Consider the following 103,954-nt stretch of genomic DNA (forward strand, 5'->3'; position numbering starts at 1 on the left):
AGAATAACTTTTTCGGATCCGTGGCGCGTATCGCCGCCGAGCGCGGGATCCCGGTCTATGCGCCGGACGACGTTAACCACCCGCTGTGGGTAGATCGCATTCGCGCGCTCGCGCCTGACGTGATTTTCTCGTTCTACTATCGCAACCTGCTTTCCGATGAGATCTTAGGCCTGGCCGCAAAAGGCGCCTTTAATCTTCATGGTTCTCTGCTGCCAGCCTACCGTGGCCGCGCCCCGCTGAACTGGGTGCTGGTAAACGGTGAAACGGAAACCGGCGTCACGCTGCACCGCATGGTGCATCGTGCGGATGCGGGGGCTATCGTGGCGCAGCAGAAAGTCGCTATTGATGCGGACGAGACCGCGCTGCAGCTGCACCAAAAGCTGAACGCAACGGCTCAGACGCTGCTGCGTGATGCCCTTCCCGCCATCCTGAGCGGCACCTTCAGCGAGACCGCGCAGGACGAGAGCAAGGCAAGCTGCTTTGGTCGCCGCACGCCGGAAGATGGTCGTCTGGACTGGAACAAACCGGCTCGCCAGCTGCACAACCTGGTGCGCGCCGTGACCGATCCGTGGCCGGGCGCGTACAGCTTTGCGGGCGTAAGCAAATTCATCGTCTGGAAATCCCGCGTGCGTGACGACATTCCTGCCGCGAAACCGGGCACCGTCGTCTCCGTCTCCCCGCTGGTAGTGAGCTGCGGCGAGCAGGCGCTGGAGATCGTTACCGGACAAACCGACAACGGTCTGTACGTTCAGGGCACTCAGCTGGCGCAGTCCCTGGGCCTGGTGGCCGGTGCGCTGATCACCAGCGCACCGGTGGTTGCCATCAAACGCCGCACCCGCGTGCTGATCCTCGGCGTGAACGGCTTTATCGGTAACCACCTGACCGAACGTCTGCTTAAGGACGATAACTACGAGATTTACGGTCTGGATATCGGCTCCGATGCCATCAGCCGCTTCCTCGACAACCCGCGCTTCCACTTCGTGGAAGGGGATATCAGCATCCATTCCGAGTGGATTGAATACCACATTAAGAAATGCGACGTGGTGCTGCCGCTGGTCGCCATCGCCACGCCAATCGAGTACACCCGTAACCCGCTGCGCGTGTTCGAGCTGGACTTCGAAGAGAACCTGAAGATCATCCGCGACTGCGTGAAATACGACAAGCGCATCATCTTCCCGTCCACCTCTGAAGTGTACGGCATGTGTACCGATAAGAACTTCGATGAAGACACTTCCAACCTGGTGGTCGGGCCGATCAACAAACAGCGCTGGATTTACTCCGTTTCCAAACAGCTGCTGGACCGCGTGATTTGGGCCTACGGTGAGAAAGAGGGCCTGCGCTTTACCCTGTTCCGTCCGTTCAACTGGATGGGCCCGCGTCTGGATAACCTGAACGCGGCGCGTATCGGCAGCTCCCGTGCGATCACCCAGCTGATCCTGAACCTGGTCGAAGGCTCGCCGATTAAGCTGATCGAAGGCGGCAAGCAGAAGCGCTGCTTCACCGATATCAGCGACGGTATCGAAGCGCTGTTCCGCATCATTGAGAACAAAGATAACCGCTGCAACGGTCAAATTATCAACATCGGTAACCCGGACAACGAAGCGAGCATTCGCGAGCTGGCCGAGATGCTGCTGGCCAGCTTTGAGCGCCATCCGCTGCGCGATAAGTTCCCGCCGTTTGCCGGTTTCCGCGAAGTGGAAAGCAGCAGCTACTACGGTAAAGGCTATCAGGACGTTGAGCACCGTAAGCCAAGCATTCGCAACGCGAAGCGCTGCCTGAACTGGACGCCGACCGTGAAGATGGAACAGACCATTGATGAAACGCTTGATTTCTTCCTGCGCACCGTGGAGCTGTCGGAACAGGTCTCATGAAAAAAGTCGGTTTGCGCATTGATGTCGACACCTTCAGGGGAACGCGTGACGGCGTACCCAAACTGCTGGAACTGATGAACAAGCACGACGTGCGTTCAAGCATTTTCTTCAGCGTGGGGCCTGACAACATGGGACGCCATTTATGGCGTCTGATTAAACCGGCATTTCTGTTCAAAATGCTGCGCTCGCGCGCAGCATCTCTCTACGGCTGGGATATTTTGCTGGCCGGCACCGCCTGGCCCGGCAGACGCATCGGCGCGGGTAATGAAGCCGTTATCCGTGAGGCGGCGCAGCATCATGAGGTGGGTCTGCACGCCTGGGATCACCATGCCTGGCAGGCCTGGGCGGGCGTCTGGGATATCCCGCGCCTGTCCCGTGAGGTTGAGCGTGGGATGCTGGAGCTGGAGGCCATTATCGGCCAGCCCGTGCGCTGTTCCGCCGTGGCGGGATGGCGCGCGGATCAGCGCGTCGTGAAGGCCAAAGAGGCCTTCGCGTTTCGCTACAACAGCGATTGCCGCGGAACCGGGCCCTTTTTGCCGCTGTTAGGTGAAAATCGCTACGGTACGGTGCAAATTCCGGTCACGCTTCCCACCTGGGATGAAGTGGTCGGGCGCGAGGTGAAGGCCGATGAGTTCAATCGCTTCATTCTGGACCGCATTCATCGTGACGCCGGTACGCCGGTGTATACGATCCATGCCGAAGTTGAGGGGATTGCGTATCAGCATGATTTCGACGAGCTGCTGACGATGGCCGCTCAGGAGGGCATTGAATTCTGCCCGTTGAGCGAGCTGCTGCCAAACGACCTCAGCACCCTGCCCGTGGGCAAAGTTGTGCGTAATGAAATGGCTGGCCGGGAAGGCTGGCTTGGCTATCAACAAACCGTGAGTCCGGTCCCATGAAAACAGCCCGTTATGGCTTAGCGCTTCTCGCACTGTTTATCGTTTACTACCTCATTCCTGTCGATGTCCGCCTGCTGTGGCAGCCTGATGAAACCCGCTATGCGGAAATCAGCCGCGAAATGCTGGCCTCCGGAGACTGGATTGTCCCGCATTTTCTGGGGCTGCGTTACTTTGAAAAACCGATTGCTGGCTACTGGATCAACAGCATCGGGCAGATGCTCTTCGGGCACACGAACCTCGCCGTGCGCGCCGGGTCCATTTTCTCCACCGGGGTTGCGGCGCTGCTGGTGATCTGGATGGCCTGGCGTCTCTGGCAGGATAAGCGGGTAGCCATTTTCTCCGGCCTTATCTTCCTGACCCTGTTCCTGGTGTATGGCATCGGCACGTATGCGGTGCTGGATCCCATCATCACCCTGTGGCTGGTGGCGGCGATGTGCAGCTTCTGGCTGGCGTCCCAGGCGCAAACCGTGGCCGGAAAAGCGGGTGGCTATGTGCTGCTCGGGCTGGCCTGCGGGATGGGGGTGATGACCAAAGGCTTCCTGGCGCTGGCGGTACCGGTGATTGGCGTGCTGCCGTGGGTGATTGCCCAGAAGCGCTGGAAAGAGGTGCTGATTTTTGGCTGGCTCGCGATCCTGAGCTGCGTGCTGATTGTTCTGCCGTGGGGGCTGGCCATTGCGCAGCGTGAGCCTGACTTCTGGCGTTACTTCTTCTGGGTTGAGCATATTCAGCGTTTTGCCCAGAGCGACGCGCAGCATAAAGCCCCGTTCTGGTACTACGTGCCGTTCCTGATTGCGGGCAGCCTGCCGTGGCTGGCGCTGCTGCCCGGCGCGATTCGTCTCGGCTGGAATGACAGACAAAGCACGGGCGGTGGGTTCTATCTGCTGGGTTGGGTGGTGATGCCGCTGCTGTTCTTCAGCATCGCTAAGGGCAAGCTGCCGACCTATATCCTGCCGTGCTTTGCCCCGCTGGCTATCCTGATGGCTCGCTATGCCTGCCTCGCGGCGGAAAAGGGCGCCAAAGCGTTACGCATTAACGGCGGGATTAACCTGGCGTTTGGCGTTATCGGCGTGGTGGCGGCGCTGGTGGTCTCGCCGTGGGGGCTGACCAAGCATCCGGTCTGGACCTCGGTCGAACTGTATAAAGTGTTCTGCGCGGTGGTCGCGTTCCTCGTCTGGGCGGCGGTAGGCTGGTTTACGCTCAGGCAGAGTCAGCAGCGGTGGTGGCTGGCCGCGCTGTGTCCTGCGGGCCTGGCGTTGCTGATTGGTTTTGCCATTCCTAACCTGGTGGTGGATTCCAAACAGCCGCAGTCGCTGGTCGACACCGTGCGCGAGCCGTTGCAGGACAGCCGGTTTGTGCTGACCAATAACGTGGGCGTGGCCGCGGGCCTGGCGTGGGAGCTGAAGCGCAATGACATCACGATGTTCGATCAGAGCGGCGAGCTGCGCTACGGGCTGGCTTATCCTGATGCGAAAGATCGTTTTGTCGATAAAGATGACTTCGCGCAGTGGCTGGCGACGCATCGTCAGCAGGGGCGCATCTCGCTGGTAATTCTCCTGTCAAAACAGGACGAACTGGCGCGCGCAAATCTGCCAGAGCCGGATAGCCTGTATATACAGGGGCGTCTGGCCTACCTGCAGTATCTGCCGAAGTGATGACCTGGATCTGGCTGATCCTGGCAAGCCTGCTCAGCTGCGCTGGGCAGCTGTGCCAGAAACAGGCTACCCGTCCGGCGAAAGCCGGGCGGCGTGGGGCGCATATCGCGCTGTGGCTTGGCCTGGCGCTGATGGCGCTGGGCTGCGGCATGCTGGTCTGGCTGGTGGTGCTGCAGCGCCTGCCCGTCGGCATTGCTTACCCGATGCTGAGCCTCAATTTCGTCTGGGTGACGCTGGCGGCGAAGGTTTTCTGGCGTGAAAACGTCGCGTCACACCACTGGCTGGGGGTCGGGTTGATCATCATTGGGATTGTCGTTCTGGGAGGGAGCCTGTGAAAGGAACGTTCTGGGCGTTATGCAGCGTGCTGTTGGTCAGCGCGGCGCAGCTGCTGCTGCGCGATGCCATGCAGGCACTGCCGCCGGTCAGCGATGTTCTGGCGCTTATTTCCGCGCTGTGGCACTTCTCATCCGGCACCGGCGCGCTGCTGTTAGGGTTGATAGGGTATGTGGCCTCCATGGGCTGCTGGTATCTGGCGCTGCACCGCATGGCGCTCAGCAAAGCGTATGCCTTGCTGAGCCTCAGCTATATCCTGGTGTGGGGTGCCGCGATCCTGCTGCCGGGCTGGGAGGAGCGTTTCTCCTGGCACGGGCTGGTGGGCGTGGGATTCATTATTCTGGGCGTGTTAACGATTTTTCGGCCAGCACGTCGTCAGCAGAATGGATGATCCCGGCGCTGAGTTCAAAAGGCGTCGCGGTACAGACCGCAAGACTCAGCGAGTCTATCCGGCAGTGGCTGACCGAGTGAAACGCGCTGGCGGTACTGTCAATGCTCACCATTTGCCAGGCGTGGCCGCCGCACTGCTTAACGATCGCTTCCTTCCGCGTCCAGATGCGCCAGAATGCCGTAAGCTGATGCTCTGGCGTTTCCTTTTCCAGCTCTTCGTGCTCGGCGCCGCTGAAGACGGCATTGGCAAGCGTGCGCCAGTTATCCTGCGGGCGAATACGCTCCAGGGAACAGCCCACGTTACCTTCGTCACTGATAATTAACGCAATGTCATCTTCCGAGTGGCTAAGGCTGAACCACAGCGGAAAGTCGCCGGCAAAAAGGGGCTTCCCCTGTTCGTTGTGGATAATCTCCGGGAGCGACGCCGGGGCCAGCAGACGCGAAAGCAGCCCGCGACCTGCCAGCCAGCGCGCGCGCTGGGTGCCTTCCGGCGCGTGTCGGGAGAGCGCGTCAGCCCAGCGGCTGGTGCTCAGCGAGGAGATTTTTCCCAGAAAAACCTGGTACATATAACGTCTGGCCTTCAGTCAAAACAGCGCGTCGCAAAGTTGCGCAGCGAAACCATTACTATAATCTATTGTCCCCGGTGATGGCTAACCCGACCAGCGGCTTACCCCGGCAACCGGCTTTTCGGTCGTCCCGGCCCCAGCAGGATCGCCAGCTTGCTGCCGCCTTTGGTGGTCTCCATCCAGATCTTACACACGCTGGTCAGCGGGACCGAAAGCAGCATGCCGACCGGCCCCAGCAGCCATCCCCAAATCAGTAAGGATAAAAACACTACCAGCGTCGACATGCCCAGCCGGTGTCCCATCATGCGCGGCTCAAGAATATTCCCCAGCACCATATGCACGACGAGGAACAGCGCGCCGACCAGCATAGATTCGTAGAACCCGTTAAACAGAAACGCCTGAATCATCGGCGGCACGGCGGAAAGCACCGCGCCAATATTGGGCACGTAGTTCAGCAGAAAGGCCAGCACGCCCCACATCAGCGCGAACTGCACGTCCATCAGCATCAGCCCCAGCCAGACAATCACCCCCGTCCAGACGCTCAGGAGGGTTTTCAGCGCCAGATATTTAGAGACGCCCTTCAGCGCCCGGTGTAGGCCAGCAATGTGAATTTGTGGATTGTTCAGTGCAAAGCGCAGCTTGTAGGGAACGTGGCGAACCTCGAACAGCATAAATACCACCGTCATCACCAGCAGCAAAATGCTGGCCATCGCGCCGGACAGCCCCGTCATCAGCGTGGTGGCGTAGGTCATGACCTTCTCGGAATCCATCCTGCGCAGCATCCGTTCGGGGGAGATATGCAGATTAAGAAACGGCACCATCTCCTGCAGCGCCACGATCTTACGCGTCAGCTCTTTGTTGTACTGCGGCAGCATGGTGGAGAATTCACTCAGCGATGCCGCCAGCACTCCAAAGAGCGCCGTCAGGGCAATCAGCATCACGATGACGACGATGGTGATGGCAACCGGCCGGCTGACCCCCCGGCGTAAAAACCAGGTGACCAGCGGGTTAAGCACGATGGCAAAAAAGAGCGCCAGCAGGAGCTGAACAATAATGTCGGCGGCAGCATGGATACCCGCAAGGATAACCACCAGGCAGGCGAGTTTTAATAAGATGTGGAGTCCTGCTTTGTCGGACGGGTTAGCGATCATGCGTGTTCCTTAATATGATGACCCGGTAAGTGTAGTGCCCGGGCCTCGCTTCGTCTGGCACCGTTAATCTGAAAGTCGGGGCTGATTTTCTTATGGCGCCGTGGTAATAGTGAAACACTGTTGTAAAAATCCAGGTAGAACCCATGCCCGAACCCGCCGCTGAACCGGCACTGAGCGGACTGCGCCTCAATTTGCGCATCGTTTCCGTCGTGATTTTTAACTTTGCCAGCTATCTGACCATCGGCCTGCCGCTGGCGGTCCTGCCGGGCTATGTCCATGACGTGATGGGCTTTAGCGCCTTCTGGGCGGGGCTGGTGATTAGCCTGCAATATTTCGCCACGCTCCTCAGCCGTCCGCATGCCGGGCGCTACGCTGACCTGTTTGGACCCAAAAGCATCGTGGTGGTGGGGTTGTGCGGCTGTTTCCTCAGCGGCCTGAGCTATCTGCTGGCGGCCACCACCAGCCACTGGCCGCTGGTCAGTCTGGCATTGCTCTGCCTGGGGCGCGTTATTCTCGGCATTGGGCAAAGCCTGGCGGGAACCGGCTCGACGCTGTGGGGCGTGGGGGTGGTTGGCGCGCCGCACATTGGCCGGGTGATCTCCTGGAACGGGATTGTCACCTACGGCGCGATGGCGCTCGGGGCGCCGCTCGGCGTGGCCTGCTATGCGCTTGGCGGGCTGTATGGGCTGGCCGCGACCATAATGGCGGTTGCGCTGCTGGCGATCCTGTTTGCGCTGCCGCGCCCGAAGGTGAAGGCCAGCAAGGGCAAGCCGCTGCCGTTTCGGGCGGTGCTGGGACGCGTCTGGCCATACGGCATGGCCCTGGCCCTGGCGACCACCGGTTTCGGCGTCATTGCGACCTTCATTACCCTGTTCTACGACGCCAAAGGCTGGGACGGCGCAGCCTTTGCGTTAACCCTGTTCAGCTGTGCCTTTGTTGGCGCGCGCCTGCTTTTCCCTAACGGCATCAACCGACTGGGCGGGCTGAACGTAGCGATGATCTGCTTTGCGATAGAGATCGTCGGGCTGCTGCTGACCGGAATAGCGATGGTGCCCTGGGTCGCGAAGGTGGGCGTGTTTCTCGCGGGAGCAGGCTTTTCCCTGGTCTTCCCGGCGCTGGGCGTGGTGGCGGTAAAAGCCGTGCCGCAGCAAAATCAGGGCGCGGCGCTGGCGACCTACACGGTGTTTATGGATATGTCTTTAGGCATTACCGGCCCGCTGGCGGGGCTGGTGATGGCCTGGGCAGGCGTGCCGGTGATCTACCTTGCCGCGGCGGGTCTGGTGGTGATTGCGCTGCTGCTGACGTGGCGGCTAAAAAAATGGCCCCCGGTGCAGGCACCGGAGGCCACGTCATCATCGTAAAGCGTTACTGAATCACGATGGTGTTAATGATGTTTTCAGCGGCCGTCTGCGCTTTCTGCTGATCTTCCGCTGGCAGGGTGATCTGCAGGGTCAGCAGTTTGTTATCGACCTTGCCCAGCACTACAGAAGAGTACGCGGTCTGGCCTTTGGCAGAGATAATGCTGTCGAGCTGTTGCAGCGTGTGGCCTTTCAGATCGATAGATTTATTGGTGACGACCTGCAGCTGCGGGTCGCGGGCGCGCTGTTGGTCTTCCAGACGTTTGGACAGCACGGCCAGATCTTCACTGGTATCGTCGCCCACAATCACAATCACTGCTTTCTGCCCGGTGGCGTCGGAGTAAACGTGCATGTTGTTCGCCTGGGTGCCCAGCTTGCCGCTCTGGTCAGTCATATCGGCTGGCAGAGAGAAACTGAGTTTGCCATCCATCAGATTCACCGGCTGGCCGGTCGCGTTGCTCTCAGCGGATGCGCCCTGAGCAGGCGTTTTCGTGTCGCTGTTATCACAGGCTGCAAGACCCACAACCAGCAGGCCAATCCCGACATATTTAACCAGATTGCGCATTGACTTCTTCCTTTCGATAAACGGCCATAGCGGCTCATTCGCTCATCTTATCACAACTGGCAAAGCGAACCCTTAACCAGCCTGCAATGCGGTGATTTCAGATTTATCTGCCAGCCTTTTCAGCAGCATATTCAGCAGCACGCCGTACATCGGCAGGAAGAAAACAATGCTGATGAGGACCTTGAAGCAGTAGTCCACCAGCGCGATTTCCATCCAGTGTTCGGCCATGAACGCATCCGGGCTGCGCCAGAAGGCAATGAAGAAGAAGGCCAGCGTATCGCTCACGTTTCCGAACAGCGTGGAGGCAGTGGGCGCCATCCACCAGCGATGATTCTGACGCAGGCGGTTAAACACGTGCACGTCGAGGATCTGCCCCAGCGCGTAGGCCATAAAGCTTGCCGCGGCGATACGGGCAACAAACAGGTTGAAGTGGGTTAACGCCTCAACGCCCTGCCAGCTTCCCATGTAAAACAGAGACGACACTACGTACGAGATGAACAGCGCCGGAAGCATGACTGCAAAAATAATCCGGCGAGCCAGCGGGGCGCCAAAGATACGCACGGTTAAATCCGTGGCGAGGAAAATAAACGGAAAGCTGAACGCGCCCCAGGTGGTATGGAAACCAAAGATGGAGATCGGGAGCTGCACCAGATAGTTACTGGAGGTGATCACCAGCAAATGGAAAAGGGAAAGCCAGAACAACGCTTTTACGCGCTGTGATTCAGAAAACTGCGTCATATTGTGACCTTTTTATACGTTGGGGTGAGGGAACCCAATAAAAACCGCAGCATGATACTGCTTTGGCAGGACATTGCAATGGTTAGTTTTTACGCAATCGTTAACCTGGTTTGCATTGCGCGCAACCGGGCGTAAACTACAGCCGTTTTTACCAGACCGAGAAGACCATGACCGACCTGTTTTCCAGCCCAGACCATACCCTTGATGCCCAGGGCCTTCGCTGCCCGGAACCGGTAATGATGGTACGTAAAACCGTGCGCAACATGCAGACCGGTGAAACGCTGCTGATCGTTGCCGACGACCCGGCCACGACCCGCGATATTCCCGGTTTTTGTACCTTTATGGAGCATGAGCTGGTGGCACAGCAGACCGACGCGCTGCCGTACCGGTATTTGATTCGCAAGGGGTAGCACTCACTTATTTGGGAGAGGTTGAGGGTATCAGGCCGTACCCATCATAAATAATCATTCGTTTTGCGAGCCGCCTTCCAGAGCCTCTCTTGCCACCCGATCGGCAAAGCTGTATCTTCTTGCCGCGCCTGCAAAATCAGGCGCCAGGATTAGCCTCTCCAGTGGTGGATAAAAACTACTCTTTGGAGGCGGTCATATGACTACTACCCCTAACGTTTCTCACTCTTTATTCACTATTCCGTTCGATCTCACCACCGATTTCACCAAACTTGCAGACAACTGCGAGCGGTTTGTTGACGCAATGGCTGAATGCGAAGATCGGCCACAGAAGATTGCGCTGTGCGGGCGGCTTTCCGCCTGTCTGGCTCTTCTCCAGCCAACATTGCTTGAACCTGTTCCTGAATATTTAAAAGCGAGTTTAACGGTAGATGACCTGCCGCTGGACGTCCCTGCCTTCGAACCGGAAGTTGATCAGTTGGGAAGCTATTGCCAGCTATTGACACAGTTGCTGTTGGCTCGTTCACTTTCAGAGCGTGATGAAAGAGTGGCTGGAGATTTGTTGCAAGGCTTAGTTGGGCTGTATAGCGGTATGTTGAAAGCACCGCGCTGGCTACGTACAAATGAAGGCATCTTGCCACTGTGAAAAAAGTCGGGTGGCGCTAACGCTTACCCGACCTACGGGACTAGAGCAGTTGTAGGCCGGGTAAGGCGAAGCCGCCACCCGGCAAAAATACAGCCCCTGCGGCCTGAAGCCCTCTCCCACGGGGCTGAGGGATCCCCACAAAATAATGTCAGCACATTCGGCCCCCTCTCCATTGAGGGAGAGGGTTGGGGTGAGGGGGGAACATACGGCTGTAGTGGCCATTCCGTTCACTTCATGATCCTTGCTACTCTGTGACAACATGACCGGTGAACGTGCCAGGGTGGCTCAATCGCCACCACCCTGGCGACCCGGGCTCCCGGCGGTAAATCGCCGCTTCGCGGTACCCTCAGCTTATTCCTTCAGGCTTTCGGGTCGGGCATGAGCCTGCATCCCTGCAGGCCACGCCCTCTCGGCGCATCCCTGCGCCTCGCCCCGGCCTTCCGGAAACGCTTAGGCGATTTACAGCCGGACCGGGGCATCGCTGTAAGGCATTCATAACCCTGATGGCACATACATTGCTTCAGGTTTAAAAATTACTGGGGATCCCTCAGCCCACGGGGAGAGGGAGCAAACACCTAGCCTTTCATCCACGCCCGAATCCCGTCCAGGAACATCTGCGTCGCCATCATTACCAGAATCAGCCCCATCAGGCGTTCCAGCGCGTTTACCCCTTTCTCGCCCAGCAGGCGCAGAAACAGGGATGACTGCAGCAGGATAATAAACGTCCCGCCCCAGGCGATCAGCAGGGCAATCACCAGATGGCTCATCTGGTTCGGATACTGATGCGACAGCAGCATCAGCGTGGCAAGAATGGTTGGCCCCGCGACGAGGGGAATTGCCAGCGGTACGATAAACGGCTCTTCACCCGCCGGCAGTCCGCTGCTGCTGCCTTCCGCGCTCGGGAAAATCATCTTAATGGCAATCAGGAACAGAATGATCCCGCCGGAAATCGACACGGTTTCAGCGCGCAGGTTCAAGAACGCGAGAATTTTTTCCCCCGCAAACAGGAAGATAAACATCACCAGCAGGGCGATGAGCAGCTCGCGGATCATGATCGCCCGGCGACGCTTCGGCTCGGTGTGCTTTAGCACCGACATGAAGATAGGCAGGTTTCCGAGTGGATCCATAATCAGGATCAATAAAACCGCCGCGGAAATGATTTCACTCATCTTTAAATTATCCCTGATACTTAGTAGTGTTATTTCGATGATTAGCGCTTTTTCTGATTGCCGGGCAATCATCGATTAATTTCGCTTGCGACTTTGGCAGCATTTTGTAATGTGAAGCATATCCCAGTTCAATACTGGCTTGCACAATCAGCACACACCCTCAGCAGGAAAAAAATGCTATGAAAAACGTTGGTTTTATCGGCTGGCGCGGTATGGTCGGCTCTGTACTCATGCAACGCATGGTTGAAGAGCGCGATTTCGACGCTATCCGCCCGGTCTTCTTCTCCACTTCTCAGCTCGGCCAGGCTGCTCCGTCCTTTGGTGGTACCACAGGCACGCTGCAGGATGCTTACGATCTGGAAGCGCTGAAGGCACTCGACATTATTGTGACCTGCCAGGGCGGCGATTATACCAACGAAATCTATCCAAAGCTGCGTGAAAGCGGCTGGCAGGGCTACTGGATTGACGCGGCCTCTTCGCTGCGCATGAAGGACGATGCCATCATCATTCTCGACCCGGTGAACCAGGGGGTTATCACCGACGGTCTGAACAACGGCGTGAAAACCTTTGTCGGCGGTAACTGCACCGTCAGCCTGATGCTGATGTCCCTCGGCGGCCTGTTCGCGCAGGATCTGGTGGAGTGGGTCTCCGTGGCGACCTACCAGGCCGCGTCCGGCGGCGGCGCGCGCCACATGCGCGAGCTGCTGACCCAGATGGGCCAGCTGCACCAGAGCGTTGCGGGCGAGCTGGCAAACCCGGCGTCCGCTATTCTGGATATTGAGCGTAAAGTGACTCAACTGACCCGCAGCGGCGAGCTGCCGGTGGATAACTTCGGCGTACCGCTGGCCGGTGGTCTGATCCCGTGGATCGACAAACAGCTGGATAACGGCCAGACCCGCGAAGAGTGGAAGGGCCAGGCCGAGACCAACAAAATCCTTAACACCGCGAACACCATTCCGGTTGACGGTCTGTGCGTACGTATCGGCGCGCTGCGCTGCCACAGCCAGGCCTTCACCATTAAACTGAAAAAAGATGTGTCTATTCCGACCGTGGAAGAGCTGCTGGCCGCGCACAACCCGTGGGCGAAAGTGGTGCCAAACGATCGCGATATCACCATGCGCGAGCTGACCCCGGCTGCCGTGACCGGCACGCTGACCACGCCGGTTGGCCGTCTGCGCAAGCTGAACATGGGGCCGGAGTACCTCTCCGCGTTCACCGTCGGCGACCAGCTTTTGTGGGGCGCCGCCGAGCCGCTGCGCCGCATGCTGCGCCAGCTCGCGTAATAATTTGTTAACGACCAGGGGTGATTTTCACCCCTTTTTTTTGCGTACTACATGGAGTAACACGCGTATGTCTTATTTTTTATCAGGAGTCATCTAGAGCGTTGGCTATGCTTTAAGGAAGAGTCATTTCTTACCTGAGGTTCGAACGGAACAGAATGGATGCACATTTTAGTGCTGTCCCGTTCAGGTCACATTAAAAGTCGTCCCGGAGCGCTTAAAAAGGACGACATAAAAAACAGGATGAATACCATGTCCGATCGTGTGGATAGAGACGTGATTAATGCGCTTATTGCGGGTCATTTTGCCGACCCCTTTTCCGTGCTGGGGATGCACCGTACAGAGGCGGGTCTGGAAGTTCGGGCGCTGTTACCGGATGCCACCGAAGTCTGGGTGATTGAGCCCAAAACCGGCCGCAAGGTCGGTAATCTTGAATGCCTCGATTCTCGTGGCTTCTTCTCGGGCGTAATGCCCCGCCGTAAAAACCCTTTTCGCTATCAGCTCGCCGTTCTCTGGCACGGCCAGCAAAACCTGATTGACGACCCCTACAGCTTTGGTCCTCTGCTGAAGGAGATGGATGCCTGGCTGCTCTCCGAAGGAACGCATCTTCGCCCTTATGAAACGTTGGGTGCCCATGCCGATACCATGGACGGCATTACCGGCACGCGGTTCTCCGTGTGGGCGCCTAACGCCCAGCGCGTCTCCGTGGTCGGCCAGTTCAACTACTGGGACGGTCGCCGTCACCCGATGCGCCTGCGTCGGGAAACCGGCATCTGGGAGCTGTTTATCCCGGGGGCGCACCACGGGCAGCTGTACAAATTCGAGATGATCGACGCCCACGGCAAGCTGCGCATTAAAGCCGACCCGTATGCCTTTGAAGCGCAGATGCGCCCGGATACCGCGTCGCTGATTTGCGGCCTGCCGGAGAAGGTGGTCCAGACGGAGGAGCGTAAACAGGCCAACCGCTTTGATGCCCCCATCTCCGTCTATGAGGTACACCTGGGCTCCTGGCGTCGCCACACCGATAACAACTTTTGGCTCAGCTACCGGGAGCTTGCCGACCAGCTGGTGCCGTACGCCAAATGGATGGGCTTTACCCACCTGGAGCTGCTGCCGGTCAACGAGCACCCGTTCGACGGCAGCTGGGGCTACCAGCCTACCGGGCTGTATGCGCCGACCCGCCGCTTCGGCACGCGCGATGACTTCCGCTATTTCATTGATGCAGCGCACGCCGCCGGGCTGAACGTGATCCTCGACTGGGTGCCGGGCCATTTCCCGTCGGATGATTTTGCGCTGGCAGAGTTTGACGGCACGAAGCTGTACGAGCACAGCGACCCGCGCGAAGGCTATCACCAGGACTGGAACACGCTGATCTACAACTACGGTCGCCGTGAGGTCTCAAACTACCTGGTCGGGAATGCCCTGTACTGGATCGAGCGCTTCGGCATTGATGCCCTGCGCGTGGATGCGGTGGCGTCGATGATCTACCGCGACTACAGCCGCAAAGAGGGCGAGTGGATCCCGAACGAGTACGGCGGCCGTGAAAACCTGGAAGCCATTGAATTCCTGCGCAATACCAACCGTATTATCGGCGAGCAGGTGGACGGTGCCGTGACCATGGCGGAAGAGTCGACCGACTTTGCGGGCGTCTCCCGTCCGCCGTCCTCAGGCGGCCTGGGGTTCTGGTATAAGTGGAACCTGGGCTGGATGCACGACACGCTCGACTACATGAAGCTGGATCCGGTCCACCGCAAGTACCATCACGATAAGCTGACGTTCGGGATACTCTACAACTACACCGAAAACTTCATGCTGCCGCTGTCGCACGATGAAGTGGTGCACGGCAAAAAGTCGATTCTCGACCGCATGCCGGGCGACGCGTGGCAGAAGTTTGCCAACCTGCGCGCCTACTACGGCTGGCTGTTTGCCTTCCCGGGTAAAAAGCTGCTGTTTATGGGCAACGAGTTCGCGCAGGGGCGTGAGTGGAACCACGACACCAGCCTTGACTGGCACCTGCTGGAAGGCGGCGACAACTGGCACCACGGCGTGCAGCGCCTGGTGCGCGACCTGAACCTGACCTATCGCCATCACAAAGCGCTGCACGAGCTCGACTTCGATCCGTACGGCTTTGAGTGGCTGGTGGTGGACGACCACGAGCGCTCGGTGTTTATCTTCGTGCGACGTGACAGAGCGGGTAACGAGATCATCGTTGCCAGCAACTTTACGCCGGTGCCGCGCCAGCATTACCGCTTCGGCATTAACCAGCCGGGCAAGTGGCGCGAAATCCTCAATACCGACTCGATGCACTACCACGGCAGCAACGCCGGTAACGGCGGGCTGGTACAGAGCGACGCCATCGAAAGCCACAGGCGGCCAAACTCCCTGAGCCTCACGCTGCCGCCGCTTGCCACCATCTGGCTGATGCGGGAGGGCGAATGACGCAGCTTACGGCAGGTAAACCCGAACCGCTCGGCGCGCGCTTTGACGGAAAGGGGGTCAATTTCACCCTCTTTTCCGCTCACGCTGAGCGGGTCGAACTGTGCGTGTTTGACGGGGAAGGTAACGAGCACCGTTACGATCTCCCCGCGCGCACGGGGGATACCTGGCACGGCTACCTGGCAGGAGGACGGCCAGGCATGCACTATGGCTTTCGCGTACACGGCCCGTGGGAACCGGCGCAGGGCCACTGGTTTAACCCGGCGAAGCTGCTGATTGACCCGTGCGCGCACCGCGTCGATGGCGAGTTTAAAGACGACCCGCTCTTCCACGTGGGCTACGGCGAGCCCGACCACCGCGACAGCGCGCCCGTCGTGCCCAAAAGCGTGGTGGTGAACGATCTGTACGACTGGGAAGACGATGCTCCGCCGCGCACGCCGTGGGGCAATACCGTCATTTATGAAGCCCACGTCAAAGGGCTGACCTGGCTGCACCCGTCGATCCCCAGGGAGATGCGCGGCACCTATAAGGCGCTCGGGCATCCCACCATGATCGCTTACCTGAAACACCTCGGCATCACCGCGCTGGAGCTGCTCCCCGTCGCCCATTTTGCCAGCGAACCCCGCCTGCAGCGGCTCGGGCTGAGCAACTACTGGGGCTACAACCCGCTGGCGATGTTTGCGCTCGAACCGCGCTATGCCGTCCATCCGGAAAAGGCGCGAGAGGAGTTCCGCGATGCGGTGAAGGCGCTCCACGCGGCGGGCATTGAGGTCATTCTGGACGTGGTGCTGAACCACAGCGCAGAAAGCGATCTCGACGGCCCGACGCTCTCCATGCGCGGAATTGATAACCGTAGCTATTATTGGATCAGGCAGGATGGCGATTATGAGAACTGGACCGGCTGCGGCAACACGCTCAACCTCAGCCATCCGGCGGTCACGCATTTTGCTTATGAATGCCTGAAATACTGGGTGGAGACGTTCCACGTCGACGGCTTTCGGTTTGACCTGGCACCGGTGATGGGGCGCACGCCAGCGTTCAGCCAGCAGGCGCCGCTGTTTGAGGCGATAAAAAACTGTCCGGTGCTCTCGCAGGTGAAGCTGATTGCCGAGCCGTGGGACATTGGTGAAGGTGGGTATCAGGTCGGGAATTTCCCGCCGCTGTTTGCCGAGTGGAACGATCATTATCGCGATGCCACGCGCCGCTTCTGGCTGGAACGGAATCTCTCGCTGGGGGAATTTGCCGGGCGCTTTGCCGCGTCCAGCGATCTCTTTAAGCGCGACGGCAAACGCCCGTCGGCCACCGTTAATCTGCTGACGGCGCATGACGGTTTTACGCTCAGGGACTGCGTTTGTTTCAATCAGAAACACAATGAGGCAAACGGCGAAGAGAATCGCGATGGGACTAACAATAACCATAGCTTTAACCATGGTATAGAAGGGTTAGGCGGAAGTCTGGATGTGATAGAGCGGCGACGCGCCAGCGTTCATGCGCTGCTGACCACGCTTTTATTGTCGCAGGGCACGCCGATGCTGCTGGCGGGCGATGAGCACGGCCACAGCCAGCACGGCAACAACAACGCCTATTGCCAGGATAACCCCCTGACCTGGCTTGACTGGGGGGAGGCCAACAGCGGGCTGATTCATTTCACCGCCGCGCTGATCCATCTCCGCCAGCAGATCCCCGCCCTGACCGCCAACAGCTGGTGGGAGGAGGGGGACGGCAACGTTCGCTGGCTGAATAAAGACGCGCAGCCGTTAAGCGCGCAAGAGTGGCAACACGGCGTCCCACGCCTGCAAATCCTGCTGTCGGATAAGTGGCTGGTGACGCTGAACGCGACGGATGACGTCGAAGAGATTGTTTTACCTGACGGGGAGTGGCGCGCCGTTCCCCCCTTTGCCGGAGCGGATAATCCGGTAGTAATGGCTGTCTGGCACGGGCCTGCGCACGGAGTGTGCGTATTCCAAAGATGATAAAAAAGGAGTTAGTCATGGTTAGATTAGAGAAGAACGATCCCTTAATGTTGGCACGCCAGCTACCCTTAAAAACGGTTGCCCTGATACTTGCGGGCGGGCGCGGTACCCGTCTGAAAGATTTGACCATCAAGCGCGCTAAACCGGCTGTTCACTTTGGTGGTAAGTTCCGCATCATCGATTTTGCCCTCTCCAACTGCCTGAACTCGGGCATTCGCCGCATTGGCGTCATTACGCAGTATCAGTCGCACACGCTGGTTCAGCATATTCAGCGCGGCTGGTCATTCTTCAGCGAGGAGATGAACGAGTTTGTCGATCTCCTGCCTGCCCAGCAGCGCGTTCACGGCGAGAACTGGTACCGCGGGACGGCGGATGCGGTGACGCAGAACCTCGACATCATTCGTCGCTATAGCGCGGAATACATCGTCATCCTCGCCGGGGACCACATCTACAAGCAAGATTACTCCCACATGCTGATCGACCACGTCGAAAAAGGGGCGCGCTGCACCGTGGCGTGTCTGCCGGTGCCCGTTGCCGAGGCGACGGCGTTTGGCGTGATGCATGTGGATGCTGACGACAAAATTATCGACTTCGTTGAAAAACCGGCGAACCCGCCAACCATGCCGGGCGATGACACCAAATCGCTCGCCAGCATGGGGATCTATGTCTTTGATGCAGATTATCTTTATGAGCTGCTGGAAGAAGACGACAAAGACGAAAACTCCAGCCACGACTTCGGTAAAGACATCATTCCGAAAATCACGAAAGCTGGCATGGCGTATGCACATCCTTTCCCGCTCTCCTGCGTGCAGTCCGACCCGAACGCGGAGCCTTACTGGCGCGACGTGGGCACGCTGGAAGCGTACTGGAAAGCGAACCTCGACCTGGCGTCGGTCACGCCTGAGCTGGATATGTACGACCAGAACTGGCCGATTCGAACCCATATGGAGTCCCTGCCACCGGCCAAGTTCGTGCAGGACCGCTCCGGCAGCCACGGCATGACGCTGAACTCGCTGGTGTCCGGCGGGTGCATTATCTCCGGTTCGGTGGTGGTGCAGTCCGTGCTGTTCCCGCGCGTGCGGATAAATTCATTCTGTAATATCGATTCGGCAGTCTTATTGCCGGATGTCTGGGTAGGGCGCTCGTGTCGTCTGCGTCGTTGCGTGATCGACCGCGCCTGCGTCATCCCTGAAGGGATGGTCATCGGTGAAAACGCGGAAGAAGACGCGCGTCGTTTCTACCGTTCGGAAGAGGGGATCGTGTTAGTTACACGGGAAATGTTGCGGAAGCTGCAGATCAAACAGGAGCGATGATGCAGGTTTTACACGTATGTTCTGAGATGTTCCCGTTGTTAAAAACGGGCGGTCTGGCAGATGTTCTGGGTGCATTACCGGCAGCGCAAATCGCCGGAGGCGTGGATACCCGAGTCCTGCTGCCCGCCTTTCCGGATATCCGGCGCGGCATACCTGATGCAAAGGTTGTGACCCGCCGTGAAACGTTTGCCGGACGCATTACCCTGCTGTTTGGACACTACAATGGCGTAGGGATTTACCTGATCGACGCGCCGCACCTGTACGACCGACCGGGCAGCCCGTATCACGATACGAACCTGTTCGCCTACACCGATAACGTGCTGCGCTTTGCGCTGCTCGGCTGGGTCGGCGCTGAAATGGCGACGGGGCTGGATCCGTTCTGGCGCCCGAACGTGGTGCACGCGCACGACTGGCACGCCGGGCTTGCCCCGGCGTATCTCGCCGCGCGCGGCCACCCGGCCAAATCGGTCTTCACCGTGCATAACCTGGCGTACCAGGGGATGTACTACGCGCACCATATGAATGACATCGATCTGCCATGGTCGTTCTATAACATGCACGGGCTGGAGTTCAACGGGCAGATCTCGTTCCTGAAAGCCGGGCTCTATTACGCCGATCACATTACTGCCGTAAGCCCAACCTACGCGCGTGAGATCACCCAGCCGGCGTTTGGCTACGGCATGGAAGGGTTGCTGCAGCAGCGCCATCGCGAAGGCCGCCTGTCGGGCATTCTGAACGGCGTAGATGAAAAGATCTGGAGCCCGGAAACGGATCTCCTGCTGGCGGCGCGCTATGGCCGTGATTCCGTGGAAGACAAGGCGGAAAACAAACGCCAGCTGCAGATTGCGATGGGACTGAAGGTCAACGACAAAGTGCCGCTGTTTGCGGTGGTCAGCCGACTGACCAGCCAGAAAGGGCTGGATCTGGTGCTGGAGGCGCTGCCCGGTTTGCTGGAGCAGGGCGGCCAGCTGGCGCTGCTCGGCGCGGGCGACCCGGTGCTGCAGGAAGGTTTCCTCGCTGCAGCGGCGGAACACCCGGGGCAGGTGGGCGTGCAGATTGGCTACCACGAGGCGTTCTCGCACCGCATCATGGGCGGCGCGGACGTTATCCTGGTGCCCAGCCGCTTCGAACCCTGCGGCCTGACGCAGCTTTACGGCCTGAAATACGGCACGCTGCCGCTGGTGCGCCGCACGGGCGGGCTGGCGGATACCGTATCCGATAGCTCTCTGGAAAACCTGGCGGACGGTATCGCCAGCGGGTTTGTCTTTGAGGACAGTAATGCCTGGTCGCTGCTTCGGGCGATTCGGCGTGCTTTCGTCTTGTGGTCCCGCCCATCGCTCTGGCGTTACGTTCAGCGTCAGGCGATGTCCATGGACTTTAGCTGGCACGTCGCGGCGCAGTCGTACCGCGATCTCTATCAACGCTTGATGTAACGAGGCGAAGTTACTGATATGAACGCTCCATTTAGCTACTCTTCACCCACGCTCAGCGTTGAGGCGTTAAAGCACTCCATCGCCTACAAGCTGATGTTCACCATCGGGAAAGATCCGGTCATCGCCAACAAGCACGAGTGGCTGAACGCCACCCTGTTTGCGGTGCGCGACCGTTTAGTTGAACGCTGGCTGCGCTCAAACCGCGCCCAGCTCTCGCAGGAAACGCGTCAGGTTTACTACCTGTCGATGGAATTTTTGATTGGCCGCACGCTCTCCAACGCGCTGCTGTCGCTCGGCATTTACGACGACGTCAAAACCGCCCTGGAAGAGATGGGGCTGGATTTAGAAGAGCTGATTGACGAAGAGAACGACCCGGGCCTCGGCAACGGCGGCCTGGGACGTCTTGCCGCCTGCTTCCTCGACTCGCTGGCGACGCTGGCGCTGCCGGGCCGCGGCTACGGCATTCGCTACGACTACGGCATGTTCAAGCAGAACATTGTCGACGGGCGACAGAAAGAGTCCCCGGACTACTGGCTGGAGTACGGCAACCCGTGGGAGTTCAAGCGCCACAACACGCGCTACAAGGTGCGCTTTGGCGGACGTATTCAGCAGGAAGGAAAAAAATCCCGCTGGGTGGAAACGGAAGAGATCCTGGCCGTGGCCTACGACCAGATCATCCCCGGCTACGACACCGATGCCACCAACACGCTGCGCCTGTGGAGCGCCCAGGCGAGTAGCGAAATCAACCTCGGTAAATTCAACCAGGGGGACTACTTTGCGGCAGTGGAAGATAAAAACCACTCCGAGAACGTCTCCCGCGTGCTGTATCCGGACGACTCGACCTACTCCGGCCGCGAGCTGCGCCTGCGTCAGGAGTATTTCCTCGTTTCGGCGACGATTCAGGACATCCTCAGCCGCCACCACCAGCTGCACAAAACCTACGCCAACCTGGCGGAGAAAACCGCGATCCACCTTAACGACACCCATCCGGTGCTCTCTATTCCCGAGCTGATGCGCCTGCTGATCGACGAGCATAAGTTCAGCTGGGACGACGCCTTTGAGGTGACCTGCCAGGTGTTCTCTTACACCAACCACACGCTGATGAGCGAAGCGCTGGAGACGTGGCCGGTGGACATGCTCGGCAAAATCCTGCCGCGCCATCTGCAGATTATCTTTGAGATTAACGACTACTTCCTCAAGACGCTGCAGGAGCAGTATCCGAACGATACCGGCCTGCTGAGCCGCGCGTCGATCATTGATGAATCGAACGGCCGCCGCGTGCGCATGGCCTGGCTGGCGGTTGTCATCAGCCACAAGGTCAACGGCGTATCCGGGCTCCACTCAAACCTGATGGTGCAGTCGCTGTTTGCGGACTTCGCGAAGATCTTCCCGACGCGTTTCTGCAACGTGACCAACGGCGTCACCCCGCGCCGCTGGCTGGCGCTGGCCAACCAGCCGCTCTCCGAGGTGCTGGACGAGAACATTGGCCGCACCTGGCGTACCGATTTGAGCCAGCTGAGCGAGCTGGAACAGCACATTGATTTCCCGACGGTGAACAAGGCCGTGCGCGAAGCCAAGCTGCTGAACAAAAAGCGTCTGGCGGTCTGGCTGGCGATGCACCTCAACGTGGTGGCAAACCCGAAAGCGCTGTTCGACGTGCAGATCAAACGCATCCACGAATACAAGCGTCAGCTGATGAACGTGCTGCACGTGATCACCCATTACAACCGCATCAAGGCCGATCCGACGGCCGAATGGGTGCCGCGCGTGAAGATCTTCGCCGGTAAGGCGGCGTCCGCCTACTACATGGCGAAGCACATCATTCATCTCATCAACGACGTGGCGAAGGTGGTCAACCAGGATCCGGACATTGGCGACAAGCTGAAGGTGGTCTTCATTCCGAACTACAGCGTAAGCCTGGCGCAGCTGATCATCCCGGCGGCGGATCTCTCTGAGCAGATTTCCACGGCGGGGACGGAAGCGTCCGGCACCAGTAACATGAAGTTTGCCCTTAACGGCGCGCTGACCATCGGCACGCTGGACGGGGCGAACGTCGAGATGCTGGAGCACGTGGGCGAAGAAAATATCTTTATCTTCGGTAATACGACGGAAGAGGTGGAGGCGCTGCGCAGGAAAGGCTACTCGCCGCGTCAGTATTACGAAGAGGATGAAGAGTTGCGCCAGGTGCTGACCCAGATCGCGACCGGCGTGTTTAGCCCTGATGAACCGAGCCGCTATCGCGATCTGGTCGATTCGCTGATTAACTTTGGCGATCACTACCAGGTGCTGGCGGATTACCGCAGCTACGTGGACTGTCAGGACAAGGTGGACGAGCTGTATCGCCAGCAGGAGAAGTGGACCAGCGCCGCGATGTACAACATCGCCAATATGGGCTATTTCTCGTCAGACAGGACCATTAAGGAGTATGCCGAGACGATCTGGCATATTGATCCGGTGCGGTTGTAAAAACAGAGCCCGGTGGCGCTGCGCTTACCGGGCCTACGGGATCGAGTAGGCCGGGTAAGGCGGAGCCGCCACCCGGCTTTTTTTCCAACTACGACGCCAACGACAGCTCACGCTTTCCCGCATTTTGCAGCAGCCACTGCGCCACGCGAGACTGCTGTTCGGCGTTGAGCCACATCCCTTCTTTGGTTCGGCGCCAGATAGCATCATCCAGACGACGCACCCACTCGTGCTCAACCAGATAGCGCAGCTCGGCTTCGTACAGCTCGTGGCCGAAATGCTCGCCCAGATCCGCAATGTCCTTCGCCTCACCCAGGAACAGCTCGGTATTGCTGCCGTAGGTGCGGGCGTAGTGGCGCGCCATGCCTTCGGTGATGAACGGGAAGCGACGGCGCAGCTTCGCGGCGTAATCGTCGCGGTTATCGCCGATATCACCGCCGGGCAGCACCGCGCCCTTGGTCCATGCCGGGCCAATGCCTTTGTAGTAAGGCGCCAGTTTTTCCAGCGCGTGCTCGGCCAGCTTGCGGTAGGTGGTGAGCTTGCCGCCAAATACGGAAAGCAGCGGCGCCTGGCCGTCAACGTCGTGAATATCGAGCGTATAGTCGCGGGTAATCGCCTGCGGAGAGTCAGATTCGTCATCGCACAGCGGACGCACGCCGGAGTAAGTCCAGACCACGTCGTCGCGCGACAGCTGTTTCTTAAAGTGCGCGTTATACACTTTGAGCAGGTAGTTCACTTCGCTCTCGTCAATCTCGACGTTCTTCGGATCGCCTTTGTACTCCACGTCGGTGGTGCCGATGATCGAGAATTCGTCCATCCACGGGATCACAAACACGATGCGCTTGTCTTCGTTCTGCAGAATGTAGGCCTGCTTCTGGGTATGCACGCGCGGTACCACAATGTGGCTGCCTTTGATCAGGCGGATGCCGTACGGCGAAGGCAGATGCATGCCGTCGTCGAAGAACTGCTTCACCCACGGACCGGTGGCGTTCACCAGGCCGCGCGCTTTCCAGCTGAATTTCTCGCCGGTATCGATATCTTCCGCTTCCACAATCCACAGGCCGTTTTCACGACGGGCAGCGGTCGCGCGGGTGCGGGTTTTCACCTCGCCACCTTTCTTCTCTACCATCTGCGCATTCGCCAGCACCAGGCGCGCATCGTCTACCCAGCAGTCGGAATATTCGAAACCGCGCACGATTTCAGGCTTAAGGACCGATTCTGAGCCAAAACGCAACCCTTTCGAACCCGGGAGGCTGGTGCGTTTACCCAGATGATCGTACATAAACAGACCAATTCGGATCATCCATGCCGGACGCAGGTGCGGGCGGTGGGGCAGGCGGAAGCGCATCGGAATCGCCAGATGCGGGGCCATTTTGAGCAGCACTTCACGTTCGGCCAGCGCTTCGCTAACCAGGCGGAATTCGTAGTGTTCCAGGTAGCGCAGGCCACCGTGAATCAGTTTGGAGCTGGCGGACGACGTCGCGCAGGCGAGATCGTTAGCTTCCAGCATCAGTACGGATAAACCGCGTCCTGCGGCATCGACCGCAATACCGGCACCGTTGATGCCACCGCCTATCACAATCAGATCTTTGGTTTCCATAACACCCTCATGCACTTTCGTTAAAGCTCAGAAATGTTCGATATCGCTCATAATAGCAAAGGAACGCGCTTTTGGTAACATCAAAAAAACAATTTAGAGTGATATGGATAACATAATGGCGTTTACCCGCCGCCAGGACGTACACTACGGGGTAAAATCTTGTCGTTGACCACTGTTAAGAGAACACCATGGATCAGTTTGAATGTATTAACGTAGAAGAAGCCCACCAGAAGATGCACCAGGGAAAAGCGGTGCTGGTGGACATCCGCGATCCGCAGAGTTTTGCGATGGGCCATACCCCGGGCGCGTTTCATCTCACCAACGACACGCTGGGCGCGTTTATGCGCGATAACGACTTCGACACGCCGGTGATGGTCATGTGCTATCACGGCAACAGCAGCAAAGGCGCGGCGCAGTACCTGCTTCAGCAGGGTTATGACGCGGTTTATAGCGTCGACGGCGGTTTCGATGCCTGGCATCGTCATTTCCCGGCGGAAGTGGAATACGCGTTTGAGCGCTAATCCCGCTATACTGTCCCCTTTTGTGTGGAAATAAGCGACCGCTGCCCATGTTGATGATCACCTCTTTTACCAACCCGCGCGTCGCCCAGGCGTTTGTCGACTATATGGCGACGCAGGGCATTATTCTGACTATTCAGCAACATACGCAGACCGACGTCTGGCTGGCCGATGAGAGCCAGGCCGCGCGGGTAAACGAGGAGCTGGCGCGTTTTCTTGAAAATCCCGGTGACCCGCGCTATCTCGCGGCAAGCTGGCAGTCTGGCCAGACCGGCAGCGGGCTGCACTACAGCCGCTTTCCCTTCCTTGCCACCATTCGCGAACGCGCGGGCCCGTTCACGCTGCTGCTGATGGCGGCCTGCATTATCGTCTTCATTATCATGAACGTGGTGGGCGACCAGAGCGTGATGATTGCCCTGGCCTGGCCCTATGACCCGTCTCTTGAGTTTGACGTCTGGCGCTACTTTACCCACGCGCTGATGCACTTCTCGGTGATGCATATCCTCTTTAACCTGCTGTGGTGGTGGTATCTCGGCGGTGCCGTTGAAAAGCGTCTGGGCAGCGGCAAGCTGATCGTTATCACAATTATCAGCGCCCTGCTGAGCGGCTACGTACAGCACAAGTTCAGCGGGCCGTGGTTCGGCGGGCTGTCGGGCGTCGTATATGCCCTGATGGGCTACGTCTGGCTTCGCGGGGAGCGCGATCCGGAAAGCGGCATCTATCTGCAACGCGGATTAATAACCTTTGCGTTAATATGGCTAATTGCCGGATGGTTTGATCTGTTTGGTATGTCTATCGCCAACGGTGCGCACGTCGCCGGGCTGGCCGTGGGGCTGGCGATGGCGTTTGCCGACACGCTCCATGCGCGAAAACGAACATAATTCTCAGGGATAATTGATGAAACAAACACAACGTCATGACGCCATTATCGAACTGGTCAAAAAACAGGGATACGTCAGCACCGAAGAGCTGGTAGAGCAGTTTGCCGTCAGCCCGCAAACCATCCGTCGTGACCTGAACGACCTGGCCGATCAGAACCGTATTCTCCGCCACCACGGCGGGGCGGCGCTGCCGTCCAGCTCGGTCAATACTTCCTGGCACGACCGTAAAGCCACGCAGACGGCGGAGAAAGAGCGCATTGCCCGTAAAGTGGCAAGCCAGATCCCCAACGGGGCGACGCTGTTTATTGATATCGGCACCACGCCGGAAGCGGTCGCCCATGCCCTGCTGGATCACGAGAACCTGCGCGTGGTGACCAACAACCTGAACGTCGCCAACACCCTGATGCAAAAAGACGATTTCCGCATCATCCTCGCGGGCGGCGAGCTGCGCAGCCGCGACGGCGGGATTATCGGCGAAGCGACCCTCGATTTTATCTCTCAGTTCCGCCTCGACTTCGGCATTCTGGGGATCAGCGGCATCGACAGCGACGGCTCGCTGCTGGAGTTCGATTACCACGAGGTGCGCACCAAGCGCGCGATCATTGAAAACTCACGCCACGTGATGCTGGTGGTGGACCATTCCAAGTTTGGCCGTAACGCGATGGTGAACATGGGCAGCATCAGCATGGTGGATGCGGTCTATACCGACGTGATGCCGCCGGCGGGCGTGATGCAGGTGATTAAGGATAATAATCTGCAGCTGGAATTGTGCTAGCGGTTGTGTCGGGTGGCGCTGCGCTTACCCGACCTACAAACCCCGTAGGCCCGTGCAAGCGTAGCGCCGCCGGGCAATGAATTACACTCCATACCCCATCATCTTCAACAGCTGCTGGGCATGCTGCACCGCATCCTGACGATGCGCCACGCCCAGCTTCTGGTACAGGTTGCGGATGTGCGTTTTGATGGTGGTCGCCGCCACCGCCAGCTCGCCGGCAATCTGCTCGTTGCTGTAGCCTGAATAGATCAGCCCCAGCACCTGCCATTCGCGCTGGGTGAGCGGGCTGGTACGGATAAGCTCCGGCACTTCGGGGTGGTTTAGCAGACGTTCAACAAAATTCTCATCAAAATGCGCGAACTTGTGCCGATGGTGCTGGTTAATCTCGCGCAGGATGCGCTGGGCGCGATGCTGATCCAGCTCCGGCAGCGTGTTGAGCTGAATAAGCTGGCGCAGCTGCTGCGCCATCACTTCACCCTCAATCACAAAGTGGCTGATAAACCCGGTGCGGTTCGCCAGCTGCAGCGCTTCCAGCAGCACGCGCTGGGCATCGTTTTTACGACCCGCCTGCCAGTAAAGCTGGTTCAGCAGCAGCAGGTTGCGGTTCAGGTCGCTCATCAGGCGCAGGCTGCGCGCGTTCTCGTTCAGCTCTTCCAGCACAATCTCCGCGGGCTCGAGTTCGCCGAGCAGGATCTGCGCGCGGGCAATGTTGCGCCATTGGCTTTGCAGGAAGTGGTTGTTCGCAAATTCCGGTTTTGGGGTTTGACGCAGCCAGTTGGCGGCGGATTTTTTATCGCCGGTCATCTGCCAGTAAATCACCCGGACCTTATCGGCGTTCGACACCCAGTCGCTATGATACTGACCGTTGCCGAGCAGGTTTTCCAGGCGGTTAAGATGGTTGCGGGCGTTATCGAGATCGCCCCGCGCCAGCGAGCACTGTACCAGCAGCGCCAGACACTGCAGCTGCTGCTGAGGCTGGAAGCTGGAAAGAACATTCACACCCTGGCGGGCGCAGCTTTCTGCTTCATCCAGACGCGACCACGCCCACAGCAGCTGAGCGCGAATACGCAACAGGAACTCGTGCATCGGCAGCTGTTCCAGATGCTGTTCACGAATCAGCTGGAACGCTTTCTCCTGGTTTTCCCAGGCGGCCTGCAGGAACCCCTGTGCGAATAAAATCTCGCTCTGCTGGATCAGGCTCCACAGCGCGTAATGCCAGACATCATGACGACGCGCCATCTGTTCGGTTTGCTGCATCAGTGAAAGCGAACGCGTGAGGTCGCCTTTGCAGTGCAGCACTTCGCCGTGCACGGAGGTTGCCACGATGCGGCTGTAGAAGTTGGCCAGCGGCAGTTCATCCAGGGCGACCATCGCCAGCCGTTCGGCTTCGTCCGGGTCGCCATCGTTAATGGCTACCTGAGCACGCAGGGCGTTGAACTCGCCGTGCAGGGTGGTATCCATCTCGCTTTCCATCTCCTGCTCGGCGCGCGCCAGCAGGGTGTTCACTTCGCTGTAGCGATGCTGGCTCTGCATCAGCCAGGCCTGCAGCAGCACCAGACGCGGGTTCTCCAGCAGGCTTTCCCACGGCAGGGCTTTGAGGGACTCTTCCAGCAGGGTCAGCTCGCTGTGGTTAAACAGGCCCCACGCATGGTTGAGGAGGATATCACGCAGCATGCTGGCATCACCGGCGGCCAGCGCGTGGTGGATGGCCTCGCTCGGGAAGCCCTGTGCCATCCAGCTTTCGGCGGCGGCACGGTGGATCTCCGGCAGTTCAACCGCCAGCTCCCACTGACAGCGCTGGCGCAGGAAGCTGCCAAACAGCGGATGATAGCTAAACCATTCGCCCGGATCGTCCATGCGCGTCAGGAACAGGCCCTGACGTTCAATCTCTTCCAGCTGCAGCTGGCCGTTTTCACAGCCCGTCACCCGCACGATAAGCGCGTCGTTCATGGAGCGCAGCAGGGAGCTTTTCAGCAGGAAATTACGCGTTGAGGGATCGACGCTGTCGAGCACCTCATCCACCAGGTAGTCAGAAAGGTGGCTGGCGTTGATGCCTGCCAGACGCCGCGCCGACTGATGCGCCGGACTGTTGTTTTGCCGGGCAGAAAGGGCGATGAGCTGCAGCGCGGTGGCCCAGCCGGCAACGTCGTCACACAGACGGCTGCTTTCGGCGGCTTCAATGGGCGAGTTCAGGCGGCAGTCGAAGAACTGTTTTGCTTCCTGATGGGTAAAGGCCAGCTGCTGGCTGCCGATTTCCAGAAGCTGATCGCGTACGCGCAGGTTGGCAATACCCAGCTGCGGCAGGTTGCGCGACAGCACCACCAGCGTCAGGTTTTCCGGCTGATGGCGCAGGAAGAAACGCATCGATTCATGGATCACCGGGTTCGTGATGAGATGGTAATCATCAATCACCACGTACAGCGGGCGATGCCATTCGGCCAGTTCGATAAACAGCTGAGAGAAAAGGGAGGACAGGCTGGCATACTGGCGCTTTTGCACCATCACCTCACTGGCGACGCAGTGTCCATGGGTGGCTTGCTGTATGGCGGCAATCAGATAGCTGGCAAAACGCTCCTGCTGGTTATCACCTTCATCAAGGGAGTACCAGCCAAGGTCGCTCTTACCCGCAGCCCACTGTGAAATGAGCGTTGTTTTTCCATAGCCTGCCGGGCTCGTAACCAGCGCCAGTCGGAAATTATGCGCGCCGGAAAGTTTAGCCAACAGACGCTCGCGGACCACGGTATGGTCAAGGCGAACCGGGCGACTTAATTTAGACGGAATCAACATAGGTTTCACTTCACTGTGGGGAACGAGAAATTTTATTTTTTTTGCGCTTCGTAATTAATGGATATAAGTTCGGCCAATACGTTATCTATTGCAAGTTATGTCTGGATTTGGTGGCTGTGAATTTGCACTCTGTCACAAAACATTCAGACAGAGGATGGAACTTTCCGAAAAGGTCTGCGATGCCGCGTCAATGCTGGCTTGTATGGCTGTGCTGCGGCTGCGCTGAAACTGGTTTCAGAAAGGGATAGTGACGTCAAATTTAATATACTCCTGGTAACGTTAAGAGAAATGAATAATCGTCTTAGCGATGACCCGATTGCAGAAATATTATTCTACGTAAGTAATTATTTCAGCGGGGTTTAATTTCACACGAAACCGCATTTCATTTCTTTGACATTCTCCCCGGTTACTTTTTTCTCTTCCGGGCACACTCCAGCTATGCTCTGAGAGTGGCCTCGATCACACTTTTATGCTCATCCCCGCTACTCCTCCCTGTCTAATCCCCCACGGGAGGAGGAAGAGGGGAAATGAGCCTGGCACACTAGCGCCAACTTGTGTTTTCTTTCTAAAGGATGCCGATCCCCTATGTCACAGCCTACCTTCAACAAAGCTCAATTCCAGGCTGCCCTGACGCGTCAGTGGCAGCGTTTTGGCCTTCATGCTGCAAACGAAATGACGCCTCACCAGTGGTGGCAGGCAGTGAGCGGTGCGCTCGCAGAACAGCTGGATGCTCAACCTCTGGCAAAGCCGGTAAAAGGCCAGCGCCATGTGAACTACATCTCAATGGAATTCCTGATTGGCCGTCTGACGGGTAACAACCTGTTGAACCTTGGCTGGTATCAGGAGGTCGGTGAGGTCCTGAAAGAACACGACGTTAACCTGACCGACCTGCTGGAAGAAGAGATTGACCCGGCGCTGGGCAACGGCGGCCTGGGACGTCTGGCGGCCTGCTTCCTGGACTCCATGGCGACCGTCGGCCAGTCGGCGATCGGCTACGGTCTGAACTACCAGTACGGCCTGTTCCGCCAGTCCTTCGCTGACGGCCATCAGATGGAAGCGCCGGACGACTGGCATCGTAATACCTATCCGTGGTTCCGCCACAACGCGCAGCTTGACGTGCAGGTGGGCATTGGCGGGAAAGTGACGAAACAAGGTCTCTGGGAACCGGCGTTCACCCTTACCGGCGAAGCCTGGGATCTGCCGGTGCTCGGCTACCGTAACGGCGTGGCGCAGCCGCTGCGTCTGTGGCAGGCGAAGCACGCGCATCCGTTTAACCTGACCAAATTCAACGACGGCGATTTCCTGCGCGCCGAGCAGCAGGGCATCGACGCCGAGAAGCTGACCAAAGTCCTCTACCCGAACGACAACCACCTGGCCGGTAAAAAGCTGCGCCTGATGCAGCAGTACTTCCAGTGCGCCTGCTCCGTAGCGGACATTCTGCGTCGCCATCACCTGGCGGGGCGCAAGCTGGCGCAGCTGCCGGACTTCGAGGTGATTCAGCTCAACGACACGCACCCGACCATCGCCATCCCGGAACTGCTGCGCGTGCTGATCGACGAACATCAGCTGGCCTGGGACGACGCCTGGGCCATCACCAGCCGTACCTTTGCCTACACCAACCATACCCTGATGCCAGAAGCGCTCGAGTGCTGGGACGAGAAGCTGGTGAAAGCGCTGCTGCCGCGCCACATGCAGATCATCAACAAGATTAACGACAAGTTTAAAAAGCAGGTGGATAAAACCTGGCCGGGCAACAAGGCGGTCTGGGCGAAGCTGGCGGTGGTGCACGATAAGCAGGTGCGCATGGCGAACATGTGCGTGGTGAGCGGCTTCGCGGTAAACGGCGTGGCGGCGCTGCACTCGGATCTGGTCGTCAAAGATCTCTTCCCGGAATATCACCAGCTGTGGCCGACCAAATTCCACAACGTGACCAACGGCATCACGCCGCGTCGCTGGATCAAGCAGTGCAACCCGCTGCTGGCCGGCCTGCTGGATAAGACCCTGAAGAAAGAGTGGGCCAACGATCTGGACCAGCTCATCAATCTGGAAAAATACGCCGACGACGCGAAGTTCCGCGAGCAGTACCGTGCCATCAAGCTGGAGAACAAGGTTCGCCTGGCGGCGTTCGTGAAGGCACGCACCGGGATTGAGATCAGCCCGAATGCGATTTTCGATATCCAGATTAAACGCCTGCACGAGTACAAACGTCAGCACCTGAACCTGCTGCACATTCTGGCGCTGTACAAAGAGATCCGCGAGAACCCGCAGGCCGACCGCGTGCCGCGCGTGTTCCTGTTCGGTGCGAAAGCGGCGCCGGGCTACTACCTGGCGAAAAACATCATCCTCGCCATTAATAAAGTGGCGGCGGCGATCAACAGCGATCCAAAAGTGGGCGACAAGCTGAAGGTGGTGTTCCTGCCGGATTACTGCGTTTCGGCGGCTGAAATGCTGATCCCGGCGGCGGACATCTCCGAGCAGATCTCGACTGCCGGAAAAGAAGCGTCCGGCACCGGCAACATGAAGCTGGCGCTGAACGGCGCGCTGACCGTCGGCACGCTCGACGGGGCCAACGTCGAAATCGCCGAGAAGGTCGGCGAAGAGAATATCTTTATCTTCGGCCATACCGTGGAAGAGGTGAAAGCCATCAAGGCCAAAGGCTATGACCCGGTGAAATGGCGTAAGAAAGACAAAGTGCTGGATGCCGTACTGAAAGAGCTGGAGAGCGGTAAATACAGCGACGGCGACAAGCACGCGTTTGACCAGATGCTGCACAGCATGGACAAGCACGGCGGTGACCCGTATCTGGTGATGGCAGACTTCACGGCCTACGTGGAAGCGCAAAAGCAGGTCGACGTACTGTATCGCGACCAGGAAGCGTGGACCCGGGCGTGCATCCTGAACACCGCCCGCTGCGGTATGTTCAGCTCTGACCGCTCAATCCGTGATTATCAGGCTCGTATCTGGCAGGCAAAACGCTAAGGAAGCGCGATGGAGAGTAAACGTCTGGACAGTGCCGCGCAGGCGGCGGGGATCAGCCTCAGTTACATTAACGCTCACGGCAAACCACAGTCTATTGGCGCCGACACCAAAAGACGTTTGCTGGACGCTATGCACAAAACCGACGCGAAAGCGCCGGCGCTACCGGTGCCGAACGTGAAGGTGTTCACCGCAGGCAAAAAGATGGCGCTCGCGGTGGAGGGGCGCGGCGAGTTTAGCTGGCTGCTCACCACCGAAGAGGGGCATCAGCACAAAGGTCACGCCACCGGCGGCAAAACGTTTACCCTTCCGGCGAAGCTGCCGGAGGGCTATCACAGCCTGACGCTCACCCAGGGCGAAGAGCGTTTTCACTGTCGGGTTATCGTCGCGCCAAAACGCTGCTACGAGCCGCAGGCGCTGCTGGAAGGCAAAAAGCTGTGGGGCGCCTGCGTGCAGCTCTACACGCTGCGCTCCGACAGCAACTGGGGTATCGGCGACTTTGGCGATCTGAAGAACATGCTGGTCTCCGTGGGCGAGCGCGGCGGCGCGTTTATCGGCCTCAACCCGATCCACGCGCTCTATCCGGCGAACCCGGAAAGCGCCAGCCCGTACAGTCCGTCCTCCCGCCGCTGGCTGAACGTCATTTATATCGACGTTAACGCGTTAGATGATTTCAAAAACAGCAAAGAGGCGCAGGCCTGGTGGACGCTCAGCACCACCCAGCAGGCGCTGAAGCAGGCGCGCGACGCCGACTGGGTAGACTATTCCACCGTCACGGCGCTGAAAATGGCCGCGCTGCGTCTGGCGTGGAAAGGCTTTTCGCAGCGCGATGACGACCAGATGGCCGCGTTCCGCCAGTTTGTCATGCAGGAGGGGGAAAGCCTCTACTGGCAGGCGGCGTTCGATGCGCTGCACGCGTATCAGGTGAAAGAGGACGAAATGCGCTGGGGCTGGCCGGTCTGGCCTGAAGCGTATCAATCCGTCGATACGCCTGAAGTGAAAGCGTTTTGTGAAAAACATGCCGACGAAGTGGACTTCTACCTGTGGCTGCAGTGGCTGGCGTACAGCCAGTTTGCCGCCTGCTGGCTGGTAAGCCAGGGCTATAAGATGCCGATCGGCCTGTACCGTGACCTGGCCGTGGGCGTAGCGGAAGGCGGCGCGGAAACCTGGTGCGACCGAGAGCTTTACTGCCTGAAGGCCTCCGTGGGGGCGCCGCCGGATATCCTGGGCCCGCTGGGCCAGAACTGGGGACTGCCCCCGATGGATCCGCACGTCATGGCGGCGCGCGCCTACGAGCCGTTTATCGACCTGCTCCGTGCGAACATGCAGAACTGCGGCGCGCTGCGTATCGACCACGTGATGTCCGTGCTGCGCCTGTGGTGGATCCCGTACGGTGAAACGGCGGATCATGGGGCGTACGTGCAGTATCCGGTTGACGATCTGCTGTCGATCCTAGCCCTGGAAAGCAAGCGGCATCAGTGCATGGTGATCGGTGAAGATCTCGGGACCGTGCCGGTGGAAATTGTCAGCAAGCTCCGCGACAGCGGCGTCTACTCCTATAAAGTGCTCTATTTTGAAAACGACCATGAGAAAACCTTCCGCGCGCCGCAAGCGTACCCTGAACAGTCAATGGCAGTCGCGACGACGCATGACCTTCCTACGCTTCGTGGCTATTGGGAAAGCGGCGATCTGACGCTCGGTAAAACGCTGGGCCTCTATCCTGATGAAGAGGTGCTGCGCGGGCTGTATCAGGATCGCGAGCTCTCCAAACAGGGGCTGCTGGATGCGCTGCACAAGCAGGGCTGTCTGCCGAAACGTGCCGGGCATAAGGCGTCATTGATGTCGATGACCGCCACCCTCAATCGGGGCTTGCAGCGCTATATTGCCGACAGCAACAGCGCCCTGCTGGGCCTGCAGCCGGAAGACTGGATTGATATGGCGGAGCCGGTGAACATCCCGGGGACCAGCTATCAGTACAAGAACTGGCGTCGCAAATTGTCCACCACGCTTGAGAAGATGTTTGCCGATGACGGGGTGAACAGGCTGATTAGGGATTTGGACAAGCGGCGAAAAGCAGCCGGTAAGAAGTGATAAAAAACCCGCCAGTGGCGGGTTTTTTATTATCCGGTAGTGCTCATGTAGGTCGGGTAAGGCGAAGCCGCCACCCGACTTATGACATCAAACCACCATATTCAACAGCAGCACCCCGACCAGACCGCACACCGAAATAATGGTTTCCAGCGCGGACCAGGACTTGATGGTTTCACCGATCGTCAGGTTGAAGTACTCCTTGAACAGCCAGAAGCCCGGGTCGTTAACGTGAGAGAAAATCACGCTACCGGAACCGACGGCGATAACCATCAGCTCAGGGCTCACGCCCGTGGTGGCAATCAGCGGGGCAACAATACCGCCTGCGGTGATCGCCGCAACGGTTGCAGAACCCAGCGCAATACGCAGAACCGCGGCGATAGACCAGGCCATCAGGAGCGGTGACACGTTGGTTTCATGCATCATGGCCGCGATGTATTTGTCCACGCCGCTGTCAACCAGCACCTGCTTGAACGCGCCGCCGCCGCCGATGATCAGGAGCATCATGGCAATGATTTTGATGGAAGAGGTCAGCGTGTCGTTAATCTGATCCATTGAACGGCCGCGGTTAAGGCCGAAGGTGAACATCGCGATCAGCACCGCAATCAGCGTTGCCATCACCGGGTCACCGAGGAATTCCGCGACGGACAGGAACGCATGGCCTTTCGGCAGAACCATCTCCGCCACGGCGCGCATCGCCATCAGGATCACCGGTACCAGAGAGGTCCAGACGCTGACGCCAAAGCCAGGCATCTCTTCTTCGGTGAAGGTTTTGGCGCTGTAGAGACCTTCTGGGATGGGCTTATCAATGCCTTTCAGGAAGCGGGCATACACCGGGCCTGCCAGAATCACCGTCGGGATCGCCAGAATCGTACCGAACAGCAGGGTTTTACCCATGTCCGCGTGGAAGATGGTCGCGATAGCCGTTGGGCCCGGGTGCGGCGGCAGGAAGCCGTGGGTCACGGACAGCGCCGCAGCCATTGGTACGCCAACATACAGCAGCGGGATGCTCGCCGCAGCCGCGATGGTGAACACCAGCGGCAGCATCAGCACGAAGCCCACTTCATAGAACAGCGCGAAGCCGACGGTAAAGCCGGTTAACACCACTGCCCACTGAATGTTCTTCTTGCCAAATTTGTCGATAAGCGTGGTGGCGATACGCTGGGCGCCACCGCAGTCCGCCAGCATTTTGCCGAGCATGGCGCCGAAGCCCATGATCAGCGCCAGGCTGCCGAGCGTGCCGCCGACGCCGGCTTTAATGGAGCTGATAACTTTTACCAGCGGCATGCCCTGCATCAGACCGACTGCAAGTGCCACCAGAACCAGAGCGATAAACCCGTTCATTTTGAAACGGATCATCAAGAGCAGTAATAACACAACACCGATAGCGACGATGACTAATGGCATGATTTACCTGGCCTTTGAATTGTTATGGGTAACGTCATTTTTTCAACGACACGTTCCGATTGTCCCAACTGGGAACAGAGAAGTAACGGCACTAATACTGATGCCTTGCAGACCATAAAGTTTAGTCGGCTGTTATGAGTGTGCTTAGTGCCCATGTGAATGATACGGGTAACATGGCGTGATTGAGAATCACCCTGGAAGGCAAAATGTGAATTATGAGACGCAGGTCAACATATAGAGGAGGAGCGGGGGGAAAACAAAAGCCGGGTGGCGGCTTCGCCTTACCCGGCCTACGATTCGTGTTTTGTAGGCCCGGTAAGCGCAGCGCCACCGGGCAAAGGCAGACGGCTTAGTAGTAAGAGTGCTCGCCGCGCTGGTGTTCGGTCAGATCGCGCACGCCTTTCAGTTCCGGGAACTCGTTCAGCAGCTGCTTCTCGATCCCTTCTTTCAGGGTCACATCCACCATTGAACAGCCGTTACAGCCGCCGCCAAACTGCAGGATCGCCAGGCCGTCTTCCGTGATTTCCATCAGGGAAACACGACCGCCGTGGCCCGCCAGCTGTGGGTTGATCTGGGATTGCAGCAGATACTCGACGCGCTCCATCAGCGGGGCATCGTCAGACACTTTACGCATCTTCGCGTTCGGTGCTTTCAGGGTCAGCTGAGAGCCCAGCTGATCGGTGACGAAGTCGATCTCCGCATCTTCAAGATACGGTGCGCTCAGCTCATCAACGTAGGCGGTGAGCTGTTCAAACTTAAGGGCAGTGTCGGTGGCTTCCACGGCGTCCGGAGGACAATAAGAAACACCACATTCTGCATTCGGCGTGCCTGGATTGATCACAAACACGCGGATCTGCGTCCCTTCTTCCTGATTTGCCAGCAGTTTGGCAAAGTGCGCTTGTGCAGAATCGGAAATACGGATCATAGCTTTGGCCTAATAGTTGACTAAATTACCTGGGTATAATCATACGCCCATTGAAGAAGGGCTACAAGGTACGGCACAGACACCATACCTGAACCGACGCGGCGCCGCTTCGCAAAAGCAGTCGGGAAAGTTCAGCAACGGTACTGCCCGTGGTGACGACATCATCCACAATCGCGATATGGAGACCGTCGACCGGCAATTCAAGGCGAAAGGCATTCTTGAGGTTTCTTTTGCGCTGCCGGGCGCTGAGCTGATGCTGGATGGCGGTGGCATGTACACGTGTTAGCGCACCGGCCTCGTACCGGCAGCCGAGCCACCGGGCGAGGGGGCGGCAGATCAGGTCACTCTGGTTATAGCCGCGCCGCCAGTGCCGACGTCGGTATAAGGGGACATTCACCACCATGTCGACTTTCGCCAGCGCCCGGTGACGTCGTGCCTGCAAAATCGCCAGCAACAGCAGGCGGGCAAGGGGCTGCGCCAGCGCGCTCTGCCCGGAAAACTTCAGCGCGTGAACCAGCCCGCTCAGCGGCGGAATATAATCATCCACCGCCACCAGCGCTTGCCACGGCGGGGATTTTTTCAGGCAACGGCCGCAGGGCAGCGAGGGATTAGTGGCCGGTAAACCACATTGCGGGCAGGTTCCGATTCGCCATTGCAGCGAGCGCGTGCAGACGGAGCAGATGCCCCAGGCGCTGAGGGCAAGCGGCATTTTGCATAGCCAGCACAAGCCGGGCACTGTTAGCATGTTCAACCTCCATGTCAAAAAAGAGAACAGTAACGGATGAATACGCTGTGGTGGCAGACCGTCGGGACAGGAAATTGCCATCTTGTGCTGCTGCACGGATGGGGCCTGAATGCGGAAGTGTGGCATTGCATAAGCGAGGAACTTGCCTCGCAATTTACATTGCATCTGGTTGATCTACCGGGGTATGGCCGTAGCCACGGCTATGGTGCGATGACGCTCGAAGAGATGGCGAAGGAGGTGGTTGACGCGGCGCCACAACATGCCATCTGGCTGGGCTGGAGTCTCGGCGGGCTGGTGGCAAGCCAGATTGCGCTTTCCTGGCCCGAACGCGTAAAGGCGCTGGTGACGGTGGCGTCGTCGCCCTGCTTTAGCGCGCAGGAAGCGTGGCCCGGTATTAAGCCTGACGTGCTGGCGGGCTTCCAGCAGCAGCTGAGCGACGATTTCCAGCGCACCGTAGAGCGGTTCCTCGCGCTGCAGACGATGGGGACGGAAACCGCGCGACAGGATGCCAGAGCGCTGAAGCAGGTGGTGCTCTCTTTGCCGATGCCGGACGTTGGGGTACTCAACGGCGGGCTTGAGATCCTGAAAACGGTCGACCTGCGCGAGCCGCTGGCCGCGCTGACGATGCCGCATCTGCGTATTTATGGCTATCTTGACGGCCTGGTGCCGCGCAAAGTGGTACCGCTTCTGGATGCGCTCTGGCCGGACAGCGAATCGCAGGTCATTGCCAAAGCCGCGCATGCCCCGTTTATCTCTCATCCGCCGGAGTTTTGTTCAGCGCTCGTTGCGTTAAGTCAACGTTTAGACTGATTATTTTCTATCCAGCCTGGAAAAAGTAACACACCGCAACCATACTCCAGATGTCGTTGCGGTTGTTCTGCCTACGATAATCAAAACAACAATCCTATGGAGAGTCAGGCTATGAAACTTGTTACAGGTATCGTCACTTCTCTGGTTATTGGGTCACTGTCCTTTGGCGTCTTTGCGGCAAAAGAGCTGGAAAAAGATAAAGTTGCCAGCATGAAACTGACTAAAGTCGGTGAAATTACGACGTCAGACACCACGGCTCCAATGGATGCGAAACGTGAATTGTCTAAAAAAGCGGATGAGCTGGGTGGGAAATATTACGTTATCACCAGCGCCGAGAAATATACCAAAAACGTACGCGCAACGGCGGACGTCTACAAGTAATACGATAAAGCCAGGCATCGCTGCCTGGCTTTATTAACGCAGTGCCCACCACTCTCTGAGGCAGGCCTTGCCTTCCGGACAGCTTTTACAGCTGCCGGAGAGACAGCCGTCCGCCTCTTCCTGAATCCGCACGGCTTTCCCCATGGCCTCCAGTCTTTCCAGCATGGCATCGATCATCGGCTGCGGCGTATTCAGGCTGAGGCTCAGCTGTTTCGCCTCCATCCGCCCCTGTAGGGCCAGCAGGTCACGAACCTGAATTAACGATGCCATGGAGTGCTCCTTAGTGACAGTCGCCCGCCGGGCTGTTGCAGCAGGTCGCGGCGGTTTTACGGTTTGCCAGCAGGTTGATGTCGACGCGGCTGCGCGCCCGGCGCAGAAGACCAAGAACAACCACGTTGAACAGCACGACCGCGAGAATGCAGATCAGGCTGTAGCGCGGGTGCAGGCTGAAGTTAACGGTTTGGTAAAACAGCGTCGCCAGCGAGTAGGCGATATTTAACCCCCACAGGATGGAGAAGCCCATCCAGCCGCGGCTGGATTCGCGGGCAATCGCCCCCATCACCGAGATGCACGGAATGTAGAGCAGAACAAAGATGAGGTAGCTGTAGGCCGCGGACGCGCTGCCAAATTTCTCGCCCATCACCCCCATGGCACCGGTCGCCATTTCGCCGTCGCCTTTGCTTGCCTCAATCGGGTTCGCCAGCACGCTCAGGCTGAAGGTGTCCTTCAGGCTGTGCCAGGTCTCCTCTACGGCACCCAGCAGTTCGTCACCGAGGTGAAACGCTGCCGGATTAAATTCCTGCTCCTGAATGTTCTCCGCGGTGTAAAGCGTGTTCAGGGTGCCGACAACCACCTCTTTCGCCATCGCGCCGGTGAACAGCCCGACGGTCGCCTGCCAGTTATCCTCATGTACGCCAATCGGCTTGAAGACCGGGGTGATGACGCGGCTGACGGAGGCGAGGGCAGAATCGTTGATATTATCCGCCGCCTGTCCGCTGAGGGTGAAGCTGTTTAGCGCGCTCAGAAAAACGCTGACGATAACAATCACCTTACCGGCGCGCAGGACAAAGCCTTTCAGGCGCTGCCAGGTCTGGATGACCAGGCTTTTCAGATGCGGAACGTGATACACCGGCAGTTCCATCACGAACGGTGACGCTTCCCCACGCATAATGGTGTGCTTCAGCATCAGACCCGTAAGGATAGCCATCACGATGCCCAGCACGTACAGCGAGAAGACCGCCAGCGCGCCCTGCTGCCCAAAGAACGCGGCGGCAAAGACGGCGAAGATGGCCAGACGGGCACCGCAGGACATAAAAGGCGCCATCATAATGGTCATCAGACGCTCGCGCGGGGCATCAAGCGTGCGAGCGCCCATCACCGACGGCACGTTGCAGCCGAAGCCGACAATCAGCGGGACGAAGGATTTGCCCGGGAGACCCAGCGCCTGCATCAGACGATCCATCACGAACGCGGCGCGCGCCATGTAGCCGGAATCTTCCAGGAACGAGAGGAACAGATACATCATGCCGATCTGCGGCACCAGCGGCAGAACGGTGTTGATACCGCCGCCAATCCCCTGTGCGAGAAAGACGGTTAACCATTCCGGGAAGTGCAGGGTGTAGCCCACCCACTGGATCCCGTGTACGAAGATCGCGACGGAACCGGCGTCGAAAATCGGCTGCAGCGCGCCGCCGATGTTAATGGCCAGCAGGAACATCACGTACATCACCAGCAGGAAGATGGGCAAACCGAGGAAGCGGTTAAGCACAACCTTATCCACCGCAGCCGTAAAGCGGCTGGGTTCTGCCGTCAGGGCGTTGCTGACCACGTCGCAAATCGAGGCGATGGCCTGGTAACGCGCATCGGCGATGTGTAGCGCCGGGTCGTCCAGCTCGTCGCTAAGACGAGCCATCGTCGCGTCCAGCTTATCTGCCGCATGCCCGGCGTAGGCGCGGCTGTAGATATCCCCTTCCAGCATCTGCAGGCCCAGCCACAGGCGCTGTTTCGCAGGCATGCTTTTGTCCATCTCCTGCGCCAGCAGATCGGCTTCACGCAGCAGCGGCTGCGCGTAATGCACCAGCTCAACGTCGCGATTGCCCGCGTGGCGATCGATCGCCAGCTTCAGGGCATCAATACCGCGAGCGCGCGTTGAAACCAGCGGGACCACCGGGCAGCCCAGGCGCGCGGAGAGCGCATCGACGTCGATGCGCAGCTTTTGTTTCTCCGCAATGTCGAGCATGTTGAGCGCCACGATGCAGGGAATACCCAGCTCCAGCAGCTGCAGCGTCAGGTAGAGGTTGCGCTCGAGGTTGGAGGCGTCGACCACGTTGATCAGCAGGTCCGCGTCACCGCTCAGAATGTAGTGGCAGGCAATTTGCTCATCGAGCGAGGTTTGCGACGAAATGGTGGTTAAGGAATAGGTGCCGGGAAGATCAACCAGGGTGACCTGATGGTCCGTTGTCGTGAACAGGCCTTCTTTACGCTCAACCGTCACGCCCGCCCAGTTGCCCACGCGCTGGCGCGCCCCGGTCAGCTGGTTAAAAAGCGTTGTCTTGCCGGAATTAGGATTGCCAATTAAGCCAATAGTTAACTTTTTCATTTTTTTAGACTCACTGAAACCGCTGGCTTGTTATCGGGATAAGGCTTCGACTTCTATTAACGCGAGGTCTTTCTTACGCAGGACCAGATTCACGCGCCGGGTTTCGATGTGAACCGGGTCACCTAACGGCGCCACGCGCACGACCTGAAATGACGAGCCGGGCAGCATGCCCAGCGACAGCAGCTTTTGCCGATAGGCCGGGCTAATTTCGCGGGTAAAACCGGTAATTTTCCACGCACTGTCTGGAGTGAATTGCATAACGCCTGATTCCACGAAAGGTTAAATTATCTACTATGGGATGATAATGAGAATAGTTTTTATCAGCAATATTAAAACTGTGACGGAATGTTGTTTACGGTATTAATTTGCGGGCCGTTTGACCTTGCTCAATATTTGCTGAAATGCGGGGATAAAGAGAAGAAGGGTATTTGTTAATGAAGTGATAATTAGTAGTTTAAATATGGATGCACTCTATTTGGTTTAATTCTTTGCGGCCTGCTTGCCGGGCGGCGCTGCGCTTGCCCGGCCTACAAAACCGTAGGCCCGGTAAGCGTAGCGCCACCGGGCGTTTAGATTAGCGCTTCTTGCCCATCGCGGCCGCCAGCGCATCCATCATCGCGCTGTTGCCCGCAGGCTGTGCCTCACGTCCGCGTGGTTTTGCCGCTTTGGCTGCCGGGCGTTGCTGCTCGCGGCCGCCGCCATTGCCGCCACGGCGTGCGTTGGTTTCGCCCGGCTGCTCGTCCAGACGCATGGTCAGGGCGATACGCTTACGCTGCAGATCCACTTCCAGCACTTTGACCTTCACGATTTCGCCCGCTTTGACCACGGTGTGCGGATCTTCAACGAACTTGTCGGCCAGGGATGAGATATGGACCAGACCGTCCTGATGCACGCCGATATCCACAAACGCACCGAAGTTGGTGACGTTGGTCACCGCCCCTTCCAGCACCATGCCTGGCAGCAGGTCGTTCATGGTTTCCACGCCGTCAGCAAAGGTCGCCGTTTTAAACTCAGGACGCGGATCGCGGCCCGGCTTTTCCAGCTCTTTGATGATATCGGTGACGGTAGGCACACCAAATTTGTCGTCGGTAAAGTCCACGGCCTTCAGGTTGCGCAGGGCGCTGCTGTCGCCCATGAGATCTTTAAGCGCCTGCTGGGTAGCGGCCAGGATGCGTTCCACCACCGGGTACGCTTCCGGGTGAACGGTAGAGGCGTCCAGCGGGTTATCGCCGTGGTTGATGCGCAGGAAGCCCGCGCACTGCTCAAAGGCTTTTGGCCCCAGACGGCTCACCTTCAGCAGCTGCTGACGGTTCTGGAACTGACCGTTCTCGTCGCGCCAGGCGACGATGTTCTGCGCCATCATGCGGGTTAAGCCCGCCACGCGGGTCAGCAGGGGAACGGAGGCGGTGTTCAGGTCCACGCCGACGGCGTTTACGCAGTCTTCCACCACCGCATCCAGCTTGCGCGCCAGCTGAGTCTGGCTCACGTCGTGCTGGTACTGGCCCACGCCGATAGATTTCGGATCGATCTTCACCAGCTCCGCCAGCGGATCCTGCAGACGGCGAGCGATAGAAACCGCGCCGCGCAGGGAAACGTCCAGATCCGGGAACTCCTGCGCCGCCAGTTCGGACGCGGAATAGACCGAGGCCCCCGCTTCGCTGACGATGACCTTCTGTGCCGTCACTTTCGGGAACTGCTTCTGCACGTCGAGGTAGAAACGCTCGGTTTCGCGGGACGCTGTGCCGTTGCCGATGGCGACCAGCTCGACGTTGTATTTTTCGCACAGAGCGGCAACCACAACGGCCGCTTTCGCTGCCTGGCCGGTGTGCGGGTAGATGGTGTCGGTGGCGACCAGCTTGCCGGTGCCGTCAACCACTGCCACCTTCACGCCGGTACGCAGACCCGGATCGAGACCCATGGTCGCGCGCAGGCCGGCAGGGGCGGCCATCAGCAGGTCGTGCAGGTTACGGGCGAAGACGTTGATGGCCTCATCTTCGGCGCGCTCGCGCACGGTGCCCATCAGCTCGGTTTCGAGGTGCATCAGCACCTTGATGCGCCAGGTCCAGCTCACCACGCCTTTACGCCAGCCGTCTGCCGGGGCGTTGTTCAGGCGCAGGCCGAGGTGGTCGATGATGATCTGCTCGCAGTGGCTCTCTTTCGGCGGCTCGTCAAACTGCGGGTCGGCGTTCAGGGAGAGCTGCAGCACGCCTTCGTTGCGGCCGCGGAACATCGCCAGCGCGCGGTGTGAAGGCGTGGTAGAAATCGGTTCGTGGTGATCGAAATAGTCGCGGAATTTCGCACCTTCATCCTCTTTACCCGCCACGACGGTAGAGACGATGTGCGCGTTTTTCCACAGGTAATCACGCACCTTAGCCAGCAGGGCGGCGTCTTCGGCGAAGCGCTCCATCAGAATGTAGCGTGCGCCGTCGAGGGCGGCTTTGGTGTCCGCGACGCCTTTGTCGGCGTCGATGAAGTTCGCCGCTTCGGTGTCCGGATCGTGGGACGGCTCGTTCCACAGCAGGTCGGCCAGCGGCTCAAGGCCCGCTTCGATCGCAATCTGCCCGCGCGTGCGGCGCTTCGGCTTGTACGGCAGATAGAGGTCTTCGAGTTCGGTTTTGCTCAGGGTGCCGTTAATGGCGTTTTCCAGTTCGCCGGTCAGCTTGCCCTGTTCGCCGATGGACTTGAGGATCGCCTGACGACGTTCTTCCAGCTCGCGCAGATAGCCCAGACGGGTCTCCAGGTTACGCAACTGCGTGTCGTCCAGACCGCCGGTGACTTCCTTACGATAGCGTGCAATGAACGGCACGGTGTTCCCTTCATCAAGCAGGCGAACGGCAGCTTCTACCTGTTCGGCTCTGGCCTGAATATCACCCGCAATAATGCGGCAGAGCGAATCTTTCATCATGGCTTTATCATCTGTTGAGTCGAAAAAATCAGGGGATAGTTATACGGGCTGACACGGCAAAATGCCAGCCGGGGAGGGCGCTCTCGGACTATTTTACGTAGACGATCTCATTAACGTACCAGCTGGCTTCACCGGCGGGCGTCTGCACGACGGCCAGATCGCCCACCTCCTTTTTCAGCAGCGCGCGGGCCATCGGGGAGTCGATGGAGATGTAATCCTTACGACCAAAAATTTCATCGTAGCCGACGATGCGAAAACGCAGGGTGTCACCGTCGTCGTTTTCAATCTCCACCCACGCGCCGAAGAACACTTTGCCCTCCTGCTGCGGGGAGTAATCGACGATTTTGAGGTTCTCCAGGCACTTCGTCAGATAGCGAACCCGGCGGTCAATCTCGCGTAGCCGCTTTTTGTTGTACTGATAGTCAGCGTTTTCGCTGCGATCGCCCAGGCTTGCCGCCCAGGTCACTTTTTTGGTCACTTCCGGGCGCTCTTCGCGCCAGAGGTAATCCATCTCTTTTTTGAGCTTCTCATACCCTTCGCGGGTGATCAGGGGCGTTTTCATGGTAAAGCCTTTGCTGCCGGTTTTCTGTCTTGCGCACAATACGTACCACACAGTGTAACAGACAGGATTAATAATGATTTATGTGATGAAATGAGCAGATAAGCTGCTGTTAAATATGCTTTGTAACAATTTCGACTAGAATTTATACCAGAATTAACTGGTCGAATACGTGCACTTTTTTAGAATACGCTGTTACAAAGACTATCCGAACCTTTGGGAGTACACACAATGCAAGAGAACTACAAAATTCTGGTCGTGGATGACGACATGCGCCTGCGTGCGCTGCTGGAGCGTTATCTGACCGAGCAGGGCTTCCAGGTTCGTAGCGTCGCGAACGCTGAGCAGATGGACCGTCTGCTGACCCGTGAATCTTTCCACCTGATGGTGCTCGACCTGATGCTGCCGGGCGAAGACGGGCTTTCTATCTGCCGCCGTCTGCGCAGCCAGAGCAACCCGATGCCGATCATCATGGTGACGGCGAAGGGCGAGGAAGTTGACCGTATCGTGGGCCTCGAAATCGGCGCGGACGACTACATTCCAAAACCGTTTAACCCGCGCGAGCTGCTGGCGCGTATTCGCGCCGTGCTGCGCCGTCAGGCGAACGAACTGCCGGGCGCGCCGTCGCAGGAAGAAGCCGTCATTGCGTTCGGCAAGTTCAAGCTGAACCTCGGCACGCGCGAGATGTTCCGTGAAGACGAGCCTATGCCGCTTACCAGCGGCGAGTTTGCGGTACTGAAAGCGCTGGTCAGCCACCCGCGTGAACCGCTTTCCCGCGACAAGCTGATGAACCTGGCGCGCGGTCGTGAATACTCCGCAATGGAACGCTCTATCGACGTGCAGATCTCCCGCCTGCGCCGCATGGTGGAAGAAGATCCTGCTCATCCTCGCTATATTCAGACCGTATGGGGTCTGGGCTACGTGTTCGTCCCGGACGGCTCTAAAGCATGAGGCGAATGCGCTTCTCGCCGCGTAGCTCGTTTGCCCGCACTCTGTTACTGATCGTCACCCTGCTGTTCGTCAGCCTGGTGACGACCTACCTGGTGGTGCTGAACTTTGCGATCCTGCCGAGCCTCCAGCAGTTTAATAAGGTCCTGGCCTACGAAGTCCGTATGCTGATGACCGACAAACTGCAGCTGGAGGACGGCACGCAGCTCGTCGTTCCCCCGGCGTTTCGCCGTGAAATCTACCGTGAGCTGGGCATTTCGCTCTACTCGAACGAAGCGGCGGAGGACGCGGGCCTGCGCTGGGCGCAGCATTACGAATTCCTCAGCCAGCAGATGGCGCAGCAGCTGGGGGGCCCGACGGAAGTGCGCGTTGAGGTCAACAAAAGCTCGCCCGTCGTCTGGCTGAAAACCTGGCTGTCACCCAACATCTGGGTGCGTGTCCCGCTGACGGAAATCCATCAGGGCGACTTCTCGCCGCTGTTCCGCTATACCCTGGCGATCATGCTGCTGGCGATAGGCGGCGCGTGGCTGTTTATCCGCATACAGAACCGACCGCTGGTCGACCTGGAGCACGCTGCGCTGCAGGTCGGTAAAGGGATTATTCCGCCTCCGCTGCGCGAGTATGGCGCCTCGGAAGTCCGCTCGGTGACGCGCGCGTTTAACCATATGGCGGCAGGGGTGAAGCAGCTGGCAGATGACCGTACGCTGCTGATGGCGGGCGTCAGTCACGACCTGCGCACGCCGCTGACGCGCATCCGCCTGGCGACGGAGATGATGGGCGAGCAGGACGGTTATCTTGCCGAGTCCATCAACAAGGATATCGAAGAGTGCAACGCCATCATTGAGCAGTTCATCGACTACCTGCGCACCGGGCAGGAGATGCCGATGGAGATGGCGGATCTCAACGCGGTGCTGGGCGAAGTGGTGGCGGCGGAAAGCGGCTACGAGCGCGAGATTGATACCGACCTTCAGGCGGGCGAGATTCAGGTACGCATGCACCCGCTCTCCATTAAGCGCGCGATCGCCAATATGGTGGTTAACGCGGCGCGCTACGGCAACGGCTGGATTAAGGTCAGCAGCGGGTCCGAACTCAACCGCGCCTGGTTCCAGGTGGAAGACGACGGTCCGGGCATCAAGCCCGAGCAGCGTAAGCATCTGTTCCAGCCGTTTGTGCGCGGCGACAGCGCGCGCAGCACCAGCGGCACGGGCTTAGGCCTGGCGATTGTTCAGCGTATTGTGGATAACCATAACGGACTGCTGGAGATTGGCACCAGCGAGCGGGGTGGGTTGAGCATACGCGCCTGGCTGCCGGTGCCGGTCACGCGAGGGCAGGTGAAAGAGAGTTAAAAAAAGGGTGGCATTCGCCACCCTTTTTCGTAGGTCGGGTAAGGCGAGGCCGCCACCCGACATGGACTACAGTTTTGGACCCGCGCTCACCAGCGCAGCACCCGCCGGGGTATCGGTATACTTCTCAAAGTTTTCAATAAACAGCTTCGCCAGTGATTCCGCCTTCTCGCGCCACTGCTCCGGCGAACCGTACGTGTTGCGCGGGTCGAGGATATGCGTATCCACACCCGGCAGCGACGTTGGGATCGCCAGGTCAAACATCGGCAGCGTGAAGGTTTCGGCGTCGTCCAGAGAACCATCCAGAATAGCGTCGATAATCGCGCGGGTATCTTTGATTGAGATACGTTTGCCGGTACCGTTCCAGCCGGTGTTCACCAGGTAGGCCTGTGCGCCGGATGCCTGCATGCGTTTCACCAGCACTTCAGCGTACTGCGTCGGGTGCAGCGACAGGAAGGCCGCGCCGAAGCAGGCGGAGAAGGTTGGGGTTGGCTCGGTCACGCCGCGCTCGGTACCCGCCAGTTTGGCCGTAAAGCCAGAGAGGAAGTGGTACTGCGTCTGGCTGGCCGTCAGGCGAGACACCGGAGGCAGCACGCCGAACGCATCCGCCGTCAGGAAAATCACCTTCGTGGCATGGCCCGCTTTTGACACCGGCTTCACGATGTTGTCGATGTGGTAGATCGGATAAGAGACGCGGGTGTTTTCGGTTTTCGAGGCATCGTCGAAGTCGATAGAGCCGTCGGCACGCACGGTGACGTTTTCCAGCAGCGCATCGCGACGGATCGCGTGGAAGATATCCGGCTCGGCCTCTTCAGACAGGCGAATGGTCTTCGCGTAGCAGCCGCCTTCAAAGTTAAACACGCCGTCATCGTCCCAGCCGTGTTCGTCATCGCCAATCAGACGACGTTTTGGATCGGTCGACAGGGTGGTTTTCCCGGTGCCGGACAGGCCGAAGAACACCGCCACGTCGCCTTTCTCGCCGACGTTCGCCGAGCAGTGCATGGAGGCGATGCCGCGCAGCGGCAGCAGGTAGTTCATCACCGAGAACATCCCTTTCTTCATTTCGCCGCCGTACCAGGTACCGCCGATCAGCTGGATACGCTCGGTCAGGTTGAAGGCAACAAAGTTTTCGGAGTTCAGACCCTGCTCTTTCCACTGTGGATTCGTGCACTTCGCGCCGTTCATCACGATGAAATCCGGGGTGAAATCCTGCAGCTCTTCGTCGGTTGGACGAATAAACATGTTCTTAACGAAATGCGCCTGCCAGGCCACTTCGGTAATGAAACGTACGGAGAGACGGGTGTCGGCGTTAGCGCCGCAGAAAGCGTCGACAATGAACAGACGCTTGCCGGAAAGTTGATGGGTGACGAGCCCTTTGAGGTGCAGCCAGGTTTCCGGGGAGAGCGGTTTGTTGTCGTTCTTCCCTTTGCCCTTATCAGCCCACCACAGCGTATCGCGGGTGGTGTCGTCTCGGACGATATACTTATCTTTCGGCGAACGACCGGTAAAAATACCGGTATCGACGGCGATAGCACCAAGATTCGTCAACACACCACGCTCGTATCCTTCCAGTGCTGGATTGAGCTCTTCCTGATACAGCGTATCGTAGTCGGGGTTGTAGACGATTTCCTGGACGTCGTGAATACCATAAGCCTTGAGATCTTGCGGGGTTAAACCAGTAACACGCATATCACTGCTCCTTAGCCAATATGTACTGCCTGAAATTGTAGGGTTTTTCTGAGGTTGTTTACCGCGACGGGGCTCATAGATTCATGCATCTGGACAAAACCCTTACTAACGGATAACGCTGCGACTCCAGTCGCGGCGCAGGCGGATTATCGCAGGAATCGCTTTTTGGTTGGGGAAAATGTTCCGAAAAGGTTAAATGCTGGTGATTTTATCGGAAAGAATGTGAATGTAATCGCATACACGTAAGAAAATTACGTAAGAGTTACATTGGGAAAACGATTCAGCTTGAGGGGGGTTTTTACCCCTCACCCTAACCCTCTCCCCAAAGGGGAGAGGGAACTAATACACCCTCTCCCCTTTGGGGAGAGGGTAGGGTGAGGGGAAAGAGGCTTAGTGAACCTGCGGATCCGCCGGGGAGGCGTTGTTGCGGATCTCAGCGATATCCATTGAATTGAACACATAGTGCGTACCGCAGTAGTCACAGTGCATATCAATTTCGCCGTCTTCCGCCATGATGCTGTCGATCTCTTCATCCGGCAGGGTTTTCAGCGCGCCTGCGCAGCGCTCGCGGGAGCAGGTGCACTTAAATTCCACGGACTGCGGGTCGTAGACGGTCACTTCTTCTTCGTGGTACAGACGCCACAGCACGTCGGTCGCCGACAGGGTGAACAGCTCATCCGCTTTGATGGTTTCGGTCAGCGTTGCCAGGTGCTCAAAGTCGTTGGTCTGCGCATCCTGAGCAGGCAGAACCTGCAGCAGCATACCGCCCGCGGCAGGCTGGCCGTCCACTTCACCGGTGCGGATGAACAGACGCGTCGGCAGCTGTTCAGAACGCATGAAGTAATCTTCCAGGCAGGCTGCGAGGGTATCGCCTTCCAGACCCACCACGCCCTGATAGCGTTCACCTTCCTCAGGGGAGATGGTGATCACCAGGTAGCCATTCCCTACCAGCGTTTTGAGGTCAGCGTTTTCAGGCACGTCGCCCTGAACGCGCGCCACGCCGCGCATCTGCTGCTGGTTATTGCCGTTGATCACCGCCAGCGTCATCGGGCCGTCCCCCTGCAGCTGCACGGTGATATCACCGGCAAATTTCAGCGTTGCGGTCAGCAGGCTGGTGGCAACCAGCAGTTCGCCCAACAGGGTCTTCACCGGCAGCGGGTAGTTGTGGTTTTCCAGAATCTGTTTCCAGGTTTCGGATACGGTGACCAGCTCGCCGCGCACGGCGAATTGTTCAAACAGATAGCGGTGTAATTGGTCGTGTTGGGCCATTTTCATCTCTCGTGCGGGTGAGGTTACTCGGTCTCACCGTGTTTAAATTTCATCAGATCGCGGCGCTCTTTTTTGTCCGGACGCCGGTCCGGGTGGGGCATGGTCAGCGCATTCATTTTGCGCGCCAGCGCGGTCTTCTCGCGCTTTTCAATGCTCTCTGCCGTCTCTTCATAAAGCAGTACGGCTTCCGTTGCGGGCCGCCGCTGTTCGGTAATGGCTTTAATCACCACCGTACGTTCATCGTTGCCCTGACGCAGCGTTAAAGTGGCATTCAGCTCAACCAGCTTGCTCGGCTTGCTGCGCTGGCCGTTGTAATGCACTTTACCGCCGTCAACCATCTCGCGGGCAAGGGCGCGCGTTTTATAAAAACGGGCTGCCCACAGCCATTTATCCAGTCTTACCCCGTCTGAGGGTTTTTCTTTCATGGCGTCTCCTTCACGGTCAGCGAGGGGATCATCTGGCGATAGTCGTTCAGTCCCGGGTGGCGCAGATAGCTTTTTTCAGCCAGGCCAGAGTCAGGATTGGTGACGCCCAGACAGTAGCGAATGCCAAATTTTGCCGCGGAATCCAGAATGGGTTCGCTGTCATCAATGAACAGCGTGCGTTCCGGCTGCAAACCCGTCTCTTCTTTCACCGCATGCCACAAACGCTGATCCTCTTTCGGATAACCAAATGTGTGGGTGGAAAGTAATAAATCAAGGTGCGACGCCAGACCCGTGTGCTCCAGCTTCACCGCCAGGTTATGCGGATGCGCGTTGGTCAGCAAAATACGGCGCTTGCCGCTGGCTTTCAGCGCATCCAGGAAGGGCACGGTATCCTCGCGCAGAACGGCGCGTGGGCCCTGGGCGGTGGTCATGGCACAAATATCCAGACCGAGGCGCTCGCTCCAGTAGTCAAGACAGTACCAGTTTAGCGTATGTTGGACCGCGCTATATTGCGAACGAATGAATGCCTGCGCTTCTGCCGGGGAGATCCCCTGCTGCTCGCCATAGGTTTCAGGAACCAGCGTTTGCCAGAAATAGTTATCAAAGGCGAGATCGAGCAGCGTGCCGTCCATATCCAGCAGAACGGTATCAACCTCCTGCCAGGCGATATCAAGATGCATAGGGGAACTCCAGCCAGAAGAAACGTGCGCGACAGGGTAGCACATCTTGTCGCGCAACGACGTTATCAGATCAGGCTCTCAGACGAGGGGATCAGCTTAGGATTGAGGCAGTTTTCATAATATTGCTGGATGTCGGCAAGCCGCGTACGCGAGCGCTGGTAGCGGCGCAGGGCCATAAAGCCGTTCCAGAAAATGGCGATCAGCATGGCGGTCATCAGCATAGAGGTGCCGATGTAACGCCACAAACCCGCACTGTCCGGCATCCGGTGCAGGCCGATATGGCGCGTGCCGTTGGCATCGGTGTAGATGCTTGTGACAATCCCTTCGGCGCTGAACGGCGTTTGCATCAGCATCTGCGCCAGGCGCTGGAATTGGCTCCACTGCTCCTGCGCCGGGTAGTCATACAGCGCAACCTGCGGGTAAGGCTGATCGACCAGGTCGCTGCCCTCGTCGCTGACAATCACAAACCCGCCCGGTGCCGGGCTGTTCAGCGCCTGAGCCGCACGGGTGGTCTCGCGCATCATGAACGGCGAGGTTGAGGTAGCGACCAGGTTATCCAGCGATTCAGCACTCACCGGACGCAGCAGCACGTTGACGCCGTCTAGCCGTCCCGCTTCGGCGCGTTTTACCAGCGAGTCCCAGTCTTTGCTGTTGCCGAGGTTTACCAGGGCGTTTTTAAGACGTATGCATTCATCCTGTGAGGAGCATAAATCCTGCGTTTTCAGGACGATGTCGCCAAAGTCATCCAGCAGGACCATGCCTGATTTCTGAATGGCCGAGCGCAGAGCCGGACTGACGCGCGAATCATCGTCCGGTTTCGGGTGCAGCTGGCGGTTCACCGTCTGGGTGAGGGCCGTGGCTTTATTCACCACTTCGGATTCCGGCAGCGGCAGCGGCGGCGCGTCGTTCCAGACAATTTGCGAGCAATCGAACGGCATGAACGGTGAGCTCTGGCGCGTGTTCCACGCCCCCGGCGCGTGAATATTACACATCCCGGTACCCTTCAGGCGCAGCGTGTCTCCCACGCGCACACCGGCTTGATCCAGTTTGTTGACGCTGGTGGCTTCAATGGTTTGCGCCCCTTTAATCCACGACAGGGTGAATTTGATGGGCATATCCAGCGGCACGAAAAGCAGCAGCATGACCAGGACCAGCGCCGCGCCCCCGGCAATGACCGCGCTGCGCAGCCAGTGCTGAAGCGGAAAATTTTTTACTTCATCATGCAGGGACAAGAAGCGCCCCTGACGCACAACGTGGCGGTCAAGGTAGATATCAATATCGGTTTTCTGCCCTAAGTCCTGCGCGATCCACGGCTGCCAGTGGCGCGGGTAGATCAGGTCGATAATGCCGAGTGAGATATTGTTGAGATGTTCCTGATCGTTCTCACCGAACAGGCCCCAGCGCTTTGGCGTACCGCGCAGGCAGTGGATTTCGCGCAGCGAGGTTTTAGCGGGTGGGGCAAAGAGGCCCCAAAGCCCGCCCGCCAGCAGCAGCACAGCGCCTCCAGCCAGCCAGGGAACAAACACATCCGGCGTCAGCAGGCAGAAAAAAAAGAGCAGGAAGGCAGCGACGATCAGAACAGCTTCACGGATGCCGTCCGGGCGGCTCAGGGCATACTCTTCATGCGTCTCCTGGCGAATGTTCAGCAGTTCGATCTGCTCTGTCTCTTCGCCACGAATGGAAGCCTGCTTCGAGCTCGCCCGCTCCAGGGCAAAGCGCGGGGCTTCCTGAAGGTATTCATTCAGCGTGTGGCCGTTAAGCGAGATAACCAGAGGTAACGAGTCGGTGTGAATTAGCTCAACGCTGTTTTCGTCATTAATGTACTGCTCCCAGGACGGGGGCAGATGCACTTCGACAGAATCAAGGTAATAGCGCCATTTATTGGGGTCATCAGTGGTGATGCCGTAGCGCGTGATGGAGCGCGTGACGCAGAGCACGGTATCGCTTTGCGCATTCAGCTTTAGCGCGACGGGCGCAGCGGTGGCTCCCGTTGGCCCAGGCGTTAACTGAGAACGGTTCAGAATTTCGAGATAGTTTTCAACCGCATCGCGCTCGTCTTGCGTGAGTTTACGCGTGCTTGCTCCCGCGAATGCATTTAAAAAGGGCAGACGATAGCGGCGCTGTGCGCGGCGCCTGTACAACCACCCTCCAACCAATGCGCTGGCCAGCATAGCAGCGAGAACAATCAAAATGGTGCTCATGCTTTCCCCATCTTACTTATCTTACAGGTGTAGTCTGCAGCACCTTTCCATTGAACGAGAATCTGAGGTTGGCTATCGGCAAGTATGGAGTCGAACTTGAGCATTCTGAAGCGCATCCCAGTGACCGGTGATGATAGCAAAGCCTGTTATGGCGCGATATCAGCAAATTCCTGGAAACATTTCAACCTCTTGACATTTGTTTTGAATTGAGGATTGATCCCAGTTACGTTGCATAAATGTAAATAAAGAACGATTGACATTGCCGAAACCGTGCGGCGTATCGCACAATAACGCCAGTTCTCACTGCTAAGACCCATCACGATGAGCAAACCATTACAAAAACCCACCATTCTGAATGTTGAAACTGTCGCCAAATCGCGCCTGTTTAATGTCGAAAGTGTGGACCTGGAGTTCAGCAACGGTGTGCGTCGCGTTTATGAACGTATGCGCCCCTCTTCGCGTGAAGCGGTGATGATTGTTCCCATTATCGACGATCACCTGATTTTGATCCGCGAATACGCTGTGGGAACCGAATCTTACGAGCTCGGTTTCTCGAAAGGGCTTATCGACCCGGGTGAAACCGTCTTTGAAGCGGCCAACCGCGAGCTGAAAGAAGAGGTGGGCTTTGGCGCGAATGCGCTTTCATTCCTGAAAAAGCTGAGCATGGCGCCGTCCTATTTTTCCAGCAAAATGAATATCGTGGTGGCGGAAGATCTCTATCCTGAATCGCTGGAAGGGGATGAGCCGGAGCCGCTGCCGCAGGTTCGCTGGCCGCTGGCGCACCTGATGGATCTGCTGGAAGACCCTGACTTTAATGAGGCTCGCAACGTGAGCGCGCTGTTCCTGGTACGGGAGTGGCTGAAGGGGCAGGGGCGACTGTAGGCCATAAAAAAGCCGGGTGGCGGCTTCGCCTGACCCGGCCTGCGATTCTGTGCCCGGTTCTTACCGGGCATTTTTATGCTTAGAACAGCTCGTGCGTCTCGCCGTTATCGATAATCTCTGTACCCACCTCATGCACCGCCTGCGTGGTTGGCTGGGTGCCCTCGATGAAATACTCTTCGCGACTGTTACCGCCGTTGGCAAGCTGGCCCGTGCTGCGGTCGATATTGACCGTCACCACGCCCGGCGGTGGCGTCAGCGGCTGCTCCGGCACGCCTTGAAGAACGGATTTCATATAGGCGTCCCAGGCCGGCTGTGCGCTCTTCGCGCCGCCTTCGTAGCCGGAAATCTGATCTTTAATCGCACCGGAGGCCGTCGTACGGCCCAGGTCGCGGCGGTGATCGTCGAAGCCGATCCAGACCGATGTCACCACGCCCGGCCCGTAACCGGAGAACCACGCATCTTTCGAACTGTTGGTGGTCCCCGTTTTACCGCCGATATCATGGCGCTGTAAATCACGCCCTGCACGCCAGCCGGTACCCTGCCAGCCCGGTTCACCGAAGATGTTGGTGTTCAGCGCGCTTTTGATCAGGAACGACAGCGGCGTGTTGATCACATGCGGGGCATACTCCGGCGCGCCGGTCTGCGCGACCAGCGACTGGTTAGCCTGCTCCAGCTGCGGCTGCGGCACGACGATGTTTGGCTGCTCCTGAGATACGGCTGGGTCTTCCATGTCCTTGTTTTCAAGCACGTCGGATTTCGGCGTATTGCCGTAAATTACCGGAATATCGCAGTCAGGACAGGCAATCTTCGGCTTCGCCTCGAACAGCACGCCGCCCTGATCGTTTTCGATCTTGCTGATGAAGTACGGGTCAATCAGGAAGCCGCCGTTGGCCATTACCGAGTAGCCACGTGCAACCTGAAGCGGCGTAAAGGAAGCGGAGCCTAACGCCAGCGACTCGGTGCGAACGATGTTCTGCGCCGGGAAACCGAAGCGCTGCAGATACTCTGCGGCATAGTCGACGCCCATCGCGCGCATGGCGCGCACCATCACCACGTTTTTCGACTGCCCCAGGCCCTGACGGAGACGAATAGGACCGGCATACTCCGCAGGGGAGTTCTTCGGCTGCCAGTCGGAACCGGCACCGGCATCCCAGCGTGAGATTGGCACGTCGTTAAGGATGCTGGCGAGGGTCAAGCCCTTATCCATCGCGGCCGTGTAGAGGAACGGTTTGATATTGGAACCAACCTGACGCAGCGCCTGGGTGGCGCGGTTAAATTTGCTCTGGTTGAAATCAAACCCGCCGACCAGGGCCAGGATTGCGCCGTTCTGCGGGTTGATAGAGACGAGGGCCGAGTTGACGTCCGGCACCTGCGCCAGCCACCAGGATTCCCCCACCTTGCGCACCCAAATTTGCTGCCCGGCCTGTACGGCATCGGTCACTTTACGCGGCGTGGCGCCCTGCAGGGTATCCGAACGGTACGGACGCGCCCAGCGGACACCGTCCATACGCAGGGAGACGGAGGTACCGTCCGCGAGTGTCGCCACGGCTTCCTGAGGATCGGCCTGCGTCACCACGGCTGGAAGGAGCGGGCCATAGGTGGGCAGCGCCTTCAGCGTATTGATGATTTTTTTGCTGTCCCACGCGCTTTCACCCACTTTCCATAGCACGTTTGACGGGCCGCGATAGCCGTGACGCATATCGTAGTCCATCACGTTGTTCCGCACCGCTTCCTGCGCCGCCTGCTGGACTTTGCGGGTGACGGTGGTGTACACGCGATAGCCATCTTCATAGGCCTTGTCGCCATAGCGATTCACCATCTCCTGACGAACCATCTCGGTCAGGTAAGGAGATGCAAAGGCGATTTCAGGGGCGTGGTAGTTAGCGTCAATGACGTCACTACGCGCCTGGTCGTACTCGCTCTGGCTGATATAGCCTTCGCTCAGCATACGTGACAAAACGACGTTACGACGCGCGGTGGCGCGATCGAGCGAATAGAGCGGGTTGAACGTGGACGGCGCTTTCGGTAAACCAGCGATGGTCGCCATTTCGCTTAGGGTGAGTTGTTCAACAGGCTTACCGAAGTAGACCTGTGCGGCAGCCCCCACGCCGTACGCGCGGTAGCCCAGGTAGATTTTGTTGAGATACAGCTCAAGGATTTCGTCTTTGCTCAGCAGCTGCTCAATGCGGATCGCAAGAAACACCTCTTTGATCTTACGTATCAGCGTCTTTTCAGGGCTAAGGAAGAAGTTACGCGCCAGCTGCTGCGTAATGGTACTCGCCCCCTGGGAGGCGTGGCCCGAGAACAGCGCAATGCTTGCGGCACGGAAAATCCCCACCGGATCGACACCGTGGTGCTCGTAAAAACGGCTGTCCTCCGTGGCGATAAAGGCTTTCACCATCACGGGTGGAATTTGGTTTAAGGTCAGCGGGATACGACGCTTCTCGCCATACTGCGCCATCAGCTCGCCATCGGCGCTATAGACCTGCATCGGGATCTGGAGGCGCACATCGCGAAGCGTGGCGACATCAGGCAGCTGTGGCTCAATATATTTGTACAAACCGTAAATCGAGCCTGCTCCCAGCAGAATGCAACAAACTGCAAGGATGAATAAATACTTTACGAACTTCACCGGAGATTTCCCATTTGGTTTTACTTGGGCAGTTTCTAAACAATCGCGCAGTAGTATAAAGGCAAGCCTGATTCATTGATATAGCCGTCAAGGAGACGGGCGATAAGGAGATCGTGAAGCATGGCTTTCAAAACATGGCAAACGGGCGTTCATATTCAACAGGATAGGGTGCGGATCGTCGCGTTGACCCGGGAGAAGTCCGGCTGGTGCTTGCGCCGCTGGTGGACGATCCCTCTGGCCGAAGGCGTCATTCGTGACGGCAAAATTTGTCAGCCAGAACAGCTGGTTGATGCGTTACGCGACTGGCGGAAAACGCTGCCGCACAATCACCGGGTGTTCCTCTCGTTCCCGGCGGCACGGACCCTACAACGGTCGCTTCCCCGCCCGGCCGTTGCGCTGCGCGACAGCGAACAGCTCTCATGGCTTGGTGCCGCGCTCGCGCGCGACCTGGAGATGTCGGCTGATACGCTCTGTTTCGATTACGCGCAGGATACGTTCAGCAATAGCTTTCACGTAACGGCGGCACAAAACAACGAGGTCGACACCCTTCTGGCGCTAGCGAAAACGCTGCGTTTGCGGCTGGTGACCATTACGCCGGATGCCGGCGCGCTGGCGAATCTTCTGCCCGCGCTGGCACCGGCGCAGTGCGTCGCATGGCGGGACGATCGCCAGTGGCTCTGGGCGATGCGCCACCAGTGGGGGCGCCGCTTAACTACCGAAGTAGAAAACGTGGCTGACCTTGCAGCACGGCTGGCTCTGCGGGCGGATGACGTTGCGCTGTTTGATGGCCAACGTGAGCCGTGGGGCATTCTGCCACGCTGCCACGCTCCACGTCCGGAATGCGGGGCGGATTATACCGTTGCGCTGGCGTTGGCCATGAGCGAGGTGCCCGGATGCGCATCATGAACTTTCTGCCCTGGCGACAGCAGCGGCGCGCGCGGTGCCTGCGTTTCTGGGGCGGACTCTGGGTCGGCACCGTGCTGTTGACGCTCGCGGCTATTTTCGGTCTGCGGATGCACCATCTCGTGAGGCTCCAGGCGCTGCAGGCGGATCTGACGGCAGCGCAGTCCGTGCAGCATGCGCTCCTCTCCCGGCAGCAACTCGCCGCACCCGCGCCGATGCCTGCCCAGGCGCGTTATCAACGCGCGTGGCAGCCCGTGCTGGCCTCCCTCTCCGCCGCCATACCTTCTCAGGTCTGGCTGACAGAGCTGCGCTATCAGCCGCCTGCGCTGATATTGACCGGGTATGCCATCACCCTGCCGGCCCTGACTGCCCTGCGCGATGCGCTTGGCCAAATAGCGGGTTTTACCCTCGGGACGGCGGGTGAGCTTCGGCAGGACGGCCAGGGACGCTGGATGTTCACTCTTCATCTTAAAAGCGAGGAGTAGCGCGTGGATGAACTGTTAGAACGCTGGTGCGAAAGCCGCCCCTGGGGGCGGGTGCTGTTGTGGTGTCTGGGGAGCTTTCTGGCAGGACTGGCCGCGTGGGGCGCGTTGCTCAGACCGGTAGACAGGTTATGCGCTGAGCGACAGCGCCAGCTGACGGAGAGCGTCAGGGCTAGCGCAGCGTTATGGCCAGCCGTCAGAAAGCTGCCGTTTCGTTCAGAAACGGCAGAATCACGGGTGCTCATGCCCTTTTCCCCGCTCGATTTTCAGGGCGCTGACGCGACGCTGGTTCACTGGAAGCCGCAGCAGAACGGAGGGGAGCTGATGCTGGATCTGGAGTGGAAAGCACTCCCGGCGCTTTTTTCCCGGCTGGCGCAGCGGGATGTGCAGATCGCCGCCTTCGCGATTGCGCCACAAGATAAAGCGTTGCGCCTGCGCCTGGAGCTGGAACATGCGAAATAGCGCGCGATATCTGCTGGTTTGTTCAGCGCTGCTATTGACCGGCATGCGCGACCCTTTTCGCCCGCCGGACGATCCTTGTGCCATCCGCGAGCTGGCCCAGTGGCGCTATCGCGGCATGGTGGCAGGACAGCAGGCTACCGGCATTTTACAGGATGGACAAAAGCGCTGGCACCGGCTGAAAACGCATGAGCGCTTCCCGGCGGGCTGGACGATAACAGACATCAATGAAGCGGAACTGGTTGTTGACGTGGGTGACGCATGTGAACCAGGAATATGGACGTGGCAACGAGAAGGAACGAAAAAGAATGAATCTACGGATAATGCTGTGGCTACTGGCGTTCAGCCATCCGCTGTGGGCCGCCGCGCCAAAACCGGTCACGCTGGTGGTGGATGACGTTCCCGTCGTCCAGGTGCTGCAAAGCCTGGCTGCACAGGAGAACCGTAATCTGGTGGTATCGCCTGATGTCGGCGGCACGATTTCGCTTAACCTGACGCGCGTTCCCTGGCGTCAGGCGCTACAGACGGTGGTGACCAGCGCAGGCCTCGTTTTACGGGAAGAGGGTGGGATTTTTTACGTGCACACCGCAGCCTGGCAGCGTGAACAGCAGGAACGCGCAGAACAGGAGCGGGCGCGCCGACAGCTCGATGCGCCGCTGGTGTCACAGGGTATCCCTTTTTCTTATGCCGACGCCGGAGAGTTGCAAAAAGCCGCGGAAAAGCTCCTGAGCCCAAAGGGGAGCTTATCTGTCGATAAACGCACCAACCGGCTGCTGATTCGGGATAACCAGACGGTAGTGGATACGCTGCAGCGCTGGGCCGTTCAGATGGATATTCCGGTCGAACAGGTCGAGCTGGCGGCGCATATTGTGACCATTAATGAAAAAAGCCTGCGCGAGCTGGGAGTGAGGTGGAGTCTCGCTGACGCTCCCGACGCGGGCAAGGTTGGACAGCTCACGACGCTCGGCAGCGATCTTTCCGTGGCGAATGCCACCAGCCACGTGGGTTTTAATATCGGCCGGATCAATGGACGGCTGCTGGATCTGGAGCTCTCTGCGCTGGAGCAAAAACAGCAGGTCGATATCATCGCCAGCCCGCGGCTGCTGGCCTCGCATATGCAGCCGGCCAGCATTAAGCAGGGGAGTGAAATCCCGTATCAGGTGTCAAGCGGTGAGAGCGGGGCAACCTCCGTTGAGTTTAAAGAGGCGGTATTGGGGATGGAGGTCACGCCTGTTGTCTTGCCCGGTGGCCGCGTGCGTCTGAAGTTACACATCAGCGAAAATATGCCGGGACAGGTTCTTCAGCAGGCTGACGGCGAAACGCTGGCGATCGACAAGCAGGAGATAGAAACCCAGGTGGAGGTAAAAAGTGGAGAAACGCTGGCGTTAGGCGGAATTTTTTCGCAGAAAAACAAAACCGGCAGCGACAGCGTGCCGGGACTGGGAAAAATCCCCTGGCTTGGGCAGCTTTTTCGCCACGACGGGAAGGACAATGAACGGCGCGAGTTAGTGGTATTTATCACGCCACGCCTGGTGGGTATTCGCTGACGGGTGACGATCCCCGCAATGATTTTGCATTCAGTTTGTTGCAGATGTTTGACGTGGGGCATGAATTAGCATACAAGGAGTACCGATTTGAGTTGGACTGACGTCTTATTACCTTATGCGTCCGGCGCGGTGATTTAATCAGTTGCCAAACAAGCCGGAGTATTGAGATAATTTTTAGTCTGACTCTCGCTCTATTGCATATGAGGTTTCAGTTCATGTCCTGCTACGCTGGGTGTCTGCGAAGCGGGGATTACCATTAACGAATAGTCTTAGTAGTACCGATAAAATGGCAGAGAAACGCAATATCTTTCTGGTTGGGCCTATGGGTGCCGGCAAAAGCACTATTGGGCGTCAGTTAGCTCAACAACTCAATATGGAATTTTACGATTCTGATCAAGAGATTGAGAAACGAACCGGAGCTGATGTGGGCTGGGTTTTCGACGTAGAAGGCGAAGAAGGTTTCCGTGACCGAGAAGAAAAAGTGATCAACGAACTCACGGAAAAACAGGGCATCGTTCTGGCAACAGGCGGCGGTTCTGTGAAATCTCGCGAAACCCGCAACCGTCTCTCCGCCCGTGGCGTAGTGGTCTATCTTGAGACGACCATCGAGAAACAGCTGGCACGTACGCAGCGCGATAAAAAGCGCCCGCTGCTGCAGGTTGAAACGCCACCACGCGAAGTTCTGGAAGCGTTGGCCGATGAACGCAATCCGCTGTATGAAGAGATTGCTGATGTGACCATTCGTACTGACGACCAGAGCGCTAAAGTGGTTGCAAACCAGATTATTCATATGCTGGAAAGCAACTGATTCTGGCTTTATATACAATCGCCTGCGGGTAAAAGCATTAAAGGTGGATGTCGCGTCATGGAGAGGATTACAGTTACTCTCGGGGAACGTAGTTACCCTATCACCATCGCGGCTGGTTTGTTTAACGACCCAGCTTCCTTTTTACCACTGAAAGCGGGTGATCGGGCGATGCTGGTCACCAACGAGACGCTGGCTCCGCTTTATCTCGACCGCGTACGCCACCTGCTTGAGCAGGCGGGCGTAAAAGTCGACAGTGTGATTCTCCCCGATGGCGAGCAGTATAAAAGCCTGACGGTACTGGATACCGTCTTTACCGCATTGCTGCAAAAACCGCATGGTCGCGATACAACACTGCTTGCCCTGGGCGGCGGTGTTGTGGGCGATCTGACCGGCTTTGCGGCCGCAAGCTATCAGCGTGGCGTTCGTTTTATTCAAATCCCGACCACGTTGCTGTCCCAGGTCGACTCCTCTGTCGGTGGCAAAACGGCAGTCAACCATCCGCTCGGCAAAAACATGATTGGCGCGTTCTACCAGCCCGCATCGGTGGTGGTAGATCTCGACTGTCTGAAAACCCTGCCGAAGCGCGAGCTGGCTTCCGGTTTGGCGGAAGTGATCAAATACGGCATTATTCTGGATGGCGAGTTCTTTAGCTGGCTTGAAGAGAATATGGATGCGTTGTTGCGCCTGGACGAGGCTAAACTGGCATACTGCATTCGTCGTTGCTGTGAGCTGAAAGCAGAAGTTGTCGCCGCAGACGAGCGTGAAACGGGCTTACGTGCTTTACTGAATCTTGGGCATACGTTTGGTCACGCCATTGAAGCTGAAATGGGCTACGGTAACTGGCTGCACGGCGAAGCCGTCGCGGCTGGGATGGTGATGGCTGCCCGCACCTCTGAACGTCTGGGCCAGTTTAAACCGGAAGAGACGGCACGTATCATTGCGCTGCTTGAGCGTGCAGGTTTGCCGGTGACCGGGCCGCAGGAGATGTCGGCGCAAGCGTATTTACCCCACATGATGCGCGATAAAAAAGTATTGGCAGGTGAGATGCGTCTTGTACTCCCGCTTGCAATAGGGAAGAGTGAAGTGCGCGGCGGAGTGCCGCACGATGTCGTTCTTGGCGCTATCGCTGATTGTCAGCAGGCGTAACAACTAGAAAGGTCAGGCCACTGTCGCAGGTGGTCGTTTAGCTTCAGGTGAAATGCAAAGTCGTTAGCATAAGCCTTTGAGTGGGGTGTTAAATGGATGAATTCAAACCAGAAGACGAGCTGAAACCCGATCCCAGCGATCGTCGCACTGGTCGTTCTCGTCAATCTTCAGAACGTGATAACGAGCCGCAGATCAACTTTGACGATGTTGATCTGGATGCAGACGATCGTCGTCCTTCGCGCAGCCGCAACGCGCACGAAGAGCGTGCAGAAGAGGATTATGAGTCCGAAGAAGATTCAATGGACGAACAGCCTGTAGAGCGTCGCCCGCGTAAACGTAAAAAAGCCGCTGCGCCAAAACCGGCTTCCCGCCAGTATATTATGATGGGCCTGGGCGTTCTGGTGCTTGTGCTGCTGATTGTCGGCATTGGCTCCGCGCTGAAAGCACCGTCAACGAATTCAACCGAGCAATCCGCTTCCGCTGAGAAGAGCATCAACCTTTCAGGTAACGATGCCTCCAATCAGGCGAATGGCGCACAGCCAGCACCGGGTGCGACTTCCGCAGAGCAGACCGCGGGTAACACCGCAGCGCCGCAGGATGTTTCTCTGCCGCCTGTTTCTTCAACCCCTGCGCAGGGTCAGGCACCCGCCTCGCCTGAAGGCCAGCAGCGCGTAGAAGTTCAGGGAGACCTGAACAATGCGCTGACGCAGCCGCAGAACCAGCAGCAGGTTGATAACGTTGCGGTGAACTCCACGCTGCCAACTGAACCGGCAACCGTTGCCCCGATTCGCGGAGGTAACGCTCAGCCACAAACGGCTACGACTGCAACGGAAACCAAACCGCGTCAGACGCAAACTGCAACGCGTCCTGAACGTAAGCAGACGGTGATTGAGCCTAAGCGTGAAGCCAAACCTCAGGCAGTGGTAAAAGCGCCTGAAGTGAAATCCGTTCCGGCGCAGCCGAAACACACTGAAACGGCTGCGGTGAGCGAGCCTGCTAAAGCGCCCGTCACGCAGACTGCGCCGAAAGCGACGGCGACCACCACGGCACCGGCTGCCACCGCGGCGCCTGCAGCGACGGCAACCGCAACCGCCTCCAGCAGTGCAGAAGGTAAAACGGCAGGTAACGTCGGCTCGCTGAAATCTGCGCCATCCAGCAACTACACGCTGCAGCTGAGCAGTTCGTCTAACTATGACAACCTCAACGGCTGGGCGAAGAAATCAAATCTGAAAAACTACGTTGTTTATCAGACGACCCGTAACGGTCAACCGTGGTATGTGCTGGTAAGCGGTGTTTATTCGTCTAAAGATGAAGCAAAACGTGCCGTCGCGGCGCTGCCAGCTGACGTTCAGGCGAAAAACCCGTGGGCGAAACCGATTCATCAGGTTCAGGCCGATCTGAAGTAATGTTTAAAGCGCAGGATGCTGTCGGAGCTTTCTCCACAGCCGGAGAAGGTGTAATCAGTTAGTCAGCATGAAAAAAAATCGCGCTTTTCTGAAATGGGCAGGGGGGAAATACCCCCTGCTCGATGATATTAAAAAGCACCTGCCTGAGGGCGAGTGTCTTATCGAACCTTTCGTGGGTGCAGGATCGGTGTTCCTCAACACCGATTTTTCTCGTTATATCCTGGCGGATATCAACAGCGACCTTATCAGCCTCTATAACATCGTTAAGCTGCGTACCGACGAGTATGTCGCCGAGGCGCGCAAACTGTTCACGCCCGAGACCAATAACCCGGACGTTTACTACCAGTTCCGCACGGAGTTTAACCAGAGTCAGGATCCGTTCCGCCGCGCGCTGCTGTTCCTCTATCTCAACCGGCATGGTTACAACGGCCTGTGCCGGTATAATCTGCGTGGGGAATTTAACGTGCCTTTTGGCCGCTATAAGCGCCCGTATTTCCCACAGGACGAGCTGTATCACTTTGCCGAAAAAGCACAGCGCGCAGAGTTTCATTGCCTCTCCTACGAAGAGTGTATGGAGCTGGCTGGCGTAAATTCGGTGGTTTACTGCGACCCGCCTTACGCCCCCTTGTCGGCGACGGCGAATTTCACCGCTTATCACACCAACAGCTTCAGCCCTGCCGAACAGGCACGTCTGGCGGAGATGGCGGAAAAGCTGGTCAGCAAAAGAATTCCGGTGTTAATTTCGAATCACGACACGCCTGATACGCGCGAATGGTACAAAGCCGCGAAGCATTTTCAGGTCAAAGTGCGGCGTAGCATCAGCAGCAACGGCGGCACACGTAAAAAGGTGGACGAACTCCTGGCTCTTTATCGCCCCTGAGCCGTTTTGCCCGCCGGTAAACACATTTCAAGGAGAAGCGGATGAAACAGTTTTTGATTGCTCCCTCAATTCTGTCGGCCGATTTTGCCCGCCTGGGTGAAGACACGGCTAACGCACTGGCGGCTGGCGCAGATGTCGTCCATTTCGACGTGATGGATAACCACTACGTTCCTAACCTGACCATCGGTCCGATGGTGCTCAAGGCGCTGCGTAACTACGGCATTACCGCCCCTATCGACGTGCATCTGATGGTCAAGCCGGTTGATCGCATCGTGCCTGACTTCGCCGCGGCGGGTGCCAGCATCATCACTTTCCATCCGGAAGCCTCCGAACACGTGGACCGCACGCTGCAGCTGATCAAAGAGAACGGCTGTAAGGCGGGTCTGGTGTTTAACCCGGCCACGCCGCTGAGCTATCTCGACCATGTTATGGACAAGCTGGACGTGATCCTGCTGATGTCCGTTAACCCAGGCTTTGGTGGACAGTCGTTCATTCCCCACACGCTGGACAAGCTGCGTGAAGTGCGCCGTCGTATTGATGAGTCTGGCTACGATATTCGTCTGGAAGTGGACGGCGGTGTGAAAGTGAATAACATTGGTGAAATTGCGGCGGCAGGCGCGGATATGTTCGTTGCCGGTTCAGCCATTTTCGACCAACCGGATTACAAAAAAGTCATTGATGAGATGCGCCGCGAGCTGGCGAAGGTAAGTCATGGATAAATTGCAGGCAATTCGGGGTGTGGCGTTCGACCTCGACGGCACGCTGGTCGACAGCGCGCCGGGCTTAACGAGCGCCGTCGACCAGGCGCTGTACGCGCTTGAACTTCCCGTTGCGGGTGAAGAGCGCGTGGTAACGTGGATTGGCAACGGCGCCGACGTTCTGATGGAGCGCGCGTTAACGTGGGCACGTCAGGAGCGCGCGTCCCAGCGCTCCGCGCAGGGTAAACCGAGCGTCGATCACGCCGACATCCCGCAGGATGAGCAGCTGCGTATTCTGCGCAAGCTGTTCGATCGTTTCTATGAAGAGACCGTCGAGGAAGGCAGTTTCCTGTTCCCGGACGTTCAGGAAACGCTGAGCGCGCTGCACGCCAAAGGCATCCCGCTGGGTCTGGTGACCAACAAGCCCACGCCGTTCGTTGCGCCTCTGCTGGAAGCGCTCGATATCGCGAAGTATTTTTCCGTAATCGTGGGCGGCGATGACGTGCAGAACAAAAAGCCGCATCCGGAACCGCTGCTGCTGGTGGCAGGAAAATTATCCTTAACGCCTGCGGAGCTGCTCTTTGTCGGCGATTCCCGCAATGATATTCTGGCTGCCCGCGCGGCAGGATGTCCTTCCGTGGGGTTAACCTATGGCTATAACTATGGTGAGTCCATCACCCTTAGTGAGCCGGACGTGGTCTTCGACCACTTCAAAGATTTGTTGCCCGCACTCGGGCTTTCGCACAGTGAACATCAGGAATTGAATCATGACTAAGCCCATCGTTTTTAGTGGCGCACAGCCTTCAGGTGAATTGACCATTGGTAACTACATGGGTGCGTTACGTCAGTGGGTCAGCATGCAGGATGACTACCATTGCATTTACTGCATCGTCGATCTCCACGCGATTACCGCGCGTCAGGATCCTGAGAAGCTGCGCAAAGCCACTCTCGATACGCTGGCGCTGTACCTGGCCTGCGGCATCGATCCCGAGAAGAGCACCATCTTCGTTCAGTCTCACGTGCCGGAGCACGCGCAGCTGGGCTGGGCGCTGAACTGCTACACCTATTTCGGCGAGCTGAGCCGCATGACCCAGTTCAAGGATAAATCCGCGCGCTACTCTGAAAACATCAACGCCGGTCTGTTTGACTATCCGGTGCTGATGGCGGCAGACATTCTGCTGTACCAGACCAACCAGGTTCCTGTCGGCGAAGACCAGAAACAGCATCTGGAGCTGAGCCGCGATATCGCCCAGCGCTTTAACGCGCTTTACGGCGAGGTGTTTAAAGTGCCTGAGCCGTTTATTCCGAAATCGGGCGCACGCGTGATGTCGCTGCTGGAGCCGACCAAGAAGATGTCCAAGTCTGACGATAACCGCAACAACGTTATCGGCCTGCTGGAAGATCCGAAATCGGTGGTTAAAAAGCTCAAGCGCGCGGTCACCGACTCCGACGAGCCGCCGGTTGTGCGCTACGACGTGCAGAACAAAGCGGGCGTCTCCAACCTGCTGGATATCCTCTCCGGCGTGACCGGCCAGAGCATTCCTGAGCTGGAACAGCACTTCGAAGGCAAGATGTACGGCCACCTGAAAGGTGAAGTGGCAGACGCCGTTTCCGGCATGCTGACCGAGCTGCAGGAGCGTTATCACCGCTACCGTAACGACGAAGCTTTCCTGCAGAAGGTGATGAGAGACGGCGCGGAAAAAGCCAGCGCGCGCGCGTCCGAAACCCTGAAAGCGGTATACGAAGCGATTGGGTTTGTCGCAAAACCTTGAGTCTGCTTGCCGGGTGGCGGCTCCGCCTTACCCGGCCTACGGGACCGTGTAGGTCGGGTAAGCGTCAGCGCCACCCGACAATAAACCGCACCGCACAAACAAAAAAACCGGGAAATCCCGGTTTTTTTACGCCTGAGAAACGCTTACTGCTGCGCCGCCGGGCCGCAACCGCCGATGATCTTCGAAATGGAGATCGCCGGGTGCAGCAGGTAATCGTAGCTGCAGTTATTTTTGGTGTTCTGTACGTGACCGGTGCAGGCCGTCAGAGTGGATAACAGGCCAACCAGAACGGCGGCTTTTGCCAGTTTGAACATACGCATTCCTTGTCTTAAAAACGAAAATTGGATGTAACTCAAGGGAATAAAGGGGAAAAGTTCCACTTCGGGGCGGTATGTTATCGGTAGCTGTAAGAGGGGAGTAGTCCGCTTAAGGACTACTCAAAGAAGGGGGAATATGTGTTAGTGGCTGGAGAACCAGTTCAGCTTCTCGCGCAGTTCAACCACGCGACCTACCACGATCAGCGCCGGGCTTTCTACCTGCTGCGCCAGTTCGCCTAACTGCGTCAGCACGCCATCCACCACGCGCTGCGTAATGGCGGTACCGTTTTCAATCAGCGCGACGGGCATATCTGCCTCCATGCCGTGCTCCAGCAGCTTCGCCTGAATGGTAGCGGCCTGATTCAGCCCCATATAGAACACCAGCGTCTGCTTTTCGGCGGCCAGGTTATGCCAGTCCAGCTCGCAGCCGGTTTTGAGGTGACCCGTTACCAGACGCACGCTCTGGGCGTAATCCCGGTGGGTCAGCGGAATGCCAGAGTAGGCTGAGCAACCGGACGCCGCCGTAATGCCCGGCACCACGGAGAACGGAATACCTGCGCTGCACAGGGTTTCCAGCTCCTCGCCGCCGCGACCAAAGATAAACGGATCGCCACCCTTGAGGCGCACCACGCGCTTGCCTTTCTGCGCCTCGCGCAGCAGGATCTGGTTAATCTCCTCCTGCGGCACGCAGTGGTAGCCCGCTCGTTTTCCAACGAACACGCGGTCGGCGTCGCGACGTACCAGGTTCATAATGTCATCGGAGATCAGACGATCGTAAACAACGATATCCGCCTGCTGGATCTGCTGCAGGCCTTTTAGCGTCAGCAAACCCGCATCGCCGGGACCTGCGCCGACCAGCACCACTTCACCGCGGTGATCCAGCGGTTCGCTCAGCAGCTGCTCAGTGGTCTCTTCAACGGCTTTGGTGTCCTGGTTCGCCAGCGACTGCGCCAGCCTGTCGTTCACGAAGAATTTTTCCCAGAAGCGGCGGCGTTCTCCCACGGTCGCGAAGGTTTGCTTCACGCGTGAACGGAGCTGCCCGGCGTAATGGGCGATCTGACCGAGATGCTGGGGCAACAGGGCTTCCAGTTTTTCCCGCAGCAGCCGGGCGAGAACCGGCGAGCGACCGCCGGACGATACTGCAATCATCAGCGGCGAACGGTCGATAATCGACGGCATGATAAAGCTGGCCTCTTTCGGCGCATCCACCACGTTGCAGAAGATGCGGCGCGCTTCGCAGGCATCGCTCACACGCTGGTTCACCGCATCGTCATCCGTCGCGGCAATGGTCAGCCAGCAGGTATCCAGCAGGGATTCATCAAACTCTCTCTGAACCAGCGTGAGCATCCCTTGCTGAGCCCAGACCTCAAACTGTGGGGCAAAGTCGAGGGCGTTGACGGTCAGTCGGGCCCCCGCGTCCAGCAGCAGGCGCGCTTTGCGTTCAGCGACATCGCCGCCGCCCACGAGCAGGCAGTCGCGGTTGCGTAATTGACAGAAAATCGGCAGGTGGTCCACGACGTTACCTCACAGCATTCATGGCGGGGAAAATTGACGTCAGGATAACAGCAGGGATCGTACAGAACATACGAATTTCCTGCCGCTATCCCTAAAAGGGCGGAGGTTAGCCTTTCAGCTGCACCATGCCGTCCTTCACGCGAGCGTCGTAGTGCTTCACCGAGCGGCTCTCATCTTCCATGCAATACCCGTCGCTCAAGCGGAAACGCTGCTTTTTCAACGGGCTGGCGACCCACAGTTCACCCTGATGCTCGGCAATCAGGCCGCGGGAAAGCACGCTGGCCTCGAAGAACGGGTCGATATTGCTGATGGCAAAAACCTGGTCATCGTGACGAGGGCGGAAAATCGCGACCTGCTCGTTACCCAGCAGCGCACACACGCCGGTGGCGGGCAGAATGTCGTTAATCTCGCAGATGTTTATCCACTGGCTCATGCGTTTTCCTCCACCAGCGTCACCGGAATACGTTCATACGGCGTCGCCGGACGATGCTGTTCACGCTCCGGCACAACCTGCACGTTCGGGTCGCGCTGGGTGCTGTTGATAAAGTGTTTGAAGCGCGTCTGCGCCGCCGGGGTGTTGACGGTTTCCGTCCACTCGCAGATCACCGCTTCGCGCAGGCGGGCCATTTCTGCTTCCAGATGCTCGTTCAGGCCCAGCTTGTCGTCGACGATCACCGCTTTGAGGTAGTCGATGCCGCCTTCCAGATTATCGAGCCAGGAGGCGGTACGGGTCAGCTTATCGGCGGTGCGGATGTAGAACATCATGAAGCGGTCGAGATACTGAATCAGCGTGTCGCGATCGAGATCCGCCGCCAGCAGGTCCGCATGGCGCGGCTTCATCCCGCCGTTACCGCAGACGTACAGGTTCCAGCCTTTCTCGGTGGCGATAATGCCCACGTCTTTACCCTGCGCTTCGGCACATTCACGGGTACAGCCCGAGACGCCGAACTTCATTTTGTGCGGGGTACGGATGCCTTTGTAGCGGTTTTCCAGCTCCACGCCGAAGCCCACGCTGTCGCCGACGCCGTAGCGGCACCAGGTGCTGCCCACGCAGGTTTTTGCCATGCGCAGCGCCTTGGCGTACGCGTGGCCGGTTTCGAAGCCTGCTTCAATCAGCTGGCGCCAGATTTCCGGCAGGTCGTCCTTCTGCGCGCCAAACAGGCCGATGCGCTGGGAACCGGTGATTTTGGTGTACAGGTTGAATTCGCGCGCGATGCGGCCCACGGCCACCAGCCCTTCCGGCGTGATTTCGCCCCCGGCCGAACGAGGAATCACGGAGTAAGTGCCGTCTTTCTGAATGTTCGCGAGGAAATTGTCGTTGGTGTCCTGCAGCGGCGTATGCTCGGGCTTGAGCACGTACTCGTTCCAGCAGGAGGCCAGCAGCGAGCCGACGGTCGGTTTACATACTTCACAGCCGTAGCCCTGGCCGTGCTTCGCCAGCAGCTCGTCGAAGGACTTGATGCCTTCCACGCGGATCAGGTGGTACAGCTCCTGACGAGAGTAAGCAAAGTGCTCGCACAGGTTGTTGTTGACTTCGATGCCCTGTTTCGCCAGCTCGGCGTTCAGCACCTGGGTCACCAGCGGAATACAGCCGCCGCAGCCGGTACCGGCTTTGGTTTCCGCCTTCAGCGCCGCCACGGTGTGGCAGCCTTTATTGATGGCGGAGATGAGCATGCCTTTGGTGACGTCGAAGCAGGAGCAAATCTGGGCGCTGTCCGGCAGTTTATCCACGCCGATGGACGGTTTGCCGCTGGAGGCGTGCGCCGGGAGGATCAGCGCGTCCGGGTTTTCCGGCAGCTCGATGGCGTTCAGCACCAGCTGGAGCAGGTTGCCGAAGTCGCTGGTGTCCCCCACCAGCACCGCGCCGAGCAGGGTTTTATTGTCCTCGCTGACGATAAGGCGTTTATAGACCTCTTTGCTTTCGTCGAGATAAACGTAGCTGCGGGAGTTCGGGGTGCGGCCATGCGCATCGCCAATGCCGCCCACGTCCACGCCCAGCAGCTTCAGCTTGGCGCTCATGTCTGCGCCGGTGAAGGCGTTTTCGCTGCCGAGGATATGGTCCACGGCGACCTGCGCCATTTTATAGCCCGGCGCCACCAGACCGTACACGCGGTTGTTCCAGCTGGCGCATTCGCCGATGGCGTAGATATCCGGGTCGGAGGTCTGGCAGGTGTCGTTAATCATGATCCCGCCGCGCTGCGCCACGGCTAAACCGCACTGGGTCGCCAGCTTGTCGCGCGGACGAATCCCGGTGGAGAAGACGATGAAGTCCACTTCCAGCTCGCTGCCGTCGGCAAAGCGCATGGTTTTGCGCGCCTCGGTGCCTTCCTGCACGATCTCTTTGGTGTTCTTGCTGGTGTGAACCTTCACGCCCATGCTTTCGATTTTACGACGCAGCTGGTCGCCACCCATGTGGTCCAGCTGTTCGGCCATCAGCATCGGGGCAAATTCGATGACGTGGGTTTCAACGCCGAGGTTTTTCAGCGCGCCTGCCGCTTCCAGACCCAGCAGGCCGCCGCCGACCACCGCGCCGCGCTTGCTGCGGCGGGCGCAGGATTCGATGGCGTTAAGGTCCTCAATGGTACGGTAGACGAAGCAATCCTGAGTGTCAGAGCCTTTGATCGGTGGGATCCACGGATACGAGCCCGTCGCCATGATCAGCTTGTCGTAAAAAACCGTACGCCCGGCGCTGGAGTGGATTACTTTTTCCTGGCGGTTGATGGTGATAGCGCGTTCGCCCACCAGCACGTTGACGCCGTGCTTCTCGTAGAAACCTTCGCGCACCAGAGAGAGCTCTTCGGCGGTATGATGGGAGAAGTAGGAAGAGAGGTGCACGCGGTCGTACGCCTTGCGGGGTTCTTCACAGAACACGGTGATATCGAACTGCCCGGCACCGGCCTTATCGAGGAGATCCTCAATAAAGCGGTGGCCGACCATGCCGTTACCGATGATAGCGAGTCTGACTTTGCTCATTATTGCCTCGATTTCTTTTCTATTATTGCCTACCTTAACGATTCAGCCGGGGCGCTTATTGATGCAAATCAAATACGTCTTCGCCTACTCCTTAGGTGGTATGGGACTGATTTGTCAGGATTTTTATAAGTGGTGGAAATCGCAGGCTTTTCGATTCTGTTGAATTTGTGTACAAATCAGGGGCGGTTTTGCAAAATCGATACGCCGGATTATCAGCGGCGTTTTTCAGGAGAAGGGTATGTCTACATCACCGTTATGGCTTGTTCAGAATGTGCGTTTACCGGGTCGGGAAGGACTGTGGCAGCTCGCCATTGAAAACGGGCGATTTGGTGACATCACCCCGATGGACGACACCCACGCCGAAAGTTATGAAGTACTGAACGCGCGCGGTGGGCTTGCTCTCCCGCCGTTCATCGAGCCGCATATCCATCTTGATACCACCCAGACGGCGGGCGAGCCGAACTGGAACCAGTCCGGCACGCTGTTTGAAGGCATTGAGCGCTGGGCGGAACGCAAGGCGCTGCTCAGTCATGAGGATGTGAAAGCGCGCGCCTGGCAAACGCTGAAGTGGCAAATTGCCAACGGCATCCAGTTTGTTCGCACCCACGTGGATGTCTCCGACCCGACGCTCACTGCCCTGAAGGCGATGCTGGAGGTGAAGCAGGAGGTGGCTCCGTGGGTGACGCTGCAAATCGTCGCGTTCCCGCAGGAGGGGATCCTCTCTTACCCGAACGGCGCGGCGCTGCTGGAAGAGGCATTAAAGCTGGGGGCCGACGTGGTGGGGGCGATCCCACACTTCGAGTTCACCCGCGAGTACGGCGTGCAGTCGCTGCACATCGCCTTCGAGCTGGCGAAGAAGTATGACCGTCCGCTGGATATTCATTGCGATGAAATCGACGACGAGCAGTCGCGGTTTGTCGAGACGGTGGCCACGCTGGCGTACGAGGCAGGCAACGGCCCGCGCGTGACGGCCAGCCATACCACCGCCATGCACTCCTACAACGGCGCGTATACCTCGCGGCTCTTCCGTCTGCTGAAGATGTCGGGGATAAACTTCGTCGCTAACCCGCTGGTCAATATCCACCTGCAGGGGCGCTTTGACGACTATCCGAAGCGCCGCGGCATCACCCGGGTAAAAGAGCTGCAGGACGCGGGCATTAACGTCTGCTTTGGCCATGACGACGTCTTCGACCCGTGGTACCCGCTCGGCACCGGCAACATGCTGCAGGTGCTGCACATGGGGCTACACGTGTGTCAGATGATGGGCTATCCGCAAATCGACAGCGGCCTGAATCTCATCACCCACAACAGCGCCCGCACCTTCGGCCTGAGCGATTACGGTATTGAAACGGGTAATCCGGCGAACCTGATTATTCTGCCTGCGGAAAGCGGGTTTGAAGCGGTGCGCTGTCAGGTGCCGGTGCGCTGGTCGATTCGTCAGGGCAGGGTGATTGCCACGACGCAGCTGGCGCAGACGTGGATCCAGACGGACGTCGGGGGAGAAGAGGTCAGCTTTGCCAGAAATAGCCCCTCTGCCGAGCGCAAAGGGGCGTAGGGGTTAGTGAGACGCTGCTGCCGCGTTGTGCTGGCGGTGGCGGGTCACGAAGCCCAGAACGAAGCACATGATGAACACCACGGCATACAGGCCGTTAGCGGTGTGCAGCGCCGCCAGCGGGCCGCTGTGGGCCACGATCGGGCCCGTCACCACGAAGGTGAGCATGGTGCCGATGGTGCCGCAGGTCAGAACGAAGTTCACCAGCTTCGGCGAGGCCACTTTGGTCTGCAGGGAACCGAGGGTAATGATCGAGGTGTAAATGGCGCTGGAGAAGAAGCCCAGGGTCATAATGAACCACGGCATATTGTCCGGGGAACCGTTGATGAACAGATACATCAGCACGGTTGCCAGGCCCGCCAGCACGGTCAGAATACGCTGCAGGTCGAAGAAGCGCAGGATGAAGCTAAACGCCCACATGCCGAACATGTAAGACATCCAGAAATCGCTTACCAGCTTGCCCGCGTCGTTCAGGCTCATGCCCAGACCTTTGGCGTATTCCGGTACCCAGGAGATAAAGCCCAGCTGGCCCAGGATGTAGCACAGGGCGGCGATGGAGAGGAACAGAACGCCGATGCCCCATTTCTCTTTCGCAACCGGCTCTGCGGTGGTTTGCGCTTTTTTGCCCAGCACCGGGAATTCACAGCCGAAGGTCAGGATAAAGATCGCCACGTAGACCAGACCAATGCAGGCATAGACCCAGTACCACTCGATGCTGCGCGCCAGCAGAACGGCGGCAACCATCGGGAAAATCATCCCGGCCATGCTGAAGAAGGAGTCGGTAAACAGCAGGCGCGCGCCGCGCTGGCGGCCTTCATACATGTGGGTAATCAGGAACGTACCGATCGACATGGTGATCCCGCTGACCAGGCCGAGCACGAACATCGCGGCGGAGAACAGGGCGATGCTGTGGCTCAGCATCAGTCCCGCCACGGCGGCGACCATCAGCACAAAGCCAAAACGCAGCTGGGTTTTCAACGGCACGATTTCCATCAGCCAGGCGTTCAGGAAGATAGAGATCAGGATCCCCGCGTTGAGGAAGGTAAAGGTGTTACTCATGCTGGAAACGGGCAGCTGGAAGTAGTCTGCGATATTTCCCATCACCATCCCGGTGACGATCACCAACGCGCCGGTCAGGGCGTAGGAGAAGAAGCTGATCCATGTGAGCTTGATGCGATTGCTGTTAGTCATGTCTGGCCTGTTGAAAAAAGAAAAGCGCCGGAGGGCGCTGAGAGCGGGCAAATTCTAGTCTTGAAAGTGATCCATTCCCACCTTTTCAGGAAAATTTACGAACGATTGCAGTTTTTTATGTGACGGCGATCACATAAAAAGGCGCTTTAACCAATCGTTTGCGTGGTTACAACTGTTTCAATTTCGTAAAATTAGGTAAAAGGCTGGTCTCCGTTCATACTGCTCTTTAGAATCAAGCCATTCGCTTTTTACACTGCGCTTTGTTAAGGAATTCTCATGCTCAAATCAACGCTGGCGGCTGTCGCAGCTGTGTTTGCTCTTTCTGCCGTTTCCCCTGCTGCGCTGGCAGCCAAAGGGGACCCTCACGTTCTGCTGACTACCTCTGCCGGGAATATTGAGCTGGAACTGAATAGCCAGAAAGCTCCCGTCTCGGTGAAAAACTTCCTCGACTACGTTAACAGCGGCTTCTACAACGGCACCACCTTCCACCGCGTGATCCCGGGCTTTATGGTGCAGGGCGGCGGTTTTAACGAGCAGATGCAGCAAAAGCAGCCTAACCCGCCGATTAAAAACGAAGCGGACAACGGCCTGCTGAACAAGCGCGGCACCATCTCCATGGCCCGTACCGCAGACAAAGACAGCGCCACTAGCCAGTTCTTCCTCAACGTGGCGGATAACGCCTTCCTCGACCACGGCCAGCGCGACTTCGGCTATGCGGTCTTCGGTAAAATCGTGAAAGGGATGGACGTGGCCGACAAGATTTCCCAGGTGCCTACCCACGACGTCGGTCCGTATCAGAATGTGCCGTCAAAACCGGTGGTTATCCTCTCCGCAAAAGTTCTGCCGTAATTCTTCTGAACGCGGGCTCTCCTGCCCGCGTTATATCGCCCTCCCTGCGAAAGCGCGTTTTGCTGCTTATACTTGTGGCAAACGGACTATTCAGGGAGGCGTTAAGTGAAAAAACTCACCGACAAGCAAAAATCCCGTCTCTGGGAGCAGCAGCGTAACGTCAATTTACAGGCCAGTAGTCTCCTTGAAAAAGGTCATGGTCCCGCAGAGCCCCATATTGAAACGCTGGCGCTGGGGCCTTCCGCGCCCGGGCTACCCCATCTGTGCCTCATTCACCGCCATCTGTATCACAGCGAGATGAAGCAGGCAGGCGAGCTCCGTACCGACGATATTTTTAAGGATGACATTCCCTTCTGCCATTTTGAGTACATCGAAAAGATGGGTAACGAGCTGATGGCGGCGCTTGAGAGCGAGAAATATCTTGCGGGGCTGGAGAAAGCAGCGTTTGTAGACAGAGTTAGCCACTATTACTGCGAAATCAATATGCTGCACCCGTTTGTGCGCGGCAACGGCATTGCCCAGCGCGTCTTCTTTGAGCAGCTGGCCATTCATGCGGGCTACGCGCTGGACTGGCGCGATATCGATCCCGAGCAGTGGGTGTCCGCTAACCGCAGCGGCGCTACGGGGGATTTAACCGCGCTAAACGCGATCTTTGCCAAAGTAGTGAGCGAAGCCCGGGAATCTGAGTAGAATAGGGCGGCATTTTTTTCGGGGGCCGCCATGATTCTGCTGATTGATAACTACGATTCCTTCACCTGGAACCTTTACCAGTATTTTTGCGAACTGGGTGCGGAGGTGGTTGTTCGTCGCAACGACGAAATCGATCTCGCCGAGATTGCGACGCTGGCGCCGCAGAAAATCGTCATTTCACCCGGCCCCTGCACGCCGTCAGAATCGGGCGTGTCTCTGGAGGTTATCCGCCACTATGCCGGCGAGCTGCCCATTCTGGGCGTTTGCCTGGGCCACCAGGCCATCGCCCAGGCGTTTGGCGCCACCATCGTGCGTGCCGCGAAAGTGATGCACGGAAAAACTTCGCCGGTCACGCATACCGGTACCGGGGTGTTCACGGGGCTAAAAAATCCGTTAACCGTGACGCGCTACCACTCCCTGGTGATTGACCCGCCGACGCTGCCGGAGTGCTTTGAGGTGACGGCCTGGAGCGATACGCAGGAGATCATGGGGATTCGCCACCGCGAGTGGGACCTCGAAGGCGTGCAGTTCCACCCGGAAAGCATCCTCAGCGAGCAGGGGCACGCGCTGCTGGCTAATTTCCTCCACCGCTGAATATCTGTTGCCTTGTTGTGATTTTTTATGCATATTTTGTGATTATATTTTCACAAGCACTGTGACATAAAATGGATGGGCATGACATGGCAACTGAACAACCAGCAATTACCCGCGCGACATTCGATGAAGTGATCCTGCCGATTTATGCACCGGCTGAGTTTATCCCGGTGAAGGGAAAAGGTAGCCGCGTCTGGGATCAGCAGGGTAAAGAGTATGTGGATTTCGCGGGCGGTATTGCGGTCACGGCGCTGGGGCATTGCCATCCCGCGCTGGTTGAGGCGCTGAAAACCCAGGGCGAAACCCTGTGGCACACCAGCAACGTGTTCACCAACGAGCCGGCGCTGCGTCTCGGCCGCAAGATCATTGACGCGACCTTCGCCGAGCGCGTGCTGTTTATGAACTCCGGCACCGAAGCCAACGAAACCGCCTTTAAGCTGGCGCGCTACTACGCGACCACGCGCCACAGCCCCTATAAAACCAAAATCATCGCCTTCCATAACGCCTTCCACGGACGCTCCTTCTTTACCGTCTCCGTCGGCGGTCAGCCGAAGTATTCCGACGGCTTTGGCCCGAAACCGGCCGACATCGTCCACGTGCCGTTTAACGATCTGCACGCGGTGAAAGCGGTGATGGACGATCACACCTGCGCGGTGGTGGTGGAACCTATTCAGGGTGAAGGCGGCGTGACGGCGGCCACTCCGGAATTTCTGCAGGGGCTGCGCGCGCTGTGCGATGAGCATCAGGCGCTGCTGGTGTTTGATGAGGTGCAGTGCGGAATGGGGCGTACCGGGGACCTGTTTGCCTATATGCACTACGGCGTGACGCCGGATATTCTGACCAGCGCCAAAGCCCTCGGCGGCGGTTTCCCGGTGAGCGCGGTCCTGACGACTCAGGAGATCGCCTCCGCGTTCCACGTCGGTTCTCACGGCTCAACCTACGGCGGTAACCCGCTGGCGAGCGCCGTGGCGGGTGCCGCATTCGACATTATCAACACGCCAGAGGTGCTGAACGGCGTTAGCGCGAAGCGCGAGCTGTTTGTGAAACACCTGCAAAAGATTGATGAGCAGTTCGACGTGTTCAGCGAGATCCGTGGGATGGGGCTGCTGATTGGCGCCGAGCTGAAGCCGCAGTTCAAGGGCCGCGCGCGCGACTTCCTGCACGCCGCCGCGCGCGAAGGCGTGATGGTGCTCAACGCCGGGCCGGATGTGATGCGCTTTGCGCCGTCGCTGGTGGTGGAAGACAAAGACATCGAAGACGGGTTAGCCCGTTTTGCGGCGGCGGTCGGGAAGATCGTCCAGCAAAACTAGTACGGCGTTCGCTTTAACACGCGCGTTAACCAAACCCCATGATGCGGGCGCTGACGCCATGCCACCGACGAAATGGTGTGCATGGTGTTCAGATGCCCCAGCACGCGCTGCAAATGCTGCTCCAGGGAACTCATCGGCCCGTGGGTCAGCGTTTCCGGCGCTTCCAGAATGTTCGAATCCCCCGACTCGCCCGGCGCGTCATACTCCAGACGCTGCTGACACCGCTGCAACGCAATTTCGCACGACTGCAAATAGCGCTGCGCCAGATCCAGCGTCAGCATCGTGTGCTCGCGCGCCAGCGTGGTCATGGCGTTAATGTGCTCGACGATAAACTGGCTGTGCGTGACCCAAAGCTTCATGTCCGCCAGATAGTGCGCGTTAAAGCCCGGCTCCTGCATCGCCTGGTTGAGGGAGTTAAACAGCGCGTTGTGCGCCTGATTGACCTTCATCCGCTGCCAGGCCAGCGGCGTCGGTTGAGGATTGTCGCTGAGGATCAGCCTGATAGCCTCCTGGTCGGCCTCCAGCGCGTCGTGGGCGTTCTGGCGTAGCAGCCCGCTTTGCCACTGCGGCCAGAGCCAGACCATACCGCCGAAGGCGATCAGGCAGCCGATCAGGGTGTCGATCAGCCTGGCAACGATAAACTGTTCGCCGTTGAGCGTGAGCAGCTGCAGGGTGTATACCGCCGTCACCGTAAAGCCCACCATTGCCCAGCCGTAGTTTTTGCGGATTATCAGGTAGCTTACCAGGGTGACCGCCAGCATCCCCGCCAGCGTATAGCCCTCGGGAACGTGGAAGTGCAGCGTCACGCCCGCAACGATCAGCCCCGCCATCGTGCCGCCTGCCCGGTGCAGAATACGCACCCGCGTGGCGCCGTAGCCGTTCTGGGTGACAAACAGGACGGTCATTAAGATCCAGTAGGGTTTCGGCAGATGCAGCGCCATGCCCATCAGGCTGGCGATGCTCAGCATGACGCTAATCCGCGCGGCGTTACGCAGGGCGGACGACTTCAGGGACAAGTAGCTTTTGAGCGCGGGCAATAGCGGCAGCCGTTTCTGCTTATCCGCCATCAGGTCGCGGGGATATAGCGGGCGCTGGGTGCGCAGCACGCGGGCGATACGGCTGAAGTGCCAGGCGGCAAACTGTCCGACCGGGTTATCCGGGTGCTGACGGGCAATTTTTTCCAGCGCGCCGAGCTGTTTTTCCATGTTAAAGCGCGTGGGGTAGCGGTGGTAGAGAATATCGTCCGCCAGCACCCGCAGGCGTGCCGAGACGGTCTGCGCGTTCCAGCGGATCACCGCTTCGGCGTGGCTGCGCTCGACCAGCTTTTGCACCTCCTGCGGGTGGTGCAGGCTCACCGAAATATGCTCCTGCAGATCCAGCCCCACCTGGAAGGTGCGCAGCAGCCGTTTGTACTCGTGGTTTCTGTTGGCGGCGAGCATATGCAGCTGCTGGTAGCACTGGCTTATCAGGTCCACCACCTTCTGCTGGCGCGTCAGCAGCGGCGGTAAGGATTTTTCCGGGTCGGTATGCTGGGTGAGCAGGGTATATTTGGCTTCGCAGTACTCCGCCAGCTGCACATAGAGCAGGCTCAGGGATTCGCGCAGCGGCTGCTCCCGCCAAAGCCAGAACCAGAACCAGTTAAACACCCCGTACCACAGCGTACCGAGCGCGTAGATCAGCAGCGGCTCCCACACCGGCATATTTCCGGCGAGGCTTAACGTGAAGATGGCCGCAATCAGCGACGCGGGAAGCAGGCGGGCGTGCAGCGAACTGATTTCCGCCGTGACGCCCAGCGTCATCGCCAGCACGGTCAGGATCAGCGGCAGCGGGATATCCCGGGCAAGCAGAAGCTGCACCGCAAGGCTACAGCCCGCAAACAGGCCGCCGCCGATAATCAGGCGTTTGAAAAAGCGCTTATGCGGCGTATCCAGGCCGGCAACGTTGCAGCAGGCGGGCACGAGGGAAAACAGCAGGCCTTGCTGAAGATGTCCGAGCAGCAGGCCTATGGCCACGGGAAGACACAACACCAGCGTTTGCCGCAGTGCGTAGTTAACTTCCGGGTGATAGATCAGCCTGCGCCACATGGGGAGTAGAGACAAAAACGGCGTGACACCTTGCGATGGCACGCCGCTTAAGCGGAATTAACGCGTTCCGTAGACGACGATGGTTTTACCGTGGGCGGAGATCAGGTTTTGATCTTCCAGCATTTTCAGGATACGGCCCACTGTCTCACGGGAGCAACCGACGATCTGACCAATTTCCTGACGGGTAATTTTAATTTGCATGCCGTCCGGGTGGGTCATGGCGTCTGGCTGTTTCGCCAGGTTCAACAGGGTTTGTGCGATACGACCCGTCACGTCCAGGAAGGCGAGGTTACCCACTTTCTCTGAGGTGACCTGCAGGCGGCGCGCCATCTGGGAAGAAAGACGCATCAGGATGTCCGGGTTTACCTGGATCAGCTGACGGAACTTCTTGTAAGAAATTTCAGCCACTTCACATGCTGTCTTTGCGCGAACCCAGGCGCTACGTTCCTGGCCCTCTTCAAACAGGCCCAGTTCACCGATGAAATCGCCCTGGTTCAGATAAGAAAGGATCATCTCTTTCCCTTCTTCATCTTTGATCAGCACTGCCACCGAGCCTTTAACGATGTAATACAACGTTTCCGCTTTTTCACCCTGGTGAATCAGCGTGCTCTTTGATGGGTACTTATGAATGTGGCAATGAGACAAGAACCATTCGAGAGTCGGGTCTGTTTGCGGTTTGCCAAGCACCATGCGCTGTTATCCTCTGTTATAAGCTGTCACCAGAGTCATCAGATGCATCCGGACTCTGGGGTTGCAATCGAATTCTTACCCATACCCTGGGAAGTCGGCTACCGTAACGTTTCGCAGCCAGTAAAGTTTGATGTCCTCTGCATACATGTGTAACGTCAATGTATTACTGTAGCATCCAGAGTGTTTTAGCATAGCTTTCGCCGCGTGTCTCCTGGTGTCTCGCTTCAGCATGATGCAGGTCGCCTTCCATTGCGAGAAATGTAACGCACGCGTAATCTGTCACCAAAAATGCAACGTTGGAGTTTAAGAATATGCAAGCGCGCGTGAAATGGGTTGAAGGTTTAACGTTCCTGGGCGAGTCCGCATCAGGACACCAGATTTTGATGGACGGTAACTCAGGCGACAAAGCGCCAAGCCCGATGGAAATGGTGCTGATGGCGGCAGGGGGATGCAGCGCGATTGACGTGGTGTCGATTCTGCAAAAAGGCCGTCATGACGTAACGGATTGTGAGGTTAAACTCACGTCAGAACGTCGCGAAGAGGCGCCGCGCCTGTTTACCCACATTAACCTGCACTTTGTGGTTACCGGTAAAGAACTGAAGGACGCTGCGGTTTCACGTGCGGTTGACCTGTCTGCGGAGAAGTACTGCTCTGTGGCGTTAATGCTGGAGAAAGCGGTAAAAATCACCCATTCGTATGAGGTGATCGAGGCCTAATCTTTTGGCGGGTGGCGCTTCGCTGACCCGCCCTACAAAAGCCTAATCGTAGGCCCGGTAAGCGCAGCGCCACCGGGCAAAACAGCTTACGCGATCTGCTTCCCTTCCATCAACCGCTCCACCAGCGGCGTCATGATGAGCTCCATCGCCAGCCCCATTTTTCCGCCCGGCACCACCAATGTATTCATGTGCGAAATAAATGAGCCCTGCAGCATCGCCAGCAGCCAGGGGTAATCAATGCCTTCGAGATTGCGGAAATGGATCACCACAAAGCTCTCGTCCAGCGACGGGATGCTTTTGGCCGCGAACGGGTTGGAGGTGTCCACCGTCGGCACGCGCTGGAAGTTGATGTGGGTGCGGGAGAACTGCGGCGTGAGGTAGTTGATGTAGTCTTCCATGGAGCGCACCACCGAGTCCATCACCGCCTCACGCGAATGGCCGCGCTCGCTCATGTCGCGCGTCAGCTTCTGGATCCACTCCAGGTTCACGATAGGCACCACGCCAACCAGCAGGTCCACGTGGCGCGCCACGTCGTGCTGAGGCGTGACCACGCCGCCGTGCAACCCTTCATAAAACAGCACGTCGGTGGGTTCCGGCAGCGGCTGCCAGGGGGTAAAGGTGCCCGGCACCTGATTCCAGGGAACGGCTTCATCATAGGTATGCAGATACTTGCGGGACTGCCCTTTGCCGCTCTGCCCGTACTCGATGAAGGTTTGTTCCAGCAGGCCAAAGTCATTGGCTTCCGGGCCGAAGTAGCTGATGTGTTTACCCAGATCGCGCGCCTTACGGATGGCCATGTCCATCTCCGGACGCGTGTAGCGGTGAAAGCTGTCGCCTTCGACCTCCGCCGCACGGAGATTCAGCTGGGCGAAAATCTTGCGAAAGGCGAGGCTGGTGGTGGTGGTTCCCGCACCGCTCGACCCCGTAACGGCAATAACCGGATGTCTGGCAGACATAGCAACTCCCTGACTGAAAAGGTGGAAGATCAGCCGTGAAACGCGTTGCGGGGCATGATATTCACCGTCTCATGCAGTTCTGACCACACCAGCACCACGTCGCCGCTTTTCAGCTGGCGCTTAACATCGTTGACCTTTTGCTCAAGCGAGCGTTCCTGTTCACCATAATCGGTGCCTTCGCGTAATACAAAGCTTTCAATCAGATTATCGAGCGTTTCGGGAGCCAGATCCTGCCAGGGAATGATCATTTTGCACCGTCCAGATAAGGAGTTAGCCAGTCAGGAATACGCGTCTCAAGCCACATTTTCGGGCGGCGCAACGTCCCGCCGATAAACCCGACGTGGCCGCCGTGCTCGGTCAGCTGATAGTGAACGTTGTCGGGCAGGAATTCCTGAGCGGGAATTGAGTGATGATCCATAAACGGGTCATCTTTAGCGTGAATAATCAGCGTCGGCTGGGTGATTTTGCTGAGCAGCGGCATGGCGCTGCACTGGCGATAATAGTCAATCGCATCGGCGAAGCCGTGGATTTTCGCGGTGATCAGATCGTCGAACTCGCGAATACGGCGCACCTTTTTCAGCTGGCGCAGGCTGACCGGCAGGGTATCCGGGTAGGCCTTCAGCTTACGCGCCGCGTTGGCCTTCAGCAGGTTGAGCAGGTAGCGTTGATAGACGCGGGAAAAGCCTTTATCCATGTGGTAGCTGCACTGCTCCAGCATAAACGGCGCGGAGACAATGACGGCGGCATCCAGCGGGACGCTTTCGCCCTCTTTGGCCAGCAGACAGGCCAGCATATTGCCGCCCAGCGAATAGCCCACGGCCGCCGTTGGCACCGTGCCGTAATTTTCCCGCAGCCAGTGCAAAAACCAGGTGCCGTCTTCGGTTTCACCCGAGTGATAGATACGTTTTTGACGATTTGGCTCGCCGCTGCAGCCGCGAAAATGCATCACCACGCCGAGCCAGCCGCGCGCTTTTGCCGCTTCAACTAAGCCGTGCGCATACGGGCTGTGCAGGCTGCCTTCCAGACCGTGAAAGACCACCAGCCGCGGCTTGTGGCGCGCCTGCTCCGGTGCTTCGCTCCAGGCGAGATCCAGAAAATCACCGTCCGGCAGGTCAAGCCGCTGCCAGTGCGGCGTGAACTGAACCTTACGGCGGATCAGCCGCGGCAGCATGGTCTGCAAATGGCAGTTGGCCACGCCGCGCAGGGGCACGAACTCGGTGCTGTCTTCGGCTGCAATGTCGAAGCCTGATGGAATGATTTGGGTCATAAGGGCGATGCTGATTCTTGTCAGATATTAACGATACTTTCCGAATTGTACCCCGTTTAGCCTGGTTTTCCGAAACATGAACTGATCCCGATCACAAATCTTTACCTTGATTATTACTCTCAGGCTAATGATTCCGCTCTACGCTTAATTGATGCCTTTCTCACCAGAGCGCACACTTTACTCAACGTTAAGCAAATCAAAATGATTAGCTGAATCAGGAGGTTAATAATGTTATCTGGGCAAACACCCACCCGGCAATGGAACACGCGACGCAGCGAAAAAGCGCGTCGTCTGGCGTCCGTACCGGTGCAGGGCAAGGTACTGCCAACCGGCGATCTGGTCGCCATGCTGGAAAAACTGATCGCGCCTGGCGACAAGGTCGTTCTGGAAGGTAACAACCAGAAGCAGGCGGATTTCCTTTCCCGTTCGCTGGCCGAAGTGAACCCGCAAGTTGTTCACGACCTGCATATGATCATGCCGAGCGTCGGGCGCAGCGAGCATCTGGATATCTTTGAGAAAGGCATCGCCCGCAAGCTGGACTTCTCCTTCTCCGGTACCCAAAGCCTGCGAATCTCCCAGCTGCTGGAAGATGGTCAGCTCGAAATCGGCGCCATTCACACCTACATCGAACTTTACTCACGACTCTACGTCGACCTCTCGCCCAACGTGGCGCTGATTGCCGGCTTTAAGGCAGACCGCAAGGGCAACCTCTACACCGGGGCGAGCACTGAAGATACCCCGGCGCTGGTGGAAGCCGCTGCCTTCCACGACGGGATCGTCATCGCGCAGGTGAACGAGCTGGTGGACGACGAGTGCGATCTGCCGCGCGTCGATATCCCGGGCTCCTGGATTGACTATGTTGTCGTTGCCGACAAGCCATTCTTTATCGAACCGCTGTTTACCCGCGACCCGCGCCTGATCAAGCAGGAGCACATCCTGATGGCGATGATGGCCATTAAAGGCATCTACGCGGAACATCAGGTGCAGTCCCTGAACCACGGGATCGGCTTTAACACCGCGGCGATCGAGCTGCTGCTGCCTACCTACGGCGAGCAGCTTGGCCTTAAGGGCAAAATCTGTAAGCACTGGACGCTCAACCCGCATCCGACCCTGATCCCCGCTATCGAAAGCGGCTGGGTCGAAAGCGTGCACTGCTTCGGCGGCGAGCTGGGAATGGAGGAGTACATCCGCGCCCGTCCTGACGTGTTCTTTACCGGTGCCGACGGCTCGATGCGCTCCAACCGCGCGTTCTGCCAGCTGGCCGGCCAGTACGCGGTGGATATGTTTATCGGCTCAACTCTGCAGGTTGATGGTTACGCCAACTCTTCCACGGTGACCCGCGGCCGTCTCTCCGGCTTCGGCGGGGCGCCAAACATGGGGCACGACCCGCACGGTCGTCGCCACGCGACACCGGCCTGGCTGAACATGATCACCGAACCCGATCCGATGCAGCGCGGTAAAAAACTCGTCGTGCAGATGGTGGAAACCTTCCAGGCGGGCGTGAAGCCGACCTTCGTGGAAAAACTTGATGCCGTTGACGTGGCAAAAGCCTCCGGCATGCCGCTGGCGCCGGTGATGATTTACGGCGATGACGTGACGCACGTGCTGACGGAAGAGGGGATTGCCTATCTCTACCGGGCGAAAGACCTGGAAGAGCGTCGCGCCATGGTCGCCGCCGTGGCGGGGATCACCGATATCGGCCTGGGCGTGGACGCTAAACGCGTGGCGGAACTGCGCCAGAGCGGCAAGGTTGTGTATCCGGAAGATATGGGCATTCGCCGCACCGACGCCACCCGCTCTCTGCTGGCGGCAGGCAGCGTGTCGGATCTCGTTGAATGGTCCGGCGGCCTGTATAACCCGCCTGCGAAATTCCGGAGCTGGTAATGAAACTTCTGCCCCAGATTCAGGTTGAAGGCGGTGCCGAATGGCTGGCGCGAACCGCCACGCAGTGTCTGATTGACGAAGCACGTTTAAGCCCGAAACCCGGTCTGGTGGACAGTCGGGGGAACGGCGCGCACAGCGATTTATCCCTTGCGCTAATGGAGCGCTCCGCGCACAGCCTGACCCCGACGTTTCAGGCGCTGGCGCAGCAAAGCTGGCAGCGTCCGGCAGATATTGCGCTTCGGCAAACCGTTGGCCGTCTTGGCCGTGAAGGCGAGCAGCAGATGATGGCTGCAACCGGCGGCGTAAACACCCATCGCGGTGCGATTTGGGCGCTGGGGCTGCTGGTCAGCGCGGTGGCGATGCTGGGCGGGAATGCCAGGGCGCAAGACGTCGCCCGCACTGCCGCACAGCTGGCGAGACTGCCGGACGACGCGGCGCCGAAGGTGTTCAGTAAAGGCCTGCGCGCCACGCACCGTTACCGCGTGCCGGGCGCGCGCGAAGAGGCTCAGCAGGCGTTTCCGCACGTTATGCAGCGCGCGCTGCCGCAGCTTCGCCTGAGCCGTCTCAACGGCAGTAGCGAAGCGCACGCCAGGCTCGACGCGCTGATGGCGATCATGACCTCGCTCACCGACACCTGCGTGCTGTCGCGCGCAGGGATGGAGGGGCTTGACGCCATGCAGGACGGCGCCCGTGCGGTGCTGAATGCCGGAGGCTGTGCAACGGCTGCGGGCCAGCAGGCGCTGGCGAACTTAGATCGCCACATGCTCACGCTTAACGCTTCGCCGGGCGGCGCAGCCGACCTGCTTGCCGCCACGCTGTTTCTCGATCGCATCGAAACGCCTTATTCAAAGCTTTAAGAGGATGTTATGGAAAAAATCACATTGACCGTGCCAGCCAGCCGCGCGTTAAGCGGCAGAGCGCTGGCAGGCGTCGTCGGCTCCGGGGATATGGAGGTGCTCTTCACCGCCGAACCGGGCCAGACGTTAACCATTGATATCACCACCTCCGTTGACAACAGCCGGGGGCGCTGGGAGGCGCTGTTCAACCGCCTGCAAACCGTCAGCAGCCTGCCCTCAGGCAAACTGACCATCCACGACTTCGGCGCGACGCCGGGCGTGGCGCGCATTCGTATCGAACAGGTTTTTGAGGGGGTGAGCCATGCGTGATGACAGCAGCTTTATCGAACTGAAAGCGCGCCAGCGCGCGCAGGCCCTGCTCGACCAGGGCAGCTACCGGGAACTGCTGGATCCGTTTGAAGGCATTATCTCGCCGTGGCTTGGGCCGCAGGGCATTGTGCCGCAGGCGGACGACGGCATGGTGGTGGCGAAAGGCACCCTCAACGGCAAGCCAGCCGTCGTCGTGGCGATTGAAGGGGCGTTCCAGGGCGGCAGCATGGGCGAGGTGTCCGGTGCCAAAATGGCGGCGGCGCTGGAGCTGGCGGCGGAAGATAACCGCAACGGCATTCCGACTCAGGCGGTGCTTTGTCTTGAAACCGGCGGCGTGCGCCTGCAGGAAGCGAACCTTGGCCTGGCGGCGATTGCCGACATCCACGCGGCGATTGTTGACCTGCGTCGCTATACGCCGGTCATCGGGATTGTGGCGGGAACCGTGGGCTGCTTCGGCGGGATGTCCATTGCGGCAGCGCTGTGCAGCTACCTGATTGTCACCCGCGAAGCGCGCCTCGGCCTCAATGGCCCGCAGGTTATTGAGCAGGAGGCAGGCATTGAGGAGTACGACTCCCGCGACCGTCCGTTTATCTGGAGCATGACCGGGGGCGAAGTGCGCTACCAAAGCGGGCTGGTGGATGCCCTGGTGGGTGACGGCGTGAACGCGGTGAAAGCGGCGATGAACGACGCGATTGCCAAAGGCGTCCCCGCGAAACACCGCACCGACAACTACGACGATTACCTGACCCGTCTGACGAATTTCGACACCCGCAAGCAGGCCGATGCCGAACAGATTAACGCGCTTTTTGCCCGGGAGGTGAAATGATGAGTAATTCAAAAAGCCGTGGCGAACTCTGGCTGGAAACCCTCGCCCCAAATGCCAAACGTGTGGAAGGACTGTGCCCGTCCGTGCAGGCGGCAGACGGTGAGCTGAACGGCGAAGCGGTGCGCTTTATCGCCGTGGTGCCGGACGCCAACAACCACTTCCCGCGCGCGGCGAAAGGGGAAGTCGGTCTGCTGGAAGGCTGGACCCTGGCGAAAGTGGTGAGCGAAACCGTGGCCGAGGATGCCAATAAGTCCGTGAAGCGTCCGATTGTGGCGGTGATCGACGTCCCTAGCCAGGCCTATGGTCGTCGCGAAGAGGCGTTTGGTATTCATCAGGCGCTGGCCGGTGCGGCAGCAGCCTATGCGAATGCACGCCTGGCCGGTCACCCGGTGATTGGGCTTATCGTCGGCAAGGCGATGTCCGGCGCGTTTCTGGCGCACGGCTACCAGGCCAACCGCCTGATTGCCTTCAACGATAAGGGCGTGCTGATCCACGCGATGGGCAAAGAGTCTGCGGCGCGCATTACGCTGCGTACCGTCGACGCGCTGGAAAAACTGGCGGCCACCATTCCGCCCATGGCGTACGACATCAGCAACTACGCCACCCTGGGGCTGCTTTCAAACCTGCTGGACATCAGCAACCCGGATGCCCCATCCGAAAACGATCTGGCGCAGGTGAAAGCGACCCTGCAACAGGCCATCAGTGACGCTCGTCAGGACACCACGCTGAAGAATCGTCTGGGTGCTGACAACCGCCGCAGCTCTGCGCTCGTCCGCGAACGTATGCGAGCCAGCTGGTAAGTAAAAAAGAGACCTGCCAGATGCATAACCCCGTGGGCGCGTTCGCCGCGCCCGCGCGGGGGCCTGCATCCTGAAAAATAATAAACATCGCACCAGTGCTAAAACTTTTTTTACTACAGGTGATTTATGACTTACGTAATTGTTCATGCTCTTGCACCGATTTTCGTCATCATGCTGCTGGGTTTCTGGGCCGGCAAGGCAAAGATGGTCGATAACAAAAACGTTTCCCTGCTGAATATCTTCGTGATGGATTTCGCCCTTCCCGCCGCGCTGTTTAGCGCCACCGTGCAAACGCCGTGGACCGGCATCGTGGCCCAGTCGCCGCTGATTCTGGTGCTGACCCTGGCGATGTGGATCACCTATGCGGTCATCTACTTCCTCGCGACCAGCGTCTTTAAGAAATCCCCGCAGGATGCGGCCGTGCTGACGCTGACCGTCGCCCTGCCAAACTATGCGGCGCTCGGCCTGCCGATTCTGGGCAGCGTGCTCGGGGAAAGCTCGTCTACCTCGCTCTCCGTGGCCGTTTCCATCGCCTGCGGTTCGGTGCTGATGACCCCGTTCTGCCTGCTGATTCTTGAACGTGAAAAAGCGCGCGCTGAGGGGAATAGCTCCGGCTCAACGCTCTCCATGCTGCCGGTGCTGATGTGGCGTTCAATTAAAAAACCGATTGTGATGGGTCCGCTGCTGGGTGTGATTTTGTCCGCCATCGGTATCAAAATGCCGGAACTGGTGCTGGCGGCGATTAAACCGCTGGGGCTCTCCGCGACCGCGGCGGCGCTGTTCCTGACCGGGGTGATCCTCTCTGCCCGCAAGCTGCAGATTAACACCATGGTGATTACGTCAACTATTGCCAAGCTGCTGATTCAGCCCGCGATTGCCTGGGGTATCGTGCTGATCTTCGGTCTGCACGGCTCCGTGGCGATCACCGCTATCCTGATGATTGCGCTCTCTGCGGGCTTCTTCGGCGTGGTGTTCGGTAACCGCTTTGGCGTGCAGTCGCCGGATGCAGAGGCCGTGCTGCTGTTAAGCTCCGTACTGTGTATCCTGTCGCTGCCGCTGTTTATCTCGCTGACTTCAGGAATGTAATTATGACCACAACATTGCGCCCGCACGACCTCATCTGGCTCACCGCACGCGACGCGCTGGAAGGCATTACCGACTCCTGGGTTGAGGCGGCCTGGCATACCGGCCTGCCGGTCGTGGTGCGGCGTGATGTTGACAGTGAAGGCCGTATTCCCGTTGGCGTGCGCGGTTTACGTCGCGACCAGCGGGCGGCCGGATGGGTGAAGCCGGAAAACGTGCTGCGCGTGGTGTCACCCGAATCACTGAGCGTAACGGCGGACCTGCTGCGTTCGCCGTTTGTCACCCAGCCACCGGTTAAGGTGGCGCTTCAGCTTTCTCAGCAGGCGTGGCCGTGGACGTGGGGCATTACCGGCAGCACCGGCTACGCGCTGGCGACCGGCATTCCGGTCATTCACGCCGACAGCGATCTCGACCTGCTGATCCGCGCCCCGCGGCCGATTTCCCCTGACGCATTTACCGCATGGCAGACGCAGCTCGACCGCGCCTTGTGCCGGGCGGATACGCAGGTGGATACGCCCGACGGCGGCTTCGCGCTGGCAGAGTGGCTGCGCGACGGTAAAACGCTGCTGAAAACGAGCCGCGGACCGCGCCTGGTGGCCGATCCGTGGCGCAGGGAGGAGTGATGAAAATACTGTTTACCTTTCCGGGGCAGGGCACGCAGCATGAAGGCATGCTGCAAAACCTGCCGGGAACGACGCTGGCGGAGGCACGCGAGGTGCTGGGCAGCGAAGTCGATACGCTCGATAGTGCGGCCTCACTCGCTCATACCCGCGCGGTTCAGCTGTGTCTGCTGATTTCTGGCGTAGCCTGGGCGCGCGAGCTCGAACGGCGCGGCGTGACGCCGGACATTGTGAGCGGGCTTTCAATCGGCGCTTATCCTGCGGCGGTCATCGCGGGCGCGCTGGACTTTACCGACGCGCTGAAGCTGGTGGCCCTGCGCGGCGATCTGATGGAACAGGCGTACCCGCACGGCTATGGTTTGACGGCGATTATGGGCCTGACGTTGCCGCAGGTGGAAACGCTTATCGACGGCACGGGAACGTATATTGCCAACCTGAATGCCGAAACGCAGATCGTGATTGCCGGAAGCGATGACGGGATGGCGCAGGCGGCGGCACGCGCGCTGGCAAAAGGGGCGAGCAAGGCTAAACGGCTGGCGGTCAGCGTACCGTCGCACTGCGCGCTGCTGGCCGAACCAGCGCAGAGGCTGGCGGCGGCGTTTGAAGCGGTCGCGCTTTCACGCCCGCGCTGCGCGTATCTGAGCGGCAGCACCGGGCGGGTGCTGTGGCAGCCGGAAAAAATTGCCGACGATCTGGCGATGAATATGGCGCGCACGGTGCGCTGGCAGGAGGCGATGATTTCCGCCAACGAACGTGAAGCCCGGCTGGCAATCGAGATGCCGCCCGGCGGCGTGCTGACCTGCTTAACGCGACAGGCGGCGTGGGAAGGCGAGACGATTGCACTGGAGCGCAGCGGCGTTGACGTGGCGGTGCATCTGGCGGGTCGGCTTCGTGCGTGAGTTTTTTACCGGGTGGCGGCTTCGCCTTACCCGGCCTACTCCCGAATTGTAGTTTTGTAGGCCGGGTAAGCGCAGCGCCACCCGGCAAGGCATCACGCACTATCCTGCAAGCTTCGTGCATACATCCGCCCTTCGGCGGCGAGCGCGCGCAGGCTCGGATCCTGCTCGCGGTTGCGGGCGAAGACAATCGCAATCAGCTGCTGCATCTGGTACGGCTCCGCCAGCTTCAATAGCTGCACCGAATTCTCATACACCTTCTTCATCCTGCCCGGCATCAGCGTAAAGCCGACTCCCGCCTGCACCAGGCTCAGCATCGAGAAAATGTCGTTCACGCGCGTAACGATCTCCGGCTCGAACCCGGCGATATGAAACGCTTCCTGAAAGCCCGCGTAGGTGGCAAACCCTTCCGCCAGCGAGACAAACTTCTGATCCTTGTAGTCCCGCAGATCCGCAGGCCCGCTGGTGTTCAGCGTGGCGGAAGCCGGGGCGGCAAGGAAAATGTCGTCGTGGAAAAGGGGAAGAACCTCAAGGGTGTTGCGGTCGATATCGCTTTCGGAGATGGAGATCAATATGGCATCCAGCGACCCGTCATCCAGCATGTGGAGTAACGTTTCGTTAGATCCCATCGTCAGGTCCATTTCCAGATCCGGACGGCGCAGCTTCATGCCCATAATCAGGCGCGGGACGGTTTCCAGGGTGAGCGAGTAGAGCGTCCCCACCCGCAGCCGGCCCTGGCCGATGCCGGCAATTTTGCGCGCTTCATCAAGCCCGCGCTCCATTACCTGCATCACCTCCTGGCAATACTCCAGCAGCGTCCAGGCAGAGGGAAGCGCAATCAGGTTGCGCCCCTTGTGGGTAAAGAGCGGGCAGCGCACGTTCTCTTCCAGCGTGTGCAGCGCGCGGTGCACGCTGACGCCGCTCAGGCCCAGCGTTTCGGCGGTGCGCGCGATATTCCCCTTCTCCATAAACGTCATGAAGATGCTGAGCTTGCGGAACGTAATCTCGCTCGTGGTATCGAAATGCATAGCCCTCCCGGCGTGTTAGTCGGCCTGCAGCATGGCTTCCAGCTGTTCCTGCGCATCCAGCCACGCCATTTCGCACTCTTCGAGACTGGATTTGGTCTTCGCCTGGGTTTGCAGGCAGTCCGTGAGTTCCGCTTTACGGCTCTGGTCATACAGACCGCTGTCGCCGAGCTTCTCTTCAACGGCGGCAAGCGTGGCGTTGAGCTTTTCCATCTCTTTTTCGAGACGGGCAATCTCTTTACGCAGCGGCTGCGTCTGGGTGCGCAGCTCCGCTTCGCGACGCTTCTGATCCTTACGCGCCTGCGCGCTGTTGGCGTTCTCTTTCGCAGACTCCTCCGGCTGGTTCTCCTGCTTCTGCACGTCCGTCAGCCACTGCTGGTAGTCTTCCAGATCGCCGTCGAACGGTTCGACTTTGCCGTCGTGCACCAGGTAGAGATCGTCCGTGGTGGAGCGGATCAGGTGACGATCGTGCGACACCACCACCAGCGCGCCTTCGAACTCGATCAGCGCTTCGGTCAGCGCCTGACGCATATCGAGGTCCAGGTGGTTGGTCGGTTCATCGAGCAGCAGCAGGTTCGGGCGCTGCCAGACGATCAGCGCCAGCACCAGACGGGCTTTTTCGCCGCCGGAGAAGCGCTCGGTATTCTCAGTGACCTTATCGCCCTGGAAGCCGAAGCCGCCGAGATAGTCGCGCAGCTTCTGCTCCATCTCCTGCGGTGCCAGGCGCGCGAGGTGCTGAATTGGGGATTCATCCGCGCGTAAAAATTCCAGCTGATGCTGGGCGAAGTAGCCCAGCTTGATGCCCTTCGCCAGGCCGATTTCACCCTTGACCGGGTTAAGCTCGCCCGCGAGCAGCTTGATCAGCGTCGATTTACCGGCACCGTTGCGCCCCAGCAGGCCAATACGTGAACCCGGCACCAGGTTGAGCTTGATGGAGTCGAGAATGATGCGGTCGTTATAACCTGCGCTCACCTTCTCCATTTTCAGCAGCGGGTTCGGCAGGCTTTCCGGCGCGCGGAAGCTGAAGTGGAACGGGTTGTCGACGTGCGCCGGGGCGATCATCTCCATGCGCTCCAGCATCTTGATGCGGCTCTGGGCCTGCTTGGCTTTTGACGCCTTAGCCTTGAAGCGATCCACAAAGCTCTGCAGGTGCGCCACGCGCTGCTGCTGGCTTTCGTACATCGACTGCTGCTGGGCAAGACGCGTCGCGCGCTGGCGCTCAAAGGAGCTGTAGTTGCCGGTGTACTCGAACATCGTTTGCTGTTCGATATGAATGATTTTATCCACCACCGGGTCGAGGAAGTCCCGGTCGTGGGAGATCAGAATCAGAGTGCCCTGATAGCTCTTGAGCCACTTCTCCAGCCAAATAACCGCATCGAGATCGAGGTGGTTAGTCGGTTCATCGAGCAGCAGCAGGTCAGAGCGGCAGATCAGCGCCTGCGCCAGGTTGAGGCGCATACGCCAGCCGCCGGAGAAGTCGCTGACCGGGCGTTCCAGCTGTTCATTGCTGAAGCCCAGGCCGTGCAGCAGGCTGGAGGCGCGGGAGCGAATGGTCCACGCGTCGATGGCGTCCAGCTTGCCGTGAACGGTGGCGATGGCGTGACCGTCGTTGCGCTCGTTAGCGGCGTTAAGTTCCGCCTCGAGCTTACGGTACTCACGATCGCCGTCGATAACATAGTCGAGTGCCGGTTCGCTCAGGGCTGGCGTCTCCTGGTTCACCCAGGCGAGCTGCCAGTTCCCGGGGAAGGTGAAGTTACCGCCATCCGCGCTAATCTCGTTTTTCAGCAGCGCCAGCAGCGTGGACTTACCGCAGCCGTTTTTGCCGACCAGGCCCACTTTTTGGCCCGGGTTGATGGTAGCAGTGGCGTTATCCAACAGGACGCGCACGCCGCGACGAATTTGTAACGAGGAGAAAACAATCATAGAAGCGCCGTATGTTCCGACTATGTTAATTTGTCATTATGATAATGTAAGGTGTGGGCCATTTTCCGCACCGGGCCGCCATGGTAGCCCAAAACAGCGACGATACACAAAAACAGAAACAACACCGGGAGGGGAATGATGTCTCAGACAGCAAAAGTGCTGCTGCTGTATGCCCATCCGGAATCTCAGGACTCGGTGGCAAACCGGGTGCTGCTTAAGCCGGCCACACAGCTCAGTAACGTCACGGTGCACGATCTCTACGCGCACTATCCTGATTTCTTTATTGATATTCCTCACGAGCAGGAGCTGCTGCGTCAGCATGACGTGATTGTGTTCCAGCATCCGCTTTATACCTACAGCTGTCCGGCGTTGCTTAAGGAGTGGCTGGACCGCGTGCTGAGCCGGGGCTTCTCCAGCGGGGTGGGGGGCAACCAGCTGGCGGGAAAGTACTGGCGTAGCGTGATTACGACCGGTGAACCCGAAAGCGCTTACCGCCACGACGGGCTGAACCGTTATCCGATGAGCGACATTCTGCGGCCTTTCGAGCTGACGGCGGCGATGTGCCGCATGCACTGGATGAGCCCGATTATCGTCTACTGGGCCCGACGTCAGGATCCAAAAGAGCTGGCAAGCCACGCCAGAGCCTATGGTGAATGGCTGGCGTCACCGATTCCGGCAGGAGGTCGTTAATGGAAGGATCGAATTTGCTCCTCGCCGGGGTGCTGTTTTTATTTGCGGCCGTCGTCGCGGTGCCGCTCGCTGCCCGCATTGGCATCGGGGCGGTGCTGGGGTATCTGCTGGCGGGCATCGCCATTGGCCCGTGGGGACTGGGATTCATCAGCGACGTGGATGAGATCCTCCATTTCTCCGAGCTGGGCGTGGTGTTCCTGATGTTCATCATCGGCCTGGAGCTGAATCCCTCGAAATTGTGGCAGCTCCGACGCTCTATCTTCGGCGTGGGCGCCGCGCAGGTGTTGTTCAGCGCCGCGATACTGGGCGGCCTGTTAATGCTGACCCACTTTTCATGGCAGGCGGCGGTGATTGGCGGGATAGGCCTGGCGATGTCGTCGACGGCAATGGCCCTGCAGCTGATGCGCGATAAAGGGATGAACCGCAACGAGGCCGGTCAGCTGGGCTTTTCGGTGCTGCTGTTCCAGGATTTAGCGGTGATCCCGGCGCTGGCACTGGTGCCGCTGCTGGCGGGCTCCGGCGACGATCACTTCGACTGGGCGAAAATCGCCATGAAGGTGTTGGCCTTCGCGGGCATGCTGATTGGCGGACGTTTCCTGTTACGTCCGGTATTTCGCTTTATTGCCGCGTCGGGCGTGCGCGAGGTGTTTACCGCCGCGACGCTGCTGCTGGTGCTGGGATCGGCGCTGTTTATGGATGCGCTGGGGCTGTCGATGGCGCTCGGGACCTTTATCGCCGGGGTGCTGCTGGCGGAGAGCGAGTATCGGCACGAGCTGGAAATTGCCATCGATCCCTTCAAGGGGCTGCTGTTAGGCCTGTTCTTTATTTCGGTGGGTATGGCGCTCAACCTTGGCGTGCTCTATACCCATCTGCTGTGGGTGGTGGTGAGTGTCGCCGTCCTGGTGGCGGTGAAAACGCTGGTGCTGTACGTCATGGCGCGCATTTACGGCTTGCGCAGTTCGGAACGCATGCAGTTTGCCAGCGTGTTAAGCCAGGGGGGCGAGTTCGCGTTTGTGCTGTTCTCCGCCGCCTCCTCCCAGAAGCTGTTTAAAGACGACCAGATGGCGCTTTTGCTGGTGACGGTCACGCTGTCGATGATGACTACGCCGCTATTGATGAAGCTGGTGGACAAGCTGCTTTCACGGCGCCTGAACTCGACGGACGATGAAGATGAAGCCCCGTGGGTGGAAGACGACAAGCCGCAGGTGATTGTGGTGGGCTTTGGCCGTTTCGGGCAGGTGATTGGTCGCCTGCTGATGGCGAACAAAATGCGCATTACGGTGCTGGAAAGGGATATCAGCGCTGTAAACCTGATGCGTAAATATGGCTATAAAGTGTATTACGGCGATGCCACTCAGCTTGAGCTGCTGCGATCGGCTGGGGCAGAAGCGGCCGAGTCCATCGTGATTACCTGTAACGATCCGGAAGACACGATGAAGCTGGTGGATCTGTGCCAGCAGCATTTCCCGCATCTGCAAATTCTGGCGCGCGCCCGGGGACGTGTTGAAGCTCACGAATTATTGCAGGCGGGTGTGAAACACTTCTCCCGCGAGACGTTCTCCAGTGCCCTGGAACTGGGGCGCAAGGCGCTGATCTCGCTGGGCATGCATCCGCATCAGGCGCAGCGCGCGCAGATGCACTTCCGTCGGCTGGATATGCGGATGCTGCGCGAGCTGATGCCGGTTCATACCGATACGGCGCAGATCTCCCGCGTGCGGGAAGCGCGTCGCGAGCTGGAGGAGATCTTCCAGCGCGAGATGCAACAGGAACGGCGCCAGCTTGACGGCTGGGATGAATTTGAATAAAGGGTAACGAAAGATGGCTGTACGTAAACGCTTTATCGCGGGTGCAAAATGCCCGTCCTGCCAGGCGCAAGATACGCTGGCGATGTGGCGGGAAAATAATATTGATGTTGTTGAGTGTGTTAAGTGCGGTCACCAGATGCGCGAGGCCGATAAAGAGGCTCGCGATCACGTTCGCAAAGAAGAGCAAGTGATCGGCATTTTTCATCCGGACTAGCGATATGCCCTGAGATTTTTTAAGCTAAAGGGTACACGGGTGCAGATTTCCGCTACAATCTGCGCCAGCAATTTTCCCACGCTCAGGAGATATCATGAAAGTAGCAAAAGACCTGGTGGTCAGCCTGGCCTATCAGGTACGTACAGAAGACGGTGTGTTGGTTGATGAGTCTCCGGTGAGTGCGCCGCTTGACTACCTGCATGGTCACGGCTCTCTGATTTCCGGCCTGGAAACTGCGCTGGAAGGCCATGAAGTTGGCGACAAATTTGACGTTGCTGTAGGCGCGAACGACGCTTACGGTCAGTATGACGACAACCTGGTTCAGCGCGTTCCGAAAGACGTGTTCATGGGCGTTGACGAACTGCAGGTTGGCATGCGCTTCCTGGCTGAAACTGACCAGGGTCCAGTTCCTGTTGAGATCACCGAAGTGGAAGACGACCACGTTGTGGTTGACGGCAACCACATGCTGGCCGGTCAGAACCTGAAGTTCAACGTAGAAGTTGTTGCGATCCGTGAAGCAACCGAAGAAGAGCTGGCTCATGGCCACGTTCACGGTGCGCACGGTCACGACCATGACCACGATCACGGCCACGACGGCTGCTGCGGTGGTCACGGCCACGATCACGACCATGGTCATGACCACGGTAAAGGTGGTTGCGGTAACGGCGGCTGCGGCTGTCACTAATACCTGCCATTGGTAGGTAGGCCCGGTAAGCTTCGCGCCACCGGGCACAAAAAAAGCGGGAAACTCCCGCTTTTTTTACGCCTCAATAATGAGGGGGTGGCGTCTCTTCTGACTGAGAGGCAATGTTTGACGGTTGCGTAGCCTTCAGCTTTTCCGTCAGCAGGCGCATATGATCCCGCAGTTTTGCCATTTCGAGCTCATGGGCGGTCACGGTCTGGTTCAGCTCTTCGATGGTGATGTCCTGAAAAGCCAGGCGGCTTTCCAGCTCAGCCATTCTCGCTTCTAATGCTGTATCCTTCATCATTCACCTCGTTTATTTCAGATTTGCCATAATGGCCCAGCGGCGGCGCAGTTTAACTGAGTTTATCCCTAAGTACAGTTCGCATCCCCTGACAAGAAACTTATTTAAACAAAAATAGTCTGAAAAGTGGCGACAATTGGACGTGTCTGTATGTAGATTTCTTCTGCAACGTTTTATAGTACATCACTCATTTACGTTTAACGCTGGGGTGAGAGTCCCCAGGCCCTGGAGATATGGATGAAATCACTGTTTAAAGTAACGCTGCTGGCGACGACGATGGCTGTTGCGCTGAACGCGCCGCTGTCATTCGCTGCTGATACTGCTGCGAAGCCTGCTGCCACTGCAGACAGCAAAGCGGCGTTCAAAAATGACGACCAGAAATCCGCCTACGCACTGGGCGCATCTCTGGGCCGTTACATGGAAAACTCTCTGAAAGAACAAGAGAAACTGGGCATCAAACTGGATAAAGCTCAGCTGATCGCGGGCGTTCAGGACGCATTTGCAGATAAGAGCAAGCTGTCTGACCAGGAAATTGAACAGACTCTGCAGGCGTTCGAAGCGCGCGTGAAGGGTGCCGCGCAGACCAAGATGGACGCGGACGCTAAAGACAACGAAGCGAAAGGCAAAGCCTACCGCGATACCTTTGCTAAAGAGAAGGGTGTGAAAACCTCCTCTACTGGCCTGGTGTACAAAGTTGAGAAAGAAGGCACCGGCGATGCGCCTAAAGACAGCGACACCGTTGTGGTGAATTACAAAGGTACGCTGATCGACGGTAAAGAGTTTGATAACTCTTACACCCGCGGCGAGCCACTCTCCTTCCGTCTGGATGGTGTGATCCCAGGCTGGACTGAAGGCCTGAAAAACATCAAGAAAGGCGGCAAGATCAAGATGGTTATCCCACCGGATCTGGCCTATGGCAAAACCGGCGTTCCGGGGATCCCTGCTAACTCTACGCTGGTCTTTGACGTAGAGCTGCTGGACATCAAACCGGCACCGAAAGCGGATGCCAAAGCAGACGCACCGGCTGACGATAAAGCCGCTGCTGCTAAGAAGTAATGCTGAAAAAAAACCGCCGCCTTTAAGGCGGCGGTTTTTTATTGTGGGGCAGATATAATTAACACTGGAAAGCGTTAGGCACGCTGTATTAATTTAGTTGTCCGTGTAGATAATGAGCCTGCCCTGAAAACCTAACGACAGGCTCCTGAAAAGGAGTGTTTTTTTCATGTCCAGGTCGCTTTTAACCAACGAAACCAGTGAGCTTGATTTGCTGGATCAACGTCCTTTCGATCAGACCGACTTCGATATTCTGAAATCCTACGAAGCGGTAGTGGACGGGTTAGCGATGCTCATTGGCTCCCACTGCGAAATCGTATTGCACTCCCTGCAAGATCTGAAGTGCTCCGCCATCCGTATTGCGAATGGTGAGCATACTGGCCGTAAAATTGGTTCGCCTATTACCGACCTTGCATTGCGTATGTTGCATGACATGACCGGCGCGGACAGCAGCGTCTCCAAATGCTATTTCACCCGCGCCAAAAGCGGCGTGCTGATGAAGTCAGAAACCATTGCGATTCGAAACCGCGAGCATCGTGTGATTGGGCTGCTGTGCATCAACATGAACCTTGATGTGCCATTCTCGCAAATCATGAGCACCTTTGTTCCACCTGAAACGCCGGATGTGGGCTCCTCCGTTAACTTTGCCTCCTCCGTTGAGGATCTGGTGACGCAGACGCTTGAGTTTACGATTGAAGAGGTGAATGCCGATCGCAACGTCTCGAACAACGCCAAGAATCGCCATATCGTGCTCAATCTCTATGAAAAAGGGATTTTTGATATTAAAGACGCCATCAACCAGGTGGCCGATCGTCTGAACATCTCCAAGCACACGGTCTACCTCTATATTCGCCAGTTCAAAAGCGGTGATTTCCTGGGACAAGACAAGTAATGCGTTTTGCGTTAATGGTGACAGGCCCGGCGTACGGGACTCAGCAGGCCAGCAGCGCGCTGCAGTTTGCGCATGCGCTCCTCGCGTCCGGACATGAGCTGGCAAGCGTCTTCTTCTATCGGGAAGGGGTGTATAACGCGAATCAGTTTACGTCCCCGGCGAGCGACGAGTTTGATCTGGTTCGCGCCTGGCAGGCATTAAACGAAAAGCAGGGCGTAGAGCTGCACATCTGCGTCGCGGCGGCACTGCGCCGCGGTGTGACCGATGCAACCGAAGCCGCGCGCCTTGGTTTATCGGGTTCTAACCTGCAGCCCGGTTTTTCGTTGAGTGGCCTGGGCGCGCTGGCACAAGCGGCATTAACCTGCGACAGAGTGGTGCAATTCTGATGAAGCGCGTAGCATTTGTTTTTACGTCTGCGCCGCACGGTAGTGCTTCAGGCCGCGAAGGTCTGGATGCGTTACTGGCGACATCCGCGCTGACCGAAGATATCGGCGTCTTCTTTTTGGGCGACGGGGTGTTTCAGCTTCTGGCGGGCCAGCAGCCGCAGGCCATTCTGGCGCGTGATTACATCGCGACGTTCAAGGTCTTACCGCTTTACGATATCGAAACGTTCTATCTCTGTGCCGACTCCCTGGCCGCGCGCGGTTTGAATGAAAAGATGCCTTTCGTGCTGGATGCGACGGTCCTGTCTTCTGCCGCGTTACGCGAACAGCTTTCCCACTACGATACCGTTCTGACTTTCTGAGGCTGCCATGCTCCATACTCTGAGCCATTCACCGTGGCAATGTGATATCGACACGCTGCTGAGCATGTTGCGCGAAGGTGACGATTTGCTGCTCATTCAGGATGGCGTGCTTGCCGCACTGGAAGGCAGTCGTTTCGTTGAAATTCTCACAAATGCCCCCATAACCGTCTCTGCGCTGAAAGACGATCTGGATGCGCGGGGTCTTTCTGGTCAAATTTCAGCCAAAATTGACGTGGTTGGCTATACTGATTTCGTCAATCTTACTGTGACGCACGCCAGTCAAATGAACTGGTGATTTGAGATCGCTGTATATTTCTTGACACCTTTTCGACGTAGCCCTAAAATTTCGCGTCCTCATATTGTATGAGGTCGTTTTATTACGTGTTTACGAAGCAAAAGCTAAAACCAGGAGCTATTTAATGGCAACAGTTAACCAGCTGGTACGCAAACCACGTGCACGCAAAGTTGCGAAAAGCAACGTGCCTGCGCTGGAAGCCTGCCCGCAGAAACGTGGCGTATGTACTCGTGTATATACCACCACTCCTAAAAAACCAAACTCCGCACTGCGTAAAGTATGCCGTGTGCGTTTGACTAACGGTTTCGAAGTGACTTCCTACATCGGTGGTGAAGGTCACAACCTGCAGGAGCACTCCGTGATCCTGATCCGTGGCGGTCGTGTTAAAGACCTTCCGGGTGTTCGTTACCACACCGTTCGTGGTGCGCTCGACTGCTCAGGTGTTAAAGACCGTAAGCAGGCTCGCTCCAAGTACGGCGTGAAGCGTCCTAAGGCTTAATGGTTCTCCGTTAAGTAAGGCCAAACTGATTTATCTTAATGTCACACTAAACTCTTTGAGTTTTGGACAATCCTGAATTAACAACGGAGTATTCCCATGCCACGTCGTCGCGTCATTGGTCAGCGTAAAATCCTTCCAGATCCGAAATTCGGATCAGAACTGCTGGCAAAATTTGTAAATATCCTGATGGTAGATGGTAAAAAATCTACTGCAGAAGCAATCGTATACAGCGCGCTTGAGACCCTGGCTCAGCGTTCTGGTAAAAATGAACTGGAAGCTTTCGAAGTCGCTCTCGACAACGTTCGCCCAACCGTAGAAGTTAAGTCCCGCCGCGTTGGTGGTTCTACTTATCAGGTTCCAGTTGAAGTTCGTCCGGTTCGTCGTAATGCTCTGGCAATGCGTTGGATCGTTGAAGCTGCTCGTAAACGCGGTGATAAATCCATGGCTCTGCGTCTGGCGAACGAACTTTCTGATGCTGCAGACAACAAAGGTACTGCAGTTAAGAAACGTGAAGACGTTCACCGTATGGCAGAAGCCAACAAGGCGTTCGCACACTACCGTTGGTAATCCCTTCGGAGTCTTAGTCACCAGGCGGGCGCTTCAGAGAAGCCGCCCGCTCTGGGTAACTTAACTGAACGCCTAAAGATATAAACGAGGAATCAAATGGCTCGTACAACACCCATCGCACGCTACCGTAACATCGGTATCAGTGCGCACATCGACGCCGGTAAAACCACTACTACCGAACGTATTCTGTTCTACACCGGTGTAAACCACAAAATCGGTGAAGTTCATGACGGCGCAGCCACCATGGACTGGATGGAACAGGAGCAGGAGCGTGGTATCACTATCACCTCCGCAGCGACTACTGCATTCTGGTCAGGTATGGCTAAGCAGTACGAACCGCATCGCGTAAACATCATCGACACCCCAGGGCACGTTGACTTCACTATCGAAGTAGAACGTTCCATGCGTGTTCTTGACGGCGCGGTAATGGTTTATTGCGCAGTTGGTGGTGTTCAGCCACAGTCTGAAACCGTATGGCGTCAGGCGAACAAATATAAAGTTCCACGCATCGCGTTCGTTAACAAAATGGACCGTATGGGTGCTAACTTCCTGAAAGTTGTTGGTCAGATCAAAACCCGTCTGGGCGCGAACCCTGTTCCGCTGCAGCTGGCAATTGGTGCTGAAGAAGGCTTCACCGGCGTTATCGACCTGGTGAAAATGAAAGCCATCAACTGGAACGATGCAGACCAGGGCGTTACCTTCGAATACGAAGATATCCCAGCTGCAATGCAGGACCTGGCTGACGAATGGCACCAGAACCTGATCGAATCCGCTGCTGAAGCTTCTGAAGAGCTGATGGAGAAATACCTGGGTGGTGAAGAACTGACTGAAGAAGAGATCAAAAAAGCTCTGCGTCAGCGCGTTCTGAACAACGAAATCATCCTGGTAACCTGTGGTTCTGCGTTCAAGAACAAAGGTGTTCAGGCGATGCTGGATGCGGTAGTTGACTACCTGCCATCCCCGGTTGACGTTCCTGCGATCAACGGTATCCTGGACGACGGTAAAGATACTCCGGCTGAGCGTCACGCAAGCGACGACGAGCCATTCTCTGCACTGGCGTTCAAAATTGCTACCGACCCATTCGTGGGTAACCTGACCTTCTTCCGCGTTTACTCTGGTGTGGTTAACTCCGGTGACACCATCCTGAACTCCGTGAAAGCGGCGCGTGAACGTTTTGGCCGTATCGTACAGATGCACGCTAACAAACGTGAAGAGATCAAAGAAGTTCGTGCGGGCGACATCGCTGCAGCTATCGGTCTGAAAGACGTGACCACTGGTGACACCCTGTGTGACCCAGATCACCCGATCATTCTGGAGCGTATGGAATTCCCAGAGCCGGTAATCTCCATCGCGGTTGAACCAAAAACCAAAGCTGACCAGGAAAAAATGGGTCTGGCTCTGGGCCGTCTGGCGAAAGAAGACCCATCATTCCGCGTATGGACTGATGAAGAATCTAACCAGACCATCATCGCTGGTATGGGTGAACTGCACCTGGACATCATCGTTGACCGTATGAAGCGTGAATTCAACGTTGAAGCTAACGTGGGTAAACCTCAGGTTGCTTACCGCGAAGCGATTCGCGCGAAAGTTACCGACATTGAAGGTAAACACGCTAAGCAGTCTGGTGGTCGCGGTCAGTACGGTCACGTTGTGATCGACATGTACCCACTGGAGCCGGGCTCTAACCCGAAAGGTTACGAGTTCATCAACGACATCAAAGGTGGTGTAATTCCTGGCGAATACATCCCAGCCGTTGATAAAGGCATCCAGGAACAGCTGAAAGCGGGCCCTCTGGCTGGCTATCCGGTTGTTGACATGGGTATTCGTCTGCACTTCGGTTCTTACCACGACGTTGACTCCTCTGAACTGGCGTTTAAACTGGCTGCGTCTATTGCCTTTAAAGAAGGCTTTAAGAAAGCAAAACCAGTTCTGCTTGAGCCAATCATGAAGGTTGAAGTAGAAACTCCTGAAGAGAACACCGGTGACGTTATCGGTGACTTGAGCCGTCGTCGCGGTATGCTGCGTGGTCAGGAATCCGAAGTAACTGGCGTTAAGATCCACGCTGAAGTTCCGCTGTCTGAAATGTTCGGATATGCAACTCAGCTGCGTTCTCTGACCAAAGGTCGTGCATCATACACCATGGAATTCCTGAAGTATGATGATGCGCCTAACAACGTTGCTCAGGCCGTTATTGAAGCCCGTGGTAAGTAATCCACAGGATTAAAACCTAAGTCCCGTGCTCTCTCCAAAGGGGAGAGCACTATAGTAAGGAATATAGCCGTGTCTAAAGAAAAATTTGAACGTACAAAACCGCACGTCAACGTTGGTACTATCGGCCACGTTGACCATGGTAAAACTACCCTGACTGCTGCAATCACTACCGTTCTGGCTAAAACCTACGGTGGTTCTGCTCGTGCATTCGACCAGATCGATAACGCACCAGAAGAAAAAGCTCGTGGTATCACCATCAACACTTCCCACGTTGAATACGACACCCCGACTCGCCACTACG

97 protein-coding genes (1 of these 97 running past the window's edge) are annotated in these 103,954 nt (G+C 58.0%); 63 read left to right on the forward strand and 34 right to left on the reverse strand.

Annotated elements, in window-relative coordinates; all coding sequences use genetic code 11:
- The 5 genes in view from arnA to arnF are tightly spaced (each overlapping or abutting the next) and all read left to right on the forward strand, a layout consistent with a single transcriptional unit that may run on beyond the window.
- Positions 1 to 1,871, forward strand: the 3' portion of a protein-coding gene (gene arnA / locus ACJBF3_RS14370; RefSeq protein WP_045327172.1) for a bifunctional UDP-4-amino-4-deoxy-L-arabinose formyltransferase/UDP-glucuronic acid oxidase ArnA. Its footprint begins 112 nt before the window's first position; 1,871 of the gene's 1,983 nt are visible here — the last part of the coding sequence; the start codon falls outside the window, past its left edge; it ends in the stop codon at positions 1,869 to 1,871.
- Complete coding sequence (arnD, locus tag ACJBF3_RS14375) at positions 1,868 to 2,770, forward strand: 4-deoxy-4-formamido-L-arabinose-phosphoundecaprenol deformylase (RefSeq protein WP_045327170.1); 903 nt, start codon at positions 1,868 to 1,870, stop codon at positions 2,768 to 2,770. Before arnA ends, arnD begins: the two co-directional genes overlap by 4 nt.
- Positions 2,767 to 4,422, forward strand: a complete 1,656-nt coding sequence (arnT, locus tag ACJBF3_RS14380) for a lipid IV(A) 4-amino-4-deoxy-L-arabinosyltransferase (protein ID WP_045327168.1) — start codon at positions 2,767 to 2,769, stop codon at positions 4,420 to 4,422. Before arnD ends, arnT begins: the two co-directional genes overlap by 4 nt.
- Positions 4,419 to 4,757, forward strand: a complete 339-nt coding sequence (gene arnE, locus ACJBF3_RS14385) for a 4-amino-4-deoxy-L-arabinose-phosphoundecaprenol flippase subunit ArnE (RefSeq protein WP_072265753.1) — start codon at positions 4,419 to 4,421, stop codon at positions 4,755 to 4,757. The genes arnT and arnE overlap by 4 nt, the downstream gene beginning before the upstream one ends.
- Positions 4,754 to 5,146, forward strand: coding sequence for a 4-amino-4-deoxy-L-arabinose-phosphoundecaprenol flippase subunit ArnF (gene arnF, locus ACJBF3_RS14390; RefSeq protein WP_045327165.1), 393 nt, complete (start codon positions 4,754 to 4,756; stop codon positions 5,144 to 5,146). Before arnE ends, arnF begins: the two co-directional genes overlap by 4 nt.
- On the opposite strand, the gene acpT is transcribed toward arnF, so the two are convergent.
- Entirely contained in the window at positions 5,091 to 5,711 is a 621-nt protein-coding gene (gene acpT, locus ACJBF3_RS14395) for a 4'-phosphopantetheinyl transferase AcpT (protein WP_045327162.1), read from the reverse strand. The genes arnF and acpT overlap by 56 nt on opposite strands.
- Before the next feature lie 101 nt (positions 5,712 to 5,812).
- Complete coding sequence (locus tag ACJBF3_RS14400) at positions 5,813 to 6,862, reverse strand: AI-2E family transporter (protein ID WP_045327160.1); 1,050 nt, start codon at positions 6,860 to 6,862, stop codon at positions 5,813 to 5,815.
- A 143-nt stretch (positions 6,863 to 7,005) separates the two neighbouring features.
- On the opposite strand from ACJBF3_RS14400, the gene ACJBF3_RS14405 reads away from it, so the two are divergent.
- Positions 7,006 to 8,223 (forward strand): MFS transporter, encoded by a 1,218-nt coding sequence (locus ACJBF3_RS14405; RefSeq protein ID WP_045327159.1) that lies wholly within the window; start codon positions 7,006 to 7,008, stop codon positions 8,221 to 8,223.
- A gap of 4 nt (positions 8,224 to 8,227) precedes the next feature.
- Here ACJBF3_RS14405 and ACJBF3_RS14410 read toward each other — a convergent pair whose 3' ends face one another.
- Together ACJBF3_RS14410 and ACJBF3_RS14415 are read right to left on the reverse strand one after the other, a co-directional pair.
- On the reverse strand, positions 8,228 to 8,785 hold the full coding sequence (locus ACJBF3_RS14410) for a DcrB family lipoprotein (RefSeq protein ID WP_045327158.1): 558 nt from the start codon (positions 8,783 to 8,785) through the stop codon (positions 8,228 to 8,230).
- A 72-nt stretch (positions 8,786 to 8,857) separates the two neighbouring features.
- On the reverse strand, positions 8,858 to 9,523 hold the full coding sequence (locus ACJBF3_RS14415) for a 7-cyano-7-deazaguanine/7-aminomethyl-7-deazaguanine transporter (RefSeq protein ID WP_014885561.1): 666 nt from the start codon (positions 9,521 to 9,523) through the stop codon (positions 8,858 to 8,860).
- 167 nt (positions 9,524 to 9,690) lie between these two features.
- Here ACJBF3_RS14415 and tusA point away from each other — a divergent pair, with 167 nt between their 5' ends.
- Positions 9,691 to 9,933, forward strand: a complete 243-nt coding sequence (gene tusA, locus ACJBF3_RS14420) for a sulfurtransferase TusA (RefSeq protein WP_025759645.1) — start codon at positions 9,691 to 9,693, stop codon at positions 9,931 to 9,933.
- Between the two features lie 196 nt (positions 9,934 to 10,129).
- Entirely contained in the window at positions 10,130 to 10,576 is a 447-nt protein-coding gene (locus tag ACJBF3_RS14425; RefSeq protein ID WP_045327154.1) for a hypothetical protein, read from the forward strand.
- 575 nt (positions 10,577 to 11,151) lie between these two features.
- Here the strand turns inward: ACJBF3_RS14425 and yhgN are convergent.
- The gene (gene yhgN, locus ACJBF3_RS14430) at positions 11,152 to 11,745 is read right to left on the reverse strand and encodes an NAAT family transporter YhgN (RefSeq protein WP_003861574.1); all 594 of its coding nucleotides are present in this window, start codon (positions 11,743 to 11,745) and stop codon (positions 11,152 to 11,154) included.
- A gap of 179 nt (positions 11,746 to 11,924) precedes the next feature.
- On the opposite strand from yhgN, the gene asd reads away from it, so the two are divergent.
- From asd to glgP, 6 genes are all read left to right on the forward strand, one after another.
- Positions 11,925 to 13,028: an aspartate-semialdehyde dehydrogenase gene (gene asd, locus ACJBF3_RS14435; RefSeq protein ID WP_045327151.1), complete on the forward strand. Its 1,104-nt coding sequence runs from the start codon at positions 11,925 to 11,927 to the stop codon at positions 13,026 to 13,028.
- Positions 13,029 to 13,277: 249 nt separating this feature from the next.
- Positions 13,278 to 15,464 carry a 1,4-alpha-glucan branching enzyme gene (gene glgB / locus ACJBF3_RS14440; RefSeq protein WP_045327150.1) on the forward strand — a complete coding sequence of 729 codons (2,187 nt, stop codon included), beginning with the start codon at positions 13,278 to 13,280 and terminating at the stop codon, positions 15,462 to 15,464.
- Entirely contained in the window at positions 15,461 to 17,434 is a 1,974-nt protein-coding gene (glgX, locus tag ACJBF3_RS14445) for a glycogen debranching protein GlgX (protein ID WP_406545222.1), read from the forward strand. Before glgB ends, glgX begins: the two co-directional genes overlap by 4 nt.
- Before the next feature lie 17 nt (positions 17,435 to 17,451).
- Complete coding sequence (gene glgC, locus ACJBF3_RS14450; RefSeq protein WP_023333724.1) at positions 17,452 to 18,747, forward strand: glucose-1-phosphate adenylyltransferase; 1,296 nt, start codon at positions 17,452 to 17,454, stop codon at positions 18,745 to 18,747.
- Complete coding sequence (gene glgA, locus ACJBF3_RS14455) at positions 18,747 to 20,180, forward strand: glycogen synthase GlgA (RefSeq protein ID WP_045327145.1); 1,434 nt, start codon at positions 18,747 to 18,749, stop codon at positions 20,178 to 20,180. Before glgC ends, glgA begins: the two co-directional genes overlap by 1 nt.
- Before the next feature lie 18 nt (positions 20,181 to 20,198).
- Positions 20,199 to 22,646: a glycogen phosphorylase gene (gene glgP / locus ACJBF3_RS14460; protein ID WP_045327143.1), complete on the forward strand. Its 2,448-nt coding sequence runs from the start codon at positions 20,199 to 20,201 to the stop codon at positions 22,644 to 22,646.
- Between the two features lie 88 nt (positions 22,647 to 22,734).
- Here the strand turns inward: glgP and glpD are convergent, their stop codons facing one another.
- Positions 22,735 to 24,243: a glycerol-3-phosphate dehydrogenase gene (gene glpD, locus ACJBF3_RS14465; protein WP_045327142.1), complete on the reverse strand. Its 1,509-nt coding sequence runs from the start codon at positions 24,241 to 24,243 to the stop codon at positions 22,735 to 22,737.
- Between the two features lie 188 nt (positions 24,244 to 24,431).
- On the opposite strand from glpD, the gene glpE reads away from it, so the two are divergent.
- The 3 genes from glpE to ACJBF3_RS14480 are packed head-to-tail and all read left to right on the forward strand — an operon-like array spanning position 24,432 to position 26,417.
- Positions 24,432 to 24,764, forward strand: coding sequence for a thiosulfate sulfurtransferase GlpE (gene glpE, locus ACJBF3_RS14470; protein WP_008503062.1), 333 nt, complete (start codon positions 24,432 to 24,434; stop codon positions 24,762 to 24,764).
- 47 nt (positions 24,765 to 24,811) lie between these two features.
- Positions 24,812 to 25,642, forward strand: a complete 831-nt coding sequence (glpG, locus tag ACJBF3_RS14475; protein WP_045327140.1) for a rhomboid family intramembrane serine protease GlpG — start codon at positions 24,812 to 24,814, stop codon at positions 25,640 to 25,642.
- Between the two features lie 16 nt (positions 25,643 to 25,658).
- Positions 25,659 to 26,417: a DeoR/GlpR family transcriptional regulator gene (locus tag ACJBF3_RS14480; protein WP_008503060.1), complete on the forward strand. Its 759-nt coding sequence runs from the start codon at positions 25,659 to 25,661 to the stop codon at positions 26,415 to 26,417.
- An 81-nt stretch (positions 26,418 to 26,498) separates the two neighbouring features.
- Here the strand turns inward: ACJBF3_RS14480 and malT are convergent, their stop codons facing one another.
- A complete protein-coding gene (gene malT, locus ACJBF3_RS14485) occupies positions 26,499 to 29,204 on the reverse strand; it encodes an HTH-type transcriptional regulator MalT (protein ID WP_045327138.1) in 2,706 nt (901 codons plus the stop codon).
- Between the two features lie 585 nt (positions 29,205 to 29,789).
- On the opposite strand from malT, the gene malP reads away from it, so the two are divergent.
- A complete protein-coding gene (malP, locus tag ACJBF3_RS14490; RefSeq protein ID WP_045327136.1) occupies positions 29,790 to 32,183 on the forward strand; it encodes a maltodextrin phosphorylase in 2,394 nt (797 codons plus the stop codon).
- Positions 32,184 to 32,192: 9 nt separating this feature from the next.
- Positions 32,193 to 34,271 (forward strand): 4-alpha-glucanotransferase, encoded by a 2,079-nt coding sequence (gene malQ, locus ACJBF3_RS14495; protein WP_045327135.1) that lies wholly within the window; start codon positions 32,193 to 32,195, stop codon positions 34,269 to 34,271.
- A gap of 87 nt (positions 34,272 to 34,358) precedes the next feature.
- On the opposite strand, the gene gntT is transcribed toward malQ, so the two are convergent.
- The 3 genes from gntT to gntX all read right to left on the reverse strand — a co-directional run bounded on the left by gntT (position 34,359) and on the right by gntX (position 37,345).
- Positions 34,359 to 35,675 (reverse strand): gluconate transporter, encoded by a 1,317-nt coding sequence (gene gntT, locus ACJBF3_RS14500; protein ID WP_013099097.1) that lies wholly within the window; start codon positions 35,673 to 35,675, stop codon positions 34,359 to 34,361.
- A 349-nt stretch (positions 35,676 to 36,024) separates the two neighbouring features.
- Positions 36,025 to 36,600 (reverse strand): Fe-S biogenesis protein NfuA, encoded by a 576-nt coding sequence (gene nfuA / locus ACJBF3_RS14505; RefSeq protein ID WP_003861601.1) that lies wholly within the window; start codon positions 36,598 to 36,600, stop codon positions 36,025 to 36,027.
- Positions 36,601 to 36,661: 61 nt separating this feature from the next.
- Complete coding sequence (gene gntX / locus ACJBF3_RS14510; RefSeq protein ID WP_045330444.1) at positions 36,662 to 37,345, reverse strand: DNA utilization protein GntX; 684 nt, start codon at positions 37,343 to 37,345, stop codon at positions 36,662 to 36,664.
- 36 nt (positions 37,346 to 37,381) lie between these two features.
- On the opposite strand from gntX, the gene bioH reads away from it, so the two are divergent.
- Together bioH and ACJBF3_RS14520 are read left to right on the forward strand one after the other, a co-directional pair.
- Positions 37,382 to 38,155 carry a pimeloyl-ACP methyl ester esterase BioH gene (bioH, locus tag ACJBF3_RS14515; RefSeq protein WP_045330446.1) on the forward strand — a complete coding sequence of 258 codons (774 nt, stop codon included), beginning with the start codon at positions 37,382 to 37,384 and terminating at the stop codon, positions 38,153 to 38,155.
- A 111-nt stretch (positions 38,156 to 38,266) separates the two neighbouring features.
- Positions 38,267 to 38,536, forward strand: coding sequence for a DUF1471 domain-containing protein (locus tag ACJBF3_RS14520; RefSeq protein ID WP_045330447.1), 270 nt, complete (start codon positions 38,267 to 38,269; stop codon positions 38,534 to 38,536).
- 33 nt (positions 38,537 to 38,569) lie between these two features.
- On the opposite strand, the gene feoC is transcribed toward ACJBF3_RS14520, so the two are convergent.
- The 5 genes from feoC to greB form a co-directional block, all read right to left on the reverse strand.
- Positions 38,570 to 38,806 carry a [Fe-S]-dependent transcriptional repressor FeoC gene (gene feoC / locus ACJBF3_RS14525; protein WP_045330451.1) on the reverse strand — a complete coding sequence of 79 codons (237 nt, stop codon included), beginning with the start codon at positions 38,804 to 38,806 and terminating at the stop codon, positions 38,570 to 38,572.
- 10 nt (positions 38,807 to 38,816) lie between these two features.
- On the reverse strand, positions 38,817 to 41,135 hold the full coding sequence (feoB, locus tag ACJBF3_RS14530; protein ID WP_045330453.1) for a Fe(2+) transporter permease subunit FeoB: 2,319 nt from the start codon (positions 41,133 to 41,135) through the stop codon (positions 38,817 to 38,819).
- A 30-nt stretch (positions 41,136 to 41,165) separates the two neighbouring features.
- Complete coding sequence (gene feoA / locus ACJBF3_RS14535; protein WP_008503050.1) at positions 41,166 to 41,393, reverse strand: ferrous iron transporter A; 228 nt, start codon at positions 41,391 to 41,393, stop codon at positions 41,166 to 41,168.
- A 316-nt stretch (positions 41,394 to 41,709) separates the two neighbouring features.
- The gene (locus ACJBF3_RS14540; protein ID WP_045330454.1) at positions 41,710 to 44,040 is read right to left on the reverse strand and encodes a Tex family protein; all 2,331 of its coding nucleotides are present in this window, start codon (positions 44,038 to 44,040) and stop codon (positions 41,710 to 41,712) included.
- An 88-nt stretch (positions 44,041 to 44,128) separates the two neighbouring features.
- The gene (gene greB, locus ACJBF3_RS14545; protein WP_014885539.1) at positions 44,129 to 44,602 is read right to left on the reverse strand and encodes a transcription elongation factor GreB; all 474 of its coding nucleotides are present in this window, start codon (positions 44,600 to 44,602) and stop codon (positions 44,129 to 44,131) included.
- Between the two features lie 228 nt (positions 44,603 to 44,830).
- On the opposite strand from greB, the gene ompR reads away from it, so the two are divergent.
- Both ompR and envZ read left to right on the forward strand, forming a co-directional pair.
- Entirely contained in the window at positions 44,831 to 45,550 is a 720-nt protein-coding gene (ompR, locus tag ACJBF3_RS14550) for a two-component system response regulator OmpR (RefSeq protein ID WP_001157751.1), read from the forward strand.
- Positions 45,547 to 46,893, forward strand: coding sequence for a two-component system sensor histidine kinase EnvZ (envZ, locus tag ACJBF3_RS14555; RefSeq protein WP_045330456.1), 1,347 nt, complete (start codon positions 45,547 to 45,549; stop codon positions 46,891 to 46,893). Before ompR ends, envZ begins: the two co-directional genes overlap by 4 nt.
- Before the next feature lie 66 nt (positions 46,894 to 46,959).
- On the opposite strand, the gene pckA is transcribed toward envZ, so the two are convergent.
- The 5 genes from pckA to ACJBF3_RS14580 all read right to left on the reverse strand — a co-directional run bounded on the left by pckA (position 46,960) and on the right by ACJBF3_RS14580 (position 53,154).
- Positions 46,960 to 48,579, reverse strand: a complete 1,620-nt coding sequence (pckA, locus tag ACJBF3_RS14560) for a phosphoenolpyruvate carboxykinase (ATP) (RefSeq protein WP_045330457.1) — start codon at positions 48,577 to 48,579, stop codon at positions 46,960 to 46,962.
- A gap of 390 nt (positions 48,580 to 48,969) precedes the next feature.
- Complete coding sequence (hslO, locus tag ACJBF3_RS14565; protein ID WP_161799256.1) at positions 48,970 to 49,854, reverse strand: Hsp33 family molecular chaperone HslO; 885 nt, start codon at positions 49,852 to 49,854, stop codon at positions 48,970 to 48,972.
- A 17-nt stretch (positions 49,855 to 49,871) separates the two neighbouring features.
- The gene (gene hslR / locus ACJBF3_RS14570; protein ID WP_023333710.1) at positions 49,872 to 50,273 is read right to left on the reverse strand and encodes a ribosome-associated heat shock protein Hsp15; all 402 of its coding nucleotides are present in this window, start codon (positions 50,271 to 50,273) and stop codon (positions 49,872 to 49,874) included.
- Positions 50,270 to 50,953, reverse strand: coding sequence for a GMP/IMP nucleotidase (gene yrfG / locus ACJBF3_RS14575; protein WP_045330459.1), 684 nt, complete (start codon positions 50,951 to 50,953; stop codon positions 50,270 to 50,272). Before yrfG ends, hslR begins: the two co-directional genes overlap by 4 nt.
- 65 nt (positions 50,954 to 51,018) lie before the next feature.
- Positions 51,019 to 53,154, reverse strand: a complete 2,136-nt coding sequence (locus tag ACJBF3_RS14580) for an intracellular growth attenuator family protein (RefSeq protein ID WP_045330461.1) — start codon at positions 53,152 to 53,154, stop codon at positions 51,019 to 51,021.
- Between the two features lie 321 nt (positions 53,155 to 53,475).
- Here ACJBF3_RS14580 and nudE point away from each other — a divergent pair, with 321 nt between their 5' ends.
- Positions 53,476 to 54,036: an ADP compounds hydrolase NudE gene (gene nudE / locus ACJBF3_RS14585; protein WP_045330462.1), complete on the forward strand. Its 561-nt coding sequence runs from the start codon at positions 53,476 to 53,478 to the stop codon at positions 54,034 to 54,036.
- Positions 54,037 to 54,115: 79 nt separating this feature from the next.
- On the opposite strand, the gene mrcA is transcribed toward nudE, so the two are convergent.
- Positions 54,116 to 56,668, reverse strand: coding sequence for a peptidoglycan glycosyltransferase/peptidoglycan DD-transpeptidase MrcA (gene mrcA, locus ACJBF3_RS14590; RefSeq protein WP_045330464.1), 2,553 nt, complete (start codon positions 56,666 to 56,668; stop codon positions 54,116 to 54,118).
- Between the two features lie 120 nt (positions 56,669 to 56,788).
- Between mrcA and pilM the strand changes: the two genes are divergently transcribed.
- The 12 genes from pilM (at position 56,789) to trpS (ending at position 66,769) form a co-directional block, all read left to right on the forward strand.
- Positions 56,789 to 57,574 (forward strand): pilus assembly protein PilM, encoded by a 786-nt coding sequence (gene pilM, locus ACJBF3_RS14595; protein WP_045330465.1) that lies wholly within the window; start codon positions 56,789 to 56,791, stop codon positions 57,572 to 57,574.
- Positions 57,562 to 58,056 carry a PilN domain-containing protein gene (locus ACJBF3_RS14600; protein ID WP_045330467.1) on the forward strand — a complete coding sequence of 165 codons (495 nt, stop codon included), beginning with the start codon at positions 57,562 to 57,564 and terminating at the stop codon, positions 58,054 to 58,056. Before pilM ends, ACJBF3_RS14600 begins: the two co-directional genes overlap by 13 nt.
- A 3-nt stretch (positions 58,057 to 58,059) precedes the next feature.
- Positions 58,060 to 58,515, forward strand: coding sequence for a hypothetical protein (locus ACJBF3_RS14605; protein ID WP_045330468.1), 456 nt, complete (start codon positions 58,060 to 58,062; stop codon positions 58,513 to 58,515).
- Entirely contained in the window at positions 58,505 to 58,909 is a 405-nt protein-coding gene (locus tag ACJBF3_RS14610; RefSeq protein WP_045330469.1) for a HofP DNA utilization family protein, read from the forward strand. The genes ACJBF3_RS14605 and ACJBF3_RS14610 overlap by 11 nt, the downstream gene beginning before the upstream one ends.
- On the forward strand, positions 58,821 to 60,059 hold the full coding sequence (gene hofQ, locus ACJBF3_RS14615; protein WP_045330472.1) for a DNA uptake porin HofQ: 1,239 nt from the start codon (positions 58,821 to 58,823) through the stop codon (positions 60,057 to 60,059). Before ACJBF3_RS14610 ends, hofQ begins: the two co-directional genes overlap by 89 nt.
- A 286-nt stretch (positions 60,060 to 60,345) precedes the next feature.
- Complete coding sequence (gene aroK / locus ACJBF3_RS14620) at positions 60,346 to 60,867, forward strand: shikimate kinase AroK (protein ID WP_003861630.1); 522 nt, start codon at positions 60,346 to 60,348, stop codon at positions 60,865 to 60,867.
- 57 nt (positions 60,868 to 60,924) lie between these two features.
- On the forward strand, positions 60,925 to 62,013 hold the full coding sequence (gene aroB, locus ACJBF3_RS14625; protein WP_032644567.1) for a 3-dehydroquinate synthase: 1,089 nt from the start codon (positions 60,925 to 60,927) through the stop codon (positions 62,011 to 62,013).
- A gap of 92 nt (positions 62,014 to 62,105) precedes the next feature.
- Complete coding sequence (gene damX / locus ACJBF3_RS14630) at positions 62,106 to 63,419, forward strand: cell division protein DamX (RefSeq protein WP_045330474.1); 1,314 nt, start codon at positions 62,106 to 62,108, stop codon at positions 63,417 to 63,419.
- Between the two features lie 67 nt (positions 63,420 to 63,486).
- The gene (gene dam, locus ACJBF3_RS14635; protein WP_045330476.1) at positions 63,487 to 64,299 is read left to right on the forward strand and encodes an adenine-specific DNA-methyltransferase; all 813 of its coding nucleotides are present in this window, start codon (positions 63,487 to 63,489) and stop codon (positions 64,297 to 64,299) included.
- Between the two features lie 41 nt (positions 64,300 to 64,340).
- Positions 64,341 to 65,018, forward strand: a complete 678-nt coding sequence (rpe, locus tag ACJBF3_RS14640; protein ID WP_032644564.1) for a ribulose-phosphate 3-epimerase — start codon at positions 64,341 to 64,343, stop codon at positions 65,016 to 65,018.
- Positions 65,011 to 65,772: a phosphoglycolate phosphatase gene (gene gph, locus ACJBF3_RS14645; RefSeq protein ID WP_045330477.1), complete on the forward strand. Its 762-nt coding sequence runs from the start codon at positions 65,011 to 65,013 to the stop codon at positions 65,770 to 65,772. The genes rpe and gph overlap by 8 nt, the downstream gene beginning before the upstream one ends.
- Positions 65,765 to 66,769 carry a tryptophan--tRNA ligase gene (gene trpS, locus ACJBF3_RS14650; protein WP_045330479.1) on the forward strand — a complete coding sequence of 335 codons (1,005 nt, stop codon included), beginning with the start codon at positions 65,765 to 65,767 and terminating at the stop codon, positions 66,767 to 66,769. Before gph ends, trpS begins: the two co-directional genes overlap by 8 nt.
- A 143-nt stretch (positions 66,770 to 66,912) precedes the next feature.
- Here trpS and ACJBF3_RS14655 read toward each other — a convergent pair whose 3' ends face one another.
- The 4 genes from ACJBF3_RS14655 to nirB all read right to left on the reverse strand — a co-directional run bounded on the left by ACJBF3_RS14655 (position 66,913) and on the right by nirB (position 71,574).
- The gene (locus tag ACJBF3_RS14655; protein ID WP_008503029.1) at positions 66,913 to 67,083 is read right to left on the reverse strand and encodes a YhfL family protein; all 171 of its coding nucleotides are present in this window, start codon (positions 67,081 to 67,083) and stop codon (positions 66,913 to 66,915) included.
- 144 nt (positions 67,084 to 67,227) lie between these two features.
- Positions 67,228 to 68,601, reverse strand: coding sequence for a siroheme synthase CysG (gene cysG, locus ACJBF3_RS14660; RefSeq protein ID WP_045330481.1), 1,374 nt, complete (start codon positions 68,599 to 68,601; stop codon positions 67,228 to 67,230).
- Between the two features lie 106 nt (positions 68,602 to 68,707).
- Entirely contained in the window at positions 68,708 to 69,034 is a 327-nt protein-coding gene (gene nirD / locus ACJBF3_RS14665; protein ID WP_045330483.1) for a nitrite reductase small subunit NirD, read from the reverse strand.
- Complete coding sequence (nirB, locus tag ACJBF3_RS14670) at positions 69,031 to 71,574, reverse strand: nitrite reductase large subunit NirB (RefSeq protein WP_045330484.1); 2,544 nt, start codon at positions 71,572 to 71,574, stop codon at positions 69,031 to 69,033. Before nirB ends, nirD begins: the two co-directional genes overlap by 4 nt.
- A gap of 238 nt (positions 71,575 to 71,812) precedes the next feature.
- Here nirB and ACJBF3_RS14675 point away from each other — a divergent pair, with 238 nt between their 5' ends.
- On the forward strand, positions 71,813 to 73,129 hold the full coding sequence (locus ACJBF3_RS14675) for a cytosine deaminase (protein ID WP_045330485.1): 1,317 nt from the start codon (positions 71,813 to 71,815) through the stop codon (positions 73,127 to 73,129).
- Positions 73,130 to 73,132: 3 nt separating this feature from the next.
- Here the strand turns inward: ACJBF3_RS14675 and tsgA are convergent, their stop codons facing one another.
- Positions 73,133 to 74,317, reverse strand: coding sequence for an MFS transporter TsgA (gene tsgA, locus ACJBF3_RS14680; protein WP_032644557.1), 1,185 nt, complete (start codon positions 74,315 to 74,317; stop codon positions 73,133 to 73,135).
- Positions 74,318 to 74,593: 276 nt separating this feature from the next.
- Here tsgA and ppiA point away from each other — a divergent pair, with 276 nt between their 5' ends.
- The 4 genes from ppiA to ACJBF3_RS14700 all read left to right on the forward strand — a co-directional run bounded on the left by ppiA (position 74,594) and on the right by ACJBF3_RS14700 (position 77,760).
- Positions 74,594 to 75,166, forward strand: coding sequence for a peptidylprolyl isomerase A (gene ppiA / locus ACJBF3_RS14685; protein WP_045330487.1), 573 nt, complete (start codon positions 74,594 to 74,596; stop codon positions 75,164 to 75,166).
- Positions 75,167 to 75,271: 105 nt separating this feature from the next.
- Entirely contained in the window at positions 75,272 to 75,856 is a 585-nt protein-coding gene (locus ACJBF3_RS14690) for a putative adenosine monophosphate-protein transferase Fic (RefSeq protein ID WP_047716297.1), read from the forward strand.
- A gap of 30 nt (positions 75,857 to 75,886) precedes the next feature.
- Positions 75,887 to 76,450: an aminodeoxychorismate synthase component 2 gene (gene pabA / locus ACJBF3_RS14695; protein ID WP_045330491.1), complete on the forward strand. Its 564-nt coding sequence runs from the start codon at positions 75,887 to 75,889 to the stop codon at positions 76,448 to 76,450.
- Between the two features lie 86 nt (positions 76,451 to 76,536).
- Positions 76,537 to 77,760, forward strand: coding sequence for an aspartate aminotransferase family protein (locus tag ACJBF3_RS14700; protein ID WP_173860534.1), 1,224 nt, complete (start codon positions 76,537 to 76,539; stop codon positions 77,758 to 77,760).
- On the opposite strand, the gene ACJBF3_RS14705 is transcribed toward ACJBF3_RS14700, so the two are convergent.
- Complete coding sequence (locus tag ACJBF3_RS14705) at positions 77,757 to 79,844, reverse strand: YccS/YhfK family putative transporter (RefSeq protein ID WP_406545224.1); 2,088 nt, start codon at positions 79,842 to 79,844, stop codon at positions 77,757 to 77,759. The two genes, ACJBF3_RS14700 and ACJBF3_RS14705, sit on opposite strands and share 4 nt — an antisense overlap.
- A 57-nt stretch (positions 79,845 to 79,901) precedes the next feature.
- Positions 79,902 to 80,534 (reverse strand): cAMP-activated global transcriptional regulator CRP, encoded by a 633-nt coding sequence (gene crp, locus ACJBF3_RS14710; RefSeq protein WP_000242758.1) that lies wholly within the window; start codon positions 80,532 to 80,534, stop codon positions 79,902 to 79,904.
- Positions 80,535 to 80,845: 311 nt separating this feature from the next.
- Between crp and ACJBF3_RS14715 the strand changes: the two genes are divergently transcribed.
- A complete protein-coding gene (locus ACJBF3_RS14715) occupies positions 80,846 to 81,250 on the forward strand; it encodes an OsmC family protein (protein WP_008503018.1) in 405 nt (134 codons plus the stop codon).
- Between the two features lie 86 nt (positions 81,251 to 81,336).
- On the opposite strand, the gene ACJBF3_RS14720 is transcribed toward ACJBF3_RS14715, so the two are convergent.
- The 3 genes from ACJBF3_RS14720 to ACJBF3_RS14730 are packed head-to-tail and all read right to left on the reverse strand — an operon-like array spanning position 81,337 to position 83,473.
- The gene (locus ACJBF3_RS14720) at positions 81,337 to 82,206 is read right to left on the reverse strand and encodes a phosphoribulokinase (RefSeq protein WP_032644550.1); all 870 of its coding nucleotides are present in this window, start codon (positions 82,204 to 82,206) and stop codon (positions 81,337 to 81,339) included.
- A 29-nt stretch (positions 82,207 to 82,235) separates the two neighbouring features.
- Positions 82,236 to 82,454, reverse strand: coding sequence for a YheU family protein (locus ACJBF3_RS14725; protein WP_008503016.1), 219 nt, complete (start codon positions 82,452 to 82,454; stop codon positions 82,236 to 82,238).
- A complete protein-coding gene (locus ACJBF3_RS14730) occupies positions 82,451 to 83,473 on the reverse strand; it encodes a hydrolase (protein WP_045330497.1) in 1,023 nt (340 codons plus the stop codon). The genes ACJBF3_RS14725 and ACJBF3_RS14730 overlap by 4 nt, the downstream gene beginning before the upstream one ends.
- 228 nt (positions 83,474 to 83,701) lie before the next feature.
- Between ACJBF3_RS14730 and mdcA the strand changes: the two genes are divergently transcribed.
- The 8 genes from mdcA to mdcH all read left to right on the forward strand — a co-directional run bounded on the left by mdcA (position 83,702) and on the right by mdcH (position 90,751).
- A complete protein-coding gene (gene mdcA, locus ACJBF3_RS14735; protein WP_045330499.1) occupies positions 83,702 to 85,357 on the forward strand; it encodes a malonate decarboxylase subunit alpha in 1,656 nt (551 codons plus the stop codon).
- On the forward strand, positions 85,357 to 86,214 hold the full coding sequence (locus tag ACJBF3_RS14740; protein WP_045330501.1) for a triphosphoribosyl-dephospho-CoA synthase: 858 nt from the start codon (positions 85,357 to 85,359) through the stop codon (positions 86,212 to 86,214). The genes mdcA and ACJBF3_RS14740 overlap by 1 nt, the downstream gene beginning before the upstream one ends.
- Before the next feature lie 9 nt (positions 86,215 to 86,223).
- Complete coding sequence (gene mdcC / locus ACJBF3_RS14745) at positions 86,224 to 86,523, forward strand: malonate decarboxylase acyl carrier protein (protein ID WP_045330503.1); 300 nt, start codon at positions 86,224 to 86,226, stop codon at positions 86,521 to 86,523.
- A complete protein-coding gene (locus tag ACJBF3_RS14750) occupies positions 86,516 to 87,349 on the forward strand; it encodes a biotin-independent malonate decarboxylase subunit beta (protein ID WP_045330505.1) in 834 nt (277 codons plus the stop codon). Before mdcC ends, ACJBF3_RS14750 begins: the two co-directional genes overlap by 8 nt.
- Positions 87,349 to 88,149, forward strand: coding sequence for a biotin-independent malonate decarboxylase subunit gamma (gene mdcE, locus ACJBF3_RS14755; RefSeq protein ID WP_045330506.1), 801 nt, complete (start codon positions 87,349 to 87,351; stop codon positions 88,147 to 88,149). The genes ACJBF3_RS14750 and mdcE overlap by 1 nt, the downstream gene beginning before the upstream one ends.
- Positions 88,150 to 88,275: 126 nt before the next feature.
- Positions 88,276 to 89,235 carry an AEC family transporter gene (locus ACJBF3_RS14760; protein ID WP_045330508.1) on the forward strand — a complete coding sequence of 320 codons (960 nt, stop codon included), beginning with the start codon at positions 88,276 to 88,278 and terminating at the stop codon, positions 89,233 to 89,235.
- Positions 89,236 to 89,237: 2 nt separating this feature from the next.
- The gene (locus ACJBF3_RS14765; protein ID WP_045330509.1) at positions 89,238 to 89,855 is read left to right on the forward strand and encodes a malonate decarboxylase holo-ACP synthase; all 618 of its coding nucleotides are present in this window, start codon (positions 89,238 to 89,240) and stop codon (positions 89,853 to 89,855) included.
- On the forward strand, positions 89,855 to 90,751 hold the full coding sequence (gene mdcH / locus ACJBF3_RS14770; protein ID WP_045330510.1) for a malonate decarboxylase subunit epsilon: 897 nt from the start codon (positions 89,855 to 89,857) through the stop codon (positions 90,749 to 90,751). The genes ACJBF3_RS14765 and mdcH overlap by 1 nt, the downstream gene beginning before the upstream one ends.
- Before the next feature lie 92 nt (positions 90,752 to 90,843).
- Here mdcH and ACJBF3_RS14775 read toward each other — a convergent pair whose 3' ends face one another.
- A complete protein-coding gene (locus ACJBF3_RS14775) occupies positions 90,844 to 91,776 on the reverse strand; it encodes a LysR substrate-binding domain-containing protein (RefSeq protein ID WP_045330511.1) in 933 nt (310 codons plus the stop codon).
- Positions 91,777 to 91,791: 15 nt separating this feature from the next.
- Positions 91,792 to 93,696, reverse strand: a complete 1,905-nt coding sequence (locus ACJBF3_RS14780) for an ABC transporter ATP-binding protein (protein WP_045330512.1) — start codon at positions 93,694 to 93,696, stop codon at positions 91,792 to 91,794.
- A 135-nt stretch (positions 93,697 to 93,831) separates the two neighbouring features.
- Between ACJBF3_RS14780 and kefG the strand changes: the two genes are divergently transcribed.
- The 4 genes from kefG to slyD all read left to right on the forward strand — a co-directional run bounded on the left by kefG (position 93,832) and on the right by slyD (position 97,090).
- Positions 93,832 to 94,386: a glutathione-regulated potassium-efflux system ancillary protein KefG gene (gene kefG, locus ACJBF3_RS14785; RefSeq protein WP_045330513.1), complete on the forward strand. Its 555-nt coding sequence runs from the start codon at positions 93,832 to 93,834 to the stop codon at positions 94,384 to 94,386.
- Positions 94,386 to 96,191, forward strand: a complete 1,806-nt coding sequence (gene kefB / locus ACJBF3_RS14790) for a glutathione-regulated potassium-efflux system protein KefB (protein WP_045330515.1) — start codon at positions 94,386 to 94,388, stop codon at positions 96,189 to 96,191. Before kefG ends, kefB begins: the two co-directional genes overlap by 1 nt.
- A gap of 13 nt (positions 96,192 to 96,204) precedes the next feature.
- Positions 96,205 to 96,405: a YheV family putative zinc ribbon protein gene (locus ACJBF3_RS14795; RefSeq protein ID WP_013099038.1), complete on the forward strand. Its 201-nt coding sequence runs from the start codon at positions 96,205 to 96,207 to the stop codon at positions 96,403 to 96,405.
- A gap of 94 nt (positions 96,406 to 96,499) precedes the next feature.
- The gene (gene slyD / locus ACJBF3_RS14800) at positions 96,500 to 97,090 is read left to right on the forward strand and encodes a peptidylprolyl isomerase (protein WP_014885491.1); all 591 of its coding nucleotides are present in this window, start codon (positions 96,500 to 96,502) and stop codon (positions 97,088 to 97,090) included.
- Positions 97,091 to 97,172: 82 nt separating this feature from the next.
- On the opposite strand, the gene ACJBF3_RS14805 is transcribed toward slyD, so the two are convergent.
- Entirely contained in the window at positions 97,173 to 97,391 is a 219-nt protein-coding gene (locus ACJBF3_RS14805; protein ID WP_024907948.1) for a protein SlyX, read from the reverse strand.
- Between the two features lie 237 nt (positions 97,392 to 97,628).
- On the opposite strand from ACJBF3_RS14805, the gene fkpA reads away from it, so the two are divergent.
- The 9 genes from fkpA to ACJBF3_RS14850 form a co-directional block, all read left to right on the forward strand.
- A complete protein-coding gene (gene fkpA / locus ACJBF3_RS14810; protein WP_023309460.1) occupies positions 97,629 to 98,447 on the forward strand; it encodes an FKBP-type peptidyl-prolyl cis-trans isomerase in 819 nt (272 codons plus the stop codon).
- Between the two features lie 166 nt (positions 98,448 to 98,613).
- Positions 98,614 to 99,336 carry a transcriptional regulator gene (locus tag ACJBF3_RS14815; protein WP_406545223.1) on the forward strand — a complete coding sequence of 241 codons (723 nt, stop codon included), beginning with the start codon at positions 98,614 to 98,616 and terminating at the stop codon, positions 99,334 to 99,336.
- Positions 99,336 to 99,722, forward strand: coding sequence for a sulfurtransferase complex subunit TusD (gene tusD / locus ACJBF3_RS14820; RefSeq protein WP_045330519.1), 387 nt, complete (start codon positions 99,336 to 99,338; stop codon positions 99,720 to 99,722). The genes ACJBF3_RS14815 and tusD overlap by 1 nt, the downstream gene beginning before the upstream one ends.
- Entirely contained in the window at positions 99,722 to 100,081 is a 360-nt protein-coding gene (tusC, locus tag ACJBF3_RS14825; RefSeq protein ID WP_045330520.1) for a sulfurtransferase complex subunit TusC, read from the forward strand. Before tusD ends, tusC begins: the two co-directional genes overlap by 1 nt.
- 7 nt (positions 100,082 to 100,088) lie before the next feature.
- The gene (tusB, locus tag ACJBF3_RS14830; protein WP_045330521.1) at positions 100,089 to 100,376 is read left to right on the forward strand and encodes a sulfurtransferase complex subunit TusB; all 288 of its coding nucleotides are present in this window, start codon (positions 100,089 to 100,091) and stop codon (positions 100,374 to 100,376) included.
- Positions 100,377 to 100,500: 124 nt separating this feature from the next.
- Positions 100,501 to 100,875 (forward strand): 30S ribosomal protein S12, encoded by a 375-nt coding sequence (gene rpsL, locus ACJBF3_RS14835; RefSeq protein WP_000246815.1) that lies wholly within the window; start codon positions 100,501 to 100,503, stop codon positions 100,873 to 100,875.
- A gap of 96 nt (positions 100,876 to 100,971) precedes the next feature.
- Positions 100,972 to 101,442: a 30S ribosomal protein S7 gene (gene rpsG / locus ACJBF3_RS14840; protein ID WP_004106370.1), complete on the forward strand. Its 471-nt coding sequence runs from the start codon at positions 100,972 to 100,974 to the stop codon at positions 101,440 to 101,442.
- Positions 101,443 to 101,538: 96 nt separating this feature from the next.
- Positions 101,539 to 103,653, forward strand: coding sequence for an elongation factor G (gene fusA / locus ACJBF3_RS14845; RefSeq protein WP_045330523.1), 2,115 nt, complete (start codon positions 101,539 to 101,541; stop codon positions 103,651 to 103,653).
- A 69-nt stretch (positions 103,654 to 103,722) separates the two neighbouring features.
- On the forward strand, positions 103,723 to 103,954 hold a 232-nt coding region (locus ACJBF3_RS14850; protein ID WP_032439543.1), incomplete at its 3' end, for a GTP-binding protein.

The organism is Enterobacter sp. PP-008-ECC_S150 (assembly GCF_045257065.1).
GTDB lineage: Bacteria > Pseudomonadota > Gammaproteobacteria > Enterobacterales > Enterobacteriaceae > Enterobacter > Enterobacter chengduensis.

Excerpts from the sequence above, each read along its gene's own strand:
- arnD (WP_045327170.1), top strand. The coding sequence starts at position 1,868 with ATGAAAAAAGTCGGTTTGCGCATTGATGTCGACACCTTCAGGGGAACG.
- arnT (WP_045327168.1), top strand. The coding sequence starts at position 2,767 with ATGAAAACAGCCCGTTATGGCTTAGCGCTTCTCGCACTGTTTATCGTT.
- acpT (WP_045327162.1), bottom strand. The coding sequence starts at position 5,711 with ATGTACCAGGTTTTTCTGGGAAAAATCTCCTCGCTGAGCACCAGCCGC.
- ACJBF3_RS14400 (WP_045327160.1), bottom strand. The coding sequence starts at position 6,862 with ATGATCGCTAACCCGTCCGACAAAGCAGGACTCCACATCTTATTAAAA.
- ACJBF3_RS14405 (WP_045327159.1), top strand. The coding sequence starts at position 7,006 with ATGCCCGAACCCGCCGCTGAACCGGCACTGAGCGGACTGCGCCTCAAT.
- ACJBF3_RS14410 (WP_045327158.1), bottom strand. The coding sequence starts at position 8,785 with ATGCGCAATCTGGTTAAATATGTCGGGATTGGCCTGCTGGTTGTGGGT.
- ACJBF3_RS14415 (WP_014885561.1), bottom strand. The coding sequence starts at position 9,523 with ATGACGCAGTTTTCTGAATCACAGCGCGTAAAAGCGTTGTTCTGGCTT.
- tusA (WP_025759645.1), top strand. The coding sequence starts at position 9,691 with ATGACCGACCTGTTTTCCAGCCCAGACCATACCCTTGATGCCCAGGGC.
- ACJBF3_RS14425 (WP_045327154.1), top strand. The coding sequence starts at position 10,130 with ATGACTACTACCCCTAACGTTTCTCACTCTTTATTCACTATTCCGTTC.
- yhgN (WP_003861574.1), bottom strand. The coding sequence starts at position 11,745 with ATGAGTGAAATCATTTCCGCGGCGGTTTTATTGATCCTGATTATGGAT.
- asd (WP_045327151.1), top strand. The coding sequence starts at position 11,925 with ATGAAAAACGTTGGTTTTATCGGCTGGCGCGGTATGGTCGGCTCTGTA.
- glgB (WP_045327150.1), top strand. The coding sequence starts at position 13,278 with ATGTCCGATCGTGTGGATAGAGACGTGATTAATGCGCTTATTGCGGGT.
- glgX (WP_406545222.1), top strand. The coding sequence starts at position 15,461 with ATGACGCAGCTTACGGCAGGTAAACCCGAACCGCTCGGCGCGCGCTTT.
- glgC (WP_023333724.1), top strand. The coding sequence starts at position 17,452 with ATGGTTAGATTAGAGAAGAACGATCCCTTAATGTTGGCACGCCAGCTA.
- glgA (WP_045327145.1), top strand. The coding sequence starts at position 18,747 with ATGCAGGTTTTACACGTATGTTCTGAGATGTTCCCGTTGTTAAAAACG.
- glgP (WP_045327143.1), top strand. The coding sequence starts at position 20,199 with ATGAACGCTCCATTTAGCTACTCTTCACCCACGCTCAGCGTTGAGGCG.
- glpD (WP_045327142.1), bottom strand. The coding sequence starts at position 24,243 with ATGGAAACCAAAGATCTGATTGTGATAGGCGGTGGCATCAACGGTGCC.
- glpE (WP_008503062.1), top strand. The coding sequence starts at position 24,432 with ATGGATCAGTTTGAATGTATTAACGTAGAAGAAGCCCACCAGAAGATG.
- glpG (WP_045327140.1), top strand. The coding sequence starts at position 24,812 with ATGTTGATGATCACCTCTTTTACCAACCCGCGCGTCGCCCAGGCGTTT.
- ACJBF3_RS14480 (WP_008503060.1), top strand. The coding sequence starts at position 25,659 with ATGAAACAAACACAACGTCATGACGCCATTATCGAACTGGTCAAAAAA.
- malT (WP_045327138.1), bottom strand. The coding sequence starts at position 29,204 with ATGTTGATTCCGTCTAAATTAAGTCGCCCGGTTCGCCTTGACCATACC.
- malP (WP_045327136.1), top strand. The coding sequence starts at position 29,790 with ATGTCACAGCCTACCTTCAACAAAGCTCAATTCCAGGCTGCCCTGACG.
- malQ (WP_045327135.1), top strand. The coding sequence starts at position 32,193 with ATGGAGAGTAAACGTCTGGACAGTGCCGCGCAGGCGGCGGGGATCAGC.
- gntT (WP_013099097.1), bottom strand. The coding sequence starts at position 35,675 with ATGCCATTAGTCATCGTCGCTATCGGTGTTGTGTTATTACTGCTCTTG.
- nfuA (WP_003861601.1), bottom strand. The coding sequence starts at position 36,600 with ATGATCCGTATTTCCGATTCTGCACAAGCGCACTTTGCCAAACTGCTG.
- gntX (WP_045330444.1), bottom strand. The coding sequence starts at position 37,345 with ATGCTAACAGTGCCCGGCTTGTGCTGGCTATGCAAAATGCCGCTTGCC.
- bioH (WP_045330446.1), top strand. The coding sequence starts at position 37,382 with ATGAATACGCTGTGGTGGCAGACCGTCGGGACAGGAAATTGCCATCTT.
- ACJBF3_RS14520 (WP_045330447.1), top strand. The coding sequence starts at position 38,267 with ATGAAACTTGTTACAGGTATCGTCACTTCTCTGGTTATTGGGTCACTG.
- feoC (WP_045330451.1), bottom strand. The coding sequence starts at position 38,806 with ATGGCATCGTTAATTCAGGTTCGTGACCTGCTGGCCCTACAGGGGCGG.
- feoB (WP_045330453.1), bottom strand. The coding sequence starts at position 41,135 with ATGAAAAAGTTAACTATTGGCTTAATTGGCAATCCTAATTCCGGCAAG.
- feoA (WP_008503050.1), bottom strand. The coding sequence starts at position 41,393 with ATGCAATTCACTCCAGACAGTGCGTGGAAAATTACCGGTTTTACCCGC.
- ACJBF3_RS14540 (WP_045330454.1), bottom strand. The coding sequence starts at position 44,040 with ATGATGAAAGATTCGCTCTGCCGCATTATTGCGGGTGATATTCAGGCC.
- greB (WP_014885539.1), bottom strand. The coding sequence starts at position 44,602 with ATGAAAACGCCCCTGATCACCCGCGAAGGGTATGAGAAGCTCAAAAAA.
- ompR (WP_001157751.1), top strand. The coding sequence starts at position 44,831 with ATGCAAGAGAACTACAAAATTCTGGTCGTGGATGACGACATGCGCCTG.
- envZ (WP_045330456.1), top strand. The coding sequence starts at position 45,547 with ATGAGGCGAATGCGCTTCTCGCCGCGTAGCTCGTTTGCCCGCACTCTG.
- pckA (WP_045330457.1), bottom strand. The coding sequence starts at position 48,579 with ATGCGTGTTACTGGTTTAACCCCGCAAGATCTCAAGGCTTATGGTATT.
- hslO (WP_161799256.1), bottom strand. The coding sequence starts at position 49,854 with ATGAAAATGGCCCAACACGACCAATTACACCGCTATCTGTTTGAACAA.
- hslR (WP_023333710.1), bottom strand. The coding sequence starts at position 50,273 with ATGAAAGAAAAACCCTCAGACGGGGTAAGACTGGATAAATGGCTGTGG.
- yrfG (WP_045330459.1), bottom strand. The coding sequence starts at position 50,953 with ATGCATCTTGATATCGCCTGGCAGGAGGTTGATACCGTTCTGCTGGAT.
- ACJBF3_RS14580 (WP_045330461.1), bottom strand. The coding sequence starts at position 53,154 with ATGAGCACCATTTTGATTGTTCTCGCTGCTATGCTGGCCAGCGCATTG.
- nudE (WP_045330462.1), top strand. The coding sequence starts at position 53,476 with ATGAGCAAACCATTACAAAAACCCACCATTCTGAATGTTGAAACTGTC.
- pilM (WP_045330465.1), top strand. The coding sequence starts at position 56,789 with ATGGCTTTCAAAACATGGCAAACGGGCGTTCATATTCAACAGGATAGG.
- ACJBF3_RS14600 (WP_045330467.1), top strand. The coding sequence starts at position 57,562 with ATGCGCATCATGAACTTTCTGCCCTGGCGACAGCAGCGGCGCGCGCGG.
- ACJBF3_RS14610 (WP_045330469.1), top strand. The coding sequence starts at position 58,505 with ATGCGAAATAGCGCGCGATATCTGCTGGTTTGTTCAGCGCTGCTATTG.
- hofQ (WP_045330472.1), top strand. The coding sequence starts at position 58,821 with ATGAATCTACGGATAATGCTGTGGCTACTGGCGTTCAGCCATCCGCTG.
- aroK (WP_003861630.1), top strand. The coding sequence starts at position 60,346 with ATGGCAGAGAAACGCAATATCTTTCTGGTTGGGCCTATGGGTGCCGGC.
- aroB (WP_032644567.1), top strand. The coding sequence starts at position 60,925 with ATGGAGAGGATTACAGTTACTCTCGGGGAACGTAGTTACCCTATCACC.
- damX (WP_045330474.1), top strand. The coding sequence starts at position 62,106 with ATGGATGAATTCAAACCAGAAGACGAGCTGAAACCCGATCCCAGCGAT.
- dam (WP_045330476.1), top strand. The coding sequence starts at position 63,487 with ATGAAAAAAAATCGCGCTTTTCTGAAATGGGCAGGGGGGAAATACCCC.
- rpe (WP_032644564.1), top strand. The coding sequence starts at position 64,341 with ATGAAACAGTTTTTGATTGCTCCCTCAATTCTGTCGGCCGATTTTGCC.
- gph (WP_045330477.1), top strand. The coding sequence starts at position 65,011 with ATGGATAAATTGCAGGCAATTCGGGGTGTGGCGTTCGACCTCGACGGC.
- trpS (WP_045330479.1), top strand. The coding sequence starts at position 65,765 with ATGACTAAGCCCATCGTTTTTAGTGGCGCACAGCCTTCAGGTGAATTG.
- ACJBF3_RS14655 (WP_008503029.1), bottom strand. The coding sequence starts at position 67,083 with ATGTTCAAACTGGCAAAAGCCGCCGTTCTGGTTGGCCTGTTATCCACT.
- nirD (WP_045330483.1), bottom strand. The coding sequence starts at position 69,034 with ATGAGCCAGTGGATAAACATCTGCGAGATTAACGACATTCTGCCCGCC.
- nirB (WP_045330484.1), bottom strand. The coding sequence starts at position 71,574 with ATGAGCAAAGTCAGACTCGCTATCATCGGTAACGGCATGGTCGGCCAC.
- ACJBF3_RS14675 (WP_045330485.1), top strand. The coding sequence starts at position 71,813 with ATGTCTACATCACCGTTATGGCTTGTTCAGAATGTGCGTTTACCGGGT.
- tsgA (WP_032644557.1), bottom strand. The coding sequence starts at position 74,317 with ATGACTAACAGCAATCGCATCAAGCTCACATGGATCAGCTTCTTCTCC.
- ppiA (WP_045330487.1), top strand. The coding sequence starts at position 74,594 with ATGCTCAAATCAACGCTGGCGGCTGTCGCAGCTGTGTTTGCTCTTTCT.
- pabA (WP_045330491.1), top strand. The coding sequence starts at position 75,887 with ATGATTCTGCTGATTGATAACTACGATTCCTTCACCTGGAACCTTTAC.
- ACJBF3_RS14700 (WP_173860534.1), top strand. The coding sequence starts at position 76,537 with ATGGCAACTGAACAACCAGCAATTACCCGCGCGACATTCGATGAAGTG.
- ACJBF3_RS14705 (WP_406545224.1), bottom strand. The coding sequence starts at position 79,844 with ATGTGGCGCAGGCTGATCTATCACCCGGAAGTTAACTACGCACTGCGG.
- crp (WP_000242758.1), bottom strand. The coding sequence starts at position 80,534 with ATGGTGCTTGGCAAACCGCAAACAGACCCGACTCTCGAATGGTTCTTG.
- ACJBF3_RS14715 (WP_008503018.1), top strand. The coding sequence starts at position 80,846 with ATGCAAGCGCGCGTGAAATGGGTTGAAGGTTTAACGTTCCTGGGCGAG.
- ACJBF3_RS14720 (WP_032644550.1), bottom strand. The coding sequence starts at position 82,206 with ATGTCTGCCAGACATCCGGTTATTGCCGTTACGGGGTCGAGCGGTGCG.
- ACJBF3_RS14725 (WP_008503016.1), bottom strand. The coding sequence starts at position 82,454 with ATGATCATTCCCTGGCAGGATCTGGCTCCCGAAACGCTCGATAATCTG.
- ACJBF3_RS14730 (WP_045330497.1), bottom strand. The coding sequence starts at position 83,473 with ATGACCCAAATCATTCCATCAGGCTTCGACATTGCAGCCGAAGACAGC.
- mdcA (WP_045330499.1), top strand. The coding sequence starts at position 83,702 with ATGTTATCTGGGCAAACACCCACCCGGCAATGGAACACGCGACGCAGC.
- ACJBF3_RS14740 (WP_045330501.1), top strand. The coding sequence starts at position 85,357 with ATGAAACTTCTGCCCCAGATTCAGGTTGAAGGCGGTGCCGAATGGCTG.
- mdcC (WP_045330503.1), top strand. The coding sequence starts at position 86,224 with ATGGAAAAAATCACATTGACCGTGCCAGCCAGCCGCGCGTTAAGCGGC.
- ACJBF3_RS14750 (WP_045330505.1), top strand. The coding sequence starts at position 86,516 with ATGCGTGATGACAGCAGCTTTATCGAACTGAAAGCGCGCCAGCGCGCG.
- mdcE (WP_045330506.1), top strand. The coding sequence starts at position 87,349 with ATGAGTAATTCAAAAAGCCGTGGCGAACTCTGGCTGGAAACCCTCGCC.
- ACJBF3_RS14760 (WP_045330508.1), top strand. The coding sequence starts at position 88,276 with ATGACTTACGTAATTGTTCATGCTCTTGCACCGATTTTCGTCATCATG.
- ACJBF3_RS14765 (WP_045330509.1), top strand. The coding sequence starts at position 89,238 with ATGACCACAACATTGCGCCCGCACGACCTCATCTGGCTCACCGCACGC.
- mdcH (WP_045330510.1), top strand. The coding sequence starts at position 89,855 with ATGAAAATACTGTTTACCTTTCCGGGGCAGGGCACGCAGCATGAAGGC.
- ACJBF3_RS14775 (WP_045330511.1), bottom strand. The coding sequence starts at position 91,776 with ATGCATTTCGATACCACGAGCGAGATTACGTTCCGCAAGCTCAGCATC.
- ACJBF3_RS14780 (WP_045330512.1), bottom strand. The coding sequence starts at position 93,696 with ATGATTGTTTTCTCCTCGTTACAAATTCGTCGCGGCGTGCGCGTCCTG.
- kefG (WP_045330513.1), top strand. The coding sequence starts at position 93,832 with ATGATGTCTCAGACAGCAAAAGTGCTGCTGCTGTATGCCCATCCGGAA.
- kefB (WP_045330515.1), top strand. The coding sequence starts at position 94,386 with ATGGAAGGATCGAATTTGCTCCTCGCCGGGGTGCTGTTTTTATTTGCG.
- ACJBF3_RS14795 (WP_013099038.1), top strand. The coding sequence starts at position 96,205 with ATGGCTGTACGTAAACGCTTTATCGCGGGTGCAAAATGCCCGTCCTGC.
- slyD (WP_014885491.1), top strand. The coding sequence starts at position 96,500 with ATGAAAGTAGCAAAAGACCTGGTGGTCAGCCTGGCCTATCAGGTACGT.
- ACJBF3_RS14805 (WP_024907948.1), bottom strand. The coding sequence starts at position 97,391 with ATGAAGGATACAGCATTAGAAGCGAGAATGGCTGAGCTGGAAAGCCGC.
- fkpA (WP_023309460.1), top strand. The coding sequence starts at position 97,629 with ATGAAATCACTGTTTAAAGTAACGCTGCTGGCGACGACGATGGCTGTT.
- ACJBF3_RS14815 (WP_406545223.1), top strand. The coding sequence starts at position 98,614 with ATGTCCAGGTCGCTTTTAACCAACGAAACCAGTGAGCTTGATTTGCTG.
- tusD (WP_045330519.1), top strand. The coding sequence starts at position 99,336 with ATGCGTTTTGCGTTAATGGTGACAGGCCCGGCGTACGGGACTCAGCAG.
- tusC (WP_045330520.1), top strand. The coding sequence starts at position 99,722 with ATGAAGCGCGTAGCATTTGTTTTTACGTCTGCGCCGCACGGTAGTGCT.
- tusB (WP_045330521.1), top strand. The coding sequence starts at position 100,089 with ATGCTCCATACTCTGAGCCATTCACCGTGGCAATGTGATATCGACACG.
- rpsL (WP_000246815.1), top strand. The coding sequence starts at position 100,501 with ATGGCAACAGTTAACCAGCTGGTACGCAAACCACGTGCACGCAAAGTT.
- rpsG (WP_004106370.1), top strand. The coding sequence starts at position 100,972 with ATGCCACGTCGTCGCGTCATTGGTCAGCGTAAAATCCTTCCAGATCCG.
- fusA (WP_045330523.1), top strand. The coding sequence starts at position 101,539 with ATGGCTCGTACAACACCCATCGCACGCTACCGTAACATCGGTATCAGT.